86 protein-coding genes, 6 tRNA genes, 1 rRNA gene, 2 pseudogenes and 1 other annotated feature are annotated in these 99,721 nt (G+C 37.9%); of the genes and pseudogenes, 31 read left to right on the forward strand and 64 right to left on the reverse strand.

Features of this window, described 5'->3' with window-relative positions:
* Positions 1-5: 5 nt before the first annotated feature.
* The 4 genes from GWI68_RS16365 to rluD all read right to left on the reverse strand — a co-directional run bounded on the left by GWI68_RS16365 (position 6) and on the right by rluD (position 6,543).
* Positions 6-1,548 (reverse strand): 16S ribosomal RNA (locus GWI68_RS16365).
* A 566-nt stretch (positions 1,549-2,114) separates the two neighbouring features.
* Positions 2,115-4,688, reverse strand: coding sequence for an ATP-dependent chaperone ClpB (clpB, locus tag GWI68_RS16370; protein ID WP_166540963.1), 2,574 nt, complete (start codon positions 4,686-4,688; stop codon positions 2,115-2,117).
* Positions 4,689-4,833: 145 nt separating this feature from the next.
* Positions 4,834-5,565, reverse strand: coding sequence for a purine nucleoside phosphorylase YfiH (yfiH, locus tag GWI68_RS16375; RefSeq protein ID WP_166540964.1), 732 nt, complete (start codon positions 5,563-5,565; stop codon positions 4,834-4,836).
* Positions 5,566-6,543 carry a 23S rRNA pseudouridine(1911/1915/1917) synthase RluD gene (rluD, locus tag GWI68_RS16380; protein ID WP_166540965.1) on the reverse strand — a complete coding sequence of 326 codons (978 nt, stop codon included), beginning with the start codon at positions 6,541-6,543 and terminating at the stop codon, positions 5,566-5,568.
* Between the two features lie 135 nt (positions 6,544-6,678).
* Between rluD and bamD the strand changes: the two genes are divergently transcribed.
* The 3 genes from bamD to pheA all read left to right on the forward strand — a co-directional run bounded on the left by bamD (position 6,679) and on the right by pheA (position 9,486).
* Complete coding sequence (bamD, locus tag GWI68_RS16385) at positions 6,679-7,413, forward strand: outer membrane protein assembly factor BamD (protein WP_072070872.1); 735 nt, start codon at positions 6,679-6,681, stop codon at positions 7,411-7,413.
* 271 nt (positions 7,414-7,684) lie between these two features.
* Positions 7,685-8,020, forward strand: coding sequence for a ribosome-associated translation inhibitor RaiA (gene raiA, locus GWI68_RS16390; RefSeq protein ID WP_109409475.1), 336 nt, complete (start codon positions 7,685-7,687; stop codon positions 8,018-8,020).
* Between the two features lie 155 nt (positions 8,021-8,175).
* Positions 8,176-8,292, forward strand: a sequence feature (Phe leader region).
* Positions 8,293-8,328: 36 nt separating this feature from the next.
* Complete coding sequence (pheA, locus tag GWI68_RS16395; protein WP_109409474.1) at positions 8,329-9,486, forward strand: bifunctional chorismate mutase/prephenate dehydratase; 1,158 nt, start codon at positions 8,329-8,331, stop codon at positions 9,484-9,486.
* Between the two features lie 88 nt (positions 9,487-9,574).
* Here pheA and GWI68_RS16400 read toward each other — a convergent pair whose 3' ends face one another.
* Positions 9,575-10,915, reverse strand: a complete 1,341-nt coding sequence (locus GWI68_RS16400) for an anaerobic C4-dicarboxylate transporter (protein WP_109409473.1) — start codon at positions 10,913-10,915, stop codon at positions 9,575-9,577.
* A gap of 410 nt (positions 10,916-11,325) precedes the next feature.
* Here GWI68_RS16400 and GWI68_RS16405 point away from each other — a divergent pair, with 410 nt between their 5' ends.
* Entirely contained in the window at positions 11,326-11,481 is a 156-nt protein-coding gene (locus GWI68_RS16405; RefSeq protein ID WP_166540966.1) for a hypothetical protein, read from the forward strand.
* A 320-nt stretch (positions 11,482-11,801) separates the two neighbouring features.
* On the opposite strand, the gene tyrA is transcribed toward GWI68_RS16405, so the two are convergent.
* The 7 genes from tyrA to ffh all read right to left on the reverse strand — a co-directional run bounded on the left by tyrA (position 11,802) and on the right by ffh (position 17,952).
* On the reverse strand, positions 11,802-12,926 hold the full coding sequence (gene tyrA, locus GWI68_RS16410) for a bifunctional chorismate mutase/prephenate dehydrogenase (RefSeq protein ID WP_166540967.1): 1,125 nt from the start codon (positions 12,924-12,926) through the stop codon (positions 11,802-11,804).
* 35 nt (positions 12,927-12,961) lie between these two features.
* Positions 12,962-14,056, reverse strand: a complete 1,095-nt coding sequence (locus GWI68_RS16415) for a 3-deoxy-7-phosphoheptulonate synthase (RefSeq protein WP_109409471.1) — start codon at positions 14,054-14,056, stop codon at positions 12,962-12,964.
* Positions 14,057-14,443: 387 nt separating this feature from the next.
* Positions 14,444-14,797 (reverse strand): 50S ribosomal protein L19, encoded by a 354-nt coding sequence (gene rplS, locus GWI68_RS16420; RefSeq protein ID WP_036932575.1) that lies wholly within the window; start codon positions 14,795-14,797, stop codon positions 14,444-14,446.
* A 52-nt stretch (positions 14,798-14,849) separates the two neighbouring features.
* Positions 14,850-15,602, reverse strand: a complete 753-nt coding sequence (trmD, locus tag GWI68_RS16425; RefSeq protein WP_072070877.1) for a tRNA (guanosine(37)-N1)-methyltransferase TrmD — start codon at positions 15,600-15,602, stop codon at positions 14,850-14,852.
* A gap of 38 nt (positions 15,603-15,640) precedes the next feature.
* Positions 15,641-16,186 (reverse strand): ribosome maturation factor RimM, encoded by a 546-nt coding sequence (rimM, locus tag GWI68_RS16430; protein WP_036932577.1) that lies wholly within the window; start codon positions 16,184-16,186, stop codon positions 15,641-15,643.
* An 18-nt stretch (positions 16,187-16,204) separates the two neighbouring features.
* A complete protein-coding gene (rpsP, locus tag GWI68_RS16435) occupies positions 16,205-16,453 on the reverse strand; it encodes a 30S ribosomal protein S16 (RefSeq protein ID WP_004244772.1) in 249 nt (82 codons plus the stop codon).
* A gap of 137 nt (positions 16,454-16,590) precedes the next feature.
* Positions 16,591-17,952, reverse strand: a complete 1,362-nt coding sequence (gene ffh, locus GWI68_RS16440) for a signal recognition particle protein (RefSeq protein ID WP_166540968.1) — start codon at positions 17,950-17,952, stop codon at positions 16,591-16,593.
* 172 nt (positions 17,953-18,124) lie between these two features.
* Here ffh and GWI68_RS16445 point away from each other — a divergent pair, with 172 nt between their 5' ends.
* Together GWI68_RS16445 and GWI68_RS16450 are read left to right on the forward strand one after the other, a co-directional pair.
* A complete protein-coding gene (locus tag GWI68_RS16445) occupies positions 18,125-18,925 on the forward strand; it encodes an inner membrane protein YpjD (RefSeq protein ID WP_166540969.1) in 801 nt (266 codons plus the stop codon).
* A gap of 33 nt (positions 18,926-18,958) precedes the next feature.
* Positions 18,959-20,233: a CNNM domain-containing protein gene (locus tag GWI68_RS16450; RefSeq protein WP_166540970.1), complete on the forward strand. Its 1,275-nt coding sequence runs from the start codon at positions 18,959-18,961 to the stop codon at positions 20,231-20,233.
* A 45-nt stretch (positions 20,234-20,278) separates the two neighbouring features.
* Here GWI68_RS16450 and GWI68_RS16455 read toward each other — a convergent pair whose 3' ends face one another.
* From GWI68_RS16455 to gpt, 20 genes are all read right to left on the reverse strand, one after another.
* Entirely contained in the window at positions 20,279-21,028 is a 750-nt protein-coding gene (locus tag GWI68_RS16455; protein WP_166540971.1) for a hypothetical protein, read from the reverse strand.
* A gap of 190 nt (positions 21,029-21,218) precedes the next feature.
* Positions 21,219-21,734 carry an S-ribosylhomocysteine lyase gene (luxS, locus tag GWI68_RS16460; protein ID WP_109409466.1) on the reverse strand — a complete coding sequence of 172 codons (516 nt, stop codon included), beginning with the start codon at positions 21,732-21,734 and terminating at the stop codon, positions 21,219-21,221.
* A 162-nt stretch (positions 21,735-21,896) separates the two neighbouring features.
* Positions 21,897-23,480, reverse strand: a complete 1,584-nt coding sequence (gshA, locus tag GWI68_RS16465; protein WP_166540972.1) for a glutamate--cysteine ligase — start codon at positions 23,478-23,480, stop codon at positions 21,897-21,899.
* Between the two features lie 184 nt (positions 23,481-23,664).
* Positions 23,665-23,741: transfer RNA gene (locus GWI68_RS16470), tRNA-Arg, on the reverse strand.
* A gap of 51 nt (positions 23,742-23,792) precedes the next feature.
* A tRNA-Arg gene (locus GWI68_RS16475) sits at positions 23,793-23,869 on the reverse strand.
* A gap of 56 nt (positions 23,870-23,925) precedes the next feature.
* Positions 23,926-24,002 (reverse strand) — tRNA-Arg (locus GWI68_RS16480).
* An 88-nt stretch (positions 24,003-24,090) separates the two neighbouring features.
* Positions 24,091-24,167: transfer RNA gene (locus tag GWI68_RS16485), tRNA-Arg, on the reverse strand.
* Between the two features lie 8 nt (positions 24,168-24,175).
* A tRNA-Ser gene (locus GWI68_RS16490) sits at positions 24,176-24,268 on the reverse strand.
* A gap of 465 nt (positions 24,269-24,733) precedes the next feature.
* A complete protein-coding gene (gene csrA / locus GWI68_RS16495) occupies positions 24,734-24,922 on the reverse strand; it encodes a carbon storage regulator CsrA (RefSeq protein WP_004244778.1) in 189 nt (62 codons plus the stop codon).
* Between the two features lie 221 nt (positions 24,923-25,143).
* Positions 25,144-27,771 (reverse strand): alanine--tRNA ligase, encoded by a 2,628-nt coding sequence (gene alaS, locus GWI68_RS16500; protein ID WP_166540973.1) that lies wholly within the window; start codon positions 27,769-27,771, stop codon positions 25,144-25,146.
* A 904-nt stretch (positions 27,772-28,675) separates the two neighbouring features.
* Positions 28,676-29,743, reverse strand: coding sequence for a recombinase RecA (gene recA / locus GWI68_RS16505; protein ID WP_166540974.1), 1,068 nt, complete (start codon positions 29,741-29,743; stop codon positions 28,676-28,678).
* 107 nt (positions 29,744-29,850) lie between these two features.
* Complete coding sequence (gene pncC / locus GWI68_RS16510; RefSeq protein ID WP_166540975.1) at positions 29,851-30,357, reverse strand: nicotinamide-nucleotide amidase; 507 nt, start codon at positions 30,355-30,357, stop codon at positions 29,851-29,853.
* A gap of 36 nt (positions 30,358-30,393) precedes the next feature.
* A complete protein-coding gene (gene lplT, locus GWI68_RS16515; protein WP_166540976.1) occupies positions 30,394-31,593 on the reverse strand; it encodes a lysophospholipid transporter LplT in 1,200 nt (399 codons plus the stop codon).
* Positions 31,593-33,752: a bifunctional acyl-ACP--phospholipid O-acyltransferase/long-chain-fatty-acid--ACP ligase gene (gene aas / locus GWI68_RS16520; protein WP_166540977.1), complete on the reverse strand. Its 2,160-nt coding sequence runs from the start codon at positions 33,750-33,752 to the stop codon at positions 31,593-31,595. The genes lplT and aas overlap by 1 nt, the downstream gene beginning before the upstream one ends.
* A 103-nt stretch (positions 33,753-33,855) precedes the next feature.
* The gene (aroL, locus tag GWI68_RS16525) at positions 33,856-34,368 is read right to left on the reverse strand and encodes a shikimate kinase AroL (protein WP_166540978.1); all 513 of its coding nucleotides are present in this window, start codon (positions 34,366-34,368) and stop codon (positions 33,856-33,858) included.
* 142 nt (positions 34,369-34,510) lie between these two features.
* The gene (locus GWI68_RS16530; protein ID WP_166540979.1) at positions 34,511-35,764 is read right to left on the reverse strand and encodes a glutamate-5-semialdehyde dehydrogenase; all 1,254 of its coding nucleotides are present in this window, start codon (positions 35,762-35,764) and stop codon (positions 34,511-34,513) included.
* Positions 35,765-35,774: 10 nt separating this feature from the next.
* Positions 35,775-36,878 carry a glutamate 5-kinase gene (gene proB, locus GWI68_RS16535; RefSeq protein WP_072070889.1) on the reverse strand — a complete coding sequence of 368 codons (1,104 nt, stop codon included), beginning with the start codon at positions 36,876-36,878 and terminating at the stop codon, positions 35,775-35,777.
* Between the two features lie 115 nt (positions 36,879-36,993).
* Positions 36,994-37,395, reverse strand: a complete 402-nt coding sequence (gene crl / locus GWI68_RS16540) for a sigma factor-binding protein Crl (RefSeq protein WP_109409457.1) — start codon at positions 37,393-37,395, stop codon at positions 36,994-36,996.
* Positions 37,396-37,466: 71 nt separating this feature from the next.
* The gene (gene frsA, locus GWI68_RS16545) at positions 37,467-38,717 is read right to left on the reverse strand and encodes an esterase FrsA (RefSeq protein ID WP_166540980.1); all 1,251 of its coding nucleotides are present in this window, start codon (positions 38,715-38,717) and stop codon (positions 37,467-37,469) included.
* A 201-nt stretch (positions 38,718-38,918) separates the two neighbouring features.
* On the reverse strand, positions 38,919-39,380 hold the full coding sequence (gene gpt, locus GWI68_RS16550; RefSeq protein ID WP_166540981.1) for a xanthine phosphoribosyltransferase: 462 nt from the start codon (positions 39,378-39,380) through the stop codon (positions 38,919-38,921).
* Between the two features lie 352 nt (positions 39,381-39,732).
* Here gpt and pepD point away from each other — a divergent pair, with 352 nt between their 5' ends.
* Positions 39,733-41,190: a beta-Ala-His dipeptidase gene (gene pepD / locus GWI68_RS16555; protein WP_166540982.1), complete on the forward strand. Its 1,458-nt coding sequence runs from the start codon at positions 39,733-39,735 to the stop codon at positions 41,188-41,190.
* Between the two features lie 295 nt (positions 41,191-41,485).
* Positions 41,486-43,648, forward strand: coding sequence for a TonB-dependent siderophore receptor (locus GWI68_RS16560; RefSeq protein ID WP_166540983.1), 2,163 nt, complete (start codon positions 41,486-41,488; stop codon positions 43,646-43,648).
* A gap of 67 nt (positions 43,649-43,715) precedes the next feature.
* Here the strand turns inward: GWI68_RS16560 and dinB are convergent, their stop codons facing one another.
* Positions 43,716-44,771 (reverse strand): DNA polymerase IV, encoded by a 1,056-nt coding sequence (dinB, locus tag GWI68_RS16565; protein WP_166540984.1) that lies wholly within the window; start codon positions 44,769-44,771, stop codon positions 43,716-43,718.
* Positions 44,772-45,004: 233 nt separating this feature from the next.
* Between dinB and GWI68_RS16570 the strand changes: the two genes are divergently transcribed.
* Both GWI68_RS16570 and GWI68_RS16575 read left to right on the forward strand, forming a co-directional pair.
* Positions 45,005-45,877: a glycerophosphodiester phosphodiesterase family protein gene (locus tag GWI68_RS16570; RefSeq protein WP_166540985.1), complete on the forward strand. Its 873-nt coding sequence runs from the start codon at positions 45,005-45,007 to the stop codon at positions 45,875-45,877.
* Between the two features lie 92 nt (positions 45,878-45,969).
* Entirely contained in the window at positions 45,970-46,182 is a 213-nt protein-coding gene (locus GWI68_RS16575; RefSeq protein ID WP_072070896.1) for a CsbD family protein, read from the forward strand.
* A 153-nt stretch (positions 46,183-46,335) separates the two neighbouring features.
* Here GWI68_RS16575 and nqrM read toward each other — a convergent pair whose 3' ends face one another.
* From nqrM to GWI68_RS16615, 8 genes are all read right to left on the reverse strand, one after another.
* Positions 46,336-46,563: a (Na+)-NQR maturation NqrM gene (nqrM, locus tag GWI68_RS16580; RefSeq protein WP_036932601.1), complete on the reverse strand. Its 228-nt coding sequence runs from the start codon at positions 46,561-46,563 to the stop codon at positions 46,336-46,338.
* Positions 46,564-46,582: 19 nt separating this feature from the next.
* Positions 46,583-47,605, reverse strand: coding sequence for an FAD:protein FMN transferase (locus tag GWI68_RS16585; protein WP_166540986.1), 1,023 nt, complete (start codon positions 47,603-47,605; stop codon positions 46,583-46,585).
* Between the two features lie 80 nt (positions 47,606-47,685).
* Positions 47,686-48,912 (reverse strand): NADH:ubiquinone reductase (Na(+)-transporting) subunit F, encoded by a 1,227-nt coding sequence (nqrF, locus tag GWI68_RS16590; RefSeq protein WP_166540987.1) that lies wholly within the window; start codon positions 48,910-48,912, stop codon positions 47,686-47,688.
* Between the two features lie 16 nt (positions 48,913-48,928).
* Complete coding sequence (gene nqrE, locus GWI68_RS16595) at positions 48,929-49,525, reverse strand: NADH:ubiquinone reductase (Na(+)-transporting) subunit E (RefSeq protein WP_006534792.1); 597 nt, start codon at positions 49,523-49,525, stop codon at positions 48,929-48,931.
* A 5-nt stretch (positions 49,526-49,530) separates the two neighbouring features.
* Positions 49,531-50,160 (reverse strand): NADH:ubiquinone reductase (Na(+)-transporting) subunit D, encoded by a 630-nt coding sequence (locus tag GWI68_RS16600; RefSeq protein WP_072070899.1) that lies wholly within the window; start codon positions 50,158-50,160, stop codon positions 49,531-49,533.
* The gene (locus GWI68_RS16605; RefSeq protein ID WP_166540988.1) at positions 50,153-50,941 is read right to left on the reverse strand and encodes a Na(+)-translocating NADH-quinone reductase subunit C; all 789 of its coding nucleotides are present in this window, start codon (positions 50,939-50,941) and stop codon (positions 50,153-50,155) included. The genes GWI68_RS16600 and GWI68_RS16605 overlap by 8 nt, the downstream gene beginning before the upstream one ends.
* On the reverse strand, positions 50,934-52,172 hold the full coding sequence (locus GWI68_RS16610) for an NADH:ubiquinone reductase (Na(+)-transporting) subunit B (protein ID WP_109409449.1): 1,239 nt from the start codon (positions 52,170-52,172) through the stop codon (positions 50,934-50,936). Before GWI68_RS16610 ends, GWI68_RS16605 begins: the two co-directional genes overlap by 8 nt.
* A 3-nt stretch (positions 52,173-52,175) precedes the next feature.
* Positions 52,176-53,516, reverse strand: a complete 1,341-nt coding sequence (locus GWI68_RS16615) for a Na(+)-translocating NADH-quinone reductase subunit A (protein WP_166540989.1) — start codon at positions 53,514-53,516, stop codon at positions 52,176-52,178.
* Between the two features lie 415 nt (positions 53,517-53,931).
* Here GWI68_RS16615 and GWI68_RS16620 point away from each other — a divergent pair, with 415 nt between their 5' ends.
* A complete protein-coding gene (locus tag GWI68_RS16620) occupies positions 53,932-54,693 on the forward strand; it encodes a murein L,D-transpeptidase family protein (RefSeq protein WP_109409447.1) in 762 nt (253 codons plus the stop codon).
* On the opposite strand, the gene GWI68_RS16625 is transcribed toward GWI68_RS16620, so the two are convergent.
* Both GWI68_RS16625 and lpcA read right to left on the reverse strand, forming a co-directional pair.
* Entirely contained in the window at positions 54,664-55,431 is a 768-nt protein-coding gene (locus tag GWI68_RS16625; RefSeq protein WP_166540990.1) for a class II glutamine amidotransferase, read from the reverse strand. The genes GWI68_RS16620 and GWI68_RS16625 overlap by 30 nt on opposite strands.
* A gap of 50 nt (positions 55,432-55,481) precedes the next feature.
* On the reverse strand, positions 55,482-56,060 hold the full coding sequence (gene lpcA, locus GWI68_RS16630) for a D-sedoheptulose 7-phosphate isomerase (RefSeq protein WP_072070905.1): 579 nt from the start codon (positions 56,058-56,060) through the stop codon (positions 55,482-55,484).
* A gap of 238 nt (positions 56,061-56,298) precedes the next feature.
* On the opposite strand from lpcA, the gene fadE reads away from it, so the two are divergent.
* A complete protein-coding gene (gene fadE / locus GWI68_RS16635; RefSeq protein WP_166540991.1) occupies positions 56,299-58,746 on the forward strand; it encodes an acyl-CoA dehydrogenase FadE in 2,448 nt (815 codons plus the stop codon).
* 110 nt (positions 58,747-58,856) lie between these two features.
* Here fadE and lysA read toward each other — a convergent pair whose 3' ends face one another.
* On the reverse strand, positions 58,857-60,098 hold the full coding sequence (gene lysA / locus GWI68_RS16640; protein ID WP_166540992.1) for a diaminopimelate decarboxylase: 1,242 nt from the start codon (positions 60,096-60,098) through the stop codon (positions 58,857-58,859).
* 112 nt (positions 60,099-60,210) lie between these two features.
* Between lysA and GWI68_RS16645 the strand changes: the two genes are divergently transcribed.
* Complete coding sequence (locus GWI68_RS16645) at positions 60,211-61,137, forward strand: LysR family transcriptional regulator (protein WP_166540993.1); 927 nt, start codon at positions 60,211-60,213, stop codon at positions 61,135-61,137.
* Here the strand turns inward: GWI68_RS16645 and GWI68_RS16650 are convergent.
* The gene (locus tag GWI68_RS16650; protein WP_166540994.1) at positions 61,114-62,034 is read right to left on the reverse strand and encodes a LysR family transcriptional regulator; all 921 of its coding nucleotides are present in this window, start codon (positions 62,032-62,034) and stop codon (positions 61,114-61,116) included. The two genes, GWI68_RS16645 and GWI68_RS16650, sit on opposite strands and share 24 nt — an antisense overlap.
* 105 nt (positions 62,035-62,139) lie before the next feature.
* Between GWI68_RS16650 and GWI68_RS16655 the strand changes: the two genes are divergently transcribed.
* Both GWI68_RS16655 and GWI68_RS16660 read left to right on the forward strand, forming a co-directional pair.
* Complete coding sequence (locus tag GWI68_RS16655; RefSeq protein WP_109409441.1) at positions 62,140-63,012, forward strand: MBL fold metallo-hydrolase; 873 nt, start codon at positions 62,140-62,142, stop codon at positions 63,010-63,012.
* Complete coding sequence (locus tag GWI68_RS16660) at positions 63,000-63,668, forward strand: DsbA family protein (protein ID WP_166540995.1); 669 nt, start codon at positions 63,000-63,002, stop codon at positions 63,666-63,668. Before GWI68_RS16655 ends, GWI68_RS16660 begins: the two co-directional genes overlap by 13 nt.
* A gap of 107 nt (positions 63,669-63,775) precedes the next feature.
* On the opposite strand, the gene GWI68_RS16665 is transcribed toward GWI68_RS16660, so the two are convergent.
* The gene (locus GWI68_RS16665) at positions 63,776-64,201 is read right to left on the reverse strand and encodes an A24 family peptidase (protein WP_166540996.1); all 426 of its coding nucleotides are present in this window, start codon (positions 64,199-64,201) and stop codon (positions 63,776-63,778) included.
* 456 nt (positions 64,202-64,657) lie between these two features.
* Between GWI68_RS16665 and rsmE the strand changes: the two genes are divergently transcribed.
* The 4 genes from rsmE to ruvX all read left to right on the forward strand — a co-directional run bounded on the left by rsmE (position 64,658) and on the right by ruvX (position 67,477).
* Positions 64,658-65,389: a 16S rRNA (uracil(1498)-N(3))-methyltransferase gene (gene rsmE / locus GWI68_RS16670; protein ID WP_166540997.1), complete on the forward strand. Its 732-nt coding sequence runs from the start codon at positions 64,658-64,660 to the stop codon at positions 65,387-65,389.
* Positions 65,390-65,399: 10 nt separating this feature from the next.
* Positions 65,400-66,356 (forward strand): glutathione synthase, encoded by a 957-nt coding sequence (gshB, locus tag GWI68_RS16675; protein ID WP_072071100.1) that lies wholly within the window; start codon positions 65,400-65,402, stop codon positions 66,354-66,356.
* Positions 66,357-66,494: 138 nt separating this feature from the next.
* Positions 66,495-67,058, forward strand: a complete 564-nt coding sequence (locus tag GWI68_RS16680; RefSeq protein ID WP_023581015.1) for a YqgE/AlgH family protein — start codon at positions 66,495-66,497, stop codon at positions 67,056-67,058.
* The gene (gene ruvX, locus GWI68_RS16685) at positions 67,058-67,477 is read left to right on the forward strand and encodes a Holliday junction resolvase RuvX (RefSeq protein ID WP_109409436.1); all 420 of its coding nucleotides are present in this window, start codon (positions 67,058-67,060) and stop codon (positions 67,475-67,477) included. Before GWI68_RS16680 ends, ruvX begins: the two co-directional genes overlap by 1 nt.
* Before the next feature lie 52 nt (positions 67,478-67,529).
* Here ruvX and GWI68_RS16690 read toward each other — a convergent pair whose 3' ends face one another.
* Entirely contained in the window at positions 67,530-68,534 is a 1,005-nt protein-coding gene (locus GWI68_RS16690) for a PilT/PilU family type 4a pilus ATPase (protein ID WP_166540998.1), read from the reverse strand.
* A 21-nt stretch (positions 68,535-68,555) separates the two neighbouring features.
* Here GWI68_RS16690 and GWI68_RS16695 point away from each other — a divergent pair, with 21 nt between their 5' ends.
* From GWI68_RS16695 to hemW, 5 genes are read left to right on the forward strand one after another with little or no spacing between them, the layout of a single operon-like run.
* The gene (locus GWI68_RS16695) at positions 68,556-69,254 is read left to right on the forward strand and encodes a YggS family pyridoxal phosphate-dependent enzyme (protein ID WP_166540999.1); all 699 of its coding nucleotides are present in this window, start codon (positions 68,556-68,558) and stop codon (positions 69,252-69,254) included.
* Between the two features lie 14 nt (positions 69,255-69,268).
* A complete protein-coding gene (gene proC, locus GWI68_RS16700; protein ID WP_166541000.1) occupies positions 69,269-70,087 on the forward strand; it encodes a pyrroline-5-carboxylate reductase in 819 nt (272 codons plus the stop codon).
* Positions 70,088-70,105: 18 nt separating this feature from the next.
* Positions 70,106-70,663: a YggT family protein gene (locus GWI68_RS16705; RefSeq protein WP_023581020.1), complete on the forward strand. Its 558-nt coding sequence runs from the start codon at positions 70,106-70,108 to the stop codon at positions 70,661-70,663.
* Positions 70,664-70,674: 11 nt separating this feature from the next.
* Positions 70,675-71,268 (forward strand): RdgB/HAM1 family non-canonical purine NTP pyrophosphatase, encoded by a 594-nt coding sequence (gene rdgB, locus GWI68_RS16710; RefSeq protein ID WP_166541001.1) that lies wholly within the window; start codon positions 70,675-70,677, stop codon positions 71,266-71,268.
* Positions 71,261-72,391, forward strand: coding sequence for a radical SAM family heme chaperone HemW (gene hemW / locus GWI68_RS16715; RefSeq protein ID WP_109409431.1), 1,131 nt, complete (start codon positions 71,261-71,263; stop codon positions 72,389-72,391). The genes rdgB and hemW overlap by 8 nt, the downstream gene beginning before the upstream one ends.
* Positions 72,392-72,489: 98 nt before the next feature.
* Here hemW and GWI68_RS16720 read toward each other — a convergent pair whose 3' ends face one another.
* From GWI68_RS16720 to trmB, 5 genes are all read right to left on the reverse strand, one after another.
* Positions 72,490-73,440: a siderophore ABC transporter substrate-binding protein gene (locus GWI68_RS16720; protein ID WP_166541002.1), complete on the reverse strand. Its 951-nt coding sequence runs from the start codon at positions 73,438-73,440 to the stop codon at positions 72,490-72,492.
* A gap of 153 nt (positions 73,441-73,593) precedes the next feature.
* The gene (locus GWI68_RS16725) at positions 73,594-74,352 is read right to left on the reverse strand and encodes a DUF2884 family protein (RefSeq protein ID WP_166541003.1); all 759 of its coding nucleotides are present in this window, start codon (positions 74,350-74,352) and stop codon (positions 73,594-73,596) included.
* Positions 74,353-74,374: 22 nt separating this feature from the next.
* The gene (glsB, locus tag GWI68_RS16730; protein ID WP_166541004.1) at positions 74,375-75,301 is read right to left on the reverse strand and encodes a glutaminase B; all 927 of its coding nucleotides are present in this window, start codon (positions 75,299-75,301) and stop codon (positions 74,375-74,377) included.
* A gap of 74 nt (positions 75,302-75,375) precedes the next feature.
* Complete coding sequence (locus GWI68_RS16735) at positions 75,376-75,702, reverse strand: YggL family protein (RefSeq protein ID WP_006534836.1); 327 nt, start codon at positions 75,700-75,702, stop codon at positions 75,376-75,378.
* Entirely contained in the window at positions 75,702-76,421 is a 720-nt protein-coding gene (gene trmB / locus GWI68_RS16740; RefSeq protein WP_166541005.1) for a tRNA (guanosine(46)-N7)-methyltransferase TrmB, read from the reverse strand. Before trmB ends, GWI68_RS16735 begins: the two co-directional genes overlap by 1 nt.
* A 217-nt stretch (positions 76,422-76,638) precedes the next feature.
* Between trmB and mutY the strand changes: the two genes are divergently transcribed.
* From mutY to GWI68_RS16760, 4 genes are all read left to right on the forward strand, one after another.
* Positions 76,639-77,679 (forward strand): A/G-specific adenine glycosylase, encoded by a 1,041-nt coding sequence (gene mutY, locus GWI68_RS16745; RefSeq protein ID WP_166541006.1) that lies wholly within the window; start codon positions 76,639-76,641, stop codon positions 77,677-77,679.
* Positions 77,680-77,708: 29 nt separating this feature from the next.
* Positions 77,709-77,981 (forward strand): oxidative damage protection protein, encoded by a 273-nt coding sequence (locus GWI68_RS16750; RefSeq protein WP_072071114.1) that lies wholly within the window; start codon positions 77,709-77,711, stop codon positions 77,979-77,981.
* A gap of 63 nt (positions 77,982-78,044) precedes the next feature.
* Positions 78,045-79,115, forward strand: a complete 1,071-nt coding sequence (gene mltC / locus GWI68_RS16755; protein WP_166541007.1) for a membrane-bound lytic murein transglycosylase MltC — start codon at positions 78,045-78,047, stop codon at positions 79,113-79,115.
* A 262-nt stretch (positions 79,116-79,377) separates the two neighbouring features.
* A tRNA-Phe gene (locus GWI68_RS16760) sits at positions 79,378-79,453 on the forward strand.
* Between the two features lie 196 nt (positions 79,454-79,649).
* Here the strand turns inward: GWI68_RS16760 and GWI68_RS16765 are convergent.
* From GWI68_RS16765 to GWI68_RS16785, 5 genes are all read right to left on the reverse strand, one after another.
* On the reverse strand, positions 79,650-80,612 hold the full coding sequence (locus GWI68_RS16765; RefSeq protein WP_166541020.1) for a tyrosine-type recombinase/integrase: 963 nt from the start codon (positions 80,610-80,612) through the stop codon (positions 79,650-79,652).
* 131 nt (positions 80,613-80,743) lie between these two features.
* Positions 80,744-81,205 carry a hypothetical protein gene (locus tag GWI68_RS16770; protein WP_166541008.1) on the reverse strand — a complete coding sequence of 154 codons (462 nt, stop codon included), beginning with the start codon at positions 81,203-81,205 and terminating at the stop codon, positions 80,744-80,746.
* Positions 81,206-81,582: 377 nt separating this feature from the next.
* On the reverse strand, positions 81,583-82,791 hold the full coding sequence (locus GWI68_RS16775; protein ID WP_166541009.1) for a TraI domain-containing protein: 1,209 nt from the start codon (positions 82,789-82,791) through the stop codon (positions 81,583-81,585).
* A gap of 281 nt (positions 82,792-83,072) precedes the next feature.
* Positions 83,073-83,987, reverse strand: coding sequence for a zincin-like metallopeptidase domain-containing protein (locus GWI68_RS16780; protein WP_166541010.1), 915 nt, complete (start codon positions 83,985-83,987; stop codon positions 83,073-83,075).
* 202 nt (positions 83,988-84,189) lie between these two features.
* Positions 84,190-85,083, reverse strand: a complete 894-nt coding sequence (locus tag GWI68_RS16785; RefSeq protein ID WP_166541011.1) for an integrase domain-containing protein — start codon at positions 85,081-85,083, stop codon at positions 84,190-84,192.
* Between the two features lie 897 nt (positions 85,084-85,980).
* On the opposite strand from GWI68_RS16785, the gene GWI68_RS16790 reads away from it, so the two are divergent.
* On the forward strand, positions 85,981-86,361 hold the full coding sequence (locus tag GWI68_RS16790) for a hypothetical protein (RefSeq protein WP_166541012.1): 381 nt from the start codon (positions 85,981-85,983) through the stop codon (positions 86,359-86,361).
* 103 nt (positions 86,362-86,464) lie between these two features.
* On the opposite strand, the gene GWI68_RS16795 is transcribed toward GWI68_RS16790, so the two are convergent.
* The 5 genes from GWI68_RS16795 to GWI68_RS16815 all read right to left on the reverse strand — a co-directional run bounded on the left by GWI68_RS16795 (position 86,465) and on the right by GWI68_RS16815 (position 91,479).
* Entirely contained in the window at positions 86,465-87,976 is a 1,512-nt protein-coding gene (locus tag GWI68_RS16795; protein WP_166541013.1) for a conjugal transfer protein TraG N-terminal domain-containing protein, read from the reverse strand.
* Between the two features lies 1 nt (position 87,977).
* The gene (locus GWI68_RS16800; protein ID WP_166541014.1) at positions 87,978-89,399 is read right to left on the reverse strand and encodes an integrating conjugative element protein; all 1,422 of its coding nucleotides are present in this window, start codon (positions 89,397-89,399) and stop codon (positions 87,978-87,980) included.
* Positions 89,400-89,405: 6 nt separating this feature from the next.
* Positions 89,406-90,347, reverse strand: a complete 942-nt coding sequence (locus tag GWI68_RS16805) for a TIGR03756 family integrating conjugative element protein (protein WP_166541015.1) — start codon at positions 90,345-90,347, stop codon at positions 89,406-89,408.
* Complete coding sequence (locus tag GWI68_RS16810) at positions 90,347-90,745, reverse strand: TIGR03757 family integrating conjugative element protein (protein ID WP_166541016.1); 399 nt, start codon at positions 90,743-90,745, stop codon at positions 90,347-90,349. Before GWI68_RS16810 ends, GWI68_RS16805 begins: the two co-directional genes overlap by 1 nt.
* A 155-nt stretch (positions 90,746-90,900) precedes the next feature.
* Positions 90,901-91,479, reverse strand: a complete 579-nt coding sequence (locus GWI68_RS16815; protein WP_166541017.1) for a hypothetical protein — start codon at positions 91,477-91,479, stop codon at positions 90,901-90,903.
* 498 nt (positions 91,480-91,977) lie between these two features.
* On the opposite strand from GWI68_RS16815, the gene GWI68_RS16820 reads away from it, so the two are divergent.
* A complete protein-coding gene (locus GWI68_RS16820; protein ID WP_166541018.1) occupies positions 91,978-95,781 on the forward strand; it encodes a DNA-binding protein in 3,804 nt (1,267 codons plus the stop codon).
* A 68-nt stretch (positions 95,782-95,849) separates the two neighbouring features.
* Here the strand turns inward: GWI68_RS16820 and GWI68_RS16825 are convergent, their stop codons facing one another.
* A complete protein-coding gene (locus GWI68_RS16825) occupies positions 95,850-96,026 on the reverse strand; it encodes a hypothetical protein (protein WP_166541019.1) in 177 nt (58 codons plus the stop codon).
* 358 nt (positions 96,027-96,384) lie between these two features.
* Positions 96,385-98,499: pseudogene (locus tag GWI68_RS16830) on the reverse strand (conjugative transfer ATPase); the annotation flags it as partial.
* Positions 98,500-98,572: 73 nt separating this feature from the next.
* Here GWI68_RS16830 and GWI68_RS16835 point away from each other — a divergent pair.
* A pseudogene (locus tag GWI68_RS16835) lies at positions 98,573-99,721 on the forward strand (IS3 family transposase); the annotation flags it as partial.

Genomic DNA, 99,721 nt, shown 5'->3' on the forward strand with positions numbered 1-99,721 from the left:
TTAGGTAAGGAGGTGATCCAACCGCAGGTTCCCCTACGGTTACCTTGTTACGACTTCACCCCAGTCATGAATCACAAAGTGGTAAGCGCCCTCCCGAAGGTTAAGCTACCTACTTCTTTTGCAACCCACTCCCATGGTGTGACGGGCGGTGTGTACAAGGCCCGGGAACGTATTCACCGTAGCATTCTGATCTACGATTACTAGCGATTCCGACTTCATGGAGTCGAGTTGCAGACTCCAATCCGGACTACGACAGACTTTATGAGTTCCGCTTGCTCTCGCGAGGTCGCTTCTCTTTGTATCTGCCATTGTAGCACGTGTGTAGCCCTACTCGTAAGGGCCATGATGACTTGACGTCATCCCCACCTTCCTCCGGTTTATCACCGGCAGTCTCCTTTGAGTTCCCGCCATCACGCGCTGGCAACAAAGGATAAGGGTTGCGCTCGTTGCGGGACTTAACCCAACATTTCACAACACGAGCTGACGACAGCCATGCAGCACCTGTCTCAGAGTTCCCGAAGGCACTCCTCTATCTCTAAAGGATTCTCTGGATGTCAAGAGTAGGTAAGGTTCTTCGCGTTGCATCGAATTAAACCACATGCTCCACCGCTTGTGCGGGCCCCCGTCAATTCATTTGAGTTTTAACCTTGCGGCCGTACTCCCCAGGCGGTCGATTTAACGCGTTAGCTCCAGAAGCCACGGTTCAAGACCACAACCTCTAAATCGACATCGTTTACAGCGTGGACTACCAGGGTATCTAATCCTGTTTGCTCCCCACGCTTTCGCACCTGAGCGTCAGTCTTTGTCCAGGGGGCCGCCTTCGCCACCGGTATTCCTCCACATCTCTACGCATTTCACCGCTACACATGGAATTCTACCCCCCTCTACAAGACTCTAGCCAACCAGTTTCAGATGCAATTCCCAAGTTAAGCTCGGGGCTTTCACATCTGACTTAATTGACCGCCTGCGTGCGCTTTACGCCCAGTAATTCCGATTAACGCTTGCACCCTCCGTATTACCGCGGCTGCTGGCACGGAGTTAGCCGGTGCTTCTTCTGCGGGTAACGTCAATTGATAAAGGTATTAACTTTATCACCTTCCTCCCCGCTGAAAGTACTTTACAACCCTAAGGCCTTCTTCATACACGCGGCATGGCTGCATCAGGCTTGCGCCCATTGTGCAATATTCCCCACTGCTGCCTCCCGTAGGAGTCTGGGCCGTGTCTCAGTCCCAGTGTGGCTGATCATCCTCTCAGACCAGCTAGAGATCGTCGCCTAGGTGAGCCATTACCTCACCTACTAGCTAATCCCATATGGGTTCATCCGATAGCGCAAGGTCCGAAGAGCCCCTGCTTTGGTCCGTAGACGTCATGCGGTATTAGCCACCGTTTCCAGTAGTTATCCCCCTCTATCGGGCAGATCCCCATACATTACTCACCCGTCCGCCGCTCGTCAGCAAGAAAGCAAGCTTTCTCCTGTTACCGCTCGACTTGCATGTGTTAGGCCTGCCGCCAGCGTTCAATCTGAGCCATGATCAAACTCTTCAATTAAAAGTGTTTGATGCTCAAAGAAATCGAAAACTTAGCTATTCATAAATGAATTTACTTTTGTTGTTCACTCTTCAAGACTTGATACATCTAATATTTTAGAAGATATCGTCTCTGCGAGTGCCCACACAGATTGTCTGATAATTTGTTAAAGAGCAGTGCAACATTCGCTGCCGTTTCCGGTCTTCTGCGTTGTTGCGAGGAGGCGTATATTACGTTATTCCTCTGAAGAGTCAAGAGTTTTTTCAAACTTTTTTCTTTTCCCTTCGCTGTCCTTCGTGGCTGTTGTCAGCTCATCGTCGGTCAGTGGATGCGCATTATAGGGAGTTTTCTGAATGTGACAAGCATTATTTTAAAAAAACTTTCCGACAGCGTACTTAATAATCAAATCGGTCTTCTTGGTGTAAATAGTAGACAATCATTGTGTAAAAAAGTTTCAAATATAAAAAAAACACCATTTGCAGATTATCTTTATTCTTCCTTACAAAAACACAAACCATAAAAAAGAGGCTTATATAAGCCTCTTTTTCTGTTTCACAGTTATCTCTTATAATAGAAAAGATGCTCTATTACTGTTTTGCAATTATCTTATTATCATCTAAATCTAAGATAATCTCTTTGCCTGGTAATAACTTACCTGACAAAATATCTTGAGCCAGTGGGTTTTCAACCTCTTGTTGGATAGCTCGTTTCAATGGACGAGCACCATAAATTGGATCAAAACCAACTTCACTCAATTTTTCTAATGCCGCACCTGTAATAGTGACGTGATAACCACGCTCTTCTAAACGTTGGTATAAACGACGTAACTGAATTTGTGCAATCGCTGCAATGTTTTCTTTGCCTAATGGGTGGAATACCACAACTTCATCAATACGGTTAATAAACTCTGGTCTGAAATGATGGCCAACTACATCCATCACTATTGTTTTCATTTCAGGATAATCAAGTGTCCCGAAACGTTCCTGAATTAAATCAGAACCTAAGTTTGATGTCATAATCACAACAGTATTACGAAAATCTACGGTTCTACCTTGTCCATCAGTTAAACGACCATCATCCAATACTTGTAATAAGATATTGAATACATCAGGGTGCGCTTTTTCAACTTCATCTAATAAGATGACTGAATAAGGACGACGACGAACTGCTTCTGTTAAATATCCACCTTCTTCGTAACCAACATATCCTGGAGGCGCACCCACTAAACGAGAAACGGAGTGTTTTTCCATAAACTCAGACATATCGATACGAACCATTGCATCATCACTATCAAACAAGAAGTTTGCTAGTGCTTTACATAATTCTGTTTTACCCACCCCTGTTGGTCCTAAAAATAGGAACGAACCAATTGGGCGATTAGGATCAGACAACCCAGCACGACTGCGGCGGATCGCATTTGATACTGCGCTTACAGCTTCTGCCTGACCAATAACACGTCTATGTAATTCTTGTTCCATTCTTAGCAGTTTTTCACGCTCCCCTTCTAGCATTCTAGAAACAGGAATACCGGTCCAACGCGCTAAGATTTCAGCAATTTCAGCATCAGTGACTTTATTACGTAACAGCTTCATATGTTTATCTTCAGCTTTATTCGCTTCAGCAAGCTGTTTTTCTAACATCGGAATTTGCCCATATTGGATTTCTGACATTTTTGCCAAATCACCACTACGGCGAGCTTGCTCTAATGCAATACGAGCTTGCTCTAATTCTGATTTAATATGTTGAGTTCCTGTCAGCTCTGCTTTTTCTGCTTTCCACTCTTCTTCTAAAGCGGAATATTCTTTCTCTTTTTCAGCAAGCTCTTCATTTAGCATTTCTAAACGCTTTTTACTTGCATCATCAGACTCTTTTTGCAGGGCTTGTTGTTCAAGTTTCAGCTGAATAATACGTCTATCAAGTCTATCTAATGCTTCTGGTTTTGAATCCATTTGCATACGTAGGCTTGCACCTGCTTCATCAATTAAGTCAATCGCTTTATCTGGTAACATACGATCCGATATATAGCGATGTGATAAAGTCGCAGCTGCAACGATAGCTGGGTCTGTAATTTGAACATGATGATGAAGTTCATAACGTTCTTTCAGACCACGTAAAATAGCAATGGTATCTTCTACTGTTGGCTCTGCTACATACACTTTTTGGAAACGGCGCTCTAAAGCAGCATCTTTCTCAATATATTGACGATATTCATCAAGTGTTGTTGCACCAACACAGTGTAACTCACCACGTGCTAAGGCAGGTTTTAACATATTACCCGCATCCATAGCACCATCGGCTTTACCTGCACCAACCATTGTATGTAATTCATCAATAAACAGAATTACACTACCTTCCTGTTTAGATAAATCATTTAAAACTGCTTTTAAACGCTCTTCAAATTCACCGCGATATTTAGCGCCAGCTAATAAAGAGCCCATATCAAGAGAAAGCACACGTTTATTTTTTAAACCTTCTGGTACTTCGCCGTTAACAATACGTTGAGCTAATCCTTCAACAATCGCCGTTTTACCGACACCCGGCTCACCGATAAGCACTGGGTTATTTTTAGTACGACGTTGTAAAACCTGAATGGTTCTTCTGATTTCTTCATCACGACCAATGACAGGATCAAGTTTGCCTTGTTCTGCTCTTTCCGTTAAATCCACAGTATATTTTTTCAATGCCTGACGTTGGTCTTCTGCATTTTGATCGTTCACTGTTTCTCCACCACGTATTTTTTCAATCGCTATCTCAAGACTTGCTTTATTAGCACCCGCAGCTTTTAGCATATCAGCAACTTGACCACCGGTTTCCATTGCAGCTAAAAGGAAAAGCTCTGAGGAAATAAATTCATCACCTTTTTTCTGTGCTAACTTATCGCACAAATTAAGATGTTTAATAAGATCATTAGAGGGATGAACCTCTCCACCAGCACCTTCAACTTTAGGTAATCGAGACAAAGCTTCATTAATTCGCTCATTAAATTGCGATGCATTAACACCTGTTGATGTTAATAGAGGGCGAATTGAGCCACCTTGTTGATTAAATAACGCACTCAGTAAATGTATGGGTTCTATAAATTGATTATCGTTCCCAAGTGCCAATGACTGGGCGTCTGCGAGAGCTTGCTGGAATTTATTGGTTAATTTATCCAGACGCATAACACCTCCAAGTAAAATTTAAAGTAAAATTCGTAACTGGAGAATAGATGAGGTCATTTTGACAATATTCAAGCTCAAAATAAAAATTTTGAGCAAAAATATTTATCAATATTTGAGATAAGTGAGAAAAGCGGTTGAGAGAAGTTTATTTAATCCAGATTAATGATGCCATTCGACCTGTTATCTGTTCACGTCTATACGAAAAGAAACGCGATTTCTCTGTCACAGTACAGAAATCACCACCGTAAATCTGAGTTACCCCATTTTCCTGTAAAATTATTCTCGCTAACATATAGATATTAGCTAAATATTTATCATTATGAGGAATAAATGCAGGATCAAAGGCCTTATTTTTTTCAATAAAGGCCAAACGTACTTCAGCCCCAACTTCAAAAGCATTGGGGCCAATTGCAGGTCCCAACCATGCCATTATTTGATGTTTGGGTGCTTTAAACTGTGCAAGTGTATTTTGTAATACACCATGGCAAAGCCCTCTCCATCCACCATGTGCTGCACCAACTTCTGTTCCATCAAGCGTTGTAAAAAGAACAGGTAGGCAATCTGCCGTCATAATTGCACAAACTTTTTTCTCGGTAGCGGTATAAAGGGCATCACCTTCTACTTCATTATTTTTCTCAGCTTTTAACGTAACAACGTGAGTGCCATGAACTTGTTCAAGCCATAATGGCATTTCAGGTAACTGCGCTTGTTGGCAGAGTCTACGCCTATTTTCTTCAACGCAAGACAATTCATCACCAACATGTGTACCTAAATTAAGGCTATGATAAGGCGGTAAACTGATACCGCCTTCTCTGAGCGTACTGCAAGCCCCAATATTCTCAGGTTGTGGCCAATCTGGAAAAATCAATGAAGTCATTTACCAATCCATTTCATCTTTAAATTGTTCAGCATCATCTTTTAATACATCGATAAGCTTAACCATATCATCAGGTAACGGCGCATGCCATTCCATTTCAATACCCGTGATCGGATGATAAAGACGTAACATTGTTGCGTGTAATGCTTGTCTATCAAATAAACGTAGCGTTTCACGCAACTCTTCTGATGCACCTTTTAAAGGGCGTGGTCTTCCTGCATAAAGCTGATCACCAATTAATGCATGATGAATATGCGCCATATGAACACGAATTTGATGGGTACGCCCCGTTTCTAAGCGTAAACGTAAACGTGTATGAGCACGGAAATGCTCCATGACGCGATAATGCGTTACTGCTGGTTTACCCATTGGGTGTACAGCCATATGCGTACGCTTAGTCGGATGTCGAGAAATGGGTTCATTGACTAATCCACCCGCTGTCATCCTTCCGGTCGCAACTGCTTCATACTCACGCGTGATTTCACGACGTTGTAAAGCTTCAACTAGATGAGTTTGAGCAGGAACTGTTTTTGCAACAACCATTAAACCTGTTGTATCTTTATCCAAACGATGGACAATACCTGCGCGAGGTACATTAGCAATTTCAGGATAACGATAAAGTAATGCATTTAATACGGTACCATCAGGGTTACCAGCACCAGGATGAACAACGAGATCCCTTGGTTTATTGATAACTAAAATATCGTCATCTTCATAAACGATATTTAACGGAATATTCTGAGGCTCCCAGCGTGCTTCCTCTTCAATTAAGGCATCGACTTCAATTTTTTCACCGCCAAGCATTTTTTCCTTTGGCTTATTGATGATTTTATCGTTAACCTGCACTCTATTGTCTAAGATCCACTCTTTTATACGAGATCTTGAATAATCAGGGAACATTTCGGCCAAAGCCTGATCTAAGCGTTGACCCAGCTGTGAATCTGCGACTGTAGCATTAAGTCGTATTTGTTGAGACATAAATAGTTTTCTATTAATTAAGTTAGTGTTTTGACGGCACAGCCGTTTCATTTAAAATGAGTTATAGTGTAACCGATTTTAGGGGAGCTTCACGGAGAGACTCCCCAAACCTATTCAGAGGATAATCAATACGTGATGAGACGCATTAAATACCTGGTGGCAGCGGCCACTGTAAGCCTGTTACTTTCTGGCTGTTCGAGTTCAGACAAAGACGCTACTGCCGATATGTCGCCTTCTGAGCTTTACACAACCAGTCAGGAAAAATTGCTAGATGGCAATTATGGAGCGGCTATCAAACAATTAGAGTCTCTCGATAATCGCTATCCTTTTGGCCCTTACTCGCAACAAGTTCAGCTCGACTTGATTTATGCTTATTATAAATCAGCGGAACTGCCAATGGCGATTACTGCAATCGACCGTTTTATGCGATTAAACCCAACCCATCCTAATATTGACTATGTTCTTTATATGCGAGGCTTAACTGCTCAAGCATTAGATGATAGTGCATTACAAGGATTCTTTGGTATTGATCGTTCAGACCGTGATCCTCAACATGCAATTGTGGCATTTAAAGACTTCAGTCAATTAGTACGTTATTACCCTGATAGCCTTTACGTCGCTGATGCAACCAAGCGCCTTGTCTTTCTTAAAAACCGTTTAGCGAAGTATGAACTTTCAGTTGCGAAATTCTATACTAAACGAGGGGCTTATGTCGCGGTTATTAATAGAGTAGAGCAAATGATGCGTGATTATCCTGATACACAAGCTACTCGTGATGCGCTTGAATACATGGAAAACGCCTATAAAGAGTTAGGTCTGACACAAGAAGCAGATAAAGTGGCTTCATTGATTGCAGCAAATCCAGCTTAACCCAAACATCACTATCAAAAACAGCAGCTTATCGCTGCTGTTTTTTTATTCTTTTTTAGCTAAATTATCTTTACTTTTCATCAGCCCAACCTTCCTAATATGACTGAATAAATACAACTTAACAAGCGCTCTTTTTCAACTATTTATCATTTGTCACGTTTCTATTACTTGTTACACATACAACCAACAAAAAGTGATTTTGATCATGTTTTTAATTGTGTATCACGATATTCTGAAGTTATCGAAGACGGAGTAATTAAGAGGTAACTATATGATTATAAATATTACTAGCAAACAAATGGAAATTACCCCAGCACTACGTGAACACATTGAAAGCCGTCTAACTAAACTTAATAAATGGCAGGTGAATTTAATCAATCCTCGTATTATTCTGACAAAAGATCCTAAAGGTTTTAGTGTTGATGCCAGCATTCACATACCAAATGGGCAATTGGTCGCTAATGCACAACACACAGATATGTATGTCGCTATTAATGATTTGTTAGCAAAACTTGAGCGCCAATTAAACAAAGTTCAGCATAAAAATGAATCTCGTCGGGCTGATAACAGCTTGAAAGAAGAAAATTTACTTGTCGATGAAATGTAAATAGTAAAGCTAGATTAAAAATTAGAATAAATCACTGACTCAAAACGCCTCTGCGCATCCTCGTGATGCGCTTTTTATTGTATTTTTCTTGACTCCTTTCACATCATCATGTTTGATAGCTATATGTTAAATAATTTACCAAACAATATAATGACGACGCATTCGTTTTTGTCTTTCTTCTTTTTCTTTTTACTCTTTCATTAAGAGGCTTTGTCATTTCAGAAAGAAAAGTAAGAACGACAATAGCCTCCAAAAATGGAGGCTTTTTTTATTTATAATGGTATGACGCAAAAGTATAGGGCTAAAACATGGAAAAACTCGATTTATTAGCAATCAGAGATAAAATCACAACGTTAGATTCAGAATTACTCACGTTGTTAGCAAATAGACGCCAATTATCTGCTGATGTCGCTCAATTTAAATTGAATACACATCGCCCTATTAGAGATAAAAATCGTGAGCGTGAATTACTTGATTTATTAATTGAGAAAGGAAAAAAAGTTGGTCTAGATGGTTTTTATATCAGCCGCATTTTTCAAATGATTATTGAAGATTCCGTATTAACCCAGCAAGCTATTTTACAGCAACACCTAAATGCGACACCAAATGAATCTGCAAGGATTGCTTATTTAGGCCCTAAAGGCTCTTATTCACATATTGCTGCTCGCCAATATGCGGCTCGTCATTTTGATACAATTATCGATTGTACTTGTCACAAGTTTGACGATATTTTCACACTGGTTGATACAGGGCAAGCTGATTACGGTTTATTGCCTATTGAGAATACCAGCTCTGGCGCAATTAATGATGTTTACGATTTACTGCAAACAACATCACTGTCTATTGTGGGTGAAATTCGTATTCCTATTAATCATGCACTTTTAACCAGCGTTGATAGTTCGACAGAAGAATTGCAAACTATTTATAGCCACCCTCAACCTTTCCAACAATGTAGCCATTATTTAAATCAGTATCCAAACTGGAAAATTGAATATTGCGAAAGTACGGCCGCTGCAATGGAAAAAGTAGCTCTTGCACAATCACCACATGTTGCCGCTATTGGTAGTGAAGCGGGTGGATCTCTTTATGGCTTAAAACCCTTAGCGAATAATTTAGCAAACCAGCAAATAAACGTAACACGCTTTATTGTTATCGCACGTAAAGCGATTGATGTGTCAGAGCAAGTTCCTGCAAAAACAACGTTCTTAATGGCTACAGGGCAACAAGCGGGGGCTTTAGTCGATGCTCTAATGATTTTAAAAAAATACGACATTATTATGACAAAATTAGAATCTCGCCCTATTAATGGTACGCCTTGGGAAGAGATGTTTTATATTGATGTTCAAGCTAATCTGCGTGATATAAATATGCAAAAGGCTTTACATGATTTATCACAAACAACACGATCATTAAAAATATTAGGATGCTATCCTTCAGAGAACGTAGTGCCTGTCGAAGTAAAATAATAAAAAAGCGCATTCATTAATAAATAAGCCAGATAGTGCATCACTATCTGGCTTCTCTTTTTATCTCATATTTTTACGTTATCTCTAATTATAAGAAACCATACATCGCTGCAAATACCCAACCAAAGACACAGGAAACTGTTACACCAATTAATCCCGGTAGGATAAAACTATGGTTTATAACAAAACGCCCTATTCGAGTTGTACCAGAACGGTCAAATTGAATAGCCGCTAAGTCACTAGGATAAGTTGGCAAAATATAGTAACCATAACAAGCGGGTGCAGATGCAATGATATAAGCAGGATCAACACCAATACCTAATGCTAAAGGAACAATTGCGGCTAAAGCTGCTGCTTGAGAGTTAACAAACTTAGATACCAATAATAAAACCACAGCATAAGCCCAAGGATATTCTCGTACTAATTGTCCTAATGCTGCTTCTATTTCTTTCATATGTGCAGAGAACATGGTTTCTGCCATCCAAGCAATACCATATACAGCAACAATTGCTATCATCCCTGAACGGAATACTTCATTTTTAGATATAAGAGACGGATTGGTTTTACAAATAATAATAATTGATGCGCCCGCTAATAACATAAACATCTGAATAACGAGCACCATAGATAACGGTTTACCATTAAATACAGGACGTATTTCAGAAAAAGCACCTAATATCGCAACAACGGCAATAGCACCTAAAAATATCCACATTGCCACCCAGTTTTTCATTGGCAATTTTTTATCTAAAAGTGTTGCTGTATCACCGTAAACATAATCATGGTTTTCAGGAACTGAAATAAACTCTTGGAAGCGTTGGTCTTTATCTAAATCCTTACCTCTAAACCAACTAAAAATACCAATCGCTAAAATACCAATAAAAGTAGAAGGAATAGTAATTGCTAATAAATCTAAAAACTCAAGATGCTTACCATTAAAAGTGACATCACCTAACATTGCCACTAAGGTTACAACTGCAACAGAAACAGGGCTTGCAATAATCCCCATTTGCGAGCCTATAGTACTTGCTGCCATTGGCCTTTCTGGTCGGATATTATTTTTAATCGACACATCATAGATAATTGGCAAAATGGTATAAACAACGTGTCCCGTACCACACAGGATTGTGAGTGTACAAGTTACAAGTGGTGCAACAATAGAAATATATTTTGGATTTTTACGTAATAATTTTTCTGCTATTTGCAACATAACATCTAATCCACCTGATGCTTGTAATGTCGCAGATGCAGAAACAACAGCAATAATAACTAACATTACATCAACTGGCGGTTTTCCTGGTGGTAAGTTAAAAATGAAAACTAAAATAACTAAACCGACACCACCGAGCAGACCTAATGCTATTCCCCCTTTCCTAGCTCCATAAAATAGACACACTAATATAATGGCGAGTTGTATTATAAAATCCATAGTTTACCCCTTGAAAAACACGTCGGAATACAAATAAAAAATAATACAATTGATTTTTTAGCACTTCTTGTAAAAAACATAGTTTATAAAATGTAATTTACGATAACTGTTATACCTATTTTTTTGATCATTGTTATATTTTCAATAATACTTTTCTATTTCATTCAATTTTAAGAACTCATCAACAAATTATTTTTAATAAAAGACAATATCGAACATTAATAGTTATTTAATTAAACCCAATAATAACAATTGAATAACAATGAATATGAAAAATATTAGGGGATTAATAAAAACAAATATTTATCTTGTTGTTTTTAAATATATATTTAAGTTTACCTACCCTTATTTTCTAAATAAGAGTAGGAGATCCTATTTATTATCAAATTTGAAAAAGACAGGAGAATAATATGAATACTTTTATCTTACTGATTTTAAGTGTATTTTTTAATAATAATGCAGATAGAGTTGATCCCAAGGAGGGTTATTACGCTTATTCTTTGAGTAATCAATCACATTTACAGCGTTGTACAGTAAGTCCATGTCCAGATCCTAAGGACTATTAATTTATAACTATATTATTTTAAAGGGAATTTATATGCTTAAACTATATATTTTAATACTTTCATCTCTATTTTCTAGTTATATAAGTGCTCAATATCATAATGAAAACATACAAAAAAAATCATCAATAAATGAGTATTCACATAATGAGACTAATACAACTGATCCTAGTGGTTGCGTTTGGCCACCTTGTGATGATGAGTGGTAATAAACTAAAAAAACAATAAATAATTAGCAAAATAAAAGCCGAACAATCACTGTTCGGCTTTTTATACTGTTATTCCTTTATACCTTTATATAGGTAGCTAAATACTATATATAGTTATATACGGCTATCATTCGCTTTTTGTAATAATACGCCACTCTCTTTCATAAATTGAGAAGCATAATCACCAAACCAATCACTCACGTTATTAAATGAATGGATAAACTCATTCTTTGCATTTATATCTAATAGGTCGATAGCCTGACCTAATGAGTGATGATATCTACGAATTAATTCAATATTCTCTTTCGATGATAAAATAATATCTGCATACAGTTGAGGATCTTGAGCAAATAACCGCCCTATCATTGCCAGTTCTAAGCGATAAATAGGAGATGAAAGTCGCAGTAAACTCGCCAGATCGACTTTTTCTTTTGCTAAATGCTGACCATAAGCAAAGGTAGTAAAATGTCGAAGAGCTTGAATAAAACTCATGTTTTTATCATGCTCTTCTGGTGTAATTGCCTCAATTCTAGCGCCCCATACCATCAATTGCTCTAACAACCATTCAAATTCTTGATGGTTACGACCTTCACAATAAGCCACAACCTGTTTTGCTAAGCTAGGCACATCAGGTCCAAACATAGGATGAAGACCTAAAACAGGCCCACTATGTGCTTTTAACATTGCGTCTAAAGGTTCTTTTTTAATAGAAGCGAGATCCACTAACAAACAACTTTCAGGTAAAGGAGGAAGCTTCCCAATAACCTCAACGGTTAAATGGATAGGTACACTAATAATAACCATCCCTGCATTATCAAAAATAGCAGGTGATTTTATTTGCCATTCATTTGCTTCTAAACTTTCAACTTGATAACCAGAAAGGGTAAATAAACGGGAAAATAGTTTTCCCATTTTGCCATTCCCCCCCACAATCACAATTTTACCCAGTTGAGGATTTAGCGTTTTAAAGCCTTTGTCATTCTCTTTGGTATAAGATTCACGCATTACTCGGCGTAACACATCTTCAATCAAATCTGGGGATATTCCCATTTTCTGCGCATCATTACGCCGAGAAGCAAGCATTGAGGCTTCTCTATCAGGAGCATAAATCGGTAAACCATGGCGATTCTTAACTTCACCAACTTCAGCTACCAATTGCATTCTTTTCGCAAGTAAAGAAAGCAGTGATTTATCTACCTGATCGATTTGCTCACGCAAATTTTGTAATTCTTCAGCCATCTATGCTTGCCTCTTTTTCTTTATGATTATCTAACTTAGCTTACTTTTTTAAATTGCTCTTCACGCTGAGCTAAAATAGGTGAAATTTGCGCATGTAAATTTCTTAATACAGATTCTGTTGTTTCCCAGCTAATGCACGCATCGGTGACTGAAACACCATATTTCATTTCGTTACGAGGCTGTTCTGATGATTGATTGCCTTCATTAATATGACTTTCTAACATAATACCAGTGATAGATTGATTACCTTTAGTGATCTGTTCAATCACTGAATCCACCACGGCGGTTTGACGACGAAAATCTTTATTCGAATTACCGTGGCTACAATCGATCATTAATGACGGTTTTAAGCCTGCTTTTACCATATGGGCTTCACATTGCGCCACATCTTCTTCATGGTAATTTGGCGTTTTACCACCACGTAAAATAACATGTCCATCAGGATTACCTTGCGTTTGTAATAAACACACCTGCCCTGATTGATTAATTCCCATAAAACGATGTGGCATAGAGGCAGCCTTCATTGCATTAATCGCCGTATCAAGATTACCATCAGTTCCGTTTTTAAAACCCACCGGCATTGAAAGTCCTGATGCCATTTCACGGTGAGTCTGAGATTCTGTTGTCCTTGCACCAATCGCAGACCAACTAAATAAATCCCCTAAGTATTGTGGATTATTAGGATCTAATGCTTCAGTTGCCAAAGGCAAACCTAATTGTACAAGTTCAGTTAATAGTTTACGGGCAATATGTAACCCTTTTTCCATTTCAAAGCTACCATCCATAAATGGATCGCTAATTAACCCCTTCCAACCCACTGTTGTACGAGGTTTTTCAAAGTAGACACGCATCACAATGTACAGACTATCACTTAATTCAGACGCTAATACCTTCAGACGTTTTGCGTAATCGATAGCAACATCAACGTCATGAATGGAACAAGGCCCACATACCACAAGTAAACGAGGATCACGACGTTGAACAATTTCAGAGATTGTTTGACGTGATTGAGCAATGGCATGCAGGTCATTGCGACTCAATGGATATTTTTGTTTTAACTCTTCAGGCGTAATTAAAACCAGCTCTTCGCTGATATTCACATTATTGAGTGCGTCTTTTTGCATGATCATAATTTTTACCTTTTTATATCTGTCATTGTGATTTGTTGTCTGCCTGAAAGATAAGATAACACGCAATGTAAAGAAATCAATCCGTATTTTTAATAAAAATGATATAATTGTAACCTATAGTTTACACTAAATAAGAAAGCCAAATATAATTATTAAATTACAACAAGTTAAAGCATAATTAAAAAATAATAATAATGTGACATTGATTAAATTAAAACAATAAAGTGTAATCAAATGTTTACATATTATCTTTTAATGTATTTTGGAATAAGAGGAGTTAAAAAGAGAGGAATATAAAAATAAGTAACAATATAATAAAAATTCAACATAAAAAAGGTCAGCAAACGCTGACCTTTTAACAATAACTTTCGGATGTGCGAAAGCGTATTATTTAGCGTTAAGACGCTCTTTGATACGAGCAGCCTTACCTGAACGCTCACGCAGGTAGTACAGTTTAGCTTGGCGAACCGCACCACGACGTTTCACAGTGATGCTATCTACGACTGGAGAGTGAGTTTGGAATACACGCTCAACACCTTCGCCATTAGAAATTTTACGAACAGTAAATGCAGAGTGCAGACCGCGGTTACGAATAGCGATAACCACGCCCTCGAATGCCTGCAGACGTTTTTTAGAACCTTCAACAACCCATACCTTAACTTCTACATTATCGCCTGGACGAAATGAAGGTACATCTTGCTTCATTTGTTCTTGTTCGATTTGCTTAATAATATTGCTCATAATAACTCTCTTACCCTAGGTAAACTGATATTAATGACACCTTGTGTCAGACTTACTCTGCTGTACTTTCCAGATATTCCCGTTGGAACTCTGTTAACAGCACTCTTTGCTCGTCAGTCAGAGCTAGGCTTTCCAGAAGCTCAGGTCTTCTTAGCCAGGTTCGACCCAGTGATTGTTTCATACGCCAGCGATTAATATGTGCATGGTTACCTGACAGTAGAACTGCCGGAACTTCCATACCATCTAATACCTCTGGGCGAGTATAGTGAGGATGATCCAGTAAACCTTCAGCAAAAGAATCTTCTTTTGCTGAGGCCGCATGCCCAAGAACCCCCGGAACAAAACGAGCTACAGCATCTATCATTATCATGGCAGGTAATTCCCCACCACTTAATACGTAATCACCTACAGACCATTCTTCATCGATTTCAGTCTGAATGACACGCTCATCTATACCTTCATACCGACCACAAACTAGAATTAGCTTCTCATTTGTTGCCAGCTCACAAACTCCTTGTTGATCGAGTTTGCGTCCCTGAGGTGATAAATAAATCACCTTTGCTCCATCACCTGCCGCAGCTTTCGCTTGATGAATAGCTTCCCTTAAGGGCTGTACCATCATCAACATACCAGGACCACCGCCATAAGGGCGATCATCAACGGTATTGTGTCTGTCGTATGTAAAATCTCGGGGATTCCAACATTCTACATTAAGCAAACCATGCTTAACTGCCCGACCAGTCACCCCGTACTCGGTTATAGAGCGGAACATTTCTGGAAATAGGCTAATTACCCCAATCCACATTTTCGTGTCCCACTATTGAGAACCGTTAACCGGATAATCTAAAAACCAGGATCCCAATCAACGATAATTTTTTTCGCTGAGAGATCGACTTTCTTGATAACCTGCCCATCAAGAAACGGAACTAACCGTTCCCCAACACCGAATGCATCTTTCAGATTAGCTTTAATGACCATTACGTCATTTGAGCCAGTTTCCATCATGTCAGTAATGACACCTAAATCGTAACCTTTGTCAGTTTCAACATGGCAACCCATCAGATCTTTCCAGTAATACTCACCTTCAAGTTCAGGCAGTTGCGATGCATTCACGACAATTTCAACATTAGTTAGGAAATTAGCTGCATCTCTGTCGTCAATACCTTTTAGTTTGACGATAATATCTTGGTTGTGATGTTTCCAACTTTCAATTTCAATAGTTTCCCATTGTCCATGTCGTTGAATAAACCACGGTTGATATTCAAAAATGTTTTCGGCATGTTCGGTGGAGGAAAAAACTCTGAGCCAACCACGGATCCCGTAAGGTGAGCCCAACTTCCCCATAACAATAGGTTCTACAGGCTCTTTTAAGGTTTTTTGTTCGCTCATTGTTACCACCGCGACAGATTAAGCGCTTTTCTTCGCTGATTTGATCAGGCCAGCAACACGTTCTGAAACAGTTGCGCCTTGAGCAACCCAGTGTTCAACACGGTCTACGTCTAAACGTAATTCTTCTGCATTACCGGTTGCCAGTGGGTTATAAAAGCCTACGCGTTCAATGAAACGACCATCACGCGCATTGCGGCTATCGGTTACTACTACTTGGTAAAACGGACGCTTTTTTGCGCCGCCACGAGCTAAACGAATTGTTACCATAACATCCTCATTAGTTAATAAAACAACCAGACGCCATCGAGGAACGGAGTCCGGTTGTCATATAAAAAGCCCGAAAAGTTTACTCACTTTGGGGAAAAAAGCAATCCAAAGCACGTTTTTTTTCCGGCTTTTTGATTTTAACGGCCTGGAAATCCAGGTGGCATCATACCTTTCATGCTACGCATCATCTTAGCCATGCCGCCTTTTTTCATTTTTTTCATCATGCGTTGCATATCATCAAACTGTTTTAACAAACGGTTGACGTCTTGCACTTGCGTTCCTGAACCCGTCGCAATACGGCGTTTTCGAGACCCTTTGATGATTTCGGGTTTTTGGCGCTCTTTTTTAGTCATGGAATTAATAATGGCTTCCATTTTCACTAAAATTGAATCATCCATTTGTGATTTTACAGCATCTGGCACTTGAGACATACCCGGCATTTTGCTTAACATACTCGCCATGCCGCCCATGTTTTTCATTTGCTTTAATTGATCTAAGAAATCATTTAGATCAAAGCCATCACCTTTTTTAAGCTTCGTCGCCAGCTTTTCAGCTTGCGCTCTATCAACTTTGCTTTCAATATCTTCAATTAAAGATAGAACATCACCCATGCCTAAAATACGAGAGGCAATACGATCTGGGTGGAAAGGTTCTAAAGCTTCTGTTTTTTCCCCAACACCGAGGAATTTGATAGGTTTACCTGTGATATGACGAATTGATAACGCCGCACCACCACGCGCATCACCATCAACTTTCGTTAAAACAACCCCTGTTAATGGTAATGCTTCGTTAAAGGCTTTTGCTGTATTTGCTGCATCTTGACCCGTCATAGCATCAACAACAAATAAAGTTTCAACCGGGTTAATGGCTTTATGAAGAAGCTGGATCTCCTCCATCATGCCTTCATCTACGTGCAAACGTCCCGCGGTATCCACCAGTAACACATCATAAAATTGAAGCTGTGCATGTTTTAATGCATTACTTGCAATCGTCACTGGGTTTTCTTGCACTGTTGATGGGAAGAAATCAATACCAACTGTTTCAGCCAATGTTTCAAGTTGTTTAATCGCCGCTGGGCGATAAACGTCAGCAGAAACAACCAGAACCTTTTTCTTCTTTTTCTCTTTTAAGAATTTACCTAATTTTGCAACACTGGTTGTTTTACCAGCACCTTGCAAGCCTGCCATTAAAACAACAGCAGGTGGCTGAGCAGAAAGATCAAGGTCAGTATTGACTTCCCCCATCGCATTGACGAGTTCATTTTGAACTATCTTCACAAACTCCTGACCCGGTGTCAGGCTTTTGTTAACTTCATGTCCTACTGCGTTTTCTTTAATTCGCGCAATAAAATCACGAACCACTGGTAAGGCAACGTCGGCTTCTAATAACGCCATACGCACTTCACGCAGTGTCTCTTTAATGTTTTCTTCGGTCAGTCTTCCTCGACCGCTTATATTGCGCAGCGTGCGCGATAATCTGTCACTTAAATTCTCAAACATTATCTTAGCTCAGTGTTAAAGTTGGGCTTATCAGTATGTATGTCATCGATTATATCACGATGACTCTCGGATCTCTGCATAGAGATTTAAGCTTAATGACTTCAATAGTTGGAGCCGAATGCTCCTAGCGCTATACTAGGAAGTTATTCAAACAATATATGTAAGCGAAACTATGCCCGTTATATCAATCTCTATCGTCGCTGTCTGCGCTTATTTACTCAGTCTGGTGCTCATTTTACCGGGCCTGTTACGAAAAGAGCAGAATGGATACCGTGGATTAGCACTCCTCTTCGCGGTTATTGCGCTTGTTGCGCATGCTATTTCATTAAAATTTTTAATTTTCCGTCCTCATAGCGGGCAGGATCTTTCACTCACCAATCTAGGTGCCGTTGTAAGCCTGATGGTCTGCGTTATTATGACGATTGTGGCTTCTCGTGGCCGAGCATGGTTTTTACTGCCTATTGTTTATTGTTTTGCAATAGTCAATCTTGTCATTGCGGCACTCATGCCGGGTGAATTTGTTACACATCTTGAAAGTAGCACATCACTCTTTATTCATATTGGGCTTGCATTATTAAGTTATGCCACATTATTGATTGCAGCGTTATATGCATTACAACTGAGTTGGCTAGACTATCAACTAAAGAATAAGAAACTAAAATTTTCACCTCAAATGCCACCATTAATGACAATTGAACGAAAAATGTTTCACATTACACAGGTGGGTGTTGTGTTACTAACACTAACATTGTGTACAGGTTTGGTGTACATGGATAATATTTTTGGTAAAGAAAATATCCATAAATCGATTTTTTCTATCATCGCTTGGTTTGTTTACGTCATTTTATTATGGGGACATTTCCGCGAAGGATGGAGAGGAAAAAAAGTCATTATTTTTAACTTGATTGGCGCCATTATTTTGACATTAGCTTTTTTTGGTAATCGTTTATTACAAGAGTTAGTGCTTAATTAATTTTTATTTTAGGGTAGCAAAAGGATCTCAATTTTGGAGCATGTGTCGACAACTACGCTCATTATCATACTAATAGCGATGATTATTGCCTCAGCTTATTTTTCTGGAACAGAAACCAGCATGATGACGATTAATCGTTATCGTCTTCGTCATGCGGCAAAACAAGGAAATCGCTCTGCAAAACGTGTTGAAAAACTATTACAACGTCCGGACAGATTGATCAGTTTGGTATTGATTGGCAATAATCTGATTAATATCGTCGCATCTGCATTAGCGACTATTGTGGGTATGCGTTTATATGGTAATGCTGGTGTTGCTATAGCTACAGGTATATTAACTTTTGTGATCCTTATTTTTGCTGAAGTATTACCAAAATCAATCGCAGCACTGTATCCAGAACGGGTCGCCTATCCAAGTAGTGTTATTCTCTCTCCTTTGCAAAAACTGATGCTACCTATTGTTTGGTTTTTTAATAAAATCACATTAATACTGATGCGAATTTTAGGGATCAAATCGCCAGTAATACAAGGTAATGCTGTTTCAAAAGAAGAGCTACGAACAATTGTAAATGAGTCAAAATCAAAGCTTTCCCAAAGAAATCAAAATATGTTGCTTTCTATTCTTGATTTAGAAAAAGTGACTATTGGCGATATTATGGTACCAAGAAATGAGATTTTTGGTATTGATGTCAATGATGAATGGAAATCCATCGTAAGACAGTTAACCCATTCTCCTCATGGTCGAATAGTGCTTTATCGCGATACACTTGATGATGCCATTGGTATGCTACGAGTACGAGAAGCCTATCGCTTAATGACTGAGAAAAAAGAATTCACCAAACAAATTTTGATAAAAGCGGCAGATAAAGTCTATTTTATTCCTGAAAGCACACCTTTAAATTTACAGCTTGTCAATTTTCAGCTGAATAATGAAAAAGCGGGTATTGTGGTTGATGAATACGGTGAAATTCAAGGTTTAGTCACCGTTGAAGATATTCTAGAAGAAATTGTGGGTGACTTTACCACCTCAATGTCACCTTCATTAGCAGAAGAAGTTATCCCTCAAAAAGATGGTTCATTGCTCGTTGACGGTACAACAAATATTCGAGATATCAATAAAGCATTTGGTTGGCATTTACCTGAAGATGAAGCCAGAACCATTAACGGCGTCATTATTGAAGAGCTTGGCGATTTACCCGTTGTCGGCAATAAAATAAAAGTCAGTGATTATGAATTTGAAATACTTGATGTTCAAGACAACGTCATCAAAAAGGCTTTAATTCGCCATCTCGTGCTACCTCATCTTTAACGAATACAAAATAAAGCGCTTATTTAAGCGCTTTATTTTTGCTGTTTATCCCAATTCAAATCGTAATTTACTATTACGAAAATCAAATTCTCTCGCAGGTTTCAAATAGAAAGGAGTTATCACTTGTTCTGTCTTAAGTTGAGTGGGTCTTACTTGTTGATAATCAGAATAAAAACCATGATTCTTTATCCACATCACTAAATTAAGTGCAGGCTCATGAGAATAAGAATAACCGTACTCTTCTCGTCGGCAAATAAAACACGCTGTTTCGCCTTTGCTTAAAGTAAGAGAAAGAGACTTGCGTGGAAAATTAGTAATGATAGAGCCATCACCTTTTACTGATTCAATATTGAAATTATGAGGTGCTAAAGTCTGAATATTTTCATATTTTAAATCTAAGCTTTCACCAGAATAACTATTAGTTTTAATTCTATCCTCCTGAAAATACCAATGATATTCTTCATCTTCTTTTTCTTTATAGAGATAATCCCCACCGATTTTGATTATCGTATTAGTTTCAGCTTTAGTTATTTTTTCAAATCGTTGAGTCTCTATTTCTGAGGAAAATAACAAATGTTCAGGCTTGATAATGAGCTCAGGCTCAGAGTGAAACCGCCTAACATACTGTTTATGTACACGCTCAAAATAACGATATTCTTGTGCTTTAGAGAGGCCCTGATAGAAAAAAGCATCTTTAGGAAATTGAGTACGCAACGTACTTTTACCAAAAAAATAAAATTCTCGAACAAAAAACTCTAAAACCAATTTAGGCGATAAGAATTGGTGATTTTCCATAACAAAAGTGTACTCCGTGTATTAAGCATAAATTTAATCCATTATTGTAATAACAATATAAGAAGATAAGAAAATAAAACAATGGGATAACGAAAAGAAAAAGAGGAAGGATATTAGAATAAAAAGAGACAATAAATCAGGATGCGAATTTCTTGATCTATTGTCCCCTAGTTTTATAAAGTAGCTAAATCTAGATATGTAGCTCTTTTAATGTCTCTTCAGGAAGTGCTAATTCGTCGTTATGATTAATACCAATATTATGAGCTAAAATGTCTCGTGCAATATCTTGCGCTTCAGTCAGAGAATGCATTTCATAAGTGCCACATTGATACACATTTAACTCAGGGATATGATTTTGATCTTTTACTTTCAAAACATCTTCCATTGCTGCTTTCCATGCATTAGCAACTCGCTGTTCTTCTGGTTGCCCAATTAAGCTCATATAGAAGCCGGTACGGCATCCCATTGGGGAGATATCAATAATCTCAACACCATTACCATTAAGATGGTTACGCATGAAGCCAGCGAACAAATGCTCTAATGTGTGAATTCCTTTCTCAGGCATGGCTTTTTTATTTGGCACAGTAAAACGCAAATCAAATACCGTGATGGTATCACCAGATGGCGTTTTCATTGTTTTAGCAACGCGTACAGCTGGTGCAGACATACGTGTATGGTCAACAGTAAAGCTATCCAATAAAGGCATAAAAAACCTCCTAAGAAAAATTTAAATATTTTTAAGAAAAAATGAAACTTTCTGCAAGTAGCTCGGTCTTAGTAATGAATACGCGCAAAATGTTATCATCCCTATTTCTCTATAGAATTTTTCAGCCACACAAATCTTAGTGTGGCTTTTTTCTATCTAAGTTTAGGAAGCCACGTTATCGGCATTTGCCCCTGCATGGATCTTCAAATACTCATCAAAAGAAATGGTATCACTCTTTTCTAACTCTTCTTGACGTTTTATGGATGAAATTCTCTCATGATCAAAAGCTTCATCAGTCAACGTTTCATAAGGTGTTTTAATTAATTCTTGGTAATATTCTTCCGCTAAAGATAAACCATAACTGCCAATGCCTTGTGTTTTGATTTTCTCTAACAGCCTACCAGAGAAGGTTAGCTCTGGATTATCAAACATTTCTTCTAACTTAACACAAACTTCCATGTATTTTGTGCCAGAACAACAATCAAGCACATTTGCCACACGTTTTAAATCCGCAAATAACGCTTTACCTACTTGTGCTAATGGTTCTTTTCTTTCACCACAACCCATTCCAATAACTTGACCAGGCTTACGCCCTTCTAGAATAACGTTATTCCAATTTGCACGACAACACGCTAATTCAGAAGCACTCATTTCAGGTGCATCAGCTAAAACACACCAAATTAAGAATAAATCAAGGAAACGAATTTGTGTTTCATCGACACCAATTGGCGTAAATGGGTTGATATCGAGTGAGCGAACTTCGATATATTCAATACCACCACGTAATAAAGCATCAGAAGGCGATTCATCCCCTTTAACGACACGCTTAGGACGAATAGGTGCATAAAGCTCATTTTCAATCTGCAGTACATTGGTGTTTAATTGAATGTACTCACCATCTTTATTCTTAATACCCAGTTTAGCAAATTCGTCAGATGGTTTATGAATCGCTTTTTTCAGCCCTTTAACGTAGGTTCCAAGGTGATTAAAGGTAATATCTAAATCACTTTGTGATTTATTGGTATATCCCAAGTCACTTAAACGTAATGACGTTGCATAAGGTAAATATTTCGCACCTTTTGGCGTACTTTCAAATGGTAAGTTTGTCTCTCTTCCCTTCAAGAAAGATCCACAAATTGCTGGCGATGCACCAAAAAAGAATGGAATAACCCAACCAAAGCGATAATAGTTACGGATCAAACGCAGATAACCGTCTGAAATCGCTTCTTTACCACTCTCTTCATCTTTTACATTCGCCCATGCTTGCCAAAATTCAATAGGTAATGAAAAGTTATAATGCACACCTGAAATGGTTTGCATTAAAGCACCATAACGATTTTTCAATCCTTCACGATATAACGTTTTAAAACGCCCTACATTGGATGTGCCAAATTGAGCAAGCGTAATCTTATCTTCCGCTTCAATAAAGCAAGGCATACTCATAGGCCACATACGTTCATTGTCTAAGTGACGCGCCGTATAGCGATGTAAATCGCCTAAAAAATGCAAGGTATGTGAAATATTGTCATCAACAGGCGTAATAAACTCTAACAGAGACTCAGCAAAATCCGTTGTGATCCATTTATGAGTTAATGATTTACCCAATGAAATAGGGTGTTCTGTTGATGCTAAATTGCTTTCTGGCGTTACTCTTAAGGTTTCGCGCTCAATACCACGGTGGATGCCACATAAAACTTTAGGGTGTGCTTCCAACCAAGAAAGCGCTTTGGATACGTCCGGGATCAAAGGTGACCTCCCGCGTTGATTAATGTAAGTAAATAGATAGGAGTTACTTTATCGTAAAGTCACTAAATTGTCGCTGATTAGATGATGTTAGCATTGTTAGTTGATGCTAAACAAAAGATTAACATCATAAGAAATAAGCGAATTATAGAAAGCAAAAAGCCTCGCTATTGCGAGGCTTAAAAGATGGTGCATCCTGGAGGATTCGAACCTCCGACCGCTCGGTTCGTAGCCGAGTACTCTATCCAGCTGAGCTAAGGATGCAGGTCTAACGAATTATTCTAGAAATGATTTACTACAATATCTGATAAAAGATGGTGCATCCTGGAGGATTCGAACCTCCGACCGCTCGGTTCGTAGCCGAGTACTCTATCCAGCTGAGCTAAGGATGCGTCGTAGTAATCTTTCTAGCTGCTCATATTGCAATTGGCAATAATGAGTAATGAGATGGTGCATCCTGGAGGATTCGAACCTCCGACCGCTCGGTTCGTAGCCGAGTACTCTATCCAGCTGAGCTAAGGATGCGCCGTTTTTATACTTTACTCTTTTAATGCAAATTATTCACCATTTGCACCAAAATAAAAACCCCATACATTAATCATGGGGTTGGAATTGGTGCATCCTGGAGGATTCGAACCTCCGACCGCTCGGTTCGTAGCCGAGTACTCTATCCAGCTGAGCTAAGGATGCAATCTAAATGGCGGTGAGAGAGGGATTCGAACCCTCGATGCAGCTTTTGACCGCATACTCCCTTAGCAGGGGAGCGCCTTCAGCCTCTCGGCCATCTCACCATATTTAGAACCACTCGAAGAAGTTCTTACTGAACATCTCGTCTCTGTGTGGCGCACATATTACTTTCTCAGCCTAAGAAGTCAAACAATTTTTCTCAACTTTTTACGAATATACGTTTGTTTGAACACTTCACAAACAAACTGATGCGTTTATCAGCAAGATTGGCTAAAAAAGTCCTAAACACAATGATATCTCTGATGAAAAATCATTCAAGTATTTTATTCTCATAACAAATATATTTATTCTCAAAACAAATAATTGTGAAGCGAATGATTAGAGGTAAAAAGAGTTTCAATTCTGTCAATCAGAATAAACGGATAGTGTAATAATAAATGCAACTCAAGGAGAGTGAAGATAGGAACCAAAAAGGGAATAAAAAGTCTTAGAAAGAGAAAAGCGCCCAGACCCGGCAAAAGTGTGGACGCTTACGAATGAATTGTAACTAACTAAAAATGGGAATTTGTTTAGTAGTTATCGGTAGGCTGAGTTTTCTCGGCCTGAATTCGTTGATAGATCTCTTCACGATGGACAGATACTTCTTTGGGTGCATTTACGCCAATCCGTACCTGATTACCTTTAACCCCTAAAACGGTTACGGTTACATCATCGCCTATCATAAGCGTTTCACCAACTCGACGAGTTAGAATAAGCATTCTTTGCTCCTTGAAAATTTACAAGAGTCGGGTCTCTAGAATTTCCCGGCCATTATCCATCATACATTGTCAATTCGTATAATCATTATTTATCACAAGTAACTCATACTTCATAACAAAATATAAATTTAGTGACTGATTATTTAACGGATCATCAATATCTCTATAAGGCGTTATCCCTATAAATAAGGAATAACGCCTTTTTTTCAGGTTATTATCGCTTACAGATGCGATTCAACCCACTCGTCAACACTTGCCAAAGCCACAGGTAAAGCATCAATATCAGTACCACCAGCTTGAGCCATATCAGGGCGACCGCCACCTTTACCGCCGATTTGCTGTGCTACAAAACTAATTAACTCACCTGCTTTAACTTTAGCAGTCAAATCTTTAGTGACCCCAACAATTAAGCTCACTTTACCATCAGAAATAGTAGAAAGCACAATAATTGCTGAACCCAATTGATTTTTTAAATCGTCAACCATCGTTCTTAACATTTTTGGCTCAACACCATTAAGCTCACGAACTAAAAGTTTGATACCTTTCACGTTTTTAGCTTGTCCACCCAAAGAAGAACTTTCTTGGGCAGCTTGCTGATCTTTTAGTTGTTGGAGTTCTTTTTCTAATAAGCGGTATTTTTCTTGGACTGTCTTAATTCTTTCAACCAAGTTTGTACCGTCACTTTTTAGAACTTGTGCAACAAGAGAGATAAGGTCTGATTGCTCATGAACACTCTCAATTGCTGTAATACCTGTAATTGCCTCAATACGGCGAATACCAGCAGCAGTACCTGACTCACTGATAATACGGAACAAACCAATATCACCCGTTCTAGAAGCGTGAGTACCACCGCAAAGCTCAGTAGAGAAATCACCCATGGTTAAAACACGAACACGTTCATCGTATTTCTCACCAAACAGTGCCATAGCACCTTTCTCTTTAGCGTCTTCAAGATCCATTAACTCAGTGACAACAGGTGAGTTAAGACGGATTTGTGCGTTTACAATGTCTTCGATTTTGCGCAATTGTTCTGGTTTAACTGCTTCAAAATGAGAGAAGTCAAAACGCAGGTATTTATCGTTAACCAAAGAACCTTTTTGCGTAACATGCGTACCCAGTACTTGGCGTAATGCAGCATGTAATAAGTGAGTCGCAGAGTGATTTAAGCGAATGGCATCACGGCGAGCAATATCAATGTTAGCATTGATTTTATGGTTAACAATAAATGACCCTACGTTAACTTTACCAATATGGCCAATCGCTTTACCGTATTTTTGCGTATCTGTGACTTCAAACTGACTATCTTTGCCTATCAGAACACCTTTATCGCCAACCTGTCCACCAGACTCGGCATAGAATGCCGTTTTATTTAAGAAGATAATCCCTTCTTCGCCTGCTTTTAATTCAGTGACTGATTGTCCGTTATGGAAAATGGCAGTAATTGTACCCTGCTGTTCATTATGATCATAACCAGAGAAATCACTGCGACTATCAACTTTAATAAGACTATTATAGTCAGTACCGAAACCGCTGGATTCACGAGCACGTTTACGTTGCTCTTCCATCGCGACTTCAAAGCCTTTCTCATCAACTTTGATATTTCTTTCGCGACAAACATCAGCAGTTAAATCAAGAGGGAAACCATATGTATCATAAAGGCGGAAAGCGGTTTCACCCGGAAGAACGTCATCTTTTAATTGAGCAAGCTCTTCATCTAATAGTTGAAGACCACGTTCTAATGTACGAGCAAACTGCTCTTCTTCCGTTTTTAATACTTTTTCAACGATAGCTTGTTGGCGTTTTAATTCTTCACCCGCTTCTGCCATCACTTCAATTAATGGAGCGACTAATTTATAGAAGAAGGTATCTTTGGCACCAAGCATATAACCATGACGTACTGCTCGACGAATAATACGACGCAGAACATAGCCACGGCCTTCATTAGAAGGGATAACGCCATCGCAAATAAGGAATGAACAAGAACGAATATGATCGGCAATAACGCGTAATGATTTATTTTCTAAATCCGTTGCATTAGTCACTTGTGCAACAGATTTAATTAAAGAACGGAATAAATCAATGTCATAGTTAGAGTTTACATGTTGTAAAACAGCGGTAATACGCTCTAACCCCATTCCCGTATCAACAGATGGTTTCGGCAGTGGATCCATAGTGCCATCTGACTGACGATTAAATTGCATGAAAACGATATTCCAGATCTCAATATAGCGATCGCCGTCTTCTTCTGGTGATCCTGGAGGTCCGCCCCAAATGTGGTCACCATGATCATAAAATATTTCGGTACAAGGTCCACAAGGGCCAGTGTCACCCATTTGCCAGAAGTTATCTGATGCAAATGGTGCGCCTTTATTATCACCAATGCGGATTATTCTTTCGGCAGGAATACCAATTTCTTTATTCCAAATATCATAAGCTTCATCGTCTGTGGCATATACCGTTACCCAAAGTCTTTCTTTAGGTAAGTTAAACCACTCTTTGCTGGTTAATAATTCCCAAGCAAAATTGATTGCGTCATGTTTGAAATAGTCACCAAAACTGAAATTACCTAGCATTTCAAAAAAAGTATGGTGACGAGCAGTATAACCCACATTTTCTAAATCGTTATGTTTACCACCTGCACGCACACAACGTTGTGCAGTTGTCGCTCGGGAATAAGGTCTATTGTCCAATCCAAGAAATACATCTTTGAATTGGTTCATCCCTGCGTTTGTAAACAGCAATGTTGGATCGTTATTTGGAACCAAAGAACTGCTAGGTACTATTTGATGTCCTTTAGTATGAAAAAAGTCGAGAAACGCCTGACGGATCTCAGCGGTGCTTTTGCTCATAATTATCCCGAAATCAAGCTGGAAAAACAGAAATTAGAAATCTAGTTAGAGGAGGTTTATTGTTACCTCTACTTAGCCAACGAATACATAAGTAGGGATAAGATAGAATTTCTTCTGTCAGAAGTAAAACCCCCGATAAACTTATTCGTGTTGACATTGTAAATCGTCTAGTTTTTTTCTGAAAGTGGGATTGTTATCTGAGAATGGGACTTTTCTCTATTTAAGAGAGATTATTCTAAGAAATGTAAGTAGTTTAAAGTATTTTCATTTTGTAATTATTAAAAACTATTTGTTATTATTAGTTTTTTATCTCATCACATAGTATATGTGTTTTTTTCTTAAATAATTTCTTTTTCTTATAGCAATCAATAATAAACACATAAGCATTATCACTTAAAACAAATAATAAACTCACGATAACTTGCTAAAATAAAAGTGTTTCTCAGTATAAAACCTATCTCATCACTAAATAATCTCTAAAATACTATCTAAATTAGATTCAAATATCTTGAAGGTATTTATCACTATATGTCAATTATTTACTATCTGGTTCAACCAGATGGTAGTAGTGATTCTTATTTAGATTTGTAATTTATGAGAATATATCATCAAAACTTCACTATATAAACTTTCATACAACTATAAAAAATAGTTAGTAAAAAATATCGTTATATCAAATAAAATAGTGTTAAAGGCTGATTTTGATGGATAGAAAATAGAATAAACTCGATATAAACCCTAAATTGGATAAATAATACTGCATACAACAAAAAGGAAGCTTTTTTAGAGCTTCCTTTTTTAAGTGAGTTAAATCACATTAATTGACTAACCATTTATCATTATAATGATAATAAATTGTCTAAATATGGAATCAGTTAGTGGTTTTATCACAAGCTAAGAGAGATTATTCTTCCGCCTCTCCGAGATCGGCCGCATCACCTTCATTCGTGAAATCAGCTGCACTTGTAAACTCACCTGCGTGGTTTAATAACATTTCACGTAGTTTGGTATTTAAATCATCGTACATTTCTGAATGCTCTTTTAGGTAAGTTGTTGCATTGGCTTTACCTTGACCAATCTTCTCACCATTATAGCTGTACCATGCACCCGCTTTCTCTACCAATTTATGTTTAACACCTAAATCAATCAGTTCACCAAAGGTATTGATGCCTTCGCCATACATAATTTGGAATTCAGCTTGTTTAAATGGTGCTGCAATTTTATTTTTCACCACTTTAACGCGTGTTTCACTACCCACAACTTCATCACCGGTTTTAACAGAACCGATACGACGAATATCTAAACGAACAGATGCGTAGAACTTAAGCGCATTACCACCAGTTGTGGTTTCTGGGTTACCAAACATAACACCAATTTTCATACGAATTTGGTTGATGAAAATAAGTAATGTATTTGAGTTTTTCAGGTTACCCGCTAATTTACGCATAGCTTGGCTCATCATACGAGCAGCAAGACCAACGTGAGAATCACCGATTTCACCTTCAATTTCAGCTTTTGGCGTTAACGCAGCAACGGAGTCAACAACGATAACATCAACAGCACCAGAGCGAGATAATGCATCACAAATTTCTAAGGCTTGCTCACCGGTATCAGGCTGAGAACACAGCAGATTATCAATATCTACGCCTAATTTTTTTGCATAAATTGGATCTAATGCGTGTTCAGCATCGATAAACGCACATATTTTACCTTCACGTTGAGCTGAAGCGATAACTTGTAGTGTTAAAGTTGTTTTACCTGAAGATTCTGGGCCATAGATTTCAACAATGCGACCACGTGGTAAACCACCAGCACCTAAAGCAACGTCTAATGATAAAGAACCTGTAGAGATGGTTTCAACGTTCATGGAACGATCTTCGCCCAGACGCATGATAGACCCTTTACCAAATTGCTTTTCAATTTGACCAAGTGCTGCGGCCAATGCTTTTTGTTTGTTTTCATCAATAGCCATGTTATCTCCCTCTGGGCAGTGAAGCATAAGGATGGGTCACTACCATTAAAACGTGTATGATTTTGCTTGTTGAAATTTATTATACTGTATAATCATACAGTATCAAGTTAATTATTTATAATTTCTCTAAGTATTGATTTTAAAGAAAAAATAACAGATTCCGCTCTTACTTGCTCTCGTGAACCACTGAATATACAGTGTTTTGCTGTTACCTGAACACCAGTTGTTGTTTTAACAGCAAAGCCAAACCAAACTAACCCCACTGGTTTTTCTTTACTGCCTCCACCAGGGCCAGCAATACCGCTAACTGAAATAGCAAAATCTGCATTTGCAGCGCTAAGTGCGCCTTTCGCCATTTGAAGAACAACTTCTTCGCTAACAGCGCCGTATTTAATCAAGGTTTGTTCATCAACGCCTATCATTTCATGCTTTGCTTCGTTACTGTAGGTCACAAAGCCACGATGATAATAATCAGAACTTCCTGCAATATCCGTGATGATTTTTGCAATCCATCCACCAGTGCAAGACTCTGCCGTTGTTATTGTGCTCTTCTTTTCAATTAACGCTTTACCCACCTCAATACTTAGGCGAGTCATTTCATCGTAATTTATCATTAAGGTTCATCTAACCTCTATTCTAAACTTTACTGTTTAAGATTTCTTTCTGGTGCAATCCCATAACCATAGACCACCAATTGCGAGTGCAAAGATGGCACCAAAACCAATTCCGATGGCAACAACAGAAATACCAATACTAGTGACTAGTGAGAACAAGCCTAACATTAATAGCATCGCTGTATTTTCACCTAAGTTTTGTACTGCGATAGCATTACCAGCTCCCACACTGTGTTTGCCTTTATCTTGTAATAGCGCATTTAATGGCACCACAAAGAAGCCACCAAAAACACCAATAACGATAAGAATTAAATAGGATGGAATAATTGAGGTTTGCAGTGAAAAATAAACTACCCCAAGACCAATTAAAATGCCCGCTGGCATACAGCGACGTACTGTTTTCAGTGTCACAAATTTAGCGGCTAATCCAGCCCCTACAACAATGCCAATAGCCACCATTGCATTTAATATCGTTGGAGTGGTGTTGTCAGTCATGCCCAATGCAATAGGCACCCATTGAACAAGCAGAAAACGCAAAGTTACCCCAGCGCCCCAAAACATACTTGTTCCTACTAAAGAAAAGCGACTTTCCTTATCTGCCCATAAAGTACGTGTTGCCTCGATAAATTGAGCGAACATTTTTTTTATGTTCCAACCTCGACCTATTTGAGCAGCAGATAATTTAGGTATGCCAAAGTTAACAAAAACTGCCAAAGCGTACATTGCAGCACAGACACCTAATGCAAAAACAATACTCCAATCAGAGAGTAAACCACCAATTACTGAACCTAATAAAATAGCCGCTATGGTTGATGCTTCCATTAAACCATTTGCTTTTACTAAGCGTTCACCATCAGTTAATTCTCCTAAAATACCATATTTGGCTGGTGAATAAACTGCAGCACCAATCCCAACTAAGGCGTAACCTAAGAAGGGATCAGAGCCAACACAAATGAGAAAAGCACCCACGAATTTTAAGATATTACCACTGAGCATAACCCTACCTTTAGGGTTACGATCAGCAACTTGCCCAACAAAAGGTGCTAAGAGAATAAAAGCCAGCACAAAGACCATTTGTAAAACAGGTTGGCTCCATTCAGGGTAAAGAGCCGATTTAAACTGGGCTAAAATGGCAAAAAGTAGTGCGTTATCAGCAAAAGCAGAAAGAAATTGCGATAACAATACTGCTTTCATTCCCCGACTCATTAATGGAGGCTGGCTAATATTCTCTGACATTAGTTATTTTCCTGTTCAGCTAGTTTTTTCAATGAGACAAAATCCGTTTTCCCACTCCCAAGAACAGGAATTTCTTTGATAAAACGAATATCCTTCGGTACGGCTATTTCAGCAACACCTTCAGCTTTAGCCAATGTTGATAACGCGCTACGATCCAATTGCTTATCGGTTGTAAATAGTACCAATGATTCACCTCTACGTTTATCACTGATTGTCACAACAGCATGCTCGCCAGTGGATGCTTTACGTGCAAGCTGCTCGACACCTTCAAGAGAGACCATCTCGCCAGCAATTTTAGCAAAACGTTTTACCCGTCCTTTAATAGTGCAAAAGCCTTCACTATCGATAGCAACAATATCACCAGTATCGTACCAACCTTCTTCGTCAATACCGTCCGCATTTGTAGCTACAGGGATTTCTAGTTTTTCTGGTGATTCAACACGTAGATACCCCATCATTACATTCGGGCCACGTAATTGTAATCGTCCCCCTTCCGCGATCCCATTCATTGGGATAAGTCGGCTTTCCATACCCGGTAATAAACGACCTACAGTATGTGTTTTAGCGCTCATAGGTACGTTAATTGACACAACAGGCGCACACTCGGTAACACCATAACCTTCTAATATGCGGATACCGAACTTTTCTTGCCATAAAATACGGGTTGATTCTGATAGTTTTTCAGCACCAGCAACCACATACCTAACCCTGGCAAAATCGTAAGGATGAGCAAACTTTCCGTAATTACCTAGAAAGGTTGATGTACCAAATAACACCGTACAATTTTGGTCATACACTAATTCAGGCACAACACGATAGTGTAATGGACTTGGATAAAGAAAAACACGAGCACCCAAGCAAATCGGCGTTAATAGACAAGCAGTTAGGCCGAATGCATGGAATAACGGTAATGCTGACATAAATTTATCTTTAGGTGAAAAGTCAGCAATAGCACGAATTTGATCTACGTTAGCCAGTAAACTCGAATGACTATGAACAACTCCTTTCGGTGTACCTTCAGATCCTGACGTAAATAGAATAACCGCAGCATCAGTCGATTTTTGCGGTAACATCGCTTTATGTGGCGTAATAAGGTGTTTGAGGACCCAACGCTTATCTTCACTCGTCACACTATCTTTGAGATCTTCAAGGTAAATCCAATTCGCTTCTGGGGTTTGTTCAGGAATATGTAATAAATTCCCTTTTTCTAAAAATTGGCGTGATGTAAAAATGGTTTTGATTGAAGCTGCTTTCATCGCATTTTGTACACCTAAGCTACCCGCAGTGTAGTTAAGCATAGCAACAACACGTTGACGCATTGTTGCACCTAATAACGCAGCTGCTGTTACTGTTGTATTTGGAAGTAACAAGCCAATGCGTTCATTAGGCTCTGTGTAGCGTTCAATTAGTCGGCTGATCCCTAATGTTTTTTTCAGCAATCCTTGGTAAGAATCTTCTTTTAGATTGATATCTGAAATTAACGGGCTAAATCGACCATATTGAGACATAGCCTGTAAAAATGCCTCATACAGTGTAATTTTAGGGCGTGTATCCATGATGGCATTCATCATGATATCACGCATTGCTTCCCCAGCTAATCGACGACGCTCAGCTGATTTTTCTGCTTTTGGCATCGGTAAATCAACGGCTGGAAGTACCTTGATTGTGATTTTAGGAAAGAAATGAGATTTCACACGCAGACTTTTGCGTACTCGTGAAAAGTAGCTAAATTCAGCACCTTCAATCCTAACAGGAACAACTTTAGCGCCTGATTTAGCAGCAATAAAAGCAGCCCCTTCATAAATCTTCATTAATCCATTCGTTACTGTGATCCTTCCTTCTGGAAAAATCACCACAGGACGACCTTTATCGACTTCTTTTACTAATTGACGCACCGCCATTGGGTTTGCGGGATCTAAAGGCACAATATCAGCATAACGACCTAACCATCTTGTCGTTTTTGCAGAAGCCACAGAGGTATAAACAGCAAACACAGGATTAATAGGTAGGAATAAACGTAATAATATACCATCAATAAAAGAAGTATGATTTGGTGTAATTATACATTTTTCATATTGGGAAAACTGATTAACAAGTCCTTCAATTCTTATTCTAAATAAGAATTTAAATAGTGTTTTAAAAAACGCTATTAACATCATATCCATATCTCATTTTGCTATAATTAGCCTTACTATAAATAGGATGTGATGAAAATAAAATAGATGGCCTCTGTTTTGTCCTTTATATCAGACGACTTCCTAATTATTTGGCAAGTTTTGCGAGAATTACTGCAATAATTTCATTAATAGATAATCCAGCATCAACAATAATATCTGCGCATTGCATGTATAAAGGTTCACGCTTAATTAAAACATCATGCATTTCTGAAACTAAGGTTTTTCCTGTCAAACTAGGTCTTTGTGCTTCATTCGGATCTTGGGATAAACGTTCAACTAATGTCTCAAGCGAGGCCTGTAAATAAATTGTAACACCTGAGGTTTTCATATAAGCACGATTTTTATCTGCTAAAACCATCCCCCCACCAGTTGAAATAACTTGGTTAGGTTGGCTTACTTGAACAAGAGCGTCTGACTCAATTTGACGAAAGAAATCCCAACCCTTATCTTCCACCATAGAAGATATAGTTTGTTGATATTTTTGGGTTATCCAATAATCCGTATCAATAAATCTATAATTTAAAGAGAGAGAAAGTGCTTTACCTACTGTTGTTTTCCCTGCACCTCGAGGTCCGATAAGGTAAATTGTACTTTCCATAAAATGCACTATCTCCATAGTGTGTCCCCATTAGGGTGTAATTAAAAATTTACATTCTGTAAAGTGTAAACATCATACCTGATGTAACAAAAAAATAAAGCCACACTTTAGAAAAGTATGGCTTATTTAATATTCTCAATAATTAGCGACGAATTGTATTATCACCGTAACCAATCCATTTGTAGGTCGTTAAGGCATCTAATCCCATTGGGCCTCTGGCATGTAATTTCTGCGTACTAACAGCAACTTCTGCACCTAGGCCGAATTGTCCGCCATCAGTAAAGCGTGTACTTGCATTGACATACACTGCGGCAGAATCAACTTGACGAACAAAACGGTCAGCATTAGAAATAGATTGCGTTAAAATAGCATCCGAATGCGCTGTGCCATAACGGCGAATATGGCTAATAGCTTCAGTTAAGCCACCCACCACTTCTACATTTAGATCAAGTGATAACCATTCATCACAATAATCTGCATCTTTTACATCAACAACAGTTGCTCCACCTTTTTTCAGCCCAGCTAATGCTTTTTCACTTGAGTGCAAAGTGACCTTTTGAGCAGCCATGGCATTACTTAGCTGTGGTAAAAATACATCAGCAATGTTTTCATGTACTAAGAGTGTTTCTAACGAATTACATGCGCTTGGCCGTTGTACTTTAGCATTAACAATAACGGTTAATGCTTTTTCTAAATCGGCACTTTCATCAACAAATGTATGGCAAACACCAATCCCACCAGTGATAACAGGGATCGTTGATTGTTCACGACATAATTTATGTAATCCAGCTCCGCCACGAGGAATAAGCATATCAATATACTCATCCATTTTTAGCATTTTAGCGACTAACTCACGATCAGGTTTATCAATCGCCTGAATTACCCCCGCAGGAATACCACATTTTTCTAAAGCTTGTTGAATAACGGCAACCACGGCTTGATTGGTATGGTGTGTCTCTTTACCACCACGAAGAATGGCTGCATTGCCCGTTTTTAAACATAATGAAGCAACATCAATCGTGACATTAGGGCGAGCTTCATAAATAACACCAACAACACCTAGTGGCACACGGCGACGTTCTAAACGTAAACCGCTGTCTAACATACGGCCATCAATAACTTGTCCCACTGGATCTTCTAAGCGACATACTTGTCGAACATCATCAGCAATAGCTTTTAAACGTTCAGAAGTCAGTAATAAACGGTCAAGCATAGCAGCATTAATATTGGCTTCACGAGCCACTTGCATATCTTTTTCATTGGCTGCAAGAATTGAAGCTTCTTGTTGCTCTAATAAATCAGCCATAACCAGTAATGCCTGATTTTTTTGCTCTGTCGATAATTGAGCTAAATGCCAAGATGCTTCTCTTGCTGATTTACCCATTTGTTCTAACATCGAAGGCTCCTTAGCTAACAATCATATCGTCACGGTGCACAGCAACACTGCCATACTCGTAACCTAAAATTTGACTAATTTCTTGTGAATGGTGTCCTGCAATTAAACGCAGTGCATCACTATTATAATGGGCAACACCATGAGCGAGATCTTTACCCTGTAAACTTTGAATGCGAATAACACATCCACGAGAAAAATCGCCTTTTATCTCTTTAATGCCTTTAGGTAAGAGGGAGCTACCTTTTTCTTTAATTGCTTTTTCAGCCCCTTCATCAACAATAATCACACCCGCAATTGGTGCACCAAAAATCCATCTTTTACGTGCTTCAAGTGGGCTTTCTAATCCGTGGAATAACGTTCCTACAGGTTCATTATTGATAACTTTAGCAATAACTTCAGGTTGTACACCGGCGGCAATGACAACATCAATACCTGCGCGCCCAGCAACAGTAGCTGCTTGTAATTTTGTTGCCATGCCCCCCGTACCTAAGCCAGATACGCTATCGCCCGCCATTTCACGTAATTCATCATTGATATCAAAGACTTCCGGGATCAGTTTTGCTTCAGGATTACTACGAGGATCAGCCGTATACAGTCCTTCAATATCAGTCAATAATAACAGTTTGTCAGCACTTCCTAAAATAGCGGCTAATGCAGACAGGTTATCGTTATCGCCTACTTTAATTTCTGCGGTTGCAACAGCATCGTTTTCATTAATAACGGGAATAATGCGATTATCTAATAAAGCATGTAATGTATCGCGTGCATTCAGGAAGCGTTCTCTATCTTCAATATCCGCTCGAGTTAACAACATCTGACCAATATGAATACCATAGATGGCAAATAATTGTTTCCATACTTGAATTAATGCGCTTTGGCCTACCGCGGCAAGCAACTGCTTAGAAGCAATAGTTGCGGGTAAATCAGGATAATTCAAATATTCACGCCCTGCTGCAATTGCACCAGAAGTAACAATAATAATCCGGTGACCTTTTTCGTGTTGTTTAGCGCATTGGCGAACCAGCTCAACAATATGAGACTGATCCAGACGTCGTGAACCACCAGTAAGTACACTTGTCCCTAATTTAACAACCAGTGTTTGGCTGCTACTCATAACATTTACCATTCTTGTTGATTATTTAAAAAGATAATACACAGTTTTATCAGGAGAGAAGCGTTATGCCAACCGACATAACGCAAAATCTATGAAAAGTTGCCCTAACACAAAATTAGGGCTGGATGGGAAGCGGAAATTTGTTCATTTTTTCATCTGGCATAAGTGTCATATCTAATTCACTCGCTGCCGTTTTAAGAAATTGATGAAAACGGATCAGTGTTTCATTGATTGATTCAGTAACATCATTTTTACTTATATTCTGATGTATCCAATCACCATTTTTATCGAATAGCCCAATCTGATAATGATAAATGAGCTGTTCATTGTTGCGTTCTAATTCCATCCACCAGCCCCAAAACTCACGTTTTTCTGGTACGACTTTCTTATTTACACAAACAGCTAAACAGTCAAAAAAGAACTGGTTCTCTTGGCATTGTTGCTCTCGGATATAAGGGCCGATTTGAGCAAAACGCTTTAATAACTTACCTCGGGTAGGGTTCAAAGATGAAGTCATAAATTCAGTCTCCTTAGAAACTCTACTGTTATATAATCTAATGTAATTAGCAAGTTATTGTTCATGATTAATTATATTAATTTGTCATAGATCCAATCAGCACTTTTTTGTAACGCTAGCTCTAAGCCTTCATAAAGCGGTTTTTCATTGATTGCTAAGATATCGCCATCCATAGAAGAACGAGCAATTAACTGAGAATCCTCTTTAGGGCTCATTTCATCACCTTTCCAGTAAACCCCCATCATAGGAACTGGAATTCGTCGTCCAATCAGCCCCTGGTTTTTCAGTGAATAACTGCTTAATGATAATCGAAGATTATTTTCATCAATATTCCATAAACCTAAGCGACTCGCTAATACATCAAGATACATCACAGGAATTTTTTTCTGTAGCTCAGATTGCGTGAAGAATGTATGAATTAAAGGCCCTAAGGCAACAACACCTTTAATTAATTTAGGGTAAATATAAGCTAAACGTACAGCAATATTTCCCCCAAAACGAAAGCCCATTACGCCCACACGAGTATGATCAACCCAAGGCACTTCAGAAAGTTGCTTGAGGACTTCGCCTTGTAACTGGCAGGTATCTTCAGTCAATTTTTGTTTTACTGAATAACCGATTGAAGGCATATCTAGCGTTAACATTGCAATGCCTTTCGGTGATAAATAATCCCTGAAGAAGCTGACATAATCGCTTTGAAGCCCATCTAACCCACCGCAAAATAATACTGTGGGATATGGGCCTCTACAATCTTTAGGTAAATGCAGAAAACCAGTTGTAGTTCCCTTTCCTTCTAATTTAAATGTGAGTTTTTTCACCTCAAAAGAGGAAAATTTTGTCGCATTCTCAAATGCTTTCATCGACAAAGTAACGGCTTGATCTGCTAAAAAATCACCATTAATAAAAGGATAGGCAGCAATACTATACAGATGTGCAGCCCGCAGCCAACAATCAGCGGCCGCATCTCCTGACTCATTTCTCAATGCTTTTTGTTGCCAAATCATAGCTTGATGTGACCATTCATATGACCAGCCACCTTTACGGTAACCCACAACGGTATCAATAAATTTATCATCACTACGAGGGGCATCATGTACAGCAATTCGGCTCAAAACTTCTTCTATCTCGATAGGTGAAATACCACGCCAAATCCACAGTAAACGCTGAATAGTACGATACCAATTTTGCTGACTTGTACCATTAAGCACAGTATATGTATTAATATTCGATTTTGGATGAGAGTACTGAATTAGTGTTGAGGTTTCAGCGTGTTTTGCTCTAGGTTTAAATAGAGTTTCAGAAAGGTTTGTATTATTTGCCATATCACTCTTCAAATCAGTCGATATCGAATAAAAGGGGCTAAAAAGTCTGGCTTTATCATAGCATGAAATCAACATGAACGGTGTGTATCACCACAAGTGATAGCACGAAGGTATAACGCAAAGGAAGAATAAAAGCATAAAAACAAAAATCCCCGCCAAGGCGAGGATCTCAATTAAAACAGCCAAATAAATGCTATCAAATTATTTTTGATCGCAAACTGGCGAAATAAAGGCAACACCCATATCCCAAGGCTGTTCAATCCAAGTATTTTGTGGAATATCAACTACAAAATCATCCACTAATGGGCGCCCTTCTGGTTTTGCGAAAATAGTCACAAAGTGAGCTTTTGGATACATGTCACGGATAACTTTAGCAGTACCACCAGTATCAACTAAATCGTCAACAACGATAAAGCCTTCACCATCACCTTCTGCTTTTTTTAAGATTTTGAGGTCACGCTGATGATCATGGTCATAGCTAGAAATGCAGACTGTATCCACATGACGGATACCTAATTCACGAGCAAGTAATGCAGCGGGAACTAATCCCCCACGGCTGACAGCAATAATGCCTGTCCATTGTTCGACTGGTAGTAAACGTTGCGCCAATTGACGGGCATGTATTTGCAACATATCCCACGTTACAACATATTTTTCGCTCATAATATTGTGATCCTAGCTACTTGAATGCGAGAGAAGCTTTTTTGCGGAAAAAAAGGTTGCGCGAGATTATAGTGATTTGAGCACCTAAAAACCAGAGAAAACATGCAAAGAGATGAGATTATCCTCATTTTTTTCTGTATTTTCTTTTTATGATTAAAAAATGAACCATATAAAAAAATGAATACAAATAGAGATCTACTTTCTTAGATAGAGATGTGAATAGAATGACGCATTCATCAGAAGAAAGTGATATTCTCAATTATATTGGCGTATAACGCTCAGAATAATAAAGCTAACCCTTAAAAAAGCGGTAGGCTATTAATAACACAGATGCTGTTAGAGGAGATCCATCGTGTCTGAACTATCTACTCTATCCCCACAACCACTATGGGATATTTTCGCAAAAATTTGTTCGATTCCACATCCATCACATCATGAAGAAGCCTTAGCTTCCCACATTCTTTCATGGGCAAGTGAAAAAGGTCTTTTCGCGCAACGCGATGCTGTCGGCAATATTTTAATTCGCAAGCCAGCAACTAAAGGCATGGAAGATCGTAAAACAGTTGTTTTACAAGCACACTTAGATATGGTGCCACAAAAAAATAACGACACGGTTCACGATTTCACTAAAGATCCTATCCAACCTTATGTTGACGGAGAATGGATCAAAGCAAAAGGCACAACATTAGGTGCTGATAACGGTGTTGGTATGGCGTCTGCATTAGCGGTTTTAGCTGATGACACCGTAAAACATGGCCCATTAGAAGTTCTATTAACCATGACTGAAGAAACAGGCATGGACGGTGCTTTTGGTTTACAACCAGGTTGGTTACAAGCTGATATTCTTATCAACACAGACTCTGAAGAAGAAGGTGAAATCTACATGGGTTGTGCGGGTGGTATTGATGTTAAAACCACAGTAAGCCTATCCTATGAAGCAATTCCTACAGGTCATGTTGTTAAGCAACTAGTACTAAAAGGATTAAATGGTGGTCACTCAGGTGGTGATATCCATTTAGGTTTAGGTAATGCAAATAAATTATTAGCACGTTTCTTAGCTGGTCATGCAAAAGAATTATCACTGAAATTAATTGATTTCCATGGTGGTACACTGCGTAATGCAATTCCTCGTGAAGCAAATATCGTATTTGCAATTCCAGCAGATAAAGTAAGCCAACTAGAAACAGTAAAAGCGAAATTTGAAGCATTATTAAAAAGCGAATTAGCCATTGCTGAAAAAAATCTGAAAATTGAGTTACTTGATACAACAACAGATAAGAAAGTATTTGAGGCAGACTGCCAAGAACGCTTAATAAACCTACTTAATGCAATGCCAAATGGCGTTATTCGTATGAGTGATGATGTTGAAGGTGTTGTTGAAACATCATTAAACGTTGGTGTTGTTAGCATTGTTGACGATAAAGTGGAAATACTTTGCCTAATCCGCTCTCTGATTGATAGCGGAAAAACTTATGTTGTCAGTATGCTGACTGCATTAGCAAAACTAGCTAAAGCTGATATCGAAACAAAAGGCGGTTACCCTGGTTGGAAACCTGATGCTGACTCACCTGTTATGCATTTAGTTCGTGATACCTATCAACAACTGTTTGATAAAGTGCCAAACATCATGGTAATCCACGCAGGTCTTGAATGTGGTCTGTTCAAAAAACCTTATCCAGATATGGATATGGTTTCTATTGGACCAACAATCCGTGGTGCTCACTCACCAGATGAACGTGTTCATATTAAAAGTGTTGGTCAATACTGGCAGTTATTAACAGCAATTTTAAAAGCTATCCCTGCTAAATAATCTTGCTTTAAACATCATAATGAAACCCGCTTAATTGGCGGGTTTTTTGTTACTAACGCTACCATAAAGAAATAATTTATCCCTCTATATACGCTCTATTTCTCTTAAGTATCATAATTTATTCCTTACAGAACAAATACCAACCCACCTTATTCCATTTTGGAATAAACAAATAATCTTAATAAAAATAATTTATAGAATGCTAATTATTATCATTAGCATTAATATTTATTGGGTGATATTTTCATGCTTTCCGCATTTAAAGTTAAAAAATAAAAATTCAAAGGGTCCTATTGTGTCTAACAAAAATTGCGTTGCTAGCGTCATTCTCGCCTTACCTTTAAGTTTACTCTCTATTCAAATTCATGCGGCAGTTAATCAAAATACATCTGAAAAGATAATTGTCACCGCGGCTCCATCACAAGATCCACAATCTCCTGTTTCAGGCTTTATTGCCACAAAAACACTATCAACAAATAAAACACCAACTGAAATTGAAAAAACACCACAATCTATTACGGTAATTACTCGTGATCAGATGGATGCTCAAGATGTCAGTTCCGTTTCTCAAGCGCTACGTTATACACCCGGCGTTTTCACCGAATATCGAGGAAGTTCTAATCGTAATGACGAGGTTTTTATTCGTGGATACAGTTATGCACCTCGTTTTTTAGATGGTTTAAGCTATGGTATGGGAGCTTCATCATCAACAGGGGCACTTGACCCATGGTTATTAGAGCGCGTTGAAGTTGTTAGAGGACCAGCATCTGTGCTTTATGGCCAAGTAAATCCAGGTGGCCTTGTTGCAATGACAAGTAAAAGACCCACTGCAACGCCTATTCGCCACATTCAAGTGCGAGCTGGTAATGATAAATTGGCAGAAACTGCATTCGACTTTTCAGGTGTATTAAGTGATGACAATCGTATTCTTTATCGCCTAAATGGTATTGCCAAAACACAACATACTCAAATAAAAAACTATAAAGAAGAGCGTTTTGCCCTCGCTCCCGCTATTACTTTTTTACCTAATGAACAAACACGTTTAACGTTATTAAGCTTTATTCAGCAAGAGCCTGAGGCTGGTTATCGTAACTTTTTACCCGCTTATGGTACGGTGAAAAAAACACCTGAAGGCACTATTCCTTTTGATTTTGACGTAAACAACCCTGATTATCACCAATCGTGGCGTCAACAATATGGCGTAGGCTATGAATTTGAACATGAATTTAGTGACTCACTCAAAATAGTACAAAATGCTCGTTATAGTCATATTAATCAAAAATATAAATACCTTGTTTTCGGCTCATTAAGAAAAGACAATCCTTATGTGCTTGAACGTAGAGCCCAGCAAGAACAACGTGAAACAGATACTTTAGGAATAGATACACGTTTACAAGCTGATTTTACTACTGCAAAACTTAATCATACAGTGATTGCAGGTATTGATTATCAGTGGAGCAAAGATCAAGACAATTTACGTCGGGCTACGGGCTCAGAGTACGATCTGGATTGGCGTGATCCTAATTATAATCATCCGATTAATATGAGCTTACAAAAACCTGCAACAGACCAGTTGCAAAAACGCGATCAAATCGGGTTGTATCTACAAGATCAGATCCAATGGAAAAATTGGATATTACTTGCAGGTTTACGCCAAGACTGGGCGCAAGTACGAACTCATGATTTCTTAGCAACCACATATGATCAGCAAGATGATAATAAACTAACGGGTCGTGCTGGTCTTTTATATGCTTTTGATAATGGTATTTCACCTTATATAAGTTACAGCACCTCTTTTGAGCCTAATTTACAAACCCGTAGAGCACCAGGTAGTGCGCCATTTGAGCCAAGCGAAGGACGTCAATTAGAAGCGGGTATTAAATACCTCACACCAAATCAGCAAACATTAGCAACGCTCTCTATTTATCAGTTACAACAACGTAATGTTACTAACTATAATGCCGAGAAAGCCTATTTTGAGCCTGTTGGTGAGATTAGAAGCCGTGGTATTGAAGCACAAATTAATAGCCAATTAACTGAAAATATTTCCTTCATTAGTAGCTATGCTTACACCGATACAGAGGTCAGAAAAACCATTATTGCAGGAACACAAGGAAAAGAGTTACCTAGAGTTCCTAAGCATATGGCATCATTTTGGGGTCAATATGATGAAACCTCAGGGCTATTTAATGGGGCTAAAGCGGGCTTTGGTGTGAGATATGTAGGTGTATCTCAAGGTGATACTAAAAATACAATCAGTGTTCCTGCGGTAACCTTATATGATGCAATGATTGGTTATTCATTAGGTGAGTTATCACCTTCTTTAAAAGGTGCTGAAATTCAGCTTAATATGAATAATATTGCGAACAAACATTATGTTGCATCTTGTGCTGGTGATACCGCATGCTTTTATGGGATAGGTAGAACAATGACAGCAACGATGAATTATCGCTGGTAAGATCATATAGAATAAATTAACTACATTGACCATAGCCAATCTATTGATCGGCTATGGTTTTTAATTCTTATAGCGCCAAAAGAAGTTGCCGTTCTATTTGTGGATCTTGCAAGGTGACATGAAATCCGATTAATCGGACACCTCGGCCATTTCGACGTTCATGCCATGCTTGATAAGCGATATTTATTAAATCAGCTTTTTCTAAAATAGGATGAGTATGCTCTTGCGTCGTTAACTGAAAATCATCAAATTTTAGCTTAACGCCTTGCCTTGCGATCCTTAGATCGGGTTTAACCTTTGCGAGTCGTTTTTCTAATTCGTTATACAATCCATCTAGTAATGCTAAGCAGTCATCCCATGAATTAATATCGTAGGCAAACGTCCGTTCAACACCTACCGATTTTCTAAGTCTATCAGGGTTAATTTCTCGCTCATCAATACCATGGCTACGCTCCCAAAGGTTTTGTCCAAATTTTCCTAATGCTTTTACTAAAGAAATAACATCTGTACGACGAATATCAGCACAAGTTTCTAGCCCCATTTCTTGCAAACGAGCAAATGTTACCTTACCTACTCCTGGTATTTTATTAAGCGGTAATTTCAGAATAAAATCATCAACTTGCTCAGGAGTAATAACAAATTGCCCGTTAGGCTTATTAATATCAGAAGCAATTTTTGCCAGAAATTTTATTGGTGCAATGCCTGCGGATGCAGTGAGATTTAATTCATCAAAAATTTGTTGGCGAATTTCTTGAGCCATCAGCGTTGCAGAGCCATGGCAATGCTTACTTTCAGAGACATCAAGATAAGCTTCATCAAGTGAAAGAGGTTCAATAAGGTGAGTATATCGAGAAAATATCTGCCTGATCTTTGCTGAAGTTTCTTTATACAGAGCCATTCTGCCAGGCAATACTTTTAAATGAGGACACAGCTTCAAAGCTGTCGCGGTTGACATTGCACTACGGACACCAAAACGACGTGCAGGATAATTTGCAGTACAGACAACACCTCGGCTAGAGGCATTTCCACCAACCGCAATTGGGATCTCTTTTAGTGCTGGATTATCACGCATTTCAATCGCAGCATAAAAACAATCCATATCAACATGAATAATTTTACGCATACAATTTCCTCATTTACATTACTGTTTAAATATACAGTAAATAAATATTAACTACAATTTTTATTCACTCTTAGCTCCCTCTAACGAGGTGTATTTCTCATAAAAATCTGAATTAGTCTGTTTATTTATAGAATTGTCACAAAGTGATGTTAGATTATTTTTGCTTGTTGATTAATTACATTCACCTTAATAATTGTTTTGTAACTACCTATAAAACAAGGAAATAATTTTTCATGATCAAATTATTTATTGCTATTTCTCTCTTTTTTTATTCTGTAATTCTTATGGCATCCCCTAAAATTATCGCACATCGTGGTGGCACAGCTGATGCCCCAGAAAATACTGAAATTGCTATAAAAACAGCACTCTCTAATCAAGCTGATGCAATTTGGATCACTATTCAATTATCAAAAGATAACATTCCTGTACTTTACCGCCCTAGTGACTTAAAAAACCTAACTAATGGGCAAGGCATGATTTCTGAGTTTACTGCACAGGAACTTAAACAATGGGATGCTGGCTATAAATTCGCAGAAGCACAGCAATACCCTTACCGAAATAAAGGGATCACTATTCCTACCTTAGATGAAATCTTAACTCAATTTCCCACTACTCAATTTTATCTTGATTTAAAATCACCTGATGCTGATCCCATTATTCAAGGTGAAGCATTAGCTACAGTTCTCAGTAAGCATAATGCACTTGATAGAACCCGTATTTATTCCACTAATACCGCCTTTCTTGATGCACTCCCGACTAATGTAGAGCGTTTTGAAAGTCGTGATATTACCCGCGATATCCTCGCCAATATTACTATGAGCCACGTTTGCTTATTGCCTGAAAACTTAGATATTACTCGTTGGTATGGGCTTGAATTACATCGAAAAGTAGAAGTTGTTGAAAAATATACTTTAGGTGAAGCGCGATCAGTTTCCGTTCTGAGTTGGGATAAGGATGCAATGTCCTGTTTTCGTGCTGGTGGCAATGCCCATATTGTTCTTTTTGGTATCAACACCGAAAAAGATTATATTCAAGCTACAGAATTAGGTGCTGATGCCGTCATGGTTGACTCTCCAGCCAAAATGAAAGTATTTAGGAAAGAGTAAATAATTCTATTTAGGTTTTCACTTTTATATTCACTTTATTCTCTTCTACACTTAATAGTGTTATCCGATAGAAATAAGTAAGGAGGAATAAAATGTTAAACAATAAAATTTCTGGTGATTGGAATTTATTCAAAGGAAAAGTAAAAGAAAAATGGGGAAAGATCACCCATGATGAACTTGATATTATCGAAGGTACACGAGAGCAACTCATTGGTAAACTTCAAGAACATTATGACTATTCCTATGAAGAAGCCAAAAAAGAAGTTTTAGAATGGGAGGGGCAAAACCCTTATCCATGGAAGTGAATCTTTAACACAAGGATTCGCTTTTTATTATCCTACTTCTATTCTATTAAAAACTTTTTTTAGAATGCTTATATTTTTAGAATGAATGAAATAAAAAAGAGTGATGGTAATTAAAGCCATCACTCTTTTTTTATCTAAATATCTTTTTTACTATTAAAGAATTCGATTCTTTTTCAGTAACTCTTCTCGTGCGGACTCTTTTGCCATACGTTTTTTACGTGCGTCACAAGGTTCAGGGCAATCACACTCTTTTTCTATCCCCATAGCCCCTAAACCACCGCAACTGCCTTGAAGGCTTTTACGTTTTACAATATATCCTAACGCCATTCCAAAGAAGGCAATCAAGAATAAGATGAAGGCAAAAAGAAATATTTTTAACATAACCTTCTCTCCTTAAATTCTATTTTTTCAAGAACGGGGCGAACGCTTTACTATAACGCTCTTCAAACCCATTTTCAGTTTTCACTATCATAAAGACAGGAATATTTAGTTTATTTGCTACTTCTAACCCCTTTTCAGGCCCTAAAACATTCAATCCAGTAGAAAGGCCATCAGCACTCATGCAAGTGGGGACAATCACAGTAATAGAAACGAGGTTATGTTTAATAGGATGACCTGTAGTTGGATCAATAGTATGGGAATAGCGGATACCGTCTTCTTCAAAGTAGTTACGGTAATCACCAGAGGTTGCAATTGAATTATCACCTGGTTCAATAATTAACTGAACGCTCTGTTTTGTACCATCATTAGCTGGTTTCTCAATTGCTATACGCCAAAGCTTGTCATTACCATTTACACCTTGTGTTCTTACTTCACCACCAATATCAACCATATAGTTAGTGATATTCTGTGATATTAAATACTCAGCAACAGCATCAACACCATAGCCTTTAGCAATAGAAGAGAGATCGACATAAAGCTCAGGGATCTTCTTGATCAGTGTATTCCCTTCAATAGCTAAGTAATCAATGCCAATCCACTGTTTACGTTTTGCTAATTCATCTTCAGAAGGCTGGTGAGTAAATCGACCTTCTGGGCCAAATCCCCATAAATTTACTAAAGGTCCAACAGTCACATCTAAAGCACCATCCGTGATTTTATTAATACGAATGGCTTCACTCACTACTTTAGCGGTAGCAGGTGAAACAGGGAATGGTGTATTAATTTCACGACTTTGATTGAAACGACTCAATTCAGAATGAGGACGATATGTTGACATTTGATCGTTCACTTCTTCAAGAATACGATCGATCTCTGTTTGTAAGACGTTTTGTGGAGGTGAATTACTATCAGGAACATATTTAATCGAGTAATAAGTTCCCATTGTTTCGCCTTCTAATACCTGCTGTTTTTCACCACATGCAGACAATAGAACTAAAGCAGACAGCATCACTATCCAATTTATCATCTTTCTTTTTAACATAACTCTCTCTTCTGATCATGAGCGCCCACATAAGTGGGCGCTTGTCATTTCATTCATTTATGCTTAATGGGAGGTTAGGATCAACCGCCAAAGTCATCCAGCATAATGTTTTCATCTTCAACGCCTAAGTCTTTGAGCATTTTAATAACAGCTGCGTTCATTACTGGCGGTCCACACATATAGAATTCACAATCTTCTGGTGCTGGATGATTTTTGAGGTAATTCTCAAACAACACATTGTGAATAAATCCTGTATATCCTGTCCAGTTATCTTCAGGTAAGGCGTCTGAAAGTGCGACATTCCATGTGAAGTTTTCGTTTTCTTTTGCAAGCATATCGAAGTCTTCAGTGTAGAACATTTCACGCACAGAACGAGCACCATACCAGAAGCTGATTTTACGTTTAGAATGTAAGCGTTTTAACTGATCAAAAATATGTGAGCGCATTGGTGCCATACCTGCACCACCACCAATGAAGATCATCTCTGCATCAGTTTCTTTAGCGAAGAATTCACCAAATGGCCCTGAAATTGTCACTTTATCACCTGATTTTAATGACCAAATGTACGATGACATTATGCCTGGTGGCACATCAGGATTACGTGGTGGTGGTGTTGCAATACGCACGTTTAACATGATGATGCCATGCTCTTCAGGATAGTTTGCCATTGAGTAAGCACGTACTGTGGTTTCTTTTACATCAGAAACGTAGCGGAATAAGTTAAATTTATCCCAGTCTTCACGATACTCTTCAGGCACATCAAAATCTTCATAACGCACGGTATGAGGTGGGCATTCGATCTGAATAAATCCACCAGCACGGAAAGGTACAACTTCACCTTCAGGAATTTTTAATACTAATTCTTTAATGAAAGTTGCTTTGTTATCGTTTGAGATAACTTCACATTCCCATTTTTTAACACCAAAGATTTCTTCTGGTAATTCTAATTTCAGGTTGTTTTTTACGTTGACCTGACAGGCTAAACGACAACCCTCTTTAGCTTCACGCTTGTTAATATGCGAAAGTTCTGTTGGCAGAATATCACCGCCACCCTCTAGCACTTTAACGCGACACTGACCACAAGAGCCACCGCCACCACAAGCCGATGAAATAAAAATACCTTCGTTTGATAATACGTTTAGTAATTTATCACCTGCTGGTGCATTAAAGCTTTTGTCTGGGTCTCCATTGACCTCAACTGAAATATCCCCTGTATTGACCAGTTTTGATTTTGCGAACAAAATCAACGCTGTTAATACCAATACAATCAGGGTAAACATCACGACACCTAGAATAATTATATCCATGAGTTCTTCTCACCCTTTATAGCTGAACACCAGAGAAGGACATGAAACCTAATGCCATCAACCCTGTGGTGACAAAAGTAACGCCTAATCCTTTCATACCTGCCGGTACATCCGCGTACTTCATTTTCTCACGGATAGAAGCCAACAATACGATGGCTAACATCCAACCAATTCCAGAGCCGAAACCATAAACAATAGACTCACTAAAGTTATAGTCACGTTGTGCCATAAATGACACACCACCGAAAATGGCGCAGTTAACGGTAATAAGAGGCAAGAAGATCCCTAATGCGTTATACAGCGCAGGGAAATAACGGTCTAAAATCATCTCTAGGATTTGTACCAGTGCCGCTATCACGCCAATGAAAGTGATAAAGTTTAAGAAACTTAAATCGACACCTTCCATTAACGCATTATCACGTAACACATAGTTGTAAACCAAGTTATTCAATGGCACAGAAAGACCTAGAACAACGGTAACAGCGATACCTAATCCAAATGCCGTTTTTACGTTTTTAGATACAGCGAGGAATGTACACATCCCTAAGAAGAACGCGAGCGCCATATTCTCAATAAAAACAGCACGAACAAACAGGCTTATATAATGTTCCATGGCGATTAGTCCTCTTCAACCTGTGCAGGTTTTAATGTACGTAATCCCCAAATTAGCAAGCCAATGATAAAGAATGCACTTGGTGCTAACAGGAATAAACCGTTAGGCTGATACCAGCCACCATTCTGGATAGATTCCATCACGGTAATGCCAAATAATTTACCAGAACCGAAAAGTTCACGTAAAAATCCGACAAGGATCAAGATAGCGCCATACCCTAAGCCATTACCAATACCATCCATAAAACTTTCAATCGGTGGTGATTTCATTGCATAGGCTTCTGCTCGCCCCATAACAATACAGTTAGTAATGATAAGGCCAACGAAAACAGAAAGTTGCTTAGAGATTTCATACGCATAAGCTTGCAAAATTTGGTCAACAACGATAACTAATGAAGCAATAATCGCCATTTGAACAATAATACGAACGCTACTTGGTATGTAATTACGAATTAGTGAAATAAAGAAACTTGAGAATGCAGTAACCAGTGTTACGGCAATTGTCATCACGAATGCAGTTTCAAGTTTTGTTGTTACAGCCAGTGCAGAACACACACCCAATACCTGTAAAGCAATAGGATTGTTATCTAACAATGGCCCAAGTAAAACGCGTTTAATTTCTTTTGTATCAGCCATTGATTTCTCCTTCACGTACTTTTTTCAGGAATGGGCCGAAACCTTTTTCACCTAACCAGAAGTCGAACATATGCTGGATGCCATTTGAGGTCAGTGTCGCACCAGAAAGTCCATCAATGCCATAAGGATTGCCAGAAGCAGCACCACTACGCACAATCTTGATAGCAGGTACGCCTTCTTCATTGATTAGACGCTTACCTTTCCATTGTGCTTTCCACTGAGGATTGTCAACCTCACCACCTAAGCCTGGTGTTTCACCATGAGCATAATAAGTAATACCTTTGGAGGTTACGCCATCAATATCAACCGCAATAAACGCATACATCACAGACCATAAGCCAGAACCATAAACAGGTAGAACGACTTCTGTAGTTTTGCCTTGTTCATCAAGCACAAAATACACTTCTGCAGTATTTGCACGTCGGCGAATTTTAGCTGCATCGTCTGCTGGTGATAATGCAATTGAAGTATCATCACTACGTAATGCAGCGTTTAAATCAAAATTGCCTTTGCTATCAGTCAGTTCACCTGTCTGGAAATTAACAATTTTTGCTTTAATACGAGTGTTGTATACTTTCAGTACATCTGTCGCACTCATTTTAGGTACGAGCAGACCCGCAACATCAAGAATATTACGTTGTTTATCAAGAAGCTTTTGTTCTTCTTGTTTAGACTTCAGTCCAACAGCCGCTCCAGCTACTACCACGGAACACACTAGACATAGAATAAATACAACGAGGAACGTTCTTGCGACGCTATCTTTGTTTTTCTCTTTAGCCACGAGCTATTCTCCGCTTAATATTCGCCTGAACAACCACGTAATCGAACAGTGGTGCAAATAAGTTTGCGAATAAGATTGCCAGCATCATACCTTCTGGGTAAGCCGGATTGACGACACGAATAAGCACAGCCATTACGCCAATCAAAATACCGTAAGCCCATTTACCTTTATCAGTAAACGATGCGGATACTGGATCTGTTGCCATAAACATCATACCGAAAGCAAAACCACCTAATACTAAGTGCCAGTGCCAAGGCATTGAGAAGAGAGGATTGGTGTCTGAACCGATAAAATTAAACAGGTATGACATTGCAATCATGCCCACCATTACCCCAGCAACAATACGCCATGAAGCAATGCGAGCAAAAAGAATGACAGCACCACCGATTAAAATCATCAGCGTTGAAACTTCACCGATAGACCCTGGAATATATCCAAGAAAAGCATCCATCCAAGAGATAGGTTGTTGAGTGACGGTATTTAATAATGCACTTTCACCCGATACAGACCATTGTGACAATGGTGTTGCACCAGAAAAGCCGTCAGCCGCAGTCCAAACCAGATCACCTGAAATTTGAGCCGGATAAGCAAAAAACAGGAATGCACGACCTGCTAATGCTGGGTTTAAGAAGTTACGCCCTGTACCACCAAAGATTTCTTTTGCGATAACAACACCAAACGTAATACCTAATGCAGCCTGCCAAAGTGGTAATGTTGGCGGTACAATCAAGGCAAATAAGATTGATGTAACAAAGAAGCCTTCGTTAATTTCATGGCCACGAATAAAGGCAAAAAGAACTTCCCAAAATCCACCAACCGCAAAAACCACAAGATAAATAGGTAAAAAGTAAGTTGCACCAAGTAGCATCTTACTTGCCCATCCAGCATCTGTAGTTAATGATGCGCCGAGGAATTCAGCAAGGCGATAATGCCAATCTGAAGCAATGATTTGCTGTAATTCAGCACCACTGTATAACTGATTAAGTGCAGGGATCGCTTGATGACCGACGTTATACATCCCCCAAAACATTGCTGGGAAAACGGCTAACCAAACTAAGATCATCATACGTTTTAGGTCAATAGTGTCACGAACATGACCACCATTACGCGTCACTGTGCCCGGTGTATAAAATACCGTGGTCACAGCTTCATAAAGTACGTACCATTTTGCTAGTTTGCCACCGGGCTCAAAATGGTGCTCTACTTTTTCAAATAAATTTTTCAAACCCATGAGTTACCCTTCCTGCTCAATTTTGGTCAATACTTGGCGCAGTGCTGGGCCATACTCATATTTGCTTGGACAAACATAAGTACATAATCCCAAATCTTCTTCATCCAATTCCAAACAACCTAATGCTTGTGAACTGTCTGTATCACCTACAACTAAATCACGTAATAAATGCGTTGCCATAATGTCTAACGGCATAACACGCTCATAGTTACCAATTGGTACCATTGAACGTTCGCCACCATTCATTGAGGTTGTAAAAGCAAAGCGTTTATTTTTTAGGAAGTGACCGATAGTTGTACGTGTGATAGAAAATTTATCGCTACCCGGCATACCCCAACCAAATAACTCTTTATCACGACCTTCTCGTAATACAGAAACTTGATTATGGAAACGACCTAAATAGTGATGAGCCTCATCAGATTTCCATCCCCATAGTACAGAGCCAGAAATAATGCGGTTTTCATCATCAACTAATTGATCTTTGGTTAACTCATAGAGATCAGCCCCTAAACGAGTACGCACTAAACGCGGTGCTTTTACTTGAGGGCCAGCTAATGCAACAACACGTTCAGTGTATAAAGAACCTGTTGTAAACAAGTAACCAATAGCAATCACATCTTGGTAATTTAAATGCCAAACCATTTTCTTAGCACTGACAGGTTCTAAGAAATGAATGTGAGTGCCTACCAACCCTGCTGGATGAGGTCCAGAAAATTGGTTATAACTAATTTGTCCGTCATTCAATTTTGCAGGCGATTTTTCGCCATGACAAACATAGACCTTTCCTTCAGTTAATCGGGTTAAAATAACAAGGCCATCATTAAATGCCTTCTCATTTTGCTCAATAATAACCATAGGATCGGCTGCAAGTGGATTGGTATCCATTGCAGAAACAAAAATGGCAACAGGTGTTGTACCTAAATGTGGAGTACAACTGTAAGGACGAGTCCTTAACGCAGTCCACATGCCCGATTTAACAAGGTTGCTTTCAACCTGTTCACGGGTTAAATCTGACAACGTAGCGCTATCATAGCGGTTGAAGGTGATTTCTTCGTTGCCATCAATTTCTATCACTATAGATTGGAACACACGGCGTTCACCGCGGTTAATTTCAACGACTTTACCACAAGCTGGGCTGGTGAAAACAACACCGGCATTCTTTTTATCTTCAAAAAGAATTTGCCCTTTTTTTACATGCTCACCTTCCGAAACCATCATAGAAGGACGCATACCGACATATTCTTCACCTAGCAGTGCTACGCGTCGAATCGCGGGTCCGTCTTCTATCACTTGGGCAGGCGCTCCTGCAATTGGGAGGTCGAGTCCTTTTTTAATTTTAATCATAAGATTTGCACAAGTTTATCAGTTAAACCCTAAGCTACAAATTCACCCCGAAAATGTAGCGACTCTGTAATAAAAACATCTTAAGGTGTTTTTGAACCTTAAGTTATTTATCTCCGATAATTGTTACTATTTTCTCTTATTCTGCCGACCTGAATTTTATCATCTCAGCCTAAACCTGTCTGACTATTCGAGTGATTTAGCTCAAGCAAATGGGAATATTATTTTGACTGAAACGTTAACAACTCGTATAAACCGAATTAAAATATCATCTTTCTCGACGATCGCTTAAATTTCACACAGAATATTTTGTAATAGAAAAGAAACCATCTCAGATTTTAATTTACAAATTTATTGCTTCATAGCAATCTACGATCTACTTTATCAACAAATTTTAAGCTATTTTTCTGATAAAACCATGACCAGTCACGCAAAACAACTAATCAGTTTTTTAACATTAATGTTAACTTCTTTATTAGTTAACGCTGAAAACAGTTCAAAATTTCTAATGGAACCTGTTAAAAAAAGCACAGGACGGCCTATCTATATTCAGATTTTCAAAGAAGAAAGCTTACTTGAACTTTATACAGAAAAATTAGATGGGCAATTAGAAAAAGTACGTACTTACCCTATTTGTAGCTATTCTGGTGGGTTAGGCCCTAAAAAATTTCAAGGTGATTTAAAAAGTCCAGAAGGCTTTTATCAGGTTAATTTTTCACAATTAAACCCGAATAGTCGATTTTACCGAGCTATCAATCTAGGATTTCCTAATCAATACGACAAATCAAAAGGATACACCGGGGATTTTTTAATGATCCATGGAGCGTGTAAATCGGTTGGTTGTTATGCAATGACAGATTCAGTTATGGATGAAATTTATCAGTATGCTGAACTAGCCCTGAAAAATGGACAATCAGTGATCAACATTCATATTTTCCCATTTAAAATGACTAACGAAAATATGAAGAAACATCACTATTCAACGGACATCGATTTCTGGCAACAACTTATGCCCGCCTATCAATATGTCGAAGAGCGCAAACAGATCCCTTCTGTTACTGTTAAGGATGGACGCTATCTGGTTAATAACACCTCAATTGTACCAAATCAACCCACCCTTAATTTATCACAAAATAGTGAAAGCAAATGGCTACAGGATACGCACACCACGATCAAATAACACAAACTCCCCCACAGGAATACGCTGCCAAGACTCATTTCCAGTAAGTGGTAATGTTGAAATAACAGAAACAACATCATCTGATTGTGTATGTTGCTGAAAATCAATTTCTACATCTTGATCAAGTAGTTTTGCTTTTCCAAAAGGCGCTTTTCGCGTGATCCAATGTAAATTTGTTGAACAATACGCCATAACAAATCGCCCATCAGATAACAGCATATTAAAAACCCCTTTTTGCCTTAATTGAGAGGCTAAAGTAGAAATAAAGCGAAACACAGCCAGCCAATTAGCAGGTGTTCGTTTATAACGCTCTTCAAGTTGATTTAAGATCCAGCAAAATGCTTTTTCACTGTCTGTTTGACCGATGGCTCTAAAGCGCCCTGTTTCAAGAGATTGATAGCCTTTTAATTGACCATTATGTGCATAAGTCCAATTTTTACCCCATAATTCACGGGTAAAAGGATGTGTGTTCTCTAAAGAGACATTTCCTCGATTCGCCTGACGAATATGAGCAATGACAGCCTCAGATTTAATCGGATACTCTTGAACAAAGCGAGCGACAGGTGAAATAGCACTGGCTTGAGGATCTTTAAATGTGCGACACCCTAGTCCTTCATAAAAGGTAATTCCCCAACCATCTTTATGAGGCCCTGTTTTGCCCCCTCTTGGAATTAACCCACTTAGACTAAAATTAATATCTGTCGGTACATTTGCACTCATGCCTAATAATTCACACATCGCTCACTCCTTCTTGTCGATGTTTATTGCTGATTTATAGCAATAACGACTTACTTTTCCATTTCTTTTTCAATTAATTGGATCAGAATATGGATAACTTTGATATGGATCTCTTGAATGCGATCAGCATAACCAAAATGAGGAACGCGAATTTCAATATCCGCTGTACCATCCATTTTGCCACCGTCTTTGCCTGTTAGCGTAATGACTTTCATGCCTTTTTCACGCGCAGCACTAATCGCTTTAATAATATTGCCTGAGTTACCTGAAGTTGAGATACCCAGCAGAACATCACCTTCTCTACCTACAGCTTCAACATAACGTGAAAATACATATTCATAGCCAAAATCATTACTCACACATGAAATATGGCTTACATCAGAAATCGCAATGGCAGGATAACCAGGACGATTTTCACGGTAACGCCCTGTCAGCTCTTCAGCAAAATGCATTGCGTCACAATGAGAACCACCATTACCACAAGATAATACTTTGCCACCAGCTTTAAAAGAATCTGCTAATAATACAGCTGCTTTTTGAATAGCTTCAATGTTTGCATCATCTTGAAGAAAGCGAGAAAGGGTATCTGCTGCTTCTGTTAACTCACCACGGATAAGATCTTGGTACATAGGATTTTTACTCCAGAAAGGGTAATCGAAATTTTCTGTTTCTCAGTGTAACGGATCCAATGTCATGAAAGAAGATACTCATTACCGACAAATGCTAACTTCTCTCATTTACGAATAATTTGTGAGCTATATTGTAATTAGAATGTAAATATATTGATAAAAGTTGGTGACTAGATTAGATCTAAATAACAAACAACAGGTCTGACCTCTGATCTCTTGCTAAATACAGGAGTTTATTATGACACTACTCAGTATTGCACTTTTCATTATTCTTATAGGCATACTTAGTTATCGCAAATTTGGTATTGCGGTAAGTAGCCTTGTTCTCATTGCTTACACTTTTGTAATGGGTCTAGCTAATATTTGGAGTTACTGGCTACTCCTCCCCGTTGCATTGGTTTTATTACCCTTTACACTTCCGTCTATTCGTAAAGCCTATATTTCAGCTCCTGCACTTAAAGCATTTCAAAAAGTCATGCCTTCTATGTCTAAAACAGAACAAGAAGCCATTGATGCAGGTACAACATGGTGGGAAGGTGAGCTTTTCCGTGGTGCTCCTGATTGGAAGCAATTGCATAATTATCCAAAACCACAACTCACCGCTGAAGAGCAAGCGTTCCTTGATGGCCCAGTAGAAGAAGTTTGTCGTATGACAAATGATTTTGAAATCACTCATGAGTTGGCTGACTTACCACCTGAAATCTGGCAGTACCTAAAAGATAATCGCTTCTTTGCGATGATCATTAAAAAGGAGTACGGCGGATTAGAGTTTTCTGCCTATGCACAATCCCGTGTATTGCAAAAACTGGCTGGGGTATCTGGTATTTTAGCTATCACTGTTGGCGTACCTAACTCTTTAGGCCCAGGTGAACTTCTTCAGCATTATGGTACCGATGAGCAGAAAAAACGCTATTTGCCTGGTTTAGCCAAGGGAGATGAAATCCCTTGCTTTGCTTTAACCAGTCCTGAAGCTGGCTCTGATGCAGGTGCGATCCCAGACAGTGGTGTCGTTTGCATGGGAGAATGGCAAGGAGAGCAAATATTAGGTATTCGCTTAAATTGGAATAAACGCTATATCACCCTTGCACCTATCGCAACCGTATTAGGACTAGCGTTTAAATTGCGTGATCCTGAACATCTTTTAAGTAACGATGAAAATCCTGGTATTACCTGTGCATTAATTCCCACCGATGTAAAAGGCGTTGAAATTGGCCATCGCCATTTCCCATTAAACGTTCCGTTTATGAATGGGCCTACTCGCGGTAAAGATGTTTTTGTTCCTATTGATTACATTATTGGTGGGCCAAAAATGGCAGGGCAAGGCTGGAGAATGCTGGTGGAGTGCCTTTCTGTTGGTCGTGGCATTACTCTACCTTCAAACTCTACCGGTGGATTAAAAAGTGTAGCGATGGCAACCGGCGCTTATTCTCGTGTACGCCGTCAGTTCAAAATTCCTATTGGTAAAATGGAAGGTATCGAAGAGCCATTAGCACGTCTGGCTGGTAATGCTTATCTTTTAGATGCTGCCGCAACCTTAATTACCACGGGTATTATGTTAGGGGAAAAACCTGCCGTTTTATCTGCTATCGTCAAATACCATTGTACTCATAGAGCACAACGTGGCGTTATTGATGCAATGGATATTGTTGGTGGTAAAGGGATCTGCCTTGGAACTTCAAACTTTGTTGCCCGTTCTTATCAAGGTTCGCCTATTGCGATCACAGTTGAAGGTGCCAATATTTTAACACGTAGTATGATCATTTATGGTCAAGGTGCTATTCGTTGCCATCCTTATGTGTTAGATGAAATTGCCGCAGCACGTGATAGCAATCTACATGATTTTGACCGAGCCTTATTTGGCCATATTGGGCATGTTGCAAGTAACACCTTACGAAGCATTTGGTTAGGTATCACTAATGGCCGTTTAAGTACATCACCAACCAATGATGAAACACGTCGTTACTATCAGCAAATTAACCGCCTTAGTGCCAATATGGCTTTATTATCTGATGTTTCAATGGGTGTTTTAGGTGGAAGTTTAAAACGTCGTGAACGTATTTCTGCTCGTTTGGGTGATATTTTAAGCCATATCTTCCTCGCTTCTGCGGCCTTAAAACGCTATGAAGATGAAGGGCGCCATACTGCCGATTTACCATTAGTACATTGGAGTGTGAAAGAGTGTCTATACCAAGCTGAAAATGCAATTGATGAACTGTTACGTAATTTCCCGAGCCGAATGATTGCAGGTACTATGCGCGCTATTATTTTCCCTCTTGGTAAAGCGCAAAAACTGCCATCCGATAAACTAGACAGTAAAGTGGCTCAAATTATTCAACAACCATCTGAAACTCGCGATCGTATTGGTAGAGGCCAATTCTTAACACCTTGTGAACACAATCCACATGGTTTAATGGAAGAAGCGTTGCTTGATATTTTGGCAGCAGAACCTATTTTCGACCGTATTTGTCGCCTCTACGAGAAAAAATTCAGTTTTACTCAATTAGATAAGTTAGCAGATAAAGCGTTAGCGGATAAACGAGTGACTCCAGAAGAGGCTGATATTTTACGTAAAGCTGAACAAAGTCGCTTACGGAGTATCAATGTTGATGAGTTTGACTTTGATGCACTGGCGGTCCCCGCAAAAAAGCCTAAAACGAGTAATACCAAAACAGACAAAGCAGCCTAGTTTATTTATATAAGGGCACATCATCCGCCCAATAAAACAAAACACCTCATGACTTAATTAGTTATGAGGTGTTTTTATTTCAATCAAAGTGGGCTAATAAAAACGATTAATTAGAGATCCAACTCCAACGCTAATAATTCTTCTATGGTTTGGCGGCGTCGAATTAATCGAGAAGCCCCTTTTGTTATTAATACTTCTGGAATAAGAGGACGACTATTATAATTAGATGACATTGAAGCGCCGTAAGCCCCTGTATCATGAATAATTATGTAATCACCCACTTGAGTTTGAGGTAATAAACGAGGGGTAACAGTGCCACCTTCCTGCTGAGTAAAAACATCTCCCGATTCACAAAGCGGGCCTGCAACAATAGTTTCTTGTAATTCTGTCATTGGCTTTATTTGCCCATGATTATCTAAAACTGAAATTTGATGGTAACTTCCATACATCGCAGGACGCATTAAATCACTAAATCCGGCATCCACCAGCACATAGTGACGACTTCCCATCGATTTAACCGCCCTCACTTGAGAAACTAATACACCAGACTCAGCCACTAAGAAACGCCCCGGCTCGATTTCAAGCTCAATATCATGACCAAGATGTTGTGCAATACGTTGACGTGCTTTATCCCATAACGAAAAGTAGTGGGTTAAATCGACTGTTACATCACCTTCTTGATATGGCGTTGATAATCCTCCACCTGCTGAAATAGCATTAATATCAACTTTAGAGCTAAGCACTTGCTCAACCATTGCATCACATACACTAGCGAGATGTTGATAATCAACACCAGAACCAATATGCATATGAAAACCAACTAAAGTTAGGTTGTATTGTTGGATCACAGATAATGCTTCAGGGACATCATCGAACCAAATACCATGTTTACTATTTTCCCCCCCTGTATTGGTTTTTTGGCTATGCCCATGACCAAATCCAGGGTTAACTCTTATCCAAACAGCATGCCCTTGATTGCGTTCACCTAATTGACGAAGCATATCAATAGAACCTGCATTAACAGGAATATCTAACTCAATAACACGCTCAATAGTTCTTTCATCCAATAAATCAGCAGTAAAGACAATCTCGCTTTTTTCTCTACCACCTTGATAGCCTGCCACTAAAGCACGTTCGATTTCACCTAATGAAACCGAGTCTACTTTTACACCCTGCGCTTTCATTAAACGTAAGATATGAATGTTTGAGCAAGCCTTTTGAGCAAAGCGGACCACATCAAACGATTTTAGTTGAGCAATACGTTCAGAAATTGTATCGCCTTGATAAATCCATAATGGCGTTCCATACGTTTGTGCGAGTTGATATTGAGCCATAGTGATTGATGTTGTCATAATATTTACTCATAAAAGTCACCGGTGAATAAAATGATTATTAATTAACTTGAAAAGGAATAAAAATATCAAATAAGCTACACTCTATTCATTTTTGATATAGGAATAATAAATGAAAGCTCCTTTTAACTGGCGACATATTGAGATATTTCATGCTGTAATGACGACACAAAATCTCACTGAAGCGGCTGAATTACTGAAAACTTCGCAACCTACTGTAAGTCGAGAGTTATCACGTCTTGAACATCTATTATCATTTAAGTTATTTGATAGGATAAAAGGCCGACTTCAGCCCACGGCAGAAGGATTACGCTTTTTTGAAGAAGTACAACGCTCTTATTATGGTTTAGATAGGATCATTAATGTTGCTGAAAGTATTCGTCATTTTCGACAAGCTGAACTAAATATCACTTGTTTACCTGCATTTGCTCAATCATTGCTACCTTCCATTTGTCGTCAATTTATTGCTCAACATCCTGATGTCAATTTAACTATCGTTCCTCAAGAATCACCATTATTAGAAGAGTGGCTATCTGCTCAACATTATGATTTGGGCTTAACAGAACACACGCAAACACCAGCAGGAACTCAACAAGAAACACTGTTAACACTCAATGAAGTTGCCGTTTTACCTAAGTCACATCCATTGTGTCAAAAAGCATTGTTACACCCGTCTGATTTTCAGAACGAGCGCTTTATCAGCTTATCTGTTAATGATCCTTATCGACAGCTCATTGATGCCGTTTTTATTCAAGAAGGAATAACGCGACAATTAATCATGGAAACACAAAGTGCTGCATCTATTTGCGCCATGGTCAGTGAAAATATCGGTATTTCAATTGTTAATCCTATTACTGCTCTTGATTACCTCAATAAAACACTTTGTATTCGCCCTTTAAGCTTTACAATCCCCTTTACTATAAGTTTAATTTGCCCATCTCATCGCCCATCATCACAACTGGTTTCCTATTTTATTGATGTAATGAAAAGTACATTAGCGGATTACCCTGAACGCTTAAAGCTCGCTTTTACCCGATAAACCAAGCCAATGCGGAGAGGATGAAAACCATTCAACAAGAAAATCGAGCAATACACGTACTGCTGCTGGCATATTTTGCCGACTCGCTAAAACAGCATAAATCCCCATAGGTTGAGCTTGATAGTCAGCTAAAACGTGTTCTAACTCTCCATTTTCAAGATAAGGTTTTACTGAATAAGAAGGCTGTAATGATATCCCAGCTCCTTTTAACGTGGCTTGCAATAAAACAACGGATTCATTGGCACTCAAATTACCACCAACGGGCACAGAATAACGTTTATCCTCTAAATTGAACTCCCATAAACTACGCCCAAAAAAACGATAAGTTAAACACTGATGTTGAGCGAGATCATCCGGTGTTTTCGGTATTCCTTTTTTTACTAAATAATCTTTGTGAGCACATACTACAGAAAGGCATGTTGCCAGCGGTCGTGCAATTAAATTAGGCTCAAGATGATTAGTAATACGCAAAGCAATATCAATGCGCTCTTCCACCAAATTCACCGTTTGATTAGTAATTTGTAAATCGACGGCAATTAAAGGGTAACGTTGCATAAACTCACAGATTGCAACAGATAAAATGCTATTTGCTAACGATTGTGAACTGGTTATACGAACAAGCCCACTAATTTGATGGCGCTCCTTAGGAATATTGGCGGGGATACGTTCTGCCATTTCTAATAATTGTAAGCTCTGTTCATAAACCATCTCACCAACAGATGTTAAGCTCTGTTTACGTGTCGTTCTATGTAATAAACGAACACCCGCCCATTCCTCCATTTCATTTAAATAACGAGTTACCATGGCTCTAGACATACCTAGATAATCAGCAGCTTTTATCATGCTACCTTGCTTTACAATGGTCACAAAAACTTCTGATGCTTTTATTTTATCCATTTTATTTGCTCGATTTACGCAACAATTAATTGCCTGAAATGAGGTTTTTCTCTTGTTTTATGCAACATATTATAGTCAGCAACAACATTATGGAGAAAACAAAAGATGAAAAAATTACTTCCTTTAACACTTGCAACAACCGCCTTCTTCGCAACGTCAGCACTAGCCACTGAATTAACATTAGATATCTATAATCCTGGAGAGGCGAGTGTTTTCCCTGTTTCTTCTGAAATTATTTATGGTGATAAAGATGCTGTTTTAATTGATGCACAATTTCAAAAAAATGATGCACAAGCCTTAGTTGATAAGATCAAAGCTTCTGGAAAAAACCTGACTTATATCTATATCAGCCATTCAGATCCTGATTTTTATTTTGGATTAGATGTTATTACTGATGCGTTTCCAAATGCTAAAGTGATTGCAACTGCACCCACAATCAATGCTATCAACGAAACCCAAGCAGGAAAACTTGCCTACTGGGGGCCAGTACTTAAAGAAAATGCCCCTAAAAAAATCATCATTCCTGAAGTGGTAACAGGCGATAGTTTTTCTATTGAAGGAGAGACTATTTCTATCAAAGGATTAGATAGTCAATCTCCAGATAGAACATATCTTTATGTTCCAAAACTGAATGCAGTGATGGGGGGAGTTTTAGTTTCTGAAAATATTCATGTCTGGTTAGCAGATACTCAAACTGTTGCAGAGCGCCAACATTGGGTTAAAGCATTGCAACAAATAAAATCACTCTCACCAAAAACCGTTATTCCAGGTCACTATTTACCTGAAGCAACATATAGTCTACAAGCAGTTGACTTTACGATGAATTACCTAATTGAGGCTGAGAAAAATCTTGAAAAGACAAAAAATTCAGATGAATTTATTGCAGTGATGGAAAAAACTCATCAGAATTTAGCAGATAAATCAAGCCTAGAGCTCAGTGCAAAAGTACTTAAAGGAGAGATGCAATGGCCTCAGTAACAAGCAGTACAGGTAATACTCAAAGTACTAAAATATTGCACTATGTTTATGATCCTCTTTGTGGTTGGTGTTATGGCATTGCTCCCTTAATTGAAGTAGTGAGCAATATATTTCCTGATGCTATCAGGTTACATGGTGGTGGTTTGTTTACACCAGCAAGAGCCGTAACTGGTGGTCAATCATGGAAAGAACACGTCACACCAATTGATGAACGTATTAGCCAGTTATCAGGTCAAGTTTTTAGTCATGCATACCGTGACGCTCTTGGTAACACAGAAATGGTACTAAACTCTTTGTTACCTATTTCAGCTATTCTTGTCGCTCAAATAATGGGAAAACGTGACGTTTATTTATTAAAAGCATTACAAGAAGCCTATTACCTTGACGGCCTAAATATCAGTGATAAAAACACACTGTTATTTATTGTAAAAAAGCTAGGCTTTGATGTTGAACAGTTTGCATTTTTACTGTCTGAAATTAATGAAGCACAAACTCAACAACATTTAAGTCAAACACAGCAATTAATGAGTCAAGTTAATGGTCGTGGTTTTCCGACGCTATTTATTGAAGATGCACAAGGTTATCACCTAATACCAGTTGAAAAATATTTAGGTGATACAAAACGTTGGCAACAATTTATAACAGAAAATCTATAATCGATTTTACAGTGTGCTGATTTACTTATGTATTTCTGCACACTACCTTCTTTATTATTCAAGACATTACCCATTTTAAATATTGTAAATATAAAATTATCAATAAACTAAAAATAGAAACTAAGCACCATTAGTGTCGAAAAAGATAAACAAGAGCCAAATGCGACTTTGTTTAAATATTCTTTTGTGGTTATTAATACTATGCAATACACACAAAGCCCTAACAAAGAAGCACCTAAAAGAATATAAGGTAATTTTTCAAACCCACACCATGCGCCGATTGCACCAAACAATTTCACATCACCAAAACCCAATACACATTTTTGATAAATAAAATATCCCCATAAATAAACACCATAAAAAAGCCCTGTTCCCATTAAAAAACCATAAAAAGCATGATGAAAAAGAGCCAGTCCATATGTAGTGTAATTTATTGACAATCCTAAAAATAACAACCAAAAAGTTAAATCATTAGGCAGCAAGAAATAGTCAGCATCAAAAACAGAAAGCGTTAATAAATAAAAAGTTAACATTGAAAATATTATCAATAAATATAATGAATTAATTGCAGTCACCCAATAAAGAAAAATAACAAAATAACTAAAAATAAGCTGATAACGCCGAGATTTAGGTAACAAAGATAATAATGAATAAAATGTACAAATTTTAATTGCCATGAAAAAACAACTAAGAAAAGAGAGCAAGAAATCACGTTTAAAGAGAAAACCAATAAAACTCATAAATATCAATCCTTTGTTTTTCAAAACTCCTATTAGCTAACTGTATAAGAGAATAAATCGAACACCGAGAATTTCTTTTATGAACACCCTAAAAACATGAAATTTTGAGACAAAACTCGCAAGAAAATTCACGCTATAATAACGACAAAAGCAAAGTGATAACTTGCATGCCATAATGTCATGCGTATGATGCATATCACATATTTTATTTATCACGGTTAACCATCTTTTACGTAAGGGTTTCACGTTATGCGTATTCCTCGCATTTATCATCCAGAACCACTCACAACAGGCACACAAACAACATTAGATGACGAAGCATCTAATCATGTTGGGCGTGTATTAAGAATGTCTACAGGACAAAAACTGGCATTGTTTGATGGTTCAAACCAAGTGTTTGATGCTGAAATCATTGAAAGCACAAAAAAATCAGTCACAGTGCAAGTAAATGAAGGCATTGTTGATGATAAAGAATCCCCTCTCGCTCTCCATTTAGGGCAAGTATTGTCTAGAGGTGAGAAAATGGAGTTTACTATTCAAAAATCAGTAGAGTTAGGTGTAAATACAATTACACCACTGATCTCAGAACGCTGCGGTGTTAAACTAGATCCAAGCCGTTTAGAGAAAAAACATCAACAATGGCAAAAAATTATTATCTCGGCATGTGAACAGTGTGGTAGAAATACGCTTCCACAATTGATGCCAGTGATGTCATTAGAAGAATGGTGTGCTCAAAATGATGATAGTTTAAAACTCAATTTACACCCTAGAGCAAACCAAAGTATTAATACCTTACCCTTACCTGTTAAAAAAGTGCGCTTATTGATTGGCCCTGAAGGTGGGCTTTCCCCCGAAGAAATTGCCATGACAACAGAGCACCATTTTACTGATATTTTATTAGGTCCTCGTGTATTAAGAACTGAAACAACAGCGCTCACCGCAATCACCGCTTTGCAGGTTCGGTTCGGCGATCTGGGATAAAGGAGAAGTAATGATTAAATTAGGTATTGTGATGGATCCAATTTCATCCATCAAAATCAAAAAAGACACCAGCTTTGCCATGCTATTAGAAGCACAGCGCCGTGGTTGGGAAATTCATTATATGGAAATGAACGATCTTTACCTACACCAAGGTGAAGCACGCGCTCATACTCGTTTACTCAGCGTAGAAGAAAACCCAGAAAAATGGTTTGAATTTGGTCAAGAGCAGGATATTGCTTTAGGTGAACTTGATACTATTTTAATGCGTAAAGATCCGCCTTTTGATACCGAGTTCATCTACGCAACCTATATTTTAGAACGCGCAGAAGATATGGGAACACTCATTGTTAATAAGCCACAAAGCTTGCGTGACTGTAACGAAAAACTCTTTACAGCATGGTTCCCAACTTTAACACCAGATACCTTAGTTACCCGTGAAGCTAAACATTTACGTGCCTTTCATGAAAAACATGGCGATGTGATCTTCAAACCATTAGACGGTATGGGTGGCGCATCTATTTTCCGCTTGAAAAAAGACGATCCTAACGTAGGTGTTATTATCGAAACACTCACAGACCATGGTCATCGTTTCTGTATGGCGCAAAACTTCTTACCTGAAATTGTTGATGGTGATAAGCGCATTCTTGTTGTAGACGGCGAACCTGTACCTTATTGCTTAGCACGTATTCCTGCAAAAGGGGAAACTCGTGGCAATTTAGCGGCTGGTGGTCGCGGTGAAGCTCGTCCATTAACAGAAAGTGATTGGGCAATTGCACGTCAAGTCGCACCTATCCTCAAGCAAAAAGGCCTTATTTTTGTAGGCTTAGATGTTATTGGCGATCGCTTGACTGAAATTAACGTCACAAGCCCAACTTGTGCGCGTGAAATTGAAGCAGCGTATCCTGATGTGTCTGTAACAGGCATGCTAATGGATGCAATTGAAGTACGCCTAAACAAGAAAAACTAACTTTTAATCACTCTCGCTAAAGGGTTTAAAAGTCTGAACCTAGCCCCTACATATAAATAAGTGGTGTACATTAAGAAATACAATGTATAAAAGGGCTAGGTTTTTTACTAAAAATGATCAGGGAACAGTATTACTATTATGAATTTACTTAACCATTTTCTTATTGCTATGCCTTCATTGAGCGATCCGTTATTTGAGCGTTCGGTCGTCTATGTTTGCGAACATAATGAAAACGGTGCGATGGGCTTAATTATTAATAAACCTATCGAAGATATCTCAGTGGAAGGCGTATTAGATCAACTGGAAATTTTTTCAACAGACAGAGATGAAGCGATTAGCTTACAAAAACCTGTGATGTCAGGAGGCCCTGTTGCAGAAGAACATGGTTTTATCTTACATACTCCGGTGTCGGGTTTTAGCTCTAGCATAAAAATCAGTGATAGCACCATGATCACAACATCTAAAGATGTATTAGAAACCTTAGGCACAGCAAGACAACCAGAAAAAACATTGGTCTCTTTAGGTTATTCCAGTTGGGAACAAGGCCAATTAGAAAAAGAGATTTTAGAAAATAGTTGGCTTACAGTTGAAGCATCGCCTCAAATTATTTTTGATACCCCCATTGCTGAACGTTGGCATAAAGCTGCTGAATTAATTGGGATTAATATCCATACTATTTCGCCTATAGCGGGTCACGCATAATGTCAAACAGAACTGTAATGGGCTTTGATTTTGGCACTAAAAGTATTGGTGCAGCTATTGGTCAAGAAGTCACAGGAACTGCTAGACCTTTAGCTTCATTTAAAGCCAAAGACGGCATTCCTGATTGGTCTCAGATCGAAAAAATCATAAAAGAATGGCAACCTGATTTAGTCATTGTGGGTTTACCTCTTAATATGGATGGCACGGAACAATTAGTCACAACACAAGCTAAAAAGTTTGCTAATCGCCTCCATGGTCGATTTGGTGTACAAATTGCCTTGCATGATGAACGCCTTAGTACCGTTGAGGCTCGAGCTCACCTTTTTGAGCGTGGTGGTTATCGTTCATTAGATAAAGGCAGTGTGGATGCAACATCTGCCGTTATTATTCTTGAAAGCTGGTTTGAACAGCAATGCTAACAAATACCTGTCATGTAAAACGACTATTCTTATTAATCTCGCTCTTAATCAATTAATCTCGTTGAATTAATCCTTCATGTTGACGTTGTTGGCGACTTAACATGAAGGTTTGCATGCCATATTCAATACCCGTTTGCATCAATGTTGTTACTTGGTGATATTTCCCTTCTCTAATAAGATGCGAAATGCCCTGCGTAACCTGCATTATTTCAAATAATGCCACCCGCCCACCGTCAGTTGAAGGTACCAACTCTTGTGAAATTATCGCCCTCAAACTGCATGCTAATTGTGATGAAATCCATTGACGCTCATTACCTACAAATACGTTAGTAACACGTTCAAGTGTTTGTGTTGCGCCTTGAGTATGCAAAGTAGCTAGAACTAAATGCCCTGTTTCGGCTGCGGTTAATGCTAACTTAATGCTTTGTGCATCTCTTAACTCCCCTAGCATAATAACGTCTGGATCTTGACGTAAAGCACCCTTTATTGCACTTGCACTATTTTGCACATCGCGTCCAACCTCTCGTTGCTGAACAACACTTTGTTTATTGCTATGTATAAATTCGATTGGATCTTCTAATGTCAAAATATGCTGACGTTGATATTGATTTAAATGATTGATCATCGCTGCTAATGTCGATGACTTGCCACTGCCTGTAGCTCCAGTAACTAAAATAAGCCCATGAGAATAGTTATCTAATAATGTTGAAACTGACTTGGGTACTCGAAGTTTATCTAAAGAAGGGATTTGTGTTTCAATTATTCTTAATACTGCTGAAACACCTTTTTGTTGGCGAAACAAATTAATACGAAGCCGTTGCCCACAAGGCAACGTAAGTGCTGTATCAATCTGCCCTTCATTCTCAAAAGTTTGCTTTTGGGCATCATTCAAAAAAGGCCTGAACCACGCAAGTAGACTATCGGAAGTGATAGGTTTACATTGATTTTGTTGATAAAGTATTCCATTGATCCGTAATCGTGGTACATCGCCACAACAAAGATGCAGATCAGAGGCGTTATGCTTTACACTATACGCAATTAAATTTTCCATTTTCATCTTATTATCTCCTGAGTTGCCATGAATACTATTAAACAGAATCTCGTCAATGTCAGGTCTCACATTGACACAGCAGCGCAGAAATGCGGCCGTTCTTCAGAAGAAATAACACTACTTGCAGTAAGTAAAACAAAACCTGCGAGCGATATCGAAAAAGCAATCGCGTGTGGACAAACTGAATTTGGTGAAAACTATGTCCAAGAAGGTGTTGATAAAATCCATTATTTTGCTGATAACCACGCTTTAATTTGGCACTTTATCGGTCCTCTACAGTCAAATAAAACGCGCCTTGTTGCTGAAAATTTTGATTGGTGCCATACCATTGATAGATTAAAAATCGCTCAAAGATTAAGTGACCAACGTCCTGACTCATTGCCACCATTAAATGTCCTTATTCAAATCAATATTAGCGATGAAAACAGTAAGTCAGGTATTAATCTGACTGAACTTGATGGGCTAGCAGCACAAATTTCTATTCTTTCAGGCATTAAATTACGCGGATTAATGGCGATCCCTGCACCTGAAAGCAATTATGACAAACAAGTTGAAGTGTTAGAGAAAATGCATCTCGCATTTAAACAATTACAATCTCAATATCCCAACATAGATACATTATCTATGGGAATGACGAGTGATATGGAAGCGGCTATTGCTTGTGGCTCAACACTCGTTCGTATTGGTACAGCAATTTTTGGCGCAAGAGATTACGCGACTAAGTAAAAATAGAGGTTTATATGGAACATCGTAACATCGCATTTATTGGCGCTGGAAATATGGCTCAAGCTATCATTGCAGGATTGATTCAAGGTGGATATCCAGCAAATAAAATAACCGTCAGCTCACCTTCCGCCATTCGCAGAGAACCTTTAGAGAAAGAGTTTGGTATTCATAGCACTAATGACAATATTAACGCAGTGAAAAAAGCGGATGTCATTATACTGGCTGTAAAACCTCAAATGATGGAAGAAGTTTGTAAGCCCTTACAAAATATTGATATGAGTAAAAAGTTAGTCCTCACTATCGCAGCAGGCATTCCTGCTACACGATATAACGACTATTTCGCAACTCAATTACAACTCGTTCGTATTATGCCAAATACTCCTGCACTGGTAGGTAAAGGCTTAAGTGGTATGTTTGCGCACAATTCACTTTCATCTCAAGATAAACAGTTTGCCGATGAATTAATGAAAAGTGTCGGAACAACCGTTTGGGTAGAGCAAGAATCTGCCATCAATGATATTATCGCCGTTGCTGGTAGTGCACCTGCTTATTTCTTCTTGTTTATGGAATCAATGCAACAAGAAGCTGAACGTTTAGGTTTTTCACCTGATGTAGCAAGAGCCATAGTGCAACAAGCAGCAAGTGGTTCTACAGCCTTAGCTGAAAAACAACATATGCTACCTTTCTCAACTTTACGCGAGCAGGTAACATCAAAAGGTGGAACGACAGCGGCTGCACTTATGCAGTTTTATGAAGGTAAATTACCTGAAAACGTCGCTTCTGCCATGCAAGCTGCGATTAAACGCGCGCAAGAAATGGAAAAACTATTTTAATTTCATCAGGGCCAACTAATGAATTTTTTAAATTTCGTCATTCTGACTCTTCTTCAACTCTACACATCCGTACTTCTACTACGTGTCTGGATGCAATGTGTCAGAGCTGATTTTTATAATCCTTTTTCACAATTTATCGTCAAGATCACACAGCCAATTGTTCGCCCATTAAGAAGTGTTATCCCTTCTATTGGCCCTATTGATACCGCTTCAGTCTTATTAGCCTATATATTAATTCTGCTTGGTATTATTATTCCATCTTACTTATCAGGAACATCTATTCCTTTCTCTTTAATGTTCCCATTTGCCTTTATTGAACTGCTCACAGCAGCAGGTAAGATGATTTTCTGGTTGATCATTATCCGCGCAATCCTTAGTTGGGTAAGCCAAGGTCGCAATCCAATTGATCATCTTTTATTTCAATTAACAGAACCTTTAATGGCTCCTATTCGTCGTGTCATTCCGGCAATGGGTGGTTTAGATTTCTCTGCAATGATTGTTATTCTTGTGCTTTACGCCCTGAATTATCTGCGTGTAGATGTTTTACAATGGCTACTTAGCGTAACGCTTTACTAAGGATAACACTCATGCAAAAAGTAGTTCTCGCAACAGGAAATCCGGGAAAGGTCAAAGAGCTAGCCTCTTTGCTTTCTGATTTTGGTTTAGATATTGTTGCTCAAACAGAGCTTTGTGTTGATTCTGTTGAAGAAACGGGCCTAACTTTTGTTGAAAATGCACTGATTAAAGCGCGTCATGCAGCAAAAGTGACTGGTTTACCTGCAATTGCCGATGACTCAGGTATTTCGGTTGATGCATTAGGCGGTGCTCCGGGAATTTACTCAGCGCGCTATGCGGGTGTGGATGCAAGCGATCAGCAAAATCTGGATAAATTGCTTGATGCAATAAAAGAAATACCTGCTGAAAAACGCCAAGCACAATTTAATTGTGTATTAGTTTATATGCGCCATGAGAACGATCCAACTCCGCTGATTTTCCACGGTATTTGGCACGGTGTATTAAGTAAAGAAATGCACGGTGAAGGTGGATTTGGCTACGATCCTATTTTCTTTGTTCCAGAGTTAAATTGCACTGCAGCGCAATTAACTAAAGAGCAAAAAAATCAGCATTCGCATCGTGGTAAAGCACTTAAATTAATGTTGGATGCCCTTAAGAATGCTTAAGTTGCCCCCATTAAGTCTATACATTCATATTCCTTGGTGCGTACAAAAATGCCCTTATTGTGATTTCAATTCACACACACTAAAAGGTGAAGTACCGCATCAAGAATATGTGCAACATTTACTCAATGATTTAGATGCTGATCTTATTCATGTTGGTTCTCGTGAAGTTCAAACGATATTTATTGGTGGTGGAACACCGAGTTTATTAAGTGCTGAATCAATGGCTGATTTGCTTTATGGCGTTAAAGAACGCCTAGCTGTTAGCCCGAATGCAGAAATTACCATGGAAGCGAATCCGGGAACCGTAGAAGCTGAGCGCTTTGCCGGATTCCAACGTGCTGGCGTAAATCGTATTTCTATTGGTGTGCAAAGTTTTGGTAATGATAAACTTATTCGCTTAGGGCGCATTCATGATGCAGATGAAGCTAAAAATGCAGCTCGTTTAGCCAAAGAATTAGGCTTACGTAGCTTTAATTTAGATTTAATGCATGGATTACCAGACCAATCATTATCTCAAGCGCTTTCGGATTTACAGCAAGCAATAGAATTATCCCCACCACATTTGTCTTGGTATCAATTAACCATTGAACCCAACACACAATTTGGTTCCCGTCCGCCTAAATTACCTGACGACGATATGTTGTGGGATATTTTCTCAGAAGGCGATAAATTATTGACAGCCGCAGGCTATCAACAATATGAAACATCAGCATATTGCAAACCAGGCTTTCAATGCGAGCACAACTTAAACTATTGGCGTTTTGGCGATTATTTAGGTATTGGTTGTGGTGCTCATGGGAAAATAAGCTTTGAAGATGGTCGCATCATGCGAACAGTAAAAACCAAGCACCCTAAAGGTTTTATGGAAGGCCGTTATCTCGACCAGCAACATTTTGTTGATAATGATGATCGTCCATTTGAATTTTTTATGAACCGTTTTCGTCTATTAGAAGCATTTCCAAGACAAGATTTCAGCGATTATACGGGGCTTTCTGAAGAAGTTATTCGCCATCAAATAGACGAAGCTTTGGCTTTAGGTTATATAAGTGAAACAGACACTCACTGGCAAATTACACCTCATGGCAAACTGTTCCTCAACTCATTGCTTGAACTATTTCTTTAATATTGCTGATTTCACAAATAGCTAGCTTAAAAAAATGCCCATACTGTTATTCTCAGTTGGGCATTTCTCTTTAATAACAAACCTTAAAGATTAATCAATTAAAGCGCATTCTCTACTGCTTCAATTTGTTTAGTTAAGCTATCTAAACCACCACCAGAGAGATACCAAAGATCAGCCTGCAGATAAACAATACCGCCATTTTTATAGGCTGAAGTTGTTTTTATAGCGTCATCTTCAAATGCAGTTTGTTCTAATTTGCCCGCGCCAATCGCTTCGCTACGATCCACAATAAAAATAACATCTGGATTAGCTTTTGCGATCATTTCTGATGTAACTACGCGACGTTTACCTTTATCTTCCTCTGCAACAGGTGGTAATTCGGCCCTTTTTGCTTTAACAACATCATAAACAACACTTTGATTATTAGGCATTAAATTGCCGGCGTTATGCATCAACACTAATACTTTTTTATCAGATCCAGTGGCTTTTTTCTGAGCTTGCTCAATAACGGCATTTAATTTAGCAATTTGTTCTTGAGTCGCTTGCTGTTTATCAAATAGCTCACCTAATAATTTGATATTAGACTCAACTGAGTTGAGATAATTAGTGCTATTAGTACCTAAATTAACAGTAGGTGCAATTTTCGCTAAGGCTTCATAAGATGCGCCTTGGCGCCCCGTAATAATGATTAAATCAGGTTTAATTTCAGCTAGTTTTTCTAAATCAGGCGCTTTCATGCCACCGACATTAGCAACGTTACTTGCAATACTACCTTTAATATAAGCAGGAGCATTACCTAACGGTAACCCAACCACTTTATCGGCTAAACCTAACTGAACTAAAGAATCATAGAGACCAAAATCAAAAAGAACCACTTTTGATGGATCCTTAGAGACGGTTGTTTCACCCAACAGATGTTTAATCACCATCTTGTCATTCTGCTGACTAATAACTTTGTTAGGTTGATATTCAGTTGGCGTTTTGCTTAACGCAGAGAAACTCGTTACAGAAAGGATAGATGCGATAACTAAAGGAAGGATCTTCTTCATTAACTTTGCCCTGTTTAAGTGGAATACTCAAACAGGGCATTGTAAACAGCTCATCTCACAAGTCAATTGAATAGGAATGATTTTCATTATTATTTTCAATTGTTGTGAGCTCACAATTTATAAAGCTTATTAACTACAAGGGATATAATGCTATTATTTATTAATGTTTGATGAATTATTTTTTAACGAATTAATAAGTTCGATATGTTGATTTTCCATTTGAGTTATTTTGCTACAAGCTTGCTGACCAAATTGAGTAAATGCAGCTTCTTGCTGTTTCCACTCCTGATCTATGATTTTTTGGAAACCATCTAAGCTTCCTAATAATCCACCTAAGGTTTTTTTACTGTCGCCACCAGCAGCCGCTAATAACTGTTTTTTCCCTAATTCATTAATACTGTCTTGCAGCATACCACCAAGGCTACTCTCTACGATTTCACGGCCTTTGGCTTCAACTTCTTTAATCGCTTGAGCATGAAAAGTGATGTTATTTGGTTCTATGCTAACCACTCTATCCATTTGTTGATTAAGATCTTTCTCTAATCTACTTAATCTATTGAGGATATTGCTTTCTTTACCAAAAGCTTCAATGACCACTTTATCGAGCACTTTGCGAGAATCTTGCAGTTTTATCCCTGTTTCAGTTCTTAGCCAAGGTACGTCTCGCCTAACTGTGGCTTGATACTTTCTTGCTAACTCTTGTTGTTGTGGCGTCAATGTGGCGCTTTTTTCATTTTGGAGTAATGTGCCATTGGGATAAATGACCATTAAACCCTGTGAACCAGCAACTTCAACAAATTCAGAGGTTATGCGTAAATCATCTTTTGGCATTACAGCACAATCAAAACTGGGGGATGCATTGACAGAGCCTGCAACAAAAAACAGTGCTACAGCAACATTTCTTAAATTCATAACAACTCTCCTGAAAACATGGCTAAAAAATCGAGCGCCCTACTTTGTTTGCTAATAATTCAAGTGCTGCACAACCTGCTAATGAGTTACCTGATTTATCCAGCTCTGGTGACCAAACTGCAATGGTAAAAGCATCAGGAACAACAGCAATAATGCCACCTCCAACACCTGATTTTCCTGGGATCCCAATACGAAATGCAAATTCACCGGCACCATCATACATACCACAAGTTAACATTAACGCATTTATTTGCCGGGTTTGTCTTGGCGTAATAATCTGATTTTTATTCCCAACACTTACGCCCTGATTAGCTAAATAACTAAAACATCGAACTAATTCAGTACAACTCATTTCTATTGAACAATAGTGAAAATAAGTCTCCAGCACCGTGATAACATCATTCTCAAAATTATCAAAAGATTTCATCAGATAAGCAATTGATGCATTTCGACTAAGATGTTCCATCTCTGATTTTGCAACCACTGAGTTATAACAAATATCAGGAGCATCAGTTAAAAAGCGAATAACTTCTAACATTCTTTGCTTTGGTGCACTTAATCGAGACTGCAACATATCAGTGATAACAATAGCGCCCGCATTAATAAAAGGATTCCGAGGTATCCCTTTTTCCATCTCTAATTGTATTAAGGAATTAAAAGGCAGACCTGAAGGCTCTTTTCCTACTCGTTGCCAAATTTCATCTTCTTCATAACGAGTTAAAGCAAGTGTCAAACTAAGCACTTTAGAAATGGATTGAATAGAAAAGCGCTTGTCTGCCATACCGGATTGATAGAGTTCACCATCCACCGTATAAACAGCCATAGCAAGCTGTTCTGGCAATACTTGGGCTAACGCGGGGATATAATCCGCGACTTTTCCTTGCCCGATTAATGGGCGAATTTGTTGCAAAATATCTGACAGTAATGCGTTAGATAACGTTGTAGTCACAGTCCCTTTCCCAGACAGACAAGGGCATCCTTTTGGATGCCCTTGTAATTATTTGCTAAATGTATAACTTTCTATCAGTCCCACCAAACGTCAAATAGTTCAGAGGTCTGTACATCTTGCATTTTATTCTCTTTTAGGAAGTTTTCGACTAATTGGCGATGCTCTTCTGTACATTTACCAATTTGTTGTAAGCAGATTAAGCCTTCCCAGCTCAGGTAACCACTTGCATCAAATGCCAGCCCATTTGGCTCAATAACTTTGAGGATCAGTTCATCAACAAAGCGATCCACTTCCTCAATTGGGGTATTTTCTGGGAAAGTCCATTTAACTGAAAAACCTAATTCCTGAAATTCATCGATACGCATTTTTTTGCGTAAACGGCGACTACGTTGTTTAGCCATTATTTTACCCTCTTAAACATAAGATCCCATACACCATGCCCTAAACGATGACCACGTTTCTCAAACTTAGTCACTGGGCGTGTTTCTGGTCGTGGTACATAATCCTGAGTATCTGACAAATTCTGATAGCCTTCAACACTTGTCATCACTTCAAGCATATGTTCTGCATATGGTTCCCAATCTGTCGCCATATGAAAAACACCGTCTAACGTTAATTTTTTTAAAATTAATTCTGCAAAAGGCACTTGAACAATACGGCGCTTATTATGGCGCGCTTTGTGCCATGGATCAGGAAAGAATAACTGAACCATTTTTAAACTATTATCTGGGATCATGTGATTGAGTACTTCAATCGCATCATGGCACATGACTCGCAAATTAGTTAATTGTTCTTCTTCAGCACTTGCAAGACAGGCACCCACACCAGGTGCATGCACTTCAATACCGAAATAATTATTTTCTGGCGTATCTTTTGCCATAGTCACGAGCGATGCGCCCATGCCGAAGCCTATTTCCAAAATAACAGGTGCTTCGCGTCCAAAAACCTGACTGAAGTCGATGGGTTCCGATTGATATTCAATGCCAAAAATAGGCCACTGTATTTCTAATGCTTGCTCTTGACGAGGAGTTAAACGGCCTTGTCTACGAACAAAACTACGAACGCGCCGTAAAGCACGCCCTTCTTCATTGAATTCCGGAGAAATTACATTCTTGATCATGTCTAATACTGTCAGTCGTTAGGCCAATTATTTACTTAAAATCGTTATAATGTCGCTATGGTATAAACTTAACCGACATTATCCAAAGATCCCTAAGTTTAGCAAGAGTCACTTATAGAAGCATCACTCTATAAGATAAATATTAAGAGTGTTTACAGTTTATTCTCACTGTGGTGCAATCTTACCTTAATCAGAACATGAGTTAATAAAATAAAACATGATGGAAGCACTGCAATTTTCGCAAGTCGTACTCAATTGGTATCATAAATATGGGCGTAAAACGCTCCCTTGGCAGCAAGAAAAAACGCCTTATCACGTTTGGTTATCTGAGGTAATGTTGCAACAAACCCAAGTTGCAACGGTTATTCCTTATTTTGAGCGTTTTATTTCACGTTTTCCTGATGTCGCAGCGTTAGCTAAAGCACCATTAGATGAAGTACTTCATTTATGGACGGGCCTTGGTTATTACGCAAGAGCCAGAAACTTGCATAAAGCAGCACAACACATTGTAGATAAACATCAAGGGTACTTTCCTGATACCTTTGAGGACGTTTGTGCTTTACCGGGTGTTGGACGTTCAACCGCTGGTGCTATTTTATCCTTATCACTGAAAAAACCTTACCCAATCCTTGATGGTAATGTGAAACGTGTTTTAGCTCGTTGTTATGCCGTTGAAGGCTGGCCAGGTAAAAAAGAAGTTGAAAATAAGTTGTGGGAGATCAGCGAAAACGTCACCCCAACTGTAGGTGTCGAGTATTTTAATCAGGCAATGATGGATTTAGGTGCAATGGTTTGTACTAGAAGCAAACCTAAATGTGAACTATGTCCACTAAATACAGGTTGTATCGCTTATGCTCAAAACAATTGGGCGGATTATCCTGGGAAAAAACCGAAAAAAGTTATCCCAGAAAAAACAACTTATTTTCTTATTTTACAATATGATAATCTTGTTTGGTTGGATAAAAGACCACCAGCAGGAATATGGGGGGGGTTATTTGCCTTTCCTCAGTTTGAGACAAAAGCGCTTTTAGAACTGTGGCTAACTGAGCATGGACTTGAGAATAATGAATCAGAACAACTGATTTCATTTCGACATACTTTTAGTCACTTTCATTTAGATATTGTGCCAATTTGCGTAAAACTCTCAGCGTTTACCTCTATGATGGAGGAGCAAAAAGGACTTTGGTATAACTTACAGACACCTGCAACCGTTGGGTTAGCGGCGCCTGTAGAGAATTTACTTAGACAATTAGCCTAAGCTAATCCCTGCGATATTGAGGACGTATTATGAGCAGAACTATTTTTTGTACTTTCCTAAACAAAGAAGCTGATGGACTTGATTTTCAGTTGTACCCAGGAGAAATTGGAAAGCGCATTTTCAATGAGATCTCAAAAGAAGCATGGACTCAGTGGATGACAAAACAGACGATGTTGATCAATGAGAAAAAACTCAACACCATGAACCCAGAAGATCGCAAACTATTAGAACAAGAAATGGTACGGTTTTTATTTGAAGGTCATGATGTTCATATTGACGGCTACACCCCACCTGAAAAATAATATTCACTTTTCCAGAGCCTTTAAGGCTCTGGTATTTTATTCACCATAGCGATGCAATTGACCATGAAAAAAATCCTTCTCTTGCTAATTATCGCCCCACTACTCATTTCATGTAGTAGCCAACCCCCTAAAACATTTGAACCCGATTACGCAAAGGACACCAATGCGTTCGATATTCTTATGGGGCAATTTGCCAATAATATCGAAATGATTTGGGGGATGAAGGAAGTTTTAATAGCCGGTCCTAAAGACTACGTAAAATATACTGACGCTTATAAAACCCGTAGCCATATTAACTTTGAAGCGGGTACCATCACGATAGAAACATTAGGTGGTGACGCTCCTCAATTCCAATTACATAAGGCGATTGTCACTACATTATTAATGGGTGAAGATCCAGGCTCTATCGACCTCTATTCTGATGTCAATAACATCCCTCACAGTACAGAACCTTTTTTATCCGGGCAGGTTCTTGATAATACAGGGCAGCCTATACGCTGGGAATGGCGAGCCAATAAGTTTGCTGATTATCTGATTGCCAATAAATTACAAAAACGCCAATCTGGTATAAATACAATTTGGTATGTCACCATTAATTTAGTCCCTAATCACCTTGATAAACGTGCACATAAATATTTACCATTAGTCCAACAAGCAGCAGCTAAATATGGTGTTGAGCCATCGCTTATCCTAGCTATTATGCAAATTGAATCAAGTTTTAACCCTTATGCTGTCAGTAGTTCAGACGCATTAGGTTTAATGCAAATTATGCCAGCAACGGCAGGAAGAGATGTATTCCGCATGCAAGGTAAATCAGGACAACCAAGCCGTAGTTACTTGTTTGATCCTGCTAATAATATCGATGCAGGTGCTGCTTATATTTCAATACTACAAAACAGCTACCTTGGTGATATTAAAGATCCTATTTCGCGCCGTTATGCCGTTATACAGGCTTACAATGGGGGGGCTGGCAGCGTCTTACGCATATTCCATAGTGATAAGAAACAAGCAGCGGCCATGATTAACAACTTAGAGCCTACGCAAGTGTATACCACGTTACGTAATAAGCACCCTGCCGACCAATCTCGTCGTTATCTTGAAAAAGTCAGTACAGCTCAACGCAACTATCGTTAATTATTATTAAGTCAAAAGAAACAAAGCTTACTCAATCAATTTGGGTAAGCTTTGTTTCTTATTACGATCCAATAAACCGTCTTATTGTATTTTTTGTTACCATAATTCTAGCTACGACAAACTATGCTTAACTTCGTTTTTGCTCTTTTTTCGCGATAAATAGTGTTTTATTAACCAATAAGTTTAAAAAAACAGCAATCAAACAGTTTTGTGATAAATAACGTTGACGAGCAAAGCGATATCGGGTTTAATACGCCCCGTTGCCCGAATAGCTCAGTCGGTAGAGCAGGGGATTGAAAATCCCCGTGTCCTTGGTTCGATTCCGAGTTCGGGCACCATATTTCATTTGTTCGTCAGTTAGTTAACTAACTGAGAGGGCAATCAAGAGTTGAAAATATAATTTGACACTGTCACTTTATGTTGGAACTCTTAAATTAAACAGTCTTGTTCATACCAAGGCTGTTTTTTTTATTTGTAACTTTTACTTTCTTTCCTAATCACTGTCAAATCTTGATACTCCTCCTGTTATTTTCATCACATCAATTCCGCTTCAAGTATATCTCGCAAATTATCAACACTTTCATCAATGTATTCTAATGTCGATGTAATGCTGGCATGTCCTAATAGCCTTTTCACAACATAAAGATTACGTTCTGGTGATTGCATCATATGCGTTGCGACGGTATGTCGAAAACGGTGAGGTGATACAATGAAATTACATTCCGCTGATAAGCGTTTGAAAAATGAACGTAATGGGTATTCTCCCATGATCTTGGGATGTTTTTTTCTTTTCATTAAATCAAACCACCCAACATTGAATACTTGATCTGTCAGTTCTACACCTACCTTTTGTGCTTCTTTCACTAAATTTTCTAGTGATGGGTATAATGCAGAAACAATCGGTACCCGATGTTCACGGTGATTTTTGGCGCCCTCCTCACATAGATGGATCCACTTCTCTTCAAGATTAATATCCCCCAACCTAATATGCAGAAGTTGCCCTTGGCGAATGGCTGTATAACGAAATACGTTCATTGCCGTCATCCAAAACCACGCTGGATATAATGCATTTTTTCGCCCATCACACACGTAGCCATAACCTTGCTTTTCTTCAAGTTCTAGATAGTGTGTCATTCGACGGTACATATCATCCATTTGTGATTTAGTCAGAACCTTTTTCTTTTTGGCTCCCGCACGAACTACCGTACCATTAAAAGGATTCTTTTTATGGGGTAATAATTCTTGTTCTATTCCAAAATTAAACAATGCTCTCATATGAGTCACTTTATTGTTCCATGTTCTACTTGAGCGCTTATTGTCACCTAAAACAAGATGTCGCCATTGTAGAACTGTTAATTGATCAATCTGAGCAGGATTTAACGAGGTAAATTCTTCAAATGTACGAAGAACCTTACGATAACTTCTCATTGTCGTAGGACGTAATAATTTATAATAAAAATACTGCTCAATAAGAAACTCAAAAGTGATGTCATCCATAACATGCTCATTTACAACAATCAGTAAAACACGACAATGGGTGCTGTTATCGCTGATACAAAACGAACAAACCATCAAATAACAACCATAAGACTTTAAATGATGACTTTTTTGTTGCTCCTGTTTAAAAGTCATACCATTACCTTATCAAGAGGTTCCACTCCATTAAGAGTACGTAACCATCTAGGTGCTCGCATTTCAGCAACAAAGTAATTAATTAAATCATTCAATAACCAAATAAGACTTTTTCCTTTCTCATTTGAGAAACCTAACTCTGCAAGAAATTGAGTCAGCGTAATGCAATGCTGGCAAAGCTCAGTACATTCAAAATCAAAACGAGGAAGGCTTGGTGGTATTTTATTGGCAATAAAACACTGCACCAAATGAGGAGGAATAGGCTCATCTAATGTAGATTGCAAGAGTGTTAAACAGACATTAAGACGGCAACATAATGCCATTTGAATGGAGAGTTCTTCGCTATTAATTAATGCATCTACAAATTTGTCACAATAATCAACGAGTGTTGTGAAATCTGTTGTGGAATCAAGCTGAATAGTAAGTAATGGATGAGTTGGGTTAGGGGTCGTTGCCATATTTAGGCATCCTCAGTGAGTGGTATTAATTTCCACCACTGGAGAGGCTAATCTCATAGGTGGTGGAACTGAACAAGGTTAGCCTTACCGACCTCACTGACGTCGGCGCATCTTTCGACGCCCTCATCCAGCCCACCATTGAGATGTAGCAGAATGCAAACACAAAATGTGAGTACATTGAGTGTTGTCAGTGAAGTATTTTTCAGGAGGCTAATCCCGACACCTGATTTTGCAGGTGCGAGTGAAAGATACCGTGATTAATCAATGGGAGCAAGACTGTTTTAGTGGAATTACTATTATTATTTTCTATCGCTGATGGATATTTCGCCAAACAATTTAATAAGCAAATGTCACATTGCAAATTCATTGTAAAATCTTTATACAACAACCAGTAATAGATTTTCAGCAGGCTTATTATTGCTTGTGAATATTTTATTTACTGGAATTAAGTAGCCACTTAATTTTTTAAATTGCCCTTCTAATAATTCATTTTGAAAGAGCCGACAAGTAAACATATTACCTCGATCATGACGATGATATTTCAGTCTCTCAAAGGCTTTTTGAAGCTTACCTTTATCTTGTTTAGGCAATTTCATTTCAGCTAAAAACACATAAAAAATATTGGGAGTAACGATAAAAACATATCCTGCAATAATATGAATTTGTGCATTAGGTTGGTTTATAGAGAGATGACCATTTACACAACCCTCAATGAGCCACTGCCAAAAGACATCCCCCATATCGATGATTTGATTATCAGTCGGGTGTAATTGCATTCCTGATATAACGATAGGCTCTTTTTTTTCTAGAGATATCCTTTCTGATAATACATCGCTTTCAGGCAATGATATCTCACGTTGAAATGGTGCAAGCGTTAAAGTAATCGCTTTAGAAACAATTTCGTCTACGATACCTGTTTGTTCTCTAAATCCTGTTAAATACATTGATAACGCCTCAAGCGCTTTAGGATATTGGCTTAACCAATTTATTGCATCGGGTGGAATTATTTTCCATGCGAGCATCGCACCAAAACATCTCATTTGATTTTGTGATATTTCAGAGATAAATCGAAATCGATAAGGCTCCGTTAATGCCTCCTGCAATGGAAACCATCGTTTTCCACTTTTGAATTCAACCTCAAACTGACATAAATATTCCACACAAGAAAACAACGAGGCATAAACAATAACTGCATGCCATACAGTACCTTGCTCAGCTTGCTCTTCTGGTGAGACACCAATAGGAAGCATGTAATTTTTAGACAAATTAGAGGCACATGTTACAACTTCAAGCATGTAATCAGTCATTCCACCTAAATAGTTATAAGCTCCCTTTTCACTTAATGGGAACTGTTGCATTAAGAAAACACATTGCTCTAATGGTGTTTTATAGAGTTGAGTATAAGCTTCTTGAGATAAAAAAGATGAATTCCAAAGTGACTTTAATAATTGTTGACGATGAGATGATAAGAGAAGATCATTTAACGATCTTGGTAAAATAGTGTTTGATAAAATTTCTGAATTTATTTCTTTTTTAATTCTTTTGAATAAACTTATTCGCTGAAAACATAATTTCAGATTTAACATATAAAATTCCATTTATGATAATAAGCTTTAATAAAATAAACAACGTCATTAAATAAAAAATTCTTATATTTAAGGTAAAAGTTAACCCTGTATTAAATTCATATTAAATACTATTTTTAGCCTATTTTCTTTTAATTAAATTACGATAAATTCACAGGATAGAGCACGCGGAACAGTATGAAGCTACTTGTTTTTTGACTCTGTTAGCGAAAGATAAAAAGGCTTCCTAACTGGAAGCCTTTTCTGATCTCTAATCTTTTTATTATTTAGCTAAATAATAGTTATTTTTTATTTGTATTTAATATTAAATACTCAAATGCCTCCTTGGCATATCGAGCTGCTCTAAATATGGCTTTATGATCTTCTTTAAGTATTTTTAACCATGATGCAATATAACTTTCATGTTGCAAATGACCTTGAATACCTAATTCAGCGCATAAAAAAGCCGATCCAATTTCTGCAATAAGTTCCTCAAAAGCATAAACTGGGTTACTCATTTTCTTAGATAATGGAGTTATTATTCCTTTTCGAGCAAGTCTTGAAGCATGCCCCGTTGAATGCACCAATTCATGAAGTAATGTGCAATAGTAATCTTCCACTGAATGAAACTGCCCCATTTCTGGGATAACAATATGATCATTTTTCGTATGATAATATGCACAATCCTGATAACGATGTGTCACGGGTATACCACTACTTATCACCACACTCTCAGCTCTATCAATACGTTCAATATCAGGAAGAACTGGCTTTTTAGAATAAAATATCTCTGGCAAATTTTCACATTGTTCAATGTTAAAAAGATGGAAACGTGCCATAAAACAGCGTGATGAATGAGTTAATTTATCTTCAGTCTCACTGTCAGTGCTATCTTCGGTGAAAGGTTTAAATAACGTGACTAATGTGGATTTTTCGCCTCTGCGAACGCTACCTCCTGCACATTTTGCTTGATTAAAAGTCAGCCATCGATTTGAATTAACCCCTTTTTCAATCGCTCCTATCCATAACAGCATGACATTAATACCACTGTAATGTCGCCCCGTTGCTGCATTAACAGGTAGCCCTTCATTTTCAGTATCCCAAGTTTTACGCCAAGGTTCTGTTCCTTTTTCTAATGCTTCAATAATCTTATTTGTCACTATGTGATAAAAATCGTTTTGCTGTGAGGATGTACGACCTATTAATTCCTTTTTCATAGGCAATTCCTGTTAAGAAAAAGGGAATTGCCACCAAATGGGGAAGCAATTCCCATTTGGGTTGAAATAAAGAAAGTTGATTTAATTAATGTACAATCGCCCTAAGGCATTTCTTTCAGATTGCAGAAATATTGGCTGTTGTTATAAACAACGAATTAACGGGTAAACGTTATTAATTTAATGTGCGATAAACAAGTATGTTTTATTGATCATTAATATTAAGTTTATTGTAGACACGCTCAACATAACGCCCTCGCCCATCACCATGACCTAAATCCATGGATACCATTGCCTTAGCTTCGTCATCGCTCATTCCATTACTTTTATGATACTCCATTGCATTTACTGCCCACGCATAGCGTAAGCTATGGGGTGCATATTTACCTGTTAGCCCAGCATTTCTGACAACATTTCGATAGCGATCTATAGCAGACTTTAAATCGGGTTTATCAATCAATTTACCGTTAGATTGAGAAGTTAAATTCAACGCTTGATTGACGACATATAACATTTTGTCACGATCAATAATTGTCGTATCTCTAGGCCTTCCCCCTTTTGTACCAAAAACAATACGAACACTTTTCTCACCTTGTAGCAGAGCGCGTTGCCATGTTTTTAATGACTTTGCTGACTGTATCGCCTCTTCAGTACGTAAGCCGAAATAACGTGCTAGTTGCATGGTCATTGCAACCCCCATATCTTGCTTTTCTGCATGATAAAAAGCAGATAAATACCGTTCTTCGCTAATAGCCACTTTCGTGCCGTCACGGCTCGCATTTGATAAACCAAGTGCATGATTACTGAGTTTTTCATGTCGAGGTGAGGCAAGCTTTGTTCTGCCAGCAACCGCTAAAATATTTCTAATGCCTGCCATTTCGTTTTGAAGTGTTCTTTTTGAAATACCTTCTTCCTGCCGGCTTTTGATATAAAGTTCGATATGGTTTGTTTTGATATGTTTTACATCACGAATTTGAATATTCAGTTTTCCCATTCTATCTGCAAAGCGAGAGACTATTTTCAAACGATCTGCAACAGTTTTAAAACTCCCTCCACCTTGTTTTGCTAATGTAGTTAATTGTTTGTTGAATTTGGACAAATAAGCCCTCCACAATCATATTTTTATATATAAAACAAAATTCCCTGACGGCATGGTTATATTTTACTTTAGCGGGTATCTGTGCATCAGGGCGACAATAAGTTGAGTTTTTACGAGGCTCCCCAGCTCTCAGAGCTGTTCGCGGTATAAACCGTCCTGATAAATAAAATCAGACTGCCTCCATCTATCAGCTTTCGCTGATATTGCCATCGATACCGAGCTAATTTCTCTTTTAATTTTTCGAGTGAGTTGTCCTTAATATTGTCACTACGAGTGTGTCAGGCTGTAGTTATCATTGAAAAAGTAGATGCCATAAGCCAAAGCGTGCTGTTTGCGCGTAGCGTCACTTGGTATCGCTTACGCTTTTACACAAGTGACGCTGCCTCGTTCCTGTCGCTTAATAAGCTTTTGCCCTTTTGCCTATGCCTTTTATTACATTAGGCATAGCGACGTGCCTCAAATAGTGCAGGTGGCATCTTCATTATTTGTACTATCTTGCGGTTATCACCCAAAGGTATCATCTCTCAGATAGTGATGATGTTAGCTTGCGATTGCCCTAAGGCGCTTCTTTCAAATCGCGAGTGCAATAATGAGCACTGAAGCATTGGCTGTTGTTAAAAACAACGAGGTAATATTTGAAGAGTAAACGATAGGAATACTTAGTAGGTAGGTTAAATTATTTTCTTAATATTTTATATTAACCTTAGTAAAAAACATCAATTAAATATTTCAAACAAAATTATATATAAAAAAATAATAACAATAGAACATATTCACTTAGTTTATTAAATATTAACTCAAACTTCCTCTTGAATAATTATTTATTAATGTTAAAAATAAAATCGATGAATTTATTCTATTTTATCTATCCATATAAAAATTTATATTAGAGGTTTTATGACAGATATTAATGAAACGAAAAAAAAGAGTTTTTGGTTCTTTGATGGATCTGATTTCTTCGAGTTTTTAAGAAGAACGATATCTTTAATTTCCCCCTCTATGGTTGTTGTCTTTATGCTATCTCTTGGCGCTTTATTTAGTAAAGACAAATTCGGAAGTGATTCATATCAATATAAAATCCTTATAGGCGGTGTAGTCGTCTTTATTACGCTAATTATTTTAGCTATTTTTCACGATTTACATAAAAATTACAGCAAGGTGAATGTTAATTACCTATGCAAAGTAATTATTGGAATTGCAACTATGTATTTATGCGGTGCAATCATTTATGTTGGTGTTATTAATGCAGCAAGTATGTATTCTTTAATAAAGAGTTAGTATCTATAAGTTCATTATGATTAATTTTTGTGTAGGTAATAATGGAGCTAAGTAATTATATTATTTTACTTTTTGCTCCATATTATTCTGATAAATTAAATAATTATTTTTTCATAATACCCTTTTTAACCACATTCAGCATTGCAGAGCCACCTTGAGCACCAGCTTGTTGTATACCTTTTGAACCACTTGAAATGGCTGAAGACACCGCAAATCCAAGATTTACTCCACTCCAACTTACAGCACCAAACCAAAAAAGCGGTAATACGACATACATAGCGCCGAGCACTAAATTCATGATCCAACTATCAGAACCGGTACTTGCTAACCAAATATTAAAATCACCGCGATACCCTTTGTAACTCGCATACAGTAATTCAATCAATTTATCGTCTAACCAACTGGCTAATGCCCACCAAAACGGCACAAATAGCCATGCAAACATCACAAAAGTAAGTGTAATAATTATTTTGGGCTCATAGGCACCTAGCAACAGAATCAACGGAATGATGATAATCAAAGCCATTAGTAAAATCGCATGGATCATCGGTAAACCTTGGCGTAATGCATCAAAAGCAGGTAGCTGTGTCGTTTGAGCTAAGAATGTCCCTAAACTACTGATAGCCTGCTTTATTCCTGAATCAATACTTGTGCTTTGCCCTTGCTGGTTCCCCATCATATAAGTGTCACCACTACTGGCTAAATGGATACTTTGAGGGCTCACCAACCAACGTAATAATCCCTCCTCCCAGTTATCAGGTGACTTGGCTTTCATCATATTAATGGTGCGTGGTTCAAAGTGAGTCAATAAACGCTTTTTTAAGCCTTCAGTCGTAGCATTCCACCATGCTTTGCACGTTGGATAACCACCACGACTGACATTGGCATATCCACTATCTCGATTTTCATTATAGGACCATGCTTGTTGGGGAGATGTTGCAGTGTAGTAATCGTAATAGCCGATTGTATTCAAAAAATAATCAGAGCCAATCCAATTAGCACCCTTCATTATTTGAGGTGATAATCCAGAATGAAGATTTTTTAACTTATAATACGCTTTGGCATAGCATTGAGTCGCAAACTCTTGTACTTCTTGGCGAAGAATAGGATCTATTAATTGAGTGTTCTGTACTTCAAAACGTAGCAAGCGAAAATCATTACTACAAGGAATAGTCGCGATAGTTGCATGCGTCACGCCTTTAGATAGCGAATGAACTAAGTACCACCACAAAGGCACTTTTGCCGTTTGGCCATTTAATTCTGCTATTAACGCGCCATACCCTGAATCTGCGGGTTTCGGCACATTAATACTACATTGTGCTGAGCGAGTACGGTCAAAATGTAATGTAGAAACATTGATTTCCCACAGAGGAACTGCGCAAAATATCATCACAACAAACGCAACATAGAGCGTATTTTCCATACGTGATAATACTAAAATCCCTTTATTACCTTCATCCTCTCCCTCTTCTCGTGCTTTTAACCAAATCCCTGCAATTTTAATCGCTAATGGAAGGGCAAAAAGACCTGTTGTGGTGATGAGCATCCACAATGAATTATTAATCAGCCATGCCATAAAAAGTAATACAAGCTCAAGATAACTCTCTGTCGTCATCTTAATGATCTACCTTCTGATTTAACTGATGGATTGCCTTATCACTTTGTATGGTGGGCTGATGGACACCATTTTCAGCATCACGGCTCTCTTGTCGGCTCAACACCATTAACAACGTGTTATTGCTGATAGCTTTACGAATTTCCATTTCATTTTTTAATGCCAGAATTTCTCTATCGAGGAAAGCAAGGCGACGATCTGTTTCTTCTAATGCTATTTTATGCTCAGCTACATGAGGTTCTGATTGCCCTGCAATCAGCATTCTTCGCATACCGAATGCCGTTGCAATGGTATCTGACATCGCCAATTCACCAGCCAAACGTTGTACTAATGCCACATTATCAGGATCCTCTTTTAGCGCTTGAATAACGCCTCTTGATACCGCTAAATCGCCTGTTTTTAATTGTGCTAAATTTGTCGAATTTGGTTTTAAATGCCCATTCACAAACTTAATTAATAGAGCCATATTCTCTTGTGTGATTTCTTCAAGCATTGGTGAGAACCCAACACCTACCGTTGATGTACCTGATTTATTTTCTTCGCCTCCGCTACGACATTCTTTTGTTTCAGAACAAGTGCGGATCGCCCTATCTCCCAATACACTCACAACGGCTTTGGCAGCTTCGTCACTGGTTTTATAACGTCGGCAAAGAGAGCCTTTGCAAGCAGACTCATTAACTGGATGATGGCTTGTGATGGGTTGTTTATTCAAAATATTAAAACCAGCTTTTGCTAAATCATAAGTAGGCTTAATCGCAGGTTGACCGATACCGCCTCGTTTTTTACCACCAATCCATCTAATCCCTTCTTTTCCTGTTGAGGTTTTCAATTGATTATCGGCACTGACTGCATCTGATGTGGTTGCGACAACTCGTTTAAACTCTTCACCAATAGCAGACTGCGTCCATTGATTTGAATAGGCATAATCCGCCATTTTCTGCGACATTTTTTGGCAATTGAGTTGAGCTTTATCGAATGAGACACTGGCTTGTAATACACCATTAGTTAGCAACTCATAAAGACCAGGATTAGCACGCTGAATAATCATGGCTGGTAAGCTAGCAACGGCACCTGTGGCGCTATTAATGACATTACTCATCATATCTTTAAAGCCACGCGTGGCACCGTTTAACTGATTCTTAACTGTGGTGTTGATATCAAAATTACCGCACATTAAATCACTATTCCAACCCAGACCAATACTGAGTTTTTGCATATTACTGTGACTCGGCGGTTGTGAAATCACCGTTCCACCGCCTATGGTATAAAATAAGTAATCACTGATTGCCCCCTTCATGCCTTTACTTGAGTCAGTGCTAACAACATGGCTATCAACTTCAAAAGTAGCGATAGCAGGAAAACTCAAGGCAAAATATCCCACCACAACACAGCTATAAAGCCAGCTTTTATCTTTCATACACATTCCTTGTTATTGAAAATTAAAGCTATACAGAAAAATTTGGCCTCGTCGTTTACAACACTTATAAGGTTGCCAAAGTGCCCATGCATAACCGCCGTCACTAGCAATAGGTTGAGCATTATCAGGAAAAGTAGAACAAGAAGAGGAAACTGAAGGTGAAAGTCTTTGCCATTTATGATTGCGAGTGCCTGTATTTTCAGTAACAGACTCTGGCGCCCAATATCCATGATAAGAATGGCTTATTAACGGTTGATAAACATGAAGCTGTCCTGTTCGTGACACAATATCAACAGCTCTTTGAGCCATAACCGCTGAGGCTTTGTAATCATTTATTTGTGTCACAAAACCACTGCGAGGATAAATATTGCCCCACATATTGCCTTTAGCTGTGGAGCCTATTTCACGTATATTTGGGATCAGCGCTTCGGGATAAAGAGATTCAGGCAAGCCAGAACGCCACATCAATCCATCGAGTGTACTGAGAAAATAAGGCATAAAAGCTTTAATTGGGCTAGAGCAAGCATAATTTATTTGCCCCATAAATTGCCCAAATATAGGAGACGCTAATGCAGGATGCCCAATCACATCCACGTTTTTAAAATATAGGTTATTTTTATTTCTCGCTCGTTTTTGTTTATTGGCTCCGCCACCTTCAGCAAAGCCCGATATTCCTGCTCCTAAAGGTGATATTTCAGTCCATGGATTGCTCCCTGTTTGGTCGTAACTAGAAACAACTGCATTAGGAATATAGTGACTCACTTTTATCGATGTTTTTACTGAGCATCCAAATGGTGTGCAGAAGAGCCAGTAACAGATCCCCACAATTTTGTATTCCAAACAATGTGGTGATAATGCACTTGCAATAATTTGAGCTGAGTTAATCGCATTTGCTGATATAGGTTGAAAAGAGAGACAAAGCGCAAAAACACTACATCGCTTTAATTGCCTCATTATTGATGTTCCAAAAATTCAGTGAAATACTTTTCAGCCAGAACAACATCTGTTGTGCCATAAACCACATAGCGATCATCAAAAACAACCGCAGGATATTTCGCGAGTTTTAATGCATAAGCCTGAAGAACACCTTGATAAGCTTGCGTGATTTGTTGCTGTTTTTGTTGCCAATCTGCTGACTGAATAATACTTCTCACTTGCTGCTCTGCTTGCTTAGGATCACGCGATAAATCATTAAATAATTGTTTTTGAATAATATTAGGTGCATCCAAATAGATGATTTGACTATCTTTTGTATTAAGTAAAGGCGTGTTGCTATCAGTGTAGATTATTGTTGATGCAACTGATTGAGTTGAAAGCACTAATGATAGAATTAATAATTTTGGTGGTTTCATAAAGCACCCTGTAAAAAGAAAAGGTATAGGGTGCTTTGAATTGGCAGGAAATGCAGTGAAGAAGTGTTAATTGGGGAATAATAGATTTACTTATACTGAAGAAAGTGAACCTAACAATATTATATGCTTTATAAATTATAAACAGAGTTTCTTCCCTAACTTCTTAAAATAAAATTATTAAAGTCTTTTACTTTTCTAACCATATGAAAATAACACCATAAAGTATAAGAAGAATAATATATATATTGAATGCTAACTAAAGTTAATCCTCCCAAAAAAAACCAGTCCAATAAAGATTTTGGAAACTGCTTTTCACTAACCACAAAAAATGTAGCTCCACATCCAAAAATAATACCTAACATAAGGACAATGATAGGAATTATAATCATCTTAGTTTTTGTTTTGACATTGAAATCATTATAACTATAAAAGTCTTTTAATAAAAACATGGAATTACAAAATTTAATATTTTTCAATTTATTAGAGATAAAATACTTTAAGATATAATCATTTAACAAATAGTTTGTTGACATTTTATAATCTAATAACATCAATTCTTGCTTATACTTATCTAAAGGTTCATGCTCATCAGCGCACTCTTTTAGATATGTTATAGCCTCGGATTTTTCTTTGTTGGATAACGAAAAAAATGTATCAAAAAATAATACTTTTTTAAAAAATGGTAATAATGGTATAAGAATTTTAAACCCGCTTAATATAGAAGAAATATCCATAAAAACTCCTTTTTTAAATTTTGGTTTATTAAAAAATACTTACTAGAATTAGTAATTATAGCCAAATAAAAAAGTTTTTATAAATATAGATTGAAGAAAGATTCCTGACTCTCTAGAATAAAGTCAACCGGTAGGGTTAATGGAACGGCTTCCATTCCTGCGACGCCTTAAGTGGTATAGCCGAAAATTAAAGTTTATGAAAAAGAACCCTAGTGGTTCTTTTTCTGTATGTGCTGTAAATTATGTTTTCCTCTTTGTCATTACGCTTTGCTTTCATACATACAATCCCCTCTTAACTAGTTAGTAACGTTTCCAAACTATTCCATTGATATTAAAAAAACAAGTAAATTATTGAGCATAAGAACAGATCTTGAAGTTTATATTGAGATAACCAAACTTTAAGCTAGTATTGTTTAATCATTTAATTTTTAGATAGTTTATCACCAAGTTTTGGTATTTGTGATAAGACTTACTTTTAGTCAAGGATAAGGAACAAACATGACTTTTTGGGAAAAGATAAAAAAACGATTTCCAGCAAAAAAGAATGATATTTCAGATGATGAACAACAAGGTGATTACAATACTCTAACCCCTAAAATAATTACTGATGATACTGTCAAACCCTATTTTGAAGCCTTAGATTTCGCCTTTTCTAAAAAAGATGTAAAAAATATTGCAATAACAGGGCCTTATGGTGCTGGAAAAAGTACTGTTATTTTGTCCTATCTGAAATTTAGAGATAAACAAAATTTTATTAATGTATCTTTAGCTGATTTTTCCATCTCTGGTAAAAATGATCCTGAACCTCCTGAAAATACAGAAATAGAGCTAAGTATACTTCAACAAATTCTATATAAAGAAAATAAAGATAACCTACCCGATTCACGTCTTGACCGGATTCAAAATAGAAACAAAAAACATATTTTTTCTTTATTTTTTAATACGACATCTATAATTATTCCTTTGATAATATTATCAATATCTTTATTCCCCAAAAAAACATTAGCTTGGTTTAATATTAATGAGGTTATTATTAATAGCATTATAAATGCTTACCCTGAACGACTAGTTATTAGCCTCCTAATAGGATTAGTTTTTATTTTTTGTGTTGTACGGAGTGCATCTAAAGCCGGCATATTCGACAAAAAAATTAAACTTAGCAAAATAGCTTTTTTACAAGGTAGCGTTGATCTCACCTCTAATGAACAACCATCCCTGCTAAATAATTGCTTAGACGAAATCGTCTATTTTTTCTCTCGTTCAAAGTATAAGATTGTTATTTTTGAAGACCTCGATAGATTGGGAAATACTGAAGTATTTATAAAATTAAGAGAAATAAATCAGATTATTAATAATAATATTTCAACTAATCCAGTCAGATTTATTTATGCTTGTCGTGATGATATTTTTCTCGGTGCGGATATTAAAACTAAGTTCTTTGACTTTATTTTACCTATTATTCCTATAATGGATTCTAGTAATGCTTATACATTACTAAAAAATAAATTAAATGACTTCCCTGAAAATAAACAGTTAGTTTTAAAGCGAATGTCTGCGTATATTAATGATATGAGATCGCTTCAAAATATTGTTAATGAATTCAATTTATTTAAAAATGTTGTCAATAATACTAAAGATCAAGAGAAGATCTTTGCTTTAATATTTTATAAAAATATTTATGCACAAGATTATAATCTTGTAGATAAAAGACATGGTGTACTCTACTCCCTTATTCAAGATTACCGTCTTTATAAACTACATAAAGACCATTTTGGTTTACTTGATAGAAAATTAGAAGAGCTTAACGAACACTTAATAGCCATAAAAAATGAATCTGCAACTTCCGATATGGAAATACGCAAACAAATTATTAGTAAATTTATCTCGCCTGAACTTTGGTCATTAATTCATTTTGCTAAAAGAAATAAACATTATAGTCAAGATTATGATGAGTATTCAGCAGAAAAGTTCTATAAAGAAGAGCAAGATTTTATTGATTTTTTTAATTGTAACGAACCATTATTTATAGGATACGAGTATCACAGTGGATATGGTAGAGATAATAATTTTGTTAAAATTGAAACATCCTCAGTGATTGATGACTATTACCTGAGAATTGAAGTCATTAAAAATGACAAATTAGAAGAATATAGAAAGACAGTAGAAGAAATCAAAGTAACTAAAGAAAAAATTAAAACTAGAAATTCAATTACTTTAGCTAAATTATTAGAATTAATTGGTTTTGAACAATTCGAAATTATTGCTGAAAGTTATATTGAAAAATGCAATATTCCTGAAATTATTGACCCTGAACAATTAAAAGCGCTCAAAAGTGGATTCAACTTTGGTGGTTTTGAAGCTCTCTACCACCTGCTCACTAATGGTTATATCATGCAAGATTACATGATGTTTCGCTCCATTTTCCATCAGGGCTCTATATCTATTAACGATAATGATTATATCCAAGAGGTAGGTCGTTATATTAACTTTAAGGAAATTAATGAAAATTATTTCTTAGATAACTCAGAAGATGTTCTAGTAGAATTAATTGAACATAATTATTTTTATCGTTCTGGAGCGCTTCATTACCAAATTATAACTTTATTATTAGAGAGCAAAGATTATAAAAAAAGAGCACTCTTATCTTCGATGATAGATATTATTTTTACATATTCATCAAAAGATATTTTAGAAATATATTCTATATTAGAAGATAAGTTTACAGATTATAAAAACTTTATAAATTTCATTATTTTCTCTCTAAAAGAAAATAGTTATTTAGACAAAATGATTACCGTAATTGAAGATCATGAGCAAAACCATACATCTATTTCAATAGCAACTAAAATGATTGCTTTGGTATCACCTGATATTTCAGAAAATGAAGAAAAATATCACAAATTTATTATAAATCAAGGATTTAATTTGATATCAAATGTGGAAGAAGAACACCTTCAATTGTTTCTTGATAATATAAAAAAACTTAAGGTGATTTATAATGATATTTCTATACCTATAACACCTAATGAAACTATAGCATTAGAATTTATTGCTAAAAATAATTTATATAATCTTGATAAATCCAGTTACCGAATCATTGTTGCTGGATTACTACAAGATAAAAATATCTCTTGTGAGCAGGTTGATGAGCATCCTTGGTCATTGATAAATGATGAAGAATTAACTGATGTTAAATCTTATGTAAATGATAATATTAATACTTTCGTATCAGAAATTTTTATACATTCTAAAGAAAATAGTGAATCAATTGTTTCTATTCTTACTCATCCAGATCTTGATAATAGTCTTAAAGTTAAAATACTTGAGGAAATGCAATTTACTATAGATAATTTACGTAAATTCCCAAAAAAAATAGACACTGAAAATAGTGATAATATTTATTCTTATCATGACCTTTTCTTTCATCATAATCATGTTACACCTAGCTGGAAAGTGTTATTAGATTATATCTATGAAGATTGCAATTTAGATGTATTAACTCAATATATTGAAGAACATGCACAAATTCTAAGCTATGATGAAATAGATCTGATTGAAGGGGACAATTATGACCTTTTATATATGAAAGTTATTTGTAATGATAACATTAGTGACAATGCATACAACTTAGTATTAAAACCTGTTTATATAAATACTCATTCCTGGGATGAACAACTAAGCTTAGCTAATTTCCTACGGTTAATAGTGAATAACAAAGTACCGTTAAATAATGAATCTTATAAAAATGCAATACAATGCTTTTCTCCAAATGAGAGTAAAGAGAATATAGAATCTTTTATATTATGGCTTTCTAAATTTAAAGAAGTATTATTTTCAGACGAAAATTATTATTTATTTTATGAACAAGATAATGAACTCCTCGAAAGTATGTTGATTGCTATTAATGATTCCAATCTATTTTCAAACTCAGAAAAAGCATCATTATTATATAAATATCGTGAAGAATGTCATGAATCATTCATTGACGAATTAGATATCACTAATGAAATATTAATATCATTAATTAAATTATCAAATAATGATAATTTTTCTATTAACCTAATAGTACGATTAATAAATAACAATTATAAGGATAGAGAAGAAATCGCTAACCTTGTGGATAAGCTTCAAGAAAAAGAATTTAATAAAATATTTAATCAAAAAACTGCAACTTTGAATCTTAACAATAACCAAGATGCAGAGTTACTATTTTCCACCTTAGAAAAAGAAAAACTAATCAAGAAATGGATATCAAGGAATGAAGGGAAATATTATATTGAGTGTATTTATGAAGAAAAATAAATAATTTTTAATTAAAAAATATAAAAGGGTGAGTCAATATGATTCACCCTTTAATTATCATTTAAGTTTTATAACTTAAATGCTTTATCTAACCAACTGGTTATTTTTCCTAGATTTTCAAACAAAATAGTTTGTCTAGAAATTTGAACCCTCGTTGGCTGATATAATGTTGCATGAGATGCTATTAAATCAACATAAAGCTGTTGAAGTTCCTTCATGAACTCTATTTGCATTTCTTTGCACATATGTATCTCCTTATTTTATTGTTCTTGCCCAAACGCTAACAGTATTTTTAATATGATTGATTATCTATTAAATTCATAATTATAAAAATGAAAATTTACTGAGGGCTTTTTATGAAGTGATTAAATACTATATCTATGCAATAAATTTGCATAAAAATAGTATTTCTTTATAACTTTCAAAATTCAGATATATTTAAACTTTAATTATTGTAATTTTTATCTTCACATATAATAAGAAAACCTGAATAAATATTATTTTATTATTTATTCAGAGTTATATTAGTTTACTAATGCAATCACTTCTGATATTTATATTATACCACATAATCATAATTTAATTCACATATTTGTACATTATTTAATAATACCCACTATCAACAATCCCCCTCACCTCATCCAGCCTAACCGCTATCCGTTTAGCTGCTTCTAGTTCACTAATGCCATGCTCTACCATCAGTTCTTTTCGCTCTGCTTTTTCCTCTTTCTCAGTCATACCTAATGCAAGGTATAGACTTGGAGGAACGGCACGAAATAGCGCTTCAATACGACTGGCTAGGACAACGCCTTCTGTATAACAACGGGGGGTTTTGGTTGCTGATAACAACATGGCTTTTTGTTCTTGTGTAAGTTTTTTAAATCGGGCGATTTCTTCAACTTCTTCAGGTGGCATCACTAAACACAACCACCACTCAATCATATTCAACATCTTCTTTGACGTAGACGGAAAATCCTCTAAATTTTGAGTCGCTAGCCATAACCATGCACCCAATTTACGCCACATCTTAACGACTTTAACCACGTAAGGAGCAAGTAATGGGTTAGTGGTGATCATATGGGCTTCATCCGTAGCAAAGACAATTTCTCGTTCTAAAAACTGATCACGTTCTGCAATATTATTAATGGTGTTGACTAATGAGGTATAAGCAACGGCTAAAGGGGCTTCATAGCCTTCTCTGGCTAATGTACCAAGGTCAATTAATGTTACGTCAGCTTCTGACCAATGTTGTCCTTCTTGGTTAAATAACTCCCCCAAAAAACCTTGCATAAATACACTGAGCGATTCGCCCATATTTTGGGCTCTTGCTCGTCGAATATCAGGGCGATCTTTATCTTTCGCAAAGGCATAAAATGTATTTTGCAAATCGGCGGTAATCATCTGCCTACCTTCATTCCATGCATTGTTGGCACTCACTAAAATGGCTTCTCGCATCATGCCTCTATCTGCACGTTCTAGCTTTGCTTCTTCTTTGGCTTCACCACCGGTTATCATTAATCGAGCAACAATTTCGAGTTCGCCTAAAATATCTCGCTCATCTATTTCGTCGGTTTCATCTGCATCAATAACCTCACTCAGCTCATCTTCATTAATAGGCTTAGTCGTGGATTCAATAAGCTTATAAGCGTCAGCAAAAGGCGCTAATGAAATCCCACAACCCGGTTTAATGCTAAGTTTATTCACACTCAAACCCAACTCAGCACAATAATCAGCAAATAACCCAAATGAATTTCCTGCCTCTGCAATAAATAAGCGAGGTCGATGAACCGCCATAAGTTGAGTAAATAGACTATTGAGTGTTGCTGACTTGCCTGAACCCGTGGGACCGAAGAGTACCAAATGAGCATTTTTAGAACGATCAGCACTATTTAAAGGGTCGAAAGTCAGCGGTGCACCACCACGATTAAAAAAGGTAAATCCTGCATGACCAGTTCCTGTGTCACGACCAAAAACAGGTAACATATTGGCGATATGTTGCACAAAAATCAGTCGGGTATACCAATGCTTTTTATCTAATTCGGGATTAAAGCACATAGGCAAAGCACGAAGATAAGCATTTAATGGCGCAATATCATAGTCAGGCTTTATCGGCTGTAGCCCTGCATTTAGCAATACGGCAGTTAAATGGCGTTGATGACTGTTGAGATCTTTTAGTGTTGCACCTGATAAATAAAACGTCATACTCGCACGGTAAAGTTTATGACGTTCACCAAGATAACTCTTTGCTGTTTGAGCATCAGCGCGTACTCGGGCTGATGCACTGTTTTCGCCTATTGCATTTTTCGCAAGATGGTTAAAATGCTCTTCCAGTTCATCCTGCGGTTGTACCACTAATGTCATTGATATCACTGTGCCTTGTGGTAACAAATCCATCAACGCATTGATATTATCCCCTTTGCGCGTTTCGCCTGTTAAATGCCCTACGGTAGGCGCTCGACGAAGCCTATCAATATTAATGGCTTTATGAGGGCGATTATCAAACCACCAAACGCCATTTTCTACATCTGCTTTAGGCGGTGTAAACATCAATGTTTCGCTAAAATCATTGAGTATGGGAAGTTCACTGTTGACAGTGTCAACATGTGTTGCTGTGCGATAGAGCGTCTCTTTATCAACCCAATCAGGCTCAGGATTAAACCAACGTAACAACCATGCATGAATATGTTCACCATTTTGCCTGACCGTAGTGATCCCTGCACTGTAGTGGTTTAATAAATTTGGCCACCTGAATAGAGGTGATATGCTTACCTCAAACAATAAAGGTGCCTTAATGAAAAAACGAAATTTCAGTGCAGAATTTAAACATGAATCTGCTCAGTTAGTTGTTGATCAGAACTACACTGTTGCTGATGCAGCTAAAGCCATGAATATCGGTCTTTCCACTATGACCCGATGGGTAAAACAGTTGCGCGATGAACGGGCTGGCAAAACGCCGAAAGCCTCTCCCATCACGCCAGAGCAAATTGAAATACGTGAACTCAAAAAGAAACTTCAACGTATTGAAATGGAAAATGAAATATTAAAAAAGGCTACCGCGCTCTTGATGTCAGACTCCCTGAACAATTTACGTTAATCGGAAAGCTCAGGGCGCGTTATCCCGTAACCACTCTCTGCCATGTATTCGGGGTTCATCGCAGCAGTTATAAATACTGGAATGCCCGTCCTATTCAGCCTGATAGAAGACGCACCGTATTGCGCAGTCAAGTTCAGGAACTACACAACATCAGCCATGGCTCTGCTGGGGCAAGGAGTATTGCCATAATGGCAACGTTCAAGGGCTTCCCAATGGGGCGTTGGCTTGCCGGTAGGCTCATGAAATAGCTCGGCCTTGTAAGTTGTCAACAACCGAAACACCGCTACAAACGTGGCGGACAAGAACATATTGCTATATCGAATCATCTCGAACGTCAATTTGCAGTGACTGAGCCCAATCAAGTGTGGTGTGGCGATGTCACCTATATCTGGACAGGCCAACGCTGGGCGTATCTCGCCGTTGTTCTCGATTTGTTCGCCAGAAAACCGGTGGGCTGGGCAATGTCGTTCTCTCCGGACAGTCGATTGACCATCAAAGCGCTGAAAATGGCGTGGGAAACTCGGGATAAACCAGCAGGGATGATGTTCCACAGTGATCAGGGTAGCCACTATACAAGTAATCAGTTTCGGCAGTTACTATGGAGATATCGGATCAAACAAAGTATGAGTAGACGCGGAAACTGCTGGGATAATAGTCCAATGGAGCGCTTCTTTAGGAGCCTGAAGAACGAGTGGGTACCCATGACTGGCTACATAAGTTTTAGTGATGCTGTCCATGCAATAACGGACTATATTGTCGGGTATTACAGCGTACACAGACCTCACGAATATAACGGAGGATTATCACCAAACGAATCCGAAAAGAGATACTGGAAAAACTCTAAAA

Source organism: Proteus sp. G2669, assembly GCF_009915245.1.
Taxonomy (GTDB): Bacteria; Pseudomonadota; Gammaproteobacteria; order Enterobacterales; family Enterobacteriaceae; genus Proteus.

What these genes read in the sequence shown, in the direction of transcription:
- GWI68_RS16820 (WP_166541018.1), top strand. Translation starts at nt 91,978, where the DNA reads ATGACTTTTTGGGAAAAGATAAAAAAACGATTTCCAGCAAAAAAGAAT.
- rplS (WP_036932575.1), bottom strand. Translation starts at nt 14,797, where the DNA reads ATGAGCAATATTATTAAGCAAATCGAACAAGAACAAATGAAGCAAGAT.
- bamD (WP_072070872.1), top strand. Translation starts at nt 6,679, where the DNA reads ATGAGACGCATTAAATACCTGGTGGCAGCGGCCACTGTAAGCCTGTTA.
- GWI68_RS16680 (WP_023581015.1), top strand. Translation starts at nt 66,495, where the DNA reads ATGAATTTACTTAACCATTTTCTTATTGCTATGCCTTCATTGAGCGAT.
- GWI68_RS16705 (WP_023581020.1), top strand. Translation starts at nt 70,106, where the DNA reads ATGAATTTTTTAAATTTCGTCATTCTGACTCTTCTTCAACTCTACACA.
- GWI68_RS16625 (WP_166540990.1), bottom strand. Translation starts at nt 55,431, where the DNA reads ATGTGTGAATTATTAGGCATGAGTGCAAATGTACCGACAGATATTAAT.
- GWI68_RS16415 (WP_109409471.1), bottom strand. Translation starts at nt 14,056, where the DNA reads ATGATCATGCAAAAAGACGCACTCAATAATGTGAATATCAGCGAAGAG.
- proB (WP_072070889.1), bottom strand. Translation starts at nt 36,878, where the DNA reads ATGAGTAGCAGCCAAACACTGGTTGTTAAATTAGGGACAAGTGTACTT.
- GWI68_RS16735 (WP_006534836.1), bottom strand. Translation starts at nt 75,702, where the DNA reads ATGGCTAAACAACGTAGTCGCCGTTTACGCAAAAAAATGCGTATCGAT.
- gshB (WP_072071100.1), top strand. Translation starts at nt 65,400, where the DNA reads ATGATTAAATTAGGTATTGTGATGGATCCAATTTCATCCATCAAAATC.
- GWI68_RS16575 (WP_072070896.1), top strand. Translation starts at nt 45,970, where the DNA reads ATGTTAAACAATAAAATTTCTGGTGATTGGAATTTATTCAAAGGAAAA.
- rdgB (WP_166541001.1), top strand. Translation starts at nt 70,675, where the DNA reads ATGCAAAAAGTAGTTCTCGCAACAGGAAATCCGGGAAAGGTCAAAGAG.
- lysA (WP_166540992.1), bottom strand. Translation starts at nt 60,098, where the DNA reads ATGACAACATCAATCACTATGGCTCAATATCAACTCGCACAAACGTAT.
- GWI68_RS16400 (WP_109409473.1), bottom strand. Translation starts at nt 10,915, where the DNA reads ATGGATTTTATAATACAACTCGCCATTATATTAGTGTGTCTATTTTAT.
- GWI68_RS16455 (WP_166540971.1), bottom strand. Translation starts at nt 21,028, where the DNA reads ATGGAAAATCACCAATTCTTATCGCCTAAATTGGTTTTAGAGTTTTTT.
- GWI68_RS16780 (WP_166541010.1), bottom strand. Translation starts at nt 83,987, where the DNA reads ATGAAAAAGGAATTAATAGGTCGTACATCCTCACAGCAAAACGATTTT.
- GWI68_RS16585 (WP_166540986.1), bottom strand. Translation starts at nt 47,605, where the DNA reads ATGTTAAAAAGAAAGATGATAAATTGGATAGTGATGCTGTCTGCTTTA.
- ffh (WP_166540968.1), bottom strand. Translation starts at nt 17,952, where the DNA reads ATGTTTGAGAATTTAAGTGACAGATTATCGCGCACGCTGCGCAATATA.
- GWI68_RS16750 (WP_072071114.1), top strand. Translation starts at nt 77,709, where the DNA reads ATGAGCAGAACTATTTTTTGTACTTTCCTAAACAAAGAAGCTGATGGA.
- aas (WP_166540977.1), bottom strand. Translation starts at nt 33,752, where the DNA reads ATGATGTTAATAGCGTTTTTTAAAACACTATTTAAATTCTTATTTAGA.
- GWI68_RS16790 (WP_166541012.1), top strand. Translation starts at nt 85,981, where the DNA reads ATGACAGATATTAATGAAACGAAAAAAAAGAGTTTTTGGTTCTTTGAT.
- proC (WP_166541000.1), top strand. Translation starts at nt 69,269, where the DNA reads ATGGAACATCGTAACATCGCATTTATTGGCGCTGGAAATATGGCTCAA.
- GWI68_RS16530 (WP_166540979.1), bottom strand. Translation starts at nt 35,764, where the DNA reads ATGTTAGAACAAATGGGTAAATCAGCAAGAGAAGCATCTTGGCATTTA.
- pncC (WP_166540975.1), bottom strand. Translation starts at nt 30,357, where the DNA reads ATGATAAATTACGATGAAATGACTCGCCTAAGTATTGAGGTGGGTAAA.
- GWI68_RS16655 (WP_109409441.1), top strand. Translation starts at nt 62,140, where the DNA reads ATGAAAAAATTACTTCCTTTAACACTTGCAACAACCGCCTTCTTCGCA.
- GWI68_RS16570 (WP_166540985.1), top strand. Translation starts at nt 45,005, where the DNA reads ATGATCAAATTATTTATTGCTATTTCTCTCTTTTTTTATTCTGTAATT.
- hemW (WP_109409431.1), top strand. Translation starts at nt 71,261, where the DNA reads ATGCTTAAGTTGCCCCCATTAAGTCTATACATTCATATTCCTTGGTGC.
- trmD (WP_072070877.1), bottom strand. Translation starts at nt 15,602, where the DNA reads ATGTGGATTGGGGTAATTAGCCTATTTCCAGAAATGTTCCGCTCTATA.
- rpsP (WP_004244772.1), bottom strand. Translation starts at nt 16,453, where the DNA reads ATGGTAACAATTCGTTTAGCTCGTGGCGGCGCAAAAAAGCGTCCGTTT.
- GWI68_RS16720 (WP_166541002.1), bottom strand. Translation starts at nt 73,440, where the DNA reads ATGAAGAAGATCCTTCCTTTAGTTATCGCATCTATCCTTTCTGTAACG.
- recA (WP_166540974.1), bottom strand. Translation starts at nt 29,743, where the DNA reads ATGGCTATTGATGAAAACAAACAAAAAGCATTGGCCGCAGCACTTGGT.
- ruvX (WP_109409436.1), top strand. Translation starts at nt 67,058, where the DNA reads ATGTCAAACAGAACTGTAATGGGCTTTGATTTTGGCACTAAAAGTATT.
- nqrM (WP_036932601.1), bottom strand. Translation starts at nt 46,563, where the DNA reads ATGTTAAAAATATTTCTTTTTGCCTTCATCTTATTCTTGATTGCCTTC.
- GWI68_RS16445 (WP_166540969.1), top strand. Translation starts at nt 18,125, where the DNA reads ATGCCCGTTATATCAATCTCTATCGTCGCTGTCTGCGCTTATTTACTC.
- dinB (WP_166540984.1), bottom strand. Translation starts at nt 44,771, where the DNA reads ATGCGTAAAATTATTCATGTTGATATGGATTGTTTTTATGCTGCGATT.
- GWI68_RS16690 (WP_166540998.1), bottom strand. Translation starts at nt 68,534, where the DNA reads ATGAAAATGGAAAATTTAATTGCGTATAGTGTAAAGCATAACGCCTCT.
- lpcA (WP_072070905.1), bottom strand. Translation starts at nt 56,060, where the DNA reads ATGTACCAAGATCTTATCCGTGGTGAGTTAACAGAAGCAGCAGATACC.
- GWI68_RS16600 (WP_072070899.1), bottom strand. Translation starts at nt 50,160, where the DNA reads ATGGCTGATACAAAAGAAATTAAACGCGTTTTACTTGGGCCATTGTTA.
- gpt (WP_166540981.1), bottom strand. Translation starts at nt 39,380, where the DNA reads ATGAGCGAAAAATATGTTGTAACGTGGGATATGTTGCAAATACATGCC.
- GWI68_RS16660 (WP_166540995.1), top strand. Translation starts at nt 63,000, where the DNA reads ATGGCCTCAGTAACAAGCAGTACAGGTAATACTCAAAGTACTAAAATA.
- GWI68_RS16615 (WP_166540989.1), bottom strand. Translation starts at nt 53,516, where the DNA reads ATGATTAAAATTAAAAAAGGACTCGACCTCCCAATTGCAGGAGCGCCT.
- GWI68_RS16770 (WP_166541008.1), bottom strand. Translation starts at nt 81,205, where the DNA reads ATGGCAACGACCCCTAACCCAACTCATCCATTACTTACTATTCAGCTT.
- GWI68_RS16825 (WP_166541019.1), bottom strand. Translation starts at nt 96,026, where the DNA reads ATGTGCAAAGAAATGCAAATAGAGTTCATGAAGGAACTTCAACAGCTT.
- yfiH (WP_166540964.1), bottom strand. Translation starts at nt 5,565, where the DNA reads ATGACTTCATTGATTTTTCCAGATTGGCCACAACCTGAGAATATTGGG.
- GWI68_RS16650 (WP_166540994.1), bottom strand. Translation starts at nt 62,034, where the DNA reads ATGGATAAAATAAAAGCATCAGAAGTTTTTGTGACCATTGTAAAGCAA.
- trmB (WP_166541005.1), bottom strand. Translation starts at nt 76,421, where the DNA reads ATGATCAAGAATGTAATTTCTCCGGAATTCAATGAAGAAGGGCGTGCT.
- GWI68_RS16665 (WP_166540996.1), bottom strand. Translation starts at nt 64,201, where the DNA reads ATGTTAACTTTTTATTTATTAACGCTTTCTGTTTTTGATGCTGACTAT.
- GWI68_RS16765 (WP_166541020.1), bottom strand. Translation starts at nt 80,612, where the DNA reads ATGGATGACATCACTTTTGAGTTTCTTATTGAGCAGTATTTTTATTAT.
- GWI68_RS16645 (WP_166540993.1), top strand. Translation starts at nt 60,211, where the DNA reads ATGAAAGCTCCTTTTAACTGGCGACATATTGAGATATTTCATGCTGTA.
- pheA (WP_109409474.1), top strand. Translation starts at nt 8,329, where the DNA reads ATGGAAAAACTCGATTTATTAGCAATCAGAGATAAAATCACAACGTTA.
- clpB (WP_166540963.1), bottom strand. Translation starts at nt 4,688, where the DNA reads ATGCGTCTGGATAAATTAACCAATAAATTCCAGCAAGCTCTCGCAGAC.
- mltC (WP_166541007.1), top strand. Translation starts at nt 78,045, where the DNA reads ATGAAAAAAATCCTTCTCTTGCTAATTATCGCCCCACTACTCATTTCA.
- fadE (WP_166540991.1), top strand. Translation starts at nt 56,299, where the DNA reads ATGACACTACTCAGTATTGCACTTTTCATTATTCTTATAGGCATACTT.
- GWI68_RS16725 (WP_166541003.1), bottom strand. Translation starts at nt 74,352, where the DNA reads ATGAATTTAAGAAATGTTGCTGTAGCACTGTTTTTTGTTGCAGGCTCT.
- mutY (WP_166541006.1), top strand. Translation starts at nt 76,639, where the DNA reads ATGATGGAAGCACTGCAATTTTCGCAAGTCGTACTCAATTGGTATCAT.
- rluD (WP_166540965.1), bottom strand. Translation starts at nt 6,543, where the DNA reads ATGTCTCAACAAATACGACTTAATGCTACAGTCGCAGATTCACAGCTG.
- raiA (WP_109409475.1), top strand. Translation starts at nt 7,685, where the DNA reads ATGATTATAAATATTACTAGCAAACAAATGGAAATTACCCCAGCACTA.
- tyrA (WP_166540967.1), bottom strand. Translation starts at nt 12,926, where the DNA reads ATGGCTGAAGAATTACAAAATTTGCGTGAGCAAATCGATCAGGTAGAT.
- GWI68_RS16405 (WP_166540966.1), top strand. Translation starts at nt 11,326, where the DNA reads ATGAATACTTTTATCTTACTGATTTTAAGTGTATTTTTTAATAATAAT.
- GWI68_RS16810 (WP_166541016.1), bottom strand. Translation starts at nt 90,745, where the DNA reads ATGAAACCACCAAAATTATTAATTCTATCATTAGTGCTTTCAACTCAA.
- GWI68_RS16610 (WP_109409449.1), bottom strand. Translation starts at nt 52,172, where the DNA reads ATGGGTTTGAAAAATTTATTTGAAAAAGTAGAGCACCATTTTGAGCCC.
- GWI68_RS16815 (WP_166541017.1), bottom strand. Translation starts at nt 91,479, where the DNA reads ATGGATATTTCTTCTATATTAAGCGGGTTTAAAATTCTTATACCATTA.
- aroL (WP_166540978.1), bottom strand. Translation starts at nt 34,368, where the DNA reads ATGGAAAGTACAATTTACCTTATCGGACCTCGAGGTGCAGGGAAAACA.
- GWI68_RS16775 (WP_166541009.1), bottom strand. Translation starts at nt 82,791, where the DNA reads ATGTTAAATCTGAAATTATGTTTTCAGCGAATAAGTTTATTCAAAAGA.
- frsA (WP_166540980.1), bottom strand. Translation starts at nt 38,717, where the DNA reads ATGGCAAATAATACAAACCTTTCTGAAACTCTATTTAAACCTAGAGCA.
- nqrF (WP_166540987.1), bottom strand. Translation starts at nt 48,912, where the DNA reads ATGGATATAATTATTCTAGGTGTCGTGATGTTTACCCTGATTGTATTG.
- alaS (WP_166540973.1), bottom strand. Translation starts at nt 27,771, where the DNA reads ATGAGCAAAAGCACCGCTGAGATCCGTCAGGCGTTTCTCGACTTTTTT.
- rsmE (WP_166540997.1), top strand. Translation starts at nt 64,658, where the DNA reads ATGCGTATTCCTCGCATTTATCATCCAGAACCACTCACAACAGGCACA.
- lplT (WP_166540976.1), bottom strand. Translation starts at nt 31,593, where the DNA reads ATGTCAGAGAATATTAGCCAGCCTCCATTAATGAGTCGGGGAATGAAA.
- crl (WP_109409457.1), bottom strand. Translation starts at nt 37,395, where the DNA reads ATGACTTCATCTTTGAACCCTACCCGAGGTAAGTTATTAAAGCGTTTT.
- GWI68_RS16805 (WP_166541015.1), bottom strand. Translation starts at nt 90,347, where the DNA reads ATGAGGCAATTAAAGCGATGTAGTGTTTTTGCGCTTTGTCTCTCTTTT.
- GWI68_RS16620 (WP_109409447.1), top strand. Translation starts at nt 53,932, where the DNA reads ATGACCAGTCACGCAAAACAACTAATCAGTTTTTTAACATTAATGTTA.
- GWI68_RS16795 (WP_166541013.1), bottom strand. Translation starts at nt 87,976, where the DNA reads ATGACGACAGAGAGTTATCTTGAGCTTGTATTACTTTTTATGGCATGG.
- rimM (WP_036932577.1), bottom strand. Translation starts at nt 16,186, where the DNA reads ATGAGCGAACAAAAAACCTTAAAAGAGCCTGTAGAACCTATTGTTATG.
- GWI68_RS16695 (WP_166540999.1), top strand. Translation starts at nt 68,556, where the DNA reads ATGAATACTATTAAACAGAATCTCGTCAATGTCAGGTCTCACATTGAC.
- luxS (WP_109409466.1), bottom strand. Translation starts at nt 21,734, where the DNA reads ATGCCTTTATTGGATAGCTTTACTGTTGACCATACACGTATGTCTGCA.
- GWI68_RS16800 (WP_166541014.1), bottom strand. Translation starts at nt 89,399, where the DNA reads ATGTGTATGAAAGATAAAAGCTGGCTTTATAGCTGTGTTGTGGTGGGA.
- csrA (WP_004244778.1), bottom strand. Translation starts at nt 24,922, where the DNA reads ATGCTTATTCTAACTCGTCGAGTTGGTGAAACGCTTATGATAGGCGAT.
- nqrE (WP_006534792.1), bottom strand. Translation starts at nt 49,525, where the DNA reads ATGGAACATTATATAAGCCTGTTTGTTCGTGCTGTTTTTATTGAGAAT.